Source organism: Oceanicaulis alexandrii DSM 11625 (assembly GCF_000420265.1).
GTDB lineage: Bacteria > Pseudomonadota > Alphaproteobacteria > Caulobacterales > Maricaulaceae > Oceanicaulis > Oceanicaulis alexandrii.
In genome coordinates this window covers 60172-172918 of record NZ_ATUP01000002.1, presented here as the reverse complement: position 1 = coordinate 172918, position 112747 = coordinate 60172, and the positions used below count along the sequence as shown (strand labels likewise).

Annotated in this window: 114 protein-coding genes and 1 tRNA gene (2 of these 115 running past the window's edge); 42 read left to right on the top strand and 73 right to left on the bottom strand. The window is 63.0% G+C overall.

Annotated elements, in window-relative coordinates:
* Both G405_RS0113465 and G405_RS0113460 read left to right on the top strand, forming a co-directional pair.
* Window positions 1–51, top strand: the 3' end of a protein-coding gene (locus G405_RS0113465; RefSeq protein WP_022702045.1) for a patatin-like phospholipase family protein. The gene continues 1674 nt to the left of window position 1, outside the view; only the last 51 of its 1725 coding nucleotides appear in the window; its start codon lies off the left edge, out of view; its stop codon occupies window positions 49–51.
* A gap of 99 nt (window positions 52–150) precedes the next feature.
* Complete coding sequence (locus G405_RS0113460; protein WP_028284817.1) at window positions 151–978, top strand: aldo/keto reductase; 828 nt, start codon at window positions 151–153, stop codon at window positions 976–978.
* Between the two features lie 43 nt (window positions 979–1021).
* Here G405_RS0113460 and G405_RS16160 read toward each other — a convergent pair whose 3' ends face one another.
* The 7 genes from G405_RS16160 to G405_RS0113425 all read right to left on the bottom strand — a co-directional run bounded on the left by G405_RS16160 (window position 1022) and on the right by G405_RS0113425 (window position 7933).
* Window positions 1022–1492 carry a lysozyme inhibitor LprI family protein gene (locus G405_RS16160; protein WP_022702043.1) on the bottom strand — a complete coding sequence of 157 codons (471 nt, stop codon included), beginning with the start codon at window positions 1490–1492 and terminating at the stop codon, window positions 1022–1024.
* A 221-nt stretch (window positions 1493–1713) separates the two neighbouring features.
* Window positions 1714–2886, bottom strand: a complete 1173-nt coding sequence (locus G405_RS0113450; RefSeq protein ID WP_022702042.1) for an isovaleryl-CoA dehydrogenase — start codon at window positions 2884–2886, stop codon at window positions 1714–1716.
* 70 nt (window positions 2887–2956) lie between these two features.
* Window positions 2957–4876 (bottom strand): glycoside hydrolase family protein, encoded by a 1920-nt coding sequence (locus G405_RS16710; protein ID WP_169447532.1) that lies wholly within the window; start codon window positions 4874–4876, stop codon window positions 2957–2959.
* Window positions 4877–4950: 74 nt separating this feature from the next.
* The gene (locus G405_RS0113440) at window positions 4951–5940 is read right to left on the bottom strand and encodes a Kelch repeat-containing protein (RefSeq protein WP_022702040.1); all 990 of its coding nucleotides are present in this window, start codon (window positions 5938–5940) and stop codon (window positions 4951–4953) included.
* Between the two features lie 48 nt (window positions 5941–5988).
* Window positions 5989–7377: a magnesium transporter gene (mgtE, locus tag G405_RS0113435; protein ID WP_028284816.1), complete on the bottom strand. Its 1389-nt coding sequence runs from the start codon at window positions 7375–7377 to the stop codon at window positions 5989–5991.
* Between the two features lie 161 nt (window positions 7378–7538).
* A tRNA-Leu gene (locus G405_RS0113430) sits at window positions 7539–7625 on the bottom strand.
* Window positions 7626–7687: 62 nt separating this feature from the next.
* Window positions 7688–7933 (bottom strand): FliM/FliN family flagellar motor switch protein, encoded by a 246-nt coding sequence (locus tag G405_RS0113425; RefSeq protein ID WP_028284815.1) that lies wholly within the window; start codon window positions 7931–7933, stop codon window positions 7688–7690.
* A 104-nt stretch (window positions 7934–8037) separates the two neighbouring features.
* Here G405_RS0113425 and lipB point away from each other — a divergent pair, with 104 nt between their 5' ends.
* Entirely contained in the window at window positions 8038–8718 is a 681-nt protein-coding gene (gene lipB, locus G405_RS0113420) for a lipoyl(octanoyl) transferase LipB (RefSeq protein WP_022702037.1), read from the top strand.
* On the opposite strand, the gene G405_RS0113415 is transcribed toward lipB, so the two are convergent.
* The 11 genes from G405_RS0113415 to G405_RS0113365 all read right to left on the bottom strand — a co-directional run bounded on the left by G405_RS0113415 (window position 8715) and on the right by G405_RS0113365 (window position 20004).
* Entirely contained in the window at window positions 8715–9185 is a 471-nt protein-coding gene (locus tag G405_RS0113415) for a DUF1203 domain-containing protein (RefSeq protein ID WP_022702036.1), read from the bottom strand. The two genes, lipB and G405_RS0113415, sit on opposite strands and share 4 nt — an antisense overlap.
* Window positions 9186–9266: 81 nt before the next feature.
* Entirely contained in the window at window positions 9267–9791 is a 525-nt protein-coding gene (locus tag G405_RS0113410; protein WP_022702035.1) for a hypothetical protein, read from the bottom strand.
* 90 nt (window positions 9792–9881) lie between these two features.
* A complete protein-coding gene (locus G405_RS16705) occupies window positions 9882–10472 on the bottom strand; it encodes a DUF805 domain-containing protein (protein WP_022702034.1) in 591 nt (196 codons plus the stop codon).
* Between the two features lie 67 nt (window positions 10473–10539).
* The gene (locus G405_RS16140; RefSeq protein WP_022702033.1) at window positions 10540–11058 is read right to left on the bottom strand and encodes a DUF805 domain-containing protein; all 519 of its coding nucleotides are present in this window, start codon (window positions 11056–11058) and stop codon (window positions 10540–10542) included.
* 78 nt (window positions 11059–11136) lie between these two features.
* On the bottom strand, window positions 11137–11697 hold the full coding sequence (locus tag G405_RS0113395) for a DUF805 domain-containing protein (protein ID WP_022702032.1): 561 nt from the start codon (window positions 11695–11697) through the stop codon (window positions 11137–11139).
* 151 nt (window positions 11698–11848) lie between these two features.
* Window positions 11849–13879 (bottom strand): acetyl-CoA carboxylase biotin carboxylase subunit, encoded by a 2031-nt coding sequence (locus tag G405_RS0113390; RefSeq protein WP_022702031.1) that lies wholly within the window; start codon window positions 13877–13879, stop codon window positions 11849–11851.
* Between the two features lie 78 nt (window positions 13880–13957).
* Window positions 13958–14470 (bottom strand): potassium channel family protein, encoded by a 513-nt coding sequence (locus tag G405_RS0113385; RefSeq protein ID WP_022702030.1) that lies wholly within the window; start codon window positions 14468–14470, stop codon window positions 13958–13960.
* Between the two features lie 63 nt (window positions 14471–14533).
* Window positions 14534–16057 carry a Ppx/GppA phosphatase family protein gene (locus G405_RS0113380; protein WP_022702029.1) on the bottom strand — a complete coding sequence of 508 codons (1524 nt, stop codon included), beginning with the start codon at window positions 16055–16057 and terminating at the stop codon, window positions 14534–14536.
* Window positions 16057–18249, bottom strand: coding sequence for an RNA degradosome polyphosphate kinase (locus tag G405_RS16135; protein WP_022702028.1), 2193 nt, complete (start codon window positions 18247–18249; stop codon window positions 16057–16059). Before G405_RS16135 ends, G405_RS0113380 begins: the two co-directional genes overlap by 1 nt.
* Before the next feature lie 34 nt (window positions 18250–18283).
* On the bottom strand, window positions 18284–18952 hold the full coding sequence (locus G405_RS0113370; protein ID WP_022702027.1) for a P-loop NTPase family protein: 669 nt from the start codon (window positions 18950–18952) through the stop codon (window positions 18284–18286).
* Window positions 18952–20004, bottom strand: coding sequence for a DUF2066 domain-containing protein (locus G405_RS0113365; protein ID WP_022702026.1), 1053 nt, complete (start codon window positions 20002–20004; stop codon window positions 18952–18954). The genes G405_RS0113370 and G405_RS0113365 overlap by 1 nt, the downstream gene beginning before the upstream one ends.
* A 147-nt stretch (window positions 20005–20151) precedes the next feature.
* On the opposite strand from G405_RS0113365, the gene purM reads away from it, so the two are divergent.
* The 4 genes from purM to arfB are packed head-to-tail and all read left to right on the top strand — an operon-like array spanning window position 20152 to window position 23616.
* Window positions 20152–21189 (top strand): phosphoribosylformylglycinamidine cyclo-ligase, encoded by a 1038-nt coding sequence (gene purM / locus G405_RS0113360; protein ID WP_022702025.1) that lies wholly within the window; start codon window positions 20152–20154, stop codon window positions 21187–21189.
* Between the two features lie 3 nt (window positions 21190–21192).
* Complete coding sequence (gene purN, locus G405_RS0113355) at window positions 21193–21849, top strand: phosphoribosylglycinamide formyltransferase (protein ID WP_022702024.1); 657 nt, start codon at window positions 21193–21195, stop codon at window positions 21847–21849.
* Window positions 21850–21884: 35 nt separating this feature from the next.
* The gene (locus G405_RS0113350; protein ID WP_022702023.1) at window positions 21885–23201 is read left to right on the top strand and encodes an MFS transporter; all 1317 of its coding nucleotides are present in this window, start codon (window positions 21885–21887) and stop codon (window positions 23199–23201) included.
* 1 nt (window position 23202) lies between these two features.
* Complete coding sequence (gene arfB, locus G405_RS0113345) at window positions 23203–23616, top strand: alternative ribosome rescue aminoacyl-tRNA hydrolase ArfB (RefSeq protein ID WP_022702022.1); 414 nt, start codon at window positions 23203–23205, stop codon at window positions 23614–23616.
* Window positions 23617–23650: 34 nt separating this feature from the next.
* Here arfB and G405_RS17040 read toward each other — a convergent pair whose 3' ends face one another.
* Together G405_RS17040 and G405_RS16700 are read right to left on the bottom strand one after the other, a co-directional pair.
* Window positions 23651–24445 (bottom strand): DUF7946 domain-containing protein, encoded by a 795-nt coding sequence (locus G405_RS17040; protein WP_156861547.1) that lies wholly within the window; start codon window positions 24443–24445, stop codon window positions 23651–23653.
* A 128-nt stretch (window positions 24446–24573) separates the two neighbouring features.
* Complete coding sequence (locus G405_RS16700; protein ID WP_084683514.1) at window positions 24574–25809, bottom strand: winged helix-turn-helix domain-containing protein; 1236 nt, start codon at window positions 25807–25809, stop codon at window positions 24574–24576.
* A 131-nt stretch (window positions 25810–25940) separates the two neighbouring features.
* On the opposite strand from G405_RS16700, the gene G405_RS0113335 reads away from it, so the two are divergent.
* Window positions 25941–27392: a S41 family peptidase gene (locus G405_RS0113335; protein ID WP_022702020.1), complete on the top strand. Its 1452-nt coding sequence runs from the start codon at window positions 25941–25943 to the stop codon at window positions 27390–27392.
* Window positions 27393–27452: 60 nt separating this feature from the next.
* On the opposite strand, the gene ndk is transcribed toward G405_RS0113335, so the two are convergent.
* Complete coding sequence (gene ndk / locus G405_RS0113330; protein ID WP_022702019.1) at window positions 27453–27875, bottom strand: nucleoside-diphosphate kinase; 423 nt, start codon at window positions 27873–27875, stop codon at window positions 27453–27455.
* A gap of 119 nt (window positions 27876–27994) precedes the next feature.
* A complete protein-coding gene (locus G405_RS0113325) occupies window positions 27995–28699 on the bottom strand; it encodes a DUF2268 domain-containing putative Zn-dependent protease (RefSeq protein WP_169447531.1) in 705 nt (234 codons plus the stop codon).
* 208 nt (window positions 28700–28907) lie between these two features.
* Between G405_RS0113325 and G405_RS0113320 the strand changes: the two genes are divergently transcribed.
* Window positions 28908–30797, top strand: coding sequence for an ABC-F family ATP-binding cassette domain-containing protein (locus G405_RS0113320; RefSeq protein WP_022702017.1), 1890 nt, complete (start codon window positions 28908–28910; stop codon window positions 30795–30797).
* 117 nt (window positions 30798–30914) lie between these two features.
* Window positions 30915–32540, top strand: coding sequence for an acyl-CoA synthetase (locus G405_RS0113315; RefSeq protein WP_022702016.1), 1626 nt, complete (start codon window positions 30915–30917; stop codon window positions 32538–32540).
* Here the strand turns inward: G405_RS0113315 and G405_RS16125 are convergent.
* From G405_RS16125 to G405_RS0113295, 4 genes are all read right to left on the bottom strand, one after another.
* On the bottom strand, window positions 32537–32734 hold the full coding sequence (locus tag G405_RS16125) for a hypothetical protein (protein ID WP_040705777.1): 198 nt from the start codon (window positions 32732–32734) through the stop codon (window positions 32537–32539). The two genes, G405_RS0113315 and G405_RS16125, sit on opposite strands and share 4 nt — an antisense overlap.
* Window positions 32735–32798: 64 nt before the next feature.
* Entirely contained in the window at window positions 32799–33101 is a 303-nt protein-coding gene (locus G405_RS16120; RefSeq protein ID WP_022702014.1) for an I78 family peptidase inhibitor, read from the bottom strand.
* On the bottom strand, window positions 33098–33547 hold the full coding sequence (locus G405_RS0113300; RefSeq protein ID WP_022702013.1) for a DNA polymerase III subunit chi: 450 nt from the start codon (window positions 33545–33547) through the stop codon (window positions 33098–33100). The genes G405_RS16120 and G405_RS0113300 overlap by 4 nt, the downstream gene beginning before the upstream one ends.
* 58 nt (window positions 33548–33605) lie before the next feature.
* Window positions 33606–35075, bottom strand: coding sequence for a leucyl aminopeptidase (locus G405_RS0113295; RefSeq protein ID WP_022702012.1), 1470 nt, complete (start codon window positions 35073–35075; stop codon window positions 33606–33608).
* A gap of 156 nt (window positions 35076–35231) precedes the next feature.
* Here G405_RS0113295 and G405_RS16115 point away from each other — a divergent pair, with 156 nt between their 5' ends.
* From G405_RS16115 to rsmA, 6 genes are all read left to right on the top strand, one after another.
* Complete coding sequence (locus G405_RS16115; RefSeq protein WP_022702011.1) at window positions 35232–36356, top strand: LptF/LptG family permease; 1125 nt, start codon at window positions 35232–35234, stop codon at window positions 36354–36356.
* A gap of 2 nt (window positions 36357–36358) precedes the next feature.
* Window positions 36359–37462, top strand: a complete 1104-nt coding sequence (locus G405_RS0113285; protein WP_022702010.1) for an LptF/LptG family permease — start codon at window positions 36359–36361, stop codon at window positions 37460–37462.
* Window positions 37463–37532: 70 nt separating this feature from the next.
* Window positions 37533–39707, top strand: a complete 2175-nt coding sequence (locus tag G405_RS0113280; protein WP_022702009.1) for an LPS-assembly protein LptD — start codon at window positions 37533–37535, stop codon at window positions 39705–39707.
* An 81-nt stretch (window positions 39708–39788) separates the two neighbouring features.
* Window positions 39789–41024, top strand: coding sequence for a peptidylprolyl isomerase (locus G405_RS0113275; protein ID WP_022702008.1), 1236 nt, complete (start codon window positions 39789–39791; stop codon window positions 41022–41024).
* Entirely contained in the window at window positions 41021–42010 is a 990-nt protein-coding gene (gene pdxA, locus G405_RS0113270; protein WP_022702007.1) for a 4-hydroxythreonine-4-phosphate dehydrogenase PdxA, read from the top strand. The genes G405_RS0113275 and pdxA overlap by 4 nt, the downstream gene beginning before the upstream one ends.
* Entirely contained in the window at window positions 42007–42861 is an 855-nt protein-coding gene (gene rsmA, locus G405_RS0113265) for a 16S rRNA (adenine(1518)-N(6)/adenine(1519)-N(6))-dimethyltransferase RsmA (protein ID WP_022702006.1), read from the top strand. Before pdxA ends, rsmA begins: the two co-directional genes overlap by 4 nt.
* A 24-nt stretch (window positions 42862–42885) precedes the next feature.
* On the opposite strand, the gene G405_RS0113260 is transcribed toward rsmA, so the two are convergent.
* The 9 genes from G405_RS0113260 to fabD all read right to left on the bottom strand — a co-directional run bounded on the left by G405_RS0113260 (window position 42886) and on the right by fabD (window position 52328).
* A complete protein-coding gene (locus tag G405_RS0113260; protein ID WP_022702005.1) occupies window positions 42886–44874 on the bottom strand; it encodes a S9 family peptidase in 1989 nt (662 codons plus the stop codon).
* Window positions 44875–44944: 70 nt separating this feature from the next.
* Entirely contained in the window at window positions 44945–46225 is a 1281-nt protein-coding gene (locus tag G405_RS0113255; protein ID WP_022702004.1) for a DUF2254 domain-containing protein, read from the bottom strand.
* A 63-nt stretch (window positions 46226–46288) separates the two neighbouring features.
* Window positions 46289–46945, bottom strand: a complete 657-nt coding sequence (gene gmk, locus G405_RS0113250) for a guanylate kinase (RefSeq protein ID WP_022702003.1) — start codon at window positions 46943–46945, stop codon at window positions 46289–46291.
* 5 nt (window positions 46946–46950) lie between these two features.
* Entirely contained in the window at window positions 46951–47832 is an 882-nt protein-coding gene (locus tag G405_RS0113245) for a YicC/YloC family endoribonuclease (RefSeq protein WP_022702002.1), read from the bottom strand.
* Window positions 47833–47847: 15 nt separating this feature from the next.
* The gene (gene mltG, locus G405_RS0113240; RefSeq protein WP_022702001.1) at window positions 47848–48900 is read right to left on the bottom strand and encodes an endolytic transglycosylase MltG; all 1053 of its coding nucleotides are present in this window, start codon (window positions 48898–48900) and stop codon (window positions 47848–47850) included.
* Window positions 48901–48914: 14 nt separating this feature from the next.
* Window positions 48915–50204 (bottom strand): beta-ketoacyl-ACP synthase II, encoded by a 1290-nt coding sequence (fabF, locus tag G405_RS0113235; protein ID WP_022702000.1) that lies wholly within the window; start codon window positions 50202–50204, stop codon window positions 48915–48917.
* Between the two features lie 15 nt (window positions 50205–50219).
* Window positions 50220–50456 carry an acyl carrier protein gene (locus tag G405_RS0113230; protein ID WP_009800441.1) on the bottom strand — a complete coding sequence of 79 codons (237 nt, stop codon included), beginning with the start codon at window positions 50454–50456 and terminating at the stop codon, window positions 50220–50222.
* Between the two features lie 186 nt (window positions 50457–50642).
* Window positions 50643–51380 carry a 3-oxoacyl-[acyl-carrier-protein] reductase gene (gene fabG / locus G405_RS0113225; protein ID WP_022701999.1) on the bottom strand — a complete coding sequence of 246 codons (738 nt, stop codon included), beginning with the start codon at window positions 51378–51380 and terminating at the stop codon, window positions 50643–50645.
* 6 nt (window positions 51381–51386) lie between these two features.
* Complete coding sequence (gene fabD / locus G405_RS0113220; RefSeq protein WP_022701998.1) at window positions 51387–52328, bottom strand: ACP S-malonyltransferase; 942 nt, start codon at window positions 52326–52328, stop codon at window positions 51387–51389.
* A 248-nt stretch (window positions 52329–52576) separates the two neighbouring features.
* Between fabD and rpsF the strand changes: the two genes are divergently transcribed.
* From rpsF to rplI, 3 genes are read left to right on the top strand one after another with little or no spacing between them, the layout of a single operon-like run.
* Window positions 52577–52927 (top strand): 30S ribosomal protein S6, encoded by a 351-nt coding sequence (rpsF, locus tag G405_RS0113215; protein WP_022701997.1) that lies wholly within the window; start codon window positions 52577–52579, stop codon window positions 52925–52927.
* 13 nt (window positions 52928–52940) lie between these two features.
* Entirely contained in the window at window positions 52941–53195 is a 255-nt protein-coding gene (gene rpsR / locus G405_RS0113210; protein ID WP_022701996.1) for a 30S ribosomal protein S18, read from the top strand.
* A gap of 14 nt (window positions 53196–53209) precedes the next feature.
* Complete coding sequence (rplI, locus tag G405_RS0113205) at window positions 53210–53830, top strand: 50S ribosomal protein L9 (RefSeq protein WP_022701995.1); 621 nt, start codon at window positions 53210–53212, stop codon at window positions 53828–53830.
* A 65-nt stretch (window positions 53831–53895) separates the two neighbouring features.
* Here rplI and G405_RS0113200 read toward each other — a convergent pair whose 3' ends face one another.
* Genes G405_RS0113200 through G405_RS0113190 form a run of 3 tightly spaced genes read right to left on the bottom strand, consistent with a single transcriptional unit; the run spans window position 53896 to window position 55114 of the window.
* Complete coding sequence (locus G405_RS0113200; RefSeq protein ID WP_022701994.1) at window positions 53896–54192, bottom strand: hypothetical protein; 297 nt, start codon at window positions 54190–54192, stop codon at window positions 53896–53898.
* A gap of 3 nt (window positions 54193–54195) precedes the next feature.
* Entirely contained in the window at window positions 54196–54570 is a 375-nt protein-coding gene (locus G405_RS0113195) for a DUF6768 family protein (RefSeq protein ID WP_022701993.1), read from the bottom strand.
* The gene (locus G405_RS0113190) at window positions 54563–55114 is read right to left on the bottom strand and encodes an RNA polymerase sigma factor (RefSeq protein ID WP_022701992.1); all 552 of its coding nucleotides are present in this window, start codon (window positions 55112–55114) and stop codon (window positions 54563–54565) included. Before G405_RS0113190 ends, G405_RS0113195 begins: the two co-directional genes overlap by 8 nt.
* A 229-nt stretch (window positions 55115–55343) precedes the next feature.
* Here G405_RS0113190 and G405_RS0113185 point away from each other — a divergent pair, with 229 nt between their 5' ends.
* From G405_RS0113185 to G405_RS0113150, 8 genes are all read left to right on the top strand, one after another.
* On the top strand, window positions 55344–56822 hold the full coding sequence (locus G405_RS0113185; protein WP_028284811.1) for a replicative DNA helicase: 1479 nt from the start codon (window positions 55344–55346) through the stop codon (window positions 56820–56822).
* Between the two features lie 62 nt (window positions 56823–56884).
* The gene (gene alr / locus G405_RS0113180; protein WP_028284810.1) at window positions 56885–57976 is read left to right on the top strand and encodes an alanine racemase; all 1092 of its coding nucleotides are present in this window, start codon (window positions 56885–56887) and stop codon (window positions 57974–57976) included.
* The gene (locus tag G405_RS0113175; protein ID WP_022701990.1) at window positions 57973–58740 is read left to right on the top strand and encodes an MlaE family ABC transporter permease; all 768 of its coding nucleotides are present in this window, start codon (window positions 57973–57975) and stop codon (window positions 58738–58740) included. The genes alr and G405_RS0113175 overlap by 4 nt, the downstream gene beginning before the upstream one ends.
* 5 nt (window positions 58741–58745) lie before the next feature.
* The gene (locus tag G405_RS0113170) at window positions 58746–59495 is read left to right on the top strand and encodes an ABC transporter ATP-binding protein (RefSeq protein WP_022701989.1); all 750 of its coding nucleotides are present in this window, start codon (window positions 58746–58748) and stop codon (window positions 59493–59495) included.
* A 79-nt stretch (window positions 59496–59574) separates the two neighbouring features.
* On the top strand, window positions 59575–60945 hold the full coding sequence (gene radA / locus G405_RS0113165; RefSeq protein ID WP_022701988.1) for a DNA repair protein RadA: 1371 nt from the start codon (window positions 59575–59577) through the stop codon (window positions 60943–60945).
* A 30-nt stretch (window positions 60946–60975) separates the two neighbouring features.
* Window positions 60976–61563: a CvpA family protein gene (locus tag G405_RS0113160; RefSeq protein WP_022701987.1), complete on the top strand. Its 588-nt coding sequence runs from the start codon at window positions 60976–60978 to the stop codon at window positions 61561–61563.
* Window positions 61560–63032 carry an amidophosphoribosyltransferase gene (purF, locus tag G405_RS0113155; RefSeq protein ID WP_022701986.1) on the top strand — a complete coding sequence of 491 codons (1473 nt, stop codon included), beginning with the start codon at window positions 61560–61562 and terminating at the stop codon, window positions 63030–63032. The genes G405_RS0113160 and purF overlap by 4 nt, the downstream gene beginning before the upstream one ends.
* Complete coding sequence (locus G405_RS0113150; RefSeq protein WP_022701985.1) at window positions 63029–63748, top strand: SDR family NAD(P)-dependent oxidoreductase; 720 nt, start codon at window positions 63029–63031, stop codon at window positions 63746–63748. Before purF ends, G405_RS0113150 begins: the two co-directional genes overlap by 4 nt.
* A 53-nt stretch (window positions 63749–63801) precedes the next feature.
* Here the strand turns inward: G405_RS0113150 and der are convergent, their stop codons facing one another.
* The 8 genes from der to G405_RS16105 form a co-directional block, all read right to left on the bottom strand.
* Window positions 63802–65181 (bottom strand): ribosome biogenesis GTPase Der, encoded by a 1380-nt coding sequence (der, locus tag G405_RS0113145; RefSeq protein WP_022701984.1) that lies wholly within the window; start codon window positions 65179–65181, stop codon window positions 63802–63804.
* Between the two features lie 25 nt (window positions 65182–65206).
* On the bottom strand, window positions 65207–66610 hold the full coding sequence (locus G405_RS0113140; protein ID WP_022701983.1) for an outer membrane protein assembly factor BamB family protein: 1404 nt from the start codon (window positions 66608–66610) through the stop codon (window positions 65207–65209).
* Entirely contained in the window at window positions 66607–67380 is a 774-nt protein-coding gene (locus G405_RS16110) for a tetratricopeptide repeat protein (protein WP_022701982.1), read from the bottom strand. Before G405_RS16110 ends, G405_RS0113140 begins: the two co-directional genes overlap by 4 nt.
* Before the next feature lie 81 nt (window positions 67381–67461).
* The gene (panB, locus tag G405_RS0113130; protein ID WP_022701981.1) at window positions 67462–68289 is read right to left on the bottom strand and encodes a 3-methyl-2-oxobutanoate hydroxymethyltransferase; all 828 of its coding nucleotides are present in this window, start codon (window positions 68287–68289) and stop codon (window positions 67462–67464) included.
* Between the two features lie 89 nt (window positions 68290–68378).
* Window positions 68379–68735: a hypothetical protein gene (locus tag G405_RS0113125; RefSeq protein ID WP_022701980.1), complete on the bottom strand. Its 357-nt coding sequence runs from the start codon at window positions 68733–68735 to the stop codon at window positions 68379–68381.
* Window positions 68732–69274, bottom strand: a complete 543-nt coding sequence (locus G405_RS0113120) for an RNA polymerase sigma factor (protein ID WP_022701979.1) — start codon at window positions 69272–69274, stop codon at window positions 68732–68734. The genes G405_RS0113125 and G405_RS0113120 overlap by 4 nt, the downstream gene beginning before the upstream one ends.
* A 27-nt stretch (window positions 69275–69301) precedes the next feature.
* Entirely contained in the window at window positions 69302–69679 is a 378-nt protein-coding gene (locus tag G405_RS0113115) for a DUF6249 domain-containing protein (RefSeq protein ID WP_022701978.1), read from the bottom strand.
* A 45-nt stretch (window positions 69680–69724) separates the two neighbouring features.
* Window positions 69725–70309, bottom strand: a complete 585-nt coding sequence (locus G405_RS16105; RefSeq protein WP_022701977.1) for an NnrU family protein — start codon at window positions 70307–70309, stop codon at window positions 69725–69727.
* A 139-nt stretch (window positions 70310–70448) separates the two neighbouring features.
* On the opposite strand from G405_RS16105, the gene G405_RS16100 reads away from it, so the two are divergent.
* Window positions 70449–70715: a hypothetical protein gene (locus tag G405_RS16100; protein WP_022701976.1), complete on the top strand. Its 267-nt coding sequence runs from the start codon at window positions 70449–70451 to the stop codon at window positions 70713–70715.
* A gap of 120 nt (window positions 70716–70835) precedes the next feature.
* Entirely contained in the window at window positions 70836–73055 is a 2220-nt protein-coding gene (locus G405_RS0113100; protein ID WP_022701975.1) for a M3 family metallopeptidase, read from the top strand.
* 67 nt (window positions 73056–73122) lie between these two features.
* Here G405_RS0113100 and G405_RS0113095 read toward each other — a convergent pair whose 3' ends face one another.
* On the bottom strand, window positions 73123–74559 hold the full coding sequence (locus G405_RS0113095) for an alpha/beta fold hydrolase (RefSeq protein WP_051143393.1): 1437 nt from the start codon (window positions 74557–74559) through the stop codon (window positions 73123–73125).
* Between the two features lie 49 nt (window positions 74560–74608).
* Here G405_RS0113095 and G405_RS16695 point away from each other — a divergent pair, with 49 nt between their 5' ends.
* The gene (locus G405_RS16695) at window positions 74609–76261 is read left to right on the top strand and encodes a LytTR family DNA-binding domain-containing protein (protein WP_022701973.1); all 1653 of its coding nucleotides are present in this window, start codon (window positions 74609–74611) and stop codon (window positions 76259–76261) included.
* A 119-nt stretch (window positions 76262–76380) separates the two neighbouring features.
* Complete coding sequence (locus tag G405_RS0113085) at window positions 76381–77064, top strand: type 1 glutamine amidotransferase domain-containing protein (RefSeq protein ID WP_022701972.1); 684 nt, start codon at window positions 76381–76383, stop codon at window positions 77062–77064.
* Window positions 77065–77124: 60 nt separating this feature from the next.
* Here the strand turns inward: G405_RS0113085 and G405_RS0113080 are convergent, their stop codons facing one another.
* The 4 genes from G405_RS0113080 to guaA all read right to left on the bottom strand — a co-directional run bounded on the left by G405_RS0113080 (window position 77125) and on the right by guaA (window position 79825).
* Window positions 77125–77535, bottom strand: coding sequence for a hypothetical protein (locus G405_RS0113080; RefSeq protein ID WP_022701971.1), 411 nt, complete (start codon window positions 77533–77535; stop codon window positions 77125–77127).
* 180 nt (window positions 77536–77715) lie between these two features.
* Window positions 77716–77916: a SlyX family protein gene (locus G405_RS0113075; protein WP_022701970.1), complete on the bottom strand. Its 201-nt coding sequence runs from the start codon at window positions 77914–77916 to the stop codon at window positions 77716–77718.
* Window positions 77916–78230, bottom strand: coding sequence for a cupin domain-containing protein (locus G405_RS0113070; protein WP_022701969.1), 315 nt, complete (start codon window positions 78228–78230; stop codon window positions 77916–77918). The genes G405_RS0113075 and G405_RS0113070 overlap by 1 nt, the downstream gene beginning before the upstream one ends.
* 26 nt (window positions 78231–78256) lie before the next feature.
* Entirely contained in the window at window positions 78257–79825 is a 1569-nt protein-coding gene (guaA, locus tag G405_RS0113065) for a glutamine-hydrolyzing GMP synthase (protein WP_022701968.1), read from the bottom strand.
* Window positions 79826–79935: 110 nt separating this feature from the next.
* Between guaA and G405_RS16090 the strand changes: the two genes are divergently transcribed.
* The 3 genes from G405_RS16090 (at window position 79936) to G405_RS16085 (ending at window position 83188) form a co-directional block, all read left to right on the top strand.
* Window positions 79936–80349 carry a hypothetical protein gene (locus G405_RS16090; protein WP_156861545.1) on the top strand — a complete coding sequence of 138 codons (414 nt, stop codon included), beginning with the start codon at window positions 79936–79938 and terminating at the stop codon, window positions 80347–80349.
* Between the two features lie 74 nt (window positions 80350–80423).
* A complete protein-coding gene (locus G405_RS0113055) occupies window positions 80424–82394 on the top strand; it encodes a copper resistance system multicopper oxidase (protein WP_022701966.1) in 1971 nt (656 codons plus the stop codon).
* On the top strand, window positions 82391–83188 hold the full coding sequence (locus G405_RS16085; protein ID WP_028284807.1) for a copper resistance protein B: 798 nt from the start codon (window positions 82391–82393) through the stop codon (window positions 83186–83188). The genes G405_RS0113055 and G405_RS16085 overlap by 4 nt, the downstream gene beginning before the upstream one ends.
* 49 nt (window positions 83189–83237) lie before the next feature.
* Here the strand turns inward: G405_RS16085 and G405_RS0113045 are convergent, their stop codons facing one another.
* Window positions 83238–84554 carry an RsmB/NOP family class I SAM-dependent RNA methyltransferase gene (locus G405_RS0113045; RefSeq protein ID WP_022701965.1) on the bottom strand — a complete coding sequence of 439 codons (1317 nt, stop codon included), beginning with the start codon at window positions 84552–84554 and terminating at the stop codon, window positions 83238–83240.
* Window positions 84555–84814: 260 nt separating this feature from the next.
* Between G405_RS0113045 and G405_RS0113040 the strand changes: the two genes are divergently transcribed.
* Window positions 84815–85867, top strand: coding sequence for a bifunctional transcriptional activator/DNA repair enzyme AdaA (locus G405_RS0113040; protein WP_022701964.1), 1053 nt, complete (start codon window positions 84815–84817; stop codon window positions 85865–85867).
* Window positions 85800–86630, top strand: coding sequence for an isocitrate lyase/PEP mutase family protein (locus G405_RS0113035; RefSeq protein WP_084683511.1), 831 nt, complete (start codon window positions 85800–85802; stop codon window positions 86628–86630). The genes G405_RS0113040 and G405_RS0113035 overlap by 68 nt, the downstream gene beginning before the upstream one ends.
* Before the next feature lie 59 nt (window positions 86631–86689).
* Here G405_RS0113035 and guaB read toward each other — a convergent pair whose 3' ends face one another.
* Window positions 86690–88162: an IMP dehydrogenase gene (gene guaB, locus G405_RS0113030; protein WP_022701962.1), complete on the bottom strand. Its 1473-nt coding sequence runs from the start codon at window positions 88160–88162 to the stop codon at window positions 86690–86692.
* A 170-nt stretch (window positions 88163–88332) separates the two neighbouring features.
* On the opposite strand from guaB, the gene G405_RS0113025 reads away from it, so the two are divergent.
* A complete protein-coding gene (locus tag G405_RS0113025; RefSeq protein WP_022701961.1) occupies window positions 88333–88710 on the top strand; it encodes a response regulator in 378 nt (125 codons plus the stop codon).
* Here G405_RS0113025 and G405_RS16690 read toward each other — a convergent pair.
* The 3 genes from G405_RS16690 to G405_RS0113010 all read right to left on the bottom strand — a co-directional run bounded on the left by G405_RS16690 (window position 88707) and on the right by G405_RS0113010 (window position 91482).
* The gene (locus G405_RS16690; protein WP_022701960.1) at window positions 88707–89477 is read right to left on the bottom strand and encodes a Coq4 family protein; all 771 of its coding nucleotides are present in this window, start codon (window positions 89475–89477) and stop codon (window positions 88707–88709) included. The genes G405_RS0113025 and G405_RS16690 overlap by 4 nt on opposite strands.
* Window positions 89478–89585: 108 nt before the next feature.
* On the bottom strand, window positions 89586–90332 hold the full coding sequence (locus G405_RS0113015) for an RlmE family RNA methyltransferase (protein WP_022701959.1): 747 nt from the start codon (window positions 90330–90332) through the stop codon (window positions 89586–89588).
* Complete coding sequence (locus G405_RS0113010) at window positions 90319–91482, bottom strand: Ppx/GppA phosphatase family protein (RefSeq protein ID WP_022701958.1); 1164 nt, start codon at window positions 91480–91482, stop codon at window positions 90319–90321. The genes G405_RS0113015 and G405_RS0113010 overlap by 14 nt, the downstream gene beginning before the upstream one ends.
* A 169-nt stretch (window positions 91483–91651) precedes the next feature.
* Between G405_RS0113010 and hspQ the strand changes: the two genes are divergently transcribed.
* Window positions 91652–92026, top strand: coding sequence for a heat shock protein HspQ (gene hspQ, locus G405_RS0113005; RefSeq protein WP_051143392.1), 375 nt, complete (start codon window positions 91652–91654; stop codon window positions 92024–92026).
* 67 nt (window positions 92027–92093) lie between these two features.
* Here the strand turns inward: hspQ and G405_RS0113000 are convergent, their stop codons facing one another.
* The 7 genes from G405_RS0113000 to G405_RS0112970 form a co-directional block, all read right to left on the bottom strand.
* Window positions 92094–93107, bottom strand: coding sequence for a fumarylacetoacetate hydrolase family protein (locus G405_RS0113000; protein WP_022701956.1), 1014 nt, complete (start codon window positions 93105–93107; stop codon window positions 92094–92096).
* 146 nt (window positions 93108–93253) lie between these two features.
* Complete coding sequence (locus G405_RS0112995) at window positions 93254–94393, bottom strand: homogentisate 1,2-dioxygenase (RefSeq protein ID WP_022701955.1); 1140 nt, start codon at window positions 94391–94393, stop codon at window positions 93254–93256.
* A gap of 55 nt (window positions 94394–94448) precedes the next feature.
* Entirely contained in the window at window positions 94449–94853 is a 405-nt protein-coding gene (locus tag G405_RS16685) for a hypothetical protein (RefSeq protein ID WP_022701954.1), read from the bottom strand.
* Window positions 94854–94858: 5 nt separating this feature from the next.
* Entirely contained in the window at window positions 94859–95914 is a 1056-nt protein-coding gene (locus tag G405_RS0112985) for an isoaspartyl peptidase/L-asparaginase family protein (protein ID WP_022701953.1), read from the bottom strand.
* Window positions 95915–96064: 150 nt separating this feature from the next.
* Complete coding sequence (locus G405_RS0112980) at window positions 96065–96649, bottom strand: cysteine hydrolase family protein (protein WP_084683509.1); 585 nt, start codon at window positions 96647–96649, stop codon at window positions 96065–96067.
* Window positions 96646–97299, bottom strand: a complete 654-nt coding sequence (locus G405_RS0112975) for a GNAT family N-acetyltransferase (RefSeq protein WP_022701951.1) — start codon at window positions 97297–97299, stop codon at window positions 96646–96648. Before G405_RS0112975 ends, G405_RS0112980 begins: the two co-directional genes overlap by 4 nt.
* Before the next feature lie 15 nt (window positions 97300–97314).
* Window positions 97315–97899: a hypothetical protein gene (locus tag G405_RS0112970; protein WP_022701950.1), complete on the bottom strand. Its 585-nt coding sequence runs from the start codon at window positions 97897–97899 to the stop codon at window positions 97315–97317.
* Window positions 97900–98000: 101 nt separating this feature from the next.
* Here G405_RS0112970 and G405_RS0112965 point away from each other — a divergent pair, with 101 nt between their 5' ends.
* Window positions 98001–98990: a LysR family transcriptional regulator gene (locus G405_RS0112965; RefSeq protein ID WP_028284803.1), complete on the top strand. Its 990-nt coding sequence runs from the start codon at window positions 98001–98003 to the stop codon at window positions 98988–98990.
* Here the strand turns inward: G405_RS0112965 and G405_RS0112960 are convergent.
* The 3 genes from G405_RS0112960 to G405_RS0112950 all read right to left on the bottom strand — a co-directional run bounded on the left by G405_RS0112960 (window position 98987) and on the right by G405_RS0112950 (window position 102414).
* A complete protein-coding gene (locus G405_RS0112960; RefSeq protein WP_022701948.1) occupies window positions 98987–100372 on the bottom strand; it encodes a serine hydrolase domain-containing protein in 1386 nt (461 codons plus the stop codon). The two genes, G405_RS0112965 and G405_RS0112960, sit on opposite strands and share 4 nt — an antisense overlap.
* Before the next feature lie 128 nt (window positions 100373–100500).
* Window positions 100501–101475: an NADPH:quinone oxidoreductase family protein gene (locus G405_RS0112955; protein ID WP_022701947.1), complete on the bottom strand. Its 975-nt coding sequence runs from the start codon at window positions 101473–101475 to the stop codon at window positions 100501–100503.
* A 165-nt stretch (window positions 101476–101640) separates the two neighbouring features.
* Entirely contained in the window at window positions 101641–102414 is a 774-nt protein-coding gene (locus G405_RS0112950; protein ID WP_022701946.1) for an outer membrane protein, read from the bottom strand.
* A gap of 164 nt (window positions 102415–102578) precedes the next feature.
* Between G405_RS0112950 and G405_RS0112945 the strand changes: the two genes are divergently transcribed.
* Genes G405_RS0112945 through G405_RS0112935 form a run of 3 tightly spaced genes read left to right on the top strand, consistent with a single transcriptional unit; the run spans window position 102579 to window position 104826 of the window.
* Window positions 102579–103190 (top strand): TetR/AcrR family transcriptional regulator, encoded by a 612-nt coding sequence (locus G405_RS0112945; protein WP_022701945.1) that lies wholly within the window; start codon window positions 102579–102581, stop codon window positions 103188–103190.
* A complete protein-coding gene (locus tag G405_RS0112940) occupies window positions 103187–104491 on the top strand; it encodes a pyridoxal phosphate-dependent aminotransferase (protein WP_022701944.1) in 1305 nt (434 codons plus the stop codon). Before G405_RS0112945 ends, G405_RS0112940 begins: the two co-directional genes overlap by 4 nt.
* Before the next feature lie 44 nt (window positions 104492–104535).
* Entirely contained in the window at window positions 104536–104826 is a 291-nt protein-coding gene (locus G405_RS0112935) for a hypothetical protein (protein WP_156861543.1), read from the top strand.
* Between the two features lie 55 nt (window positions 104827–104881).
* Here G405_RS0112935 and msrA read toward each other — a convergent pair whose 3' ends face one another.
* From msrA to G405_RS0112900, 7 genes are all read right to left on the bottom strand, one after another.
* A complete protein-coding gene (msrA, locus tag G405_RS0112930) occupies window positions 104882–105412 on the bottom strand; it encodes a peptide-methionine (S)-S-oxide reductase MsrA (RefSeq protein WP_022701942.1) in 531 nt (176 codons plus the stop codon).
* Window positions 105412–105882, bottom strand: a complete 471-nt coding sequence (msrB, locus tag G405_RS0112925) for a peptide-methionine (R)-S-oxide reductase MsrB (protein ID WP_022701941.1) — start codon at window positions 105880–105882, stop codon at window positions 105412–105414. The genes msrA and msrB overlap by 1 nt, the downstream gene beginning before the upstream one ends.
* 112 nt (window positions 105883–105994) lie before the next feature.
* Complete coding sequence (locus G405_RS0112920; RefSeq protein WP_022701940.1) at window positions 105995–106435, bottom strand: phosphoribosyltransferase; 441 nt, start codon at window positions 106433–106435, stop codon at window positions 105995–105997.
* Between the two features lie 13 nt (window positions 106436–106448).
* Window positions 106449–107978, bottom strand: a complete 1530-nt coding sequence (locus tag G405_RS16680) for a serine hydrolase domain-containing protein (RefSeq protein ID WP_169447528.1) — start codon at window positions 107976–107978, stop codon at window positions 106449–106451.
* 47 nt (window positions 107979–108025) lie between these two features.
* Window positions 108026–108751, bottom strand: a complete 726-nt coding sequence (locus G405_RS16675) for a helix-turn-helix domain-containing protein (RefSeq protein ID WP_022701938.1) — start codon at window positions 108749–108751, stop codon at window positions 108026–108028.
* 198 nt (window positions 108752–108949) lie between these two features.
* Window positions 108950–112603, bottom strand: a complete 3654-nt coding sequence (locus G405_RS16670) for a S8 family peptidase (RefSeq protein ID WP_022701937.1) — start codon at window positions 112601–112603, stop codon at window positions 108950–108952.
* A 12-nt stretch (window positions 112604–112615) separates the two neighbouring features.
* A protein-coding gene (locus G405_RS0112900) for a hypothetical protein (RefSeq protein WP_156861541.1) crosses the window boundary here: on the bottom strand, window positions 112616–112747 show its end. 309 nt of this gene lie beyond the right edge of the window; 132 of the gene's 441 nt are visible here — the last part of the coding sequence; its start codon lies beyond the right edge, outside the window; the stop codon is at window positions 112616–112618.

The following is a 112747-nucleotide window of genomic DNA, read 5'->3' as shown; positions in this document are numbered from 1 at the left end:
AAGCAGATGCTCGAGCAAATGCCATCAGCCCTGGCCAGCCGCTTCATCTAGACCTCAGCTGACGAACAACGGCGCCGGAATGAAACTTCCGCCCTTCCTTGCGCGTTCCTGATGCTGACGTCCCCCGGACACGCAAACAAGGAGCGCACGATGATCGAGCGGACCCAAGCCCATGGCGCAGACATTCCCAAGCTGGGTTTCGGCACCTGGCAGCTGAAAGACGAGGACGCCACACGCGCTGTCGCCCATGCGCTCAAGACCGGTTACCGGCATATCGACACCGCCCAGATTTATGACAATGAGACGGAAGTCGGCGCCGGGCTTCATCAATCCGGCGTGGCGCGCGAGGATATCTTCCTGACCACCAAGGTCTGGCGCGACCATTTCAAGGACGGCGACCTTCAGGCTTCGGTTCGGGACAGCCTCAACAGGCTCAAGACCGATTATGTGGACCTGCTGCTCCTGCACTGGCCCGTGCCGGAAGTCCCGCTGATCGAGACCATGCAGGCGATGAACGCGGTTGTGGACTCAGGTCAGGTCAAGCACATCGGCGTGTCGAACTTCACCGTGGACCTGATGGATGAAGCGCGCGCGCATTCCAAGGCGCCGCTTGCGGTCAATCAGGTGGAATATCATCCCTTCCTCGACCAGAGCGCCGTGCTCAACGCCTGCCGCAGCGCAGGCATAGCGATGACCGCCTATTCCCCGATCGGGCAAGGCAAGGTGTTTGAGGATGACGTGATCAAGCAGATCGCCAGCAAACACGGCGTCTCGCCCGCCCAGATCGCCTTGCGCTGGCTGGTTGACCAGGACAGCGTCGTCGCCATCCCGCGCAGCTCCAGCGACGCGCACATCGAGTCCAATTTCAAGATCTCGGAGATCACGCTGAGCGAAGAGGAAACTGGGCGCATCGACGCCCTGCGCAGCCCGAAAGGCCGTCTGATCGATCCCGACTGGGCCCCGGACTGGGACAAGTAAGATCAAGAAAAACCCCGCGCCCATCGCGCGGGGTTTTTTGTGTCTAGAGCGACAGCTCTTGAAGCTGGCTTTCCAGCTCCAAAGCGCGGCGCGCCGTGAAGCCGCTGAAGCACGAATTATGAACCACGCCCCTCATGGTGCCGCCTTCATAGGCCAGCCCACGCTGTTCACACTCGGCGTCCCGGTATTGCAACCAAAGCCGTTGCGCCGCCAGCAAGGCGTCTCGCCGGGCCTGCATCTCGCGCTCCAGCATCACCTCGCGCATCCGGGAGTACGCCGCATTCAGGCGCTGATCCCACAGCTCGTTCTCACGACGCTCGCATTCCATCATGCCATAGGTCGTATACCCGCCCGGATCTTCCTGACAGGCGTTGGACACCGCGCCGATGCAGCTCTCGGCGAACTCCGCCTGCGCCAGACAGGCGTTCAGGCGCGCTTCGTCAGGCGAGGCTTCCACAGGCGGAGACTTCTGCGCGCTTAAAGCCAGCGTCAGGGCGAGAATTTCAATCAGCATGGCGGATCCTTTAATGTCCCCTGGGCGACCGGCTGCGCATTTCCGCCAGCCCTAACCTCATGACACTCTAGGACGATTTGCCTATGCGAGGCGACTGAAAAGGCGATCCAGCGTCGAGCCGGTGCGCGCCTGCAGGTTCAACAGAAAAAGCCCGCGCCGAAGCGCGGGCTTTATAGACTGCAGAGCATCGTATCCCTGGGCAGGACAAGACAGCTCAGCCCTTAGCGGGTTGCGTTGAACAGCTCGCGGCCGATCAGCATGCGGCGCACTTCGCTGGTGCCGGCGCCGATCTCGTAGAGCTTGGCGTCGCGCAGCAGGCGGCCCGTCGGATATTCGTTGATATAGCCATTGCCGCCCAGGATCTGGATGGCGTCGAGCGCGCACTGGGTCGCCGCTTCCGCGGCGAACAGGATGGCGCCCGCTGCGTCCTGACGGGTGGTCTTCTTGGCGTCGCACGCCTGGGCCACCGCATAGACATAGGCGCGGCTGGCGTTCATGCGCGTGTACATGTCCGCGATTTTGCCCTGGATCAGCTGAAACTCGCCGATGGGCTGGCCGAACTGTTTGCGCTCGTGAACATAGGGCATGACCACGTCGAGACAGGCCTGCATGATGCCCACAGGGCCCGCCGCCAGCACCGAGCGCTCATAATCGAGCCCGCTCATCAGAACGCGCACGCCGCCGCCGATCTGGCCCAGCACGTTCTCTTCAGGGACTTCGCAGTCTTCAAACACCAGCTCGCCGGTTTCAGAGCCGCGCATGCCCAGCTTGTCGAGCTTCTGGGCGACAGAGAAGCCCTTCATGTCCTTCTCGATCAGGAAGGCGGTGATGCCCTTGGAGCCCGCTTCGGGATCGGTCTTGGCGTACACCACGAGGGTATCCGCGCTCGGGCCGTTGGTGATCCACATCTTGTTGCCGTTCAGGACGTAGTGATCGCCCTTTTTCACGGCTTTCAGACGCATGGAGACCACGTCAGAGCCCGCGCCGGGTTCAGACATGGCCAGCGCGCCCACATGCTCGCCGGAGATCAGCTTGGGCAGGTATTTCTGCTTTTGCGCTTCAGACCCGTTCAGCCGGATCTGGTTGACGCACAGATTGGAGTGCGCGCCATAGCTGAGGCCCACAGACGCGCTGGCCCGTGAGATCTCCTCCATGACGATACAGTGCTCGGTATAGCCCAAGCCCGAGCCGCCATACTCTTCCTCGACGGTCAGGCCCAGCAGGCCCAGTTCACCCATCTTGGTCCAGAGGTCGGCGGGAAACTCGTCCTTGGCGTCAATTTCAGCGGCGCGCGGAGCGATATGATCGGACGCGAACGACTGCACGGTATCGCGCAGCATGTCCGCGGTGTCGCCCAGAGGGAACTCGAGCGAAGGATACTGGTTCGAAATCATAGACCGCGAGATACCACGCGCGGGCGGCGCGTCAAGTTCGCACAAATCTCGCCAGTTCAGGCGCGTTGCGCTACTTCTCGTTGCGGCGACCGATAATGAACCAGGCCGAAGCCGCGCTCAGCAGCACGCCGGCGCCGAACACGATCGGCCCCAACGGCGAGTAGGACAGCCCCAATTCCATGTACGCGTCCATGTTCGCGGCTATATCCCAGCCGCCCAGCCCCACCATGGCGCCGCCCACAGCCAGCGAGGAGATGAACATCACATCCCCGCCCTTGGACTGCGCCGGCTCGGCTTCGAGCGCCGCAGGCGCTTCCGTACCCGCCACAACCGTCGGATCGAGCTCTTCGCTGTCTTCATGAAGGTCGTGATGGGGGTCTTCATCACCCTTGTCAGGGTGATCTGGGCCTTCGACATCGCCGGACAGACCCGCTGCAGACGCAGGCGCAAGCGCAGGATGCGGCGGTGCAGAGAAGACCTGGGCGTCGTTCGTCGCCTCATGTGAGCTTGTCAGCGCTTCGGGCGAAGACTCTTCATCAGTGGGCGCTTCAACCGAAATCACATCATCTGAATCCGACAATTGCGCAGCGGCCTGAACACTTTGCGCGTCCTCGCCGGCTTCAGCGTCTTCCGCGTCAGAGCCCTGCGGGAGCGCTTCAGGCGCAATCGCGGTCACTTTGATGGAAGAGACCTGCAAGGCGCCATGATACGGCCCCATCGGCACGGCGGGGCTGCTGAACAGGCTGCGCGGTTTTGACGGCGCGCCTTGTTGTGGCGTCTCGGGTTGAGCAGGCTGAGGCGCGATACGGGGCGCGGACTGCGCGGCGAGCTCCACATGCGCTGTCGACAGGAAACTGTAGCCCAACTTGACGGAGGCGTCGGACTCCGTTGCCTCAGCCGCCGGTGGCGCAATGCTGGCGGAAACCTGCTGGGCCATGCGCGCCATGACAGCGGCGATGGAGGCGTCCTGCGCCTGTTTCACCGCATCCAGATCAGGCTGAGCGTCATCAGCCTCAGGCGCGTCCATTGTCTCAGGCGCGTCTGGCGCAGCATCAATCTGCTCGGATTCTTCAGCAGGTTCGCTGAGCGCCTGAGTTTCAACAGGTTCGGCGTCTGACGCCTCCGCCTCAACCGTCTCAGGCTCAACCGTCTCAGGCCCAACCGCCTCGGATTCAGCGTCCAGCTCGTCTGCTTGCGCGTCGTTGTCCGGCGCATCAGAGTCAGGCTCTACAAGGCTCTCAACCGCCACTTCCTCGTCCGGCGTTTCAAAAGCAATATCGAGCTCAACCCATCCAGACGAGGCCTCCTGCTCTTCAGGCTCAGGCCCGGATTCGGCTTCCGCTTCGGCAAGAGGCTCGGCCTCAGGCTCGGGCTCGGGCTCGGGCTGTTCATCCGCCAGCTGAGACGGCGCAGGTTCAGCAACCGGCGCTTCAGCAGGCGTATCGGTCGAGTGTTCTGAGTCCGCACCGGATGCAGGCTCAGGCTCAGGCTCAGGCTGAGGCTCAGGTTCGGAAGCCACAGACGGCGCATCCACATGCGCCGCGCTGTCTTCCAGCCCGGACAGATAGAGCGCCTTTTCAGCGGCGCGGCGGGTGACCAGACGATCGGATACGACCAGCCGGCCATCCTGATCCGCACGCACCCAGGTCTCGATGGCGGCTGCGGCGTCACGATGACGACCGGCTCGCGCCAGACGCGCGACGTCTGACACCTTGAACGCCCGCAAGCCCACCGAGAGGGCGAAGGACACCAGCGCATCGCGCATCGGCGCCGCCATCTCTGCGCCAACGCTGGCGTCGATGGCCTGTTCGGCGCGCATCACGTCATAGATCAGCAGAAGGTCGGCGTCTTCAGGCTTCAGCGTGACGCCTTCCTTCGCGGAAGCCGTATGGCCATACCCGACCGTCCAGCGTTTACCACGCCGTTCAGCCTCCGCCAGGAAGGGCTCGTGAGCCTTGATCAGGTCGCGCGCGGCGCGGGTCGATTTCAAACGCGGTGTCATCGCTGTCCCGTTTCGAAACGGTTGGATCTTCAGTCAAGAAGCGCGATGCAAACTCAGGACCGTCAGCGCTCTGAGGCTGAGAAAATGTCCACCGCGTCCAGAGCGGTAAAGGGCGCAAAGAAGCCTGCGCCTGATCCGCCGCCAATTAACCAGATCGCGCCGTTAACGCTGACCACCCCTGCCTCCGTACGGGCGGCGGGCATGTCAGACAGGCTGTTCCAGCTCTCGGAACCGGCGCTGAGCGTGATGTGGCTGGCCAGAGTTCGGCGCATGTCAGCGCTGCGTCCGCCAAAAACATGAAGATCGCCGTCCAGCGCGGCCGCGGCATGGCCGGCCCGCGGTTCAGGCAAATCCGGACCACGGCGCCAGGTTTGAGACAGTGTATGGTAAACATCCACGCGCGATGTCGCCTGCCCGTTGCGGGCGCCGCCGATCAGCCAGATTTCATCATCGAGCACGACCGCCGCCGCGCCCCGACGATTGATCTCGTCAGGCGCTTCCGCAGCGTTCCAGCTCTGCGCCTCGGGATCATAAACAAACAGGCCCGGCGCGCCGTCCTCGCCGCCCAGAGCGTACAGTTGATCATTCACAGCAACCAGCGACAGGCTGGCCTTGGCGCCGGGCAGCGCCGTCTCTGCGCTCCATGCATCGGTCTCGGGGTCATAGGACCAGACCTGATCAATCGGCTCCGCGCCGGCTTCGGACGAATAGCCGCCCGCCACGTAGATCTTGCCGTGCAGAACCGCCATGCCGAAACGCTCCAGGCCCACAGGCAGGGGCTTGAGCACGCGCCAGGCGCCGCTTTCAGGGTCATAGACTTCCAGGGCGTCACGCGGGTTTGCGAGGCCGGCGCCGCCAGCGGCGTAAATCCGACCGTCCAGCACCGTGGCGGACAATCCAGCCCGAGCCTGATCCAGACGCGGTCCGATCGCCCACGGGCCTGACAGGCGCAACCCGCTGTCAAAGGACGGCGCTTGCCCCCCCGCATCCTGAGCGGCCAAGGGCGATGCGCCCGCAAGTGCGATCACAAGCGCCAGAGCGGCATGTTTCATGGCGAAGGCCTCCCTCAGGATCGTCATCTGACTCAACGTCGGATCAGATTAAAGCAGAACAAGGGCGCCCAGGCCCAAAAACACGACAAATCCCACAACATCGGTCACGGTCGTCACAAAAACCGAGGACGCGACAGCCGGGTCGGCGCCGAAATGCTTGAGCCCCAGAGGCACCAGCACCCCGGCCAGGCCTGCGATGGCGAGGTTGATCACCATGGCGACCGCGATCACCCAGCCCAGATCCGGTTCCTGGAACCACACAGCGGCGATGATCCCCATGATCACAGCGAAAATGACGCCGTTCACAACGCCTGCCGCCGCTTCACGCCAGACGAACCGGAGCGAGTTCGCCCCGGTCAGATCGCGCGTCGCGAGCGCACGCACGGCGACCGCCAGAGATTGCGTGCCGGCGTTTCCGCCCATGGAGGCGACGATCGGCATCAGCACCGCCAGAGCTACGAGCTGGGCGATGGCCTGATCAAACAGCGCGATCACCAGCGAGGCGAGCACCGCCGTACCCAGATTGACCAGCAGCCAGGGCGCGCGAGACTTCACCGATTCCCAGACCGTATCGGCCAGACCGGCTTCATTCACCCCGGCCAGCGCCAGAAGGTCTTCCTTGTTCTCTTCCTGGATGACGTCGACCATGTCGTCGACCGTCAGCATGCCTTTCAAGCGCCCCGAATCATCAACCACGGGCGCCGAGATCAAATGGTATTTCTCAAACAGATAGGCCGCGTCTTCCTGATCATCCTCGGGGCGGATCGTGATCTTGGCCGTTTCCATCAGTTCAGACAGCGGCGTCTGGCGTTGCGAGCGCATCAGACGGCTGACAGGCACCGCGCCGATGGGACGGAAGCCTTCATCCACAATGAAGACCTCGAAGAAGAGGTCCGGCAGTTCCTCGCCTGCAAGCCGCATATGGTCGATGGTGTGCCCCACCGTCCAGAATGACGGCGCCGCGACGAACTCGCGCTGCATGAGGCGACCGGCGGTCTCCTCTTCAAAGGCCAGCGAGGCTTCAAGATGTTCGCGGTCTTCGGCGGATACGGCGGCCAGAACCGCTTGGCGCACCTCCGGCTCGAGCTCCTCGACGACCATGGTCTTGTCATCGGAATCAAGACCATCCAGCGCGTCGACGATCTGCTGGGTCTCCAGCAGGTCAAACAGACCCGCGCGCGTATCGTAGCCGATCTCCGCCAGCACTTCGCCGGTCAGCAGCGACGCGTCGAGTTCAGCCAGCAGACGCTGCTGATCCCAGCTGAGCTGCTCGATCAGGTCCGCAATGTCCGCCGGGTGAAGGGGCGCGAGCAATTGCCGGATCAGGGTCGGGTCGCGATCCGCGATCGCGCCGATCAATTCGACAAGCACCCCTTCAGGCAAATCCATACCGGTCGTCACATCGTCACGGTGCAGCTCTTCAACCGGTTGCGTCATGGCGTCTCGCGTTTTTCTGGAATGGGGGGCAGTGCGTAAGACACGATAGTCGCGGGCGCCGATGAAATCGAGATGGCGCGTGCTGTTGTCGCGAAAAAACAAAAAAGCCTGACGCGTCAGCGTCAGGCTTGTCTGTCAGCGCTTGCAGAAAGCGCGAAAGATGGTGCGGCCGAGAAGACTCGAACTTCCACGGGTTTTACCCCACAGCGACCTCAACGCTGCGCGTCTACCAATTCCGCCACGGCCGCGAATTCGGGAAGCGGGCGTGTACCAAGCCCGGCCCCTCTTGTGAAGCCCTTATGTGAGGTGCTTATGCAGCGAAATAGTCGTGAACGTCTGCTGCGTCAGTGATTGAAACCGCCACCCGGTCGCCCTGAATGATGATTTCACCGCGTGCGATCGGATGGTTATTGGCCAGAATCCACACTTCGTCATGCTCGGCGGCGTCCAGGGGAATCACCGCGCCCCGGCCCATGCGCAGGAATTGGTGAATCGGCAGCTTGGACCGGCCCAACAGCACGGAGATTTCGACCTGAACGGCGCCTAATTGGCTCATGAAACGTGCATCACTGTTGCTCTGTGGCGCATAACCCTTGTCATGCGCGTTCAGCCTCACGATGTTCCGCTACGGTTTCTCGACAGTTAAAGGCCTGCAAGATCATGACAGACGCGACCATCGGCTGGGCGGTCTCTCAGACCCGCATCCCCTACCCCGACGCCGAGGCCGCCATGGAGGCTCGCGCCGAAGCAATCGCCAGGGGCGAAGCGGGCGAACTGATCTGGCTGCTCGAACACGACCCGCTTTACACCGCCGGCACCAGCGCCAAGCCTGAAGACCTGCAAGACGCTGAGCGTTTTCCTGTTCACAAGACCGGGCGCGGCGGCGAATACACCTATCACGGTCCCGGCCAGCGCGTGGCCTATGTCATGCTGGATCTCAGGACGCGCGGCCGGGACGCGCGCAAATTCGTCCGCGATCTGGAACAATGGATCATCTCAACGCTCGACAGCTTCAACGTCACCGGCGAGCGGCGCTGCGGGCGCGTGGGCGTGTGGGTGGACCGCACCCAGCCCGGCGGTCCGGAACGCGAGGACAAGATCGCCGCCATCGGCATACGTTTGCGCCGCTGGGTGTCGTTTCACGGCATCGCGCTGAATGTGGAGCCGGATCTGTCGCACTTTGGCGGCATCACGCCCTGCGGCATCTCTGATCCGCGCTACGGGGTCACGAGCCTTGTGGATCTGGGACTGCCCGTGACGATGGATGACGCCGACCTGGCGCTCAAGCGCGCTTTTGAAGACGTGTTCGGCGCCGTCCATCGCGAAGACCCGCCGGTCTAGAGCGGACGAATCTCAGCTGAGAAACAGCCATGCTTGGCGTTATGGGCGTGGATATAGGCGACGTCCGGACGGTCGAGCGCAGTCTTGATCGTCTCAACGCCGGCCGCTTCATCAAGAAACATGTCGGCGCCGACCAGCTGGCCGTCCGCATCAAAGAACCGCAGGGCGATGGGACGCCCGCTCATCACAGGCGGCAAGGCGTTGTCAAACTGCGCCGCGGCGTGCGCGTGCTCTCGCACATAGATCGCAAAAGCGTGACGATACGGCGTTGAAACTGCGTGGCTTTCATAGTTCAGCAGCAAGACGGTTTCCCCCACAGGCGCGTCTTCCAACGTGATGCGGCAGGGATATCCGGGCTTGGCGTCAACTGTTTTGCGTTGCACCCCACGTTCAGCCAGAGCGGTGGCGGAGAGGTCAATTAGCGGCTTGAAGAGATCAGGGTTCAACCCGGTGATCTGAAATGCCATGTCTTTGCTCCTGTGATCAGAAGCCTAGCGATAGCGTCAGACAGTCATCCGCGCATTCCGATCCTTGCTCAGCCTGACATCTCAGCGCGGCTTGCTGCGCGCGGTCCAGTACCCCACCGCCGCCAGCACCAGCCAGAAGCCCCACATGGACGGCCAGGCGCCCGCATGCAGGATCGCCATGGCGAATTCCGGGTCCGAGGTCAGCCGTTCCTGGTAGGCTTGCTGGATCGCGGGGTCATAGGCCGCCGCCTGCACCGCAGCCGGATCGTCCATGTTCACGCCCTGGCTTTCAAGAAAGGCGACGAATTCCGGATAGGCGCGCATCGCCATGCCGAACAGGCCGGTGATGATCTTGATCACGGTGGCGCCAGCCAGCGCCGCCAGGGCCAGCGCCGTAGGTTTGCCAAGCGCGCGATAGCGGTTGATGAACACCGTGCCGGCGAAAAAGGCGATGACCAGCCAGGACAGAACGCCCGCAGCCGGAGAAAAGCTGATGCGCAAGGCGTCCAGCGCCGCAATCACCCCCAGTCCGATCCAGAATTCGTCCTCGGTGGAGCGAAAGACCGGCATAAAGGCCGTCTTCAGATCAAAACTGGGTTGGGTCACGCCGGCTCCTCACAAAATAAACGCGCGCCCCGGTATGAAACGGAGCGCGCGTCCATGGCAAGCCCGCCCTGCGTCGCAGGGCGATCAAGTTCAGGTCTTCTGATCCGGATCTTCGGTCGGCGCTTCAGCAGGAGTCTCGGCTGGCGCTTGAGCGGGCGCTTGCGTTGCCGGATCCATCGAAGCCGCAGCGCCTTCAACGCCAGGAGGCGGGCCATAGCGGTTTTCTTCCGGATCGGACTTGAGAATAGCGTTGGCGCCAAACACCACGATCAGTCCAACGACCAGGGATGAAATCGCATTGGGCAAGGCCAGCGCTTCTGCGAGCTGCGCCTGAGCCTGCATCATCTGCGAGAAACCGGTGACATCCTCCATGGCCTGCATCATGTCGCCGGCGAACATCATGGTGATGATCTGGCTGGCAATCATGCTGATGATGAACCAGACCAACACGATCAGCAGCAGGAACCAGCCGCTTTTGCCACTGTCATGCAAGCGTTTGCGCCACAGCACGACCCACGGATAAATCATCGCCAACCCAACCAGCGTCTGCACGCCGATCAGCGCGCCATTGCCGGTCAGCGGCACCAGGGCCAGCACGAAACCGATCCCCAACAGCACCAGAGCGCCAGTCTGGAACTGGCTGGGATTGATGCGCCCGTTCGGCGCAAAAAGAACACTCATCAAACTCACGGGTCGCCCTCCGTCACTTCCCCTGTCGTCCAGCCGCAATGGCTAGCCGACCTTCATATCAGTCTTTGGTTTCGTCCGGATTCGCCTCGGTCGGCGCAGCCGCCGGCTCAACCGGAGCCGCAGTCGCATCGATCACCGGGGCCGGACCATAGGCGTTGGCGCCTGCATCGCTTTTGAGCACCCCTACCCAGATCGTGTAGGCGATCCAGACCAAGGTGCTGAGCAGGAAGAAGACGCTGGCCAAGCCGCCGCCAGCGATCAGCGCGCCGACATTGACGTCGCCCTCGCCGGCCAATGCTGCGATGAAAACACCGCCCAACATGACGGAGCCAATCACCCCAAGGACAATCGAGACCGCCCATGGCACGGCATGCAACCAGGCGCTGTTGCCGGCATCATGCAGACGTTTGCCATAGACCGCGACGCCAACCCAGAGCAGCGCCAACCAGATCAGCGTGCCCAGAAACGGGATCCAGGTGAGCAGCAAATTGCCGCCGAAAATGATCGCCACGCCAATCCAGAAATCTTTCTGGCCGATTCGACCGTTCGGATTGAACAGCAGATTTCCAATATCCATGATGTCCCCAGGCTTTGAAGTAGAAATGCACGTGAACCAGCGTTCGTGTTTCGGCGACGCGCGTCAAGAGAAACCGGCTCAGCCTTCAGCCGGCGGCGCTCCGGCGGACCGGGTTGCGGCCTGGGCGTACACAGCCTGACGCGGCGCGGGCCCATACACATTATCGTCCTGATCAGGGCTCAGAACGCCCACCCAGATGGTGTACACCACCCAGGTCAACGCAGAGAGCGACCAGAAGAGCAGCAGGCCGCCCGCCGCCAGCAATCCGCCGCTGACCAGCTGGGCCGTGGCTTGCGGGGTGAGATCGCCGGATTCCAGCATCTCCCAGCCCCCCGGTTTTCCGACCATGTCCAGAACAGGCGCAAGCGCGGCGCCGCCTGCAGCCACAACGCCAAATCCCATCAGAGACAGCGAAATGACCCAAGGAATAAGATGAATCCAGCCGGTCTTGCCTGCGTCATGCAACCGTTTGGCGGAGACGACGGCGCCCACATAGATCAAGCCGATCCAGAAGATCGCTCCGACGACCGGCAAAGGGGCGAGAAACAGATTGCCAAGAACGACGATCAACATGCCCAACCAGTACTCATTCTGGGTGCTGCGACCGTTGGGGCTGAACAGGGTGTGTCCGAGATTCATCCAAGACTCCGTTTCTTTACGCCCTGAGTGTGCCTGCGCCACACGGCTCGCGTCAAATGAAGTCTGGGTAAGTTATCGGGCAAGCACACTGAAAAACAAAAGGCTGCAGTCTTCAAAACTGCAGCCTTCTGAAACAGCCTGTATGCACACTTTAGTCGAATTCGATCAACAATTCATCGGCGGCGACTGAAGCACCCGCGTCGCAATTGACCGACTTGATCACGCCGTCGAGTTCCGCGCGGAGCACGTTCTCCATCTTCATGGCCTCGACCACCATCAGGGCTTCGCCGGCCTTGACCTCCTGACCCGCCTCAACAGCAACGGAAACCACAAGGCCCGGCATCGGGCTGGTGACCAGCTTGGCGGTGTCCACGGGCTCTTTTTCCGGCAGGCGCGCGTGCAGCTCGGCGATGCGCGGCGTGCACACAAGCGCATCGGCCTGATAGCCGCGATGACGCAGCTTGTAGCCTTCGGTGCGGTCGGCGACGAAGACCGCGAAATCCTGGCCGTCCAGCGTGCCTTCAAACATGTGATCGCCCGGCTTCCAGCTGGTGGTCAGAACCACCGGCTCCGCGATCAGGCCCGGCGCCCACAGCTCGGCGCCCGCCTCGTCCAGATCCATCGCGCCTTCAGGGATGCGCAGCTCCACCGGGAAACGCTGATCATTGAGGATCACCACCCACTCATGGGCGAGGCCCTCTTCAGGCAGCGGCGTGATCCGGCCGGACACACGCGCCGCGCGCTCCACAAAAACAGTGTGGATGAAGGCTGCGGTCGCACACAATGATTTGAGCTGGAACTCGGTCGGCGCGGTGCCGTTGAAGCCTTCGGGGAAGTGCTCGTCGATATAGCCGGTATGGATCCGGCCGGACTTGAAATCCGCCTCGTCCAGCACCGCGGACAGGAAGGGCGCATTGGACTGCAGCCCGTCCACATAAAGCCGGTCGAGGGTTTCTGACAAAGCGTCGATGGCCGCGTCACGATTGTCGCCATAGCCGATGACCTTGGCGATCATCGGATCATAGAACATCGAGATTTCATCGCCCTCGCGAACGCCGGAATCAATGCGCAGCGCGCCGCGTCCGATCGGGCCTTCCAGCGGCTCGACATAATGCTTGAGACGGCCGATCGACGGCAGGAAGCCGCGATAGGGATCTTCGGCGTACAGGCGCGCTTCCACCGCCCAGCCCTTGATCTGCATGTCGGACTGCTTGAAGCCGAGCTTTTCGCCCGCCGCGACGCGGATCATCTGCTCAACAAGGTCGATCTCGTGGGTCAGTTCAGTGACCGGATGCTCCACCTGCAAGCGGGTGTTCATTTCCAGGAAGTAGAAATTGCGATCCGGATCGACGATGAATTCGACCGTGCCGGCGCTGTCATAATCCACCGCTTTGGACAGGGCGACTGCCTGGTCGCCCATCTTCTTGCGGGTCTCGGGGTCAAGGAACGGCGACGGCGCCTCTTCCAGCACTTTCTGGTTCCGACGCTGCACCGAGCATTCGCGCTCGTTGAGATGGACCACATTGCCATGCTTGTCGCCCAGCACCTGGATCTCGATATGGCGCGGCTTTTCGACGAATTTCTCGATCAGGATGCGGTCATCGCCGAACGAGGATTTCGCTTCGTTACGAGCGGCCTTGAAGCCTTCACGGACTTCTGATTCTGAGCGCGCGATGCGCATGCCCTTGCCGCCGCCGCCGGCTGACGCCTTGATCATCACCGGATAGCCGATATCGCCCGCCACCTCGACGGCCTGCTGATCGTCCTCGATCTCGCCCTTGAAACCGGGAACGGTGCTGACGCCGGCTTCGGCGGCCAGTTTCTTGGATTCCAGCTTGTCGCCCATGGCCGAAATGGCGTGCGGGTTCGGACCGATCCAGGCGATGTTCTTCTCGGCCAGCGCCTTGGGGAATTTCGCATTTTCAGACAGGAAACCGAAACCGGGATGGACGGCGTCCGCGCCGGTGTCCAGGCATGCCTGGATGATCTTGTTCATGTCGAGATAGGATTCGCCCGGCGCCGGCGGCCCGATGAACACGGACTCATCGGCCATCTCCACAGCCAGCGTATCCGCGTCCGCTTCGGAATAGACCGCCACGGTGGGAATGCCCAACCGCTTGCAGGTCTTGATGACGCGCACAGCAATTTCGCCGCGGTTGGCGATGAGGATCTTGTTGAACATGCCCGGTCCTGTCGAACTTTCTGAAATGTGCGGATGGTTTAGCGCGCTGCGGAGCACGGGGGCAAGTCGGACGGGATGCTAGGGCTTCCGATCCGTGTCGTCCGAGTGGCTGGCCTTGCGGGTTTCAAACAGTTCCGCCTCGTCCTCCCGACGGTCCAGCCAGCGAAACTCCACCGAGCGCAGCCGGCTCACAACCTGCAGCAGGAAGGCGGTCGACCAGCCCAGCAGCAGGAAGCCGTTCGCGCTCTCAATGCCCGCCAGCACCCGCCAGCCCGGCTCAAGCACAATGTCGCCATAGCCCACCGTGGTGAAGGTCGAGGTTGAGAAATACAAAGCTTCCTCAAAGGTTTCGATCACACCACCAAACCGGTACAGCGCCGCGTACACCCAGATCTGGACAGCGTGCAGCAAGAACAAGCCCTGCACCACGCCGAGGATGAGCGCCATCTGCCACCAGGCGGACGTCACATGGTTGGAATGCCCTTCCCGCCAGCGCATCAATGCGATCAACGCCGCCAGGCCGCCCAGGTGAATGGATGTGGTCAGCACCACCATACCCGTCGCCAGGGCGAGAAAAGAAAACAATTCCAAGATTCTTCCCCTGAGTGATCAATCGCCAACCCTATCCAGCCGCCGCCTCGACCGCTAGCGGGTCTATCGTGACAGGACCGGCTTGAGGTCCATCACGTTGCAGAACTGCTCGAAGCGCCGCCAGGCCCGTTCCACCACCAGGTCTTCAGTGTCCGGACGCGCTGTAATGCGCATCTCTCCCGCTTCACGCGACAGGCTGAACGCTTTCAAGAGCTTTGCGGTGCGGCCTGACAAGGCCGCGCCAAAGCGCAGACCGAGCCCCACCCGAACCGCCGCTGCGCGCTGTTCTTCGGTGAGCAGATGGCTGGAGACACAGTCTTCAGAGCGGGCGGATTTGCCTTCATAGCGATGGTGCAGGCAGAGCGCGAGAAACGCACGCTCATCATGGCTCAGCCCACCGATTGGCGCATACAGCACCTGCGTGAACGCCAGGTCGCCGCGGTGGTCGGGGTGAAGGCGCGCGCCAATATCGCACAGACGGGCCGCCGCAGCGCGCAAGCGTTTGTCCCGCGCCTCTGAGAACACAGCCCCCTCACCGTCAAAGGCGGGCTCCAGCCAGTCCGCAAGCGCGAGGCCGAATTCGGGCTCGGGCGAGGCGGAATGGGACATCGCCTCCGCGCCGCTCAGGAGCGGATCGCCCTCCTCCACAAGGCTCAGATCGCTGACGCACACCACGCCTTCGCGCAGGCCGTTGGCGGAAAAGACGACGCGGGAAAATCCGCCCGCCTTCATCACCCGGTCGAGCAGCATGGCGGCGTAGGGCAATGTGGCCGCCCGTTTGGAGGCCACGCCCGGCACGGAGGCCAGCGAGCTTTCGCTCTGGCTCATGGCGAAATCGACGGCCTTGCGCACCTGTTCTGGCGTCATTTCGTATTCATGCAGCAGGCGCAGCGGATAATTGCGCAAGGTCATCGAGAGGTTGGCGAAGGACCGCCAGGCGCCCCCCACGGCGTAGAAGGTGTCGCCGGCATCCTTGAGGACCTCGCCAGCGTTGGCCAGTTGTTCATCCACATGAGCGCGCAGCGCCTGCGGCTTGGCTCCCGCTGCATTCACCGCAAGCGGCCCCAAAGGCAGCGTGACCGCGGACAGCGTGGTGCGATTGTCCAGACCGGTCAGCTCCAGGCTCGACCCGCCCAGATCGCCCGCGACGCCCCAGGCTTCACCCACGCCCGCCAGCACGCCCAGTGCGGAATAGCGTCCTTCTTCCTCACCACTGAGCACGTCAATGATCAGTCCGGTTTCGTTACGAACCCTCTGGACGAACTCCGGCCCGTCCTCGCATTCACGCACAGCAGCGGTCGCCACGGCGCCGCGCGTGCTGACGCCCTTGGCGTCCAGAAGCTGGGTGAAGCGCTTGAGCGTGCGCAGGGCGGCCTCAACGCCTTCGGGGTTCAGCCGTCCCGTCTCCGCCGCGCCGCTGCCAAGCCCCGCCATGGTCTTTTCATTGAACACGGGCCAGAGCATCCGGCCCTCGACCCGGTATTGCACCAGACGGACCGAGTTCGAACCCACATCAATCACCGCAACATCGCGGCCTTTGAGCTGAGGCTCGGCGCTGCCGAAGCCGAAAATGTCACGGACGCCCATCAGTCGCGCGGACCCACATGGGGAAAGGCGGGCGGCTGATCCTGTTTCAGCGCTTCGCCCCGGCCCGACAGGGAGGGGTTGGTCATGAAATAGGCGTGCGCCGAGAACGGCTCGTCCACGCCCTCTGTATCAAAGCGCGTATAGGAGCCGTCGGCGTTCATGTACCAGCTCTGGGTTTCGTCGTTGAGATTGGCGACCATGATCTGATCGAGCACCTGCCGGTGCACAGTCGGGTTCTCGATGGGGCACAGGGTCTCGATCCGCCGGTCCAGATTGCGCGGCATCCAGTCGGCCGACGAGATATAGATCTCCGCCTGCGGGCTGGGCATGGGCGCGCCATTGGCGAAACAGGCGATTCGCGAATGCTCCAGGAAGCGTCCGACAATGGATTTGACGCGGATATTCTCTGACAACCCCGGAACCCCGGGTTTCAGGCAGCAGATGCCGCGCATGATCAGCTCGCACCTGACCCCGGCCTGGCTGGCTTCATACAGCTTGTCGATGACGCGCGGATGGACCAGCGAATTCATCTTCGCCCAGACGCCGGCGGGCTTGCCCGCCTTGGCGTTCTCGATCTCGCGATCAATCTTCTCACAGATGAATTCGAGCATGCCGATCGGGCTGATCACCAGCTTTTCCAGCTGCTGCGGCCGGGCATAGCCGGTGACGTAGTTGAAGATCCGGCCCGCATCCCGGCCAAAGGCGGGGTCGGCGGTAAAGAGCGACAGATCGGTGTAAATGCGCGCCGTGATCGGGTGGTAATTGCCGGTGCCGAAATGGGCGTAGCTGCGCAGGTCCGCGCCTTCACGGCGCACCACCAGCGATATCTTGGCGTGGGTCTTGTACTCGATGAAGCCATAGACGACCTGCACGCCGGCGCGTTCCAGATCGCGCGCCCAGCGCAGATTGGCTTCTTCGTCAAAACGCGCCTTGAGCTCGACCAGCGCGGTCACGTTCTTGCCCGCTTCCGCCGCCTCGATCAGAGCCGCAATGATCGGCGAATCCTTGGAGGTGCGATACAGCGTCTGTTTGATGGTGATGACATCGGGATCACGCGCCGCCTGACGCAGGAACTCCACCACCACGTCAAAACTTTCATAGGGGTGATGGACGATCAGGTCTTTCGCCCGAATGGCCGCGAACACGTCCCCGCCATGATCCTTGATGCGCTCGGGGAAGCGCGGCTCATAGGGATCAAATTTCAACTCGGGCCGCTCGTCTGGGATCATCTGGCTCAGCTGCGCCATGCCCAGAAGCCCGTCCACCAGCTGCACATCCTGTTTTTCGGCATGCAATTGCTGGGTGATGAAACGGCGCAACTCTTCGGGCATGCCCGCTTCGATCTTCAGGCGCACCAGCACGCCGCGGCGGCGTTGTTTGAGCAGCGCTTCAAACTCGCGCACCAGATCTTCGGCTTCTTCCTCGATCTCGATATCGCTGTCGCGAATGATCCGGAACGCGCCCTTGCCCACCAGATCAAAACCGGGAAACAGCGCATCCATGAACAGGATGAGGATGGTCTCAAGCGCGATGAAGCGTTTGACCGGACGGCCCTGCTCATCCACCCGCTCTGTGGGGATCTCGATGAAGCGCTTCACCCCGGCCGGCATGGGCAGAAGCGCATTCATGATCCGGCCGTCGCGCTGGCGCCGGAGCTTGAGCATCAGGGCGAACCCCAGATTGGGGATGAACGGGAACGGGTGCGCGGGGTCGATCGCCAGCGGCGTGATCACCGGCAGCGTATGCGCCAGGAAATCATCGCGCAGCCATTCGCGCTCTTTCGTTGTCAGGTTTTGCTCATCCACCAGCTCCACGCCCTGCTCGGCCAGAAGGTCCTGAAGCTCACGCCAGGTCTCCTGCTGAGCGGACATCAGCGCCGTGGCGGCCTCATTGATCTGGTCAAGCTGCTGGCCGGGCGTGCAGCCATCCATGCCGGGCCGGTCCATGCCGTTGCGAAGCTGGGCGCGCAGGCCGGCCACCCGCACCATATAGAACTCATCAAGATTGCTGGCCGAGATCGACAGGAAGCGCAAGCGCTCCAGCACAGGATGATGGGGGTTGCGCGCTTCCTCGATGACCCGCCAGTTGAACTGCAGCCAGGAGAGCTCTCGATTGAGGAACCGATCCGGAGACGCCATCAGCGCCTCTACATCGGTCGGGGATCCGGAGGATGAAGGCGCGGCGTCGGTCATCACGGGGCTCCAAACAGGCGAAGGGCGCGTCGGGTCAACTGGATAGGACTGACAGCCCCTCGCGCGCAAGAGTGCGAGTGACAGGGCCTTTACGCGCCAGTGCTTCGCGGTCGAGCCAGGCCGTCAAACGCCGCGCGTAATCCACAGATCGTTCCATGCGGTCAAGGAGATACTCAAGAACGCCTGGGGAGAGCGGCGTGCGTTTGTCACGGAAAAGTTTTTCCATCACCTGACGCAGCAAGGCGTCATCAGGCTCATGCAGCACCGCGGTCTCCGTCGCGATCAGGCGCGACGCCAGATCGGGCAACGAGACCGGCCATTCCGCCGGCGCTTTGCCCGCCGTCATCAACACGGTCACGCCGGCATCGCCAGCCGCCCGGTTCAACAGGTGAAACAGGGCGTTCTCATCCACGCCCTTGTCGCAATCCTCGACCAGGACCGCCGCCCCGCGCCCGACACTCTTCAGACCTTTGGTCAGATCAGAGGCGTCAAGTTGCATGGCGCGCGTCCGTGCGGTCCACATGTGAGACAGATGGGTCTTGCCGCTGCCCGCCGGTCCGACCAGCAAGAGATGGCCCTGCCGCCAGCGTGGCCAGCGATTGACGAGCGCCAGGGCGGCGGCGTTGGCTTCACTGACCGCAAAGGCTTCGGCCCGGTAATCGGGCTCAAGCACCAGATCGAGCGCAAGTTGTCCTGGCTTCATTAGCGGCTGCGTACCGTCCACCCCAGAGCTTCATCCTCGGCCAGAACCGCGCCGCGGGCGCTGAGTTCGGCCATGACCTGTTCGCGCGCGCCCCGATGGGTGATCGTCATCGCGGCGCCCGTGCGCGAAACGGCGTCCAGGCGCGCATTCTGGATCAAGGACGCGCCGGTCACCGCCTGTTGCAGCTCTCGCCATTCGGCGAGATTGTCAAAAAGAATGCTCAGATCGAGCTCGGCCACGGTCGTGTCGCGCACCACGCTGGCGCGTTTCCAGTCCTGCTCGCGACGCTCCACAATGGCGCGCGCCGCATCCTCGAATCCGCCCGAAAGGCTGATCGGAGCCACGGTTTCACGTTGCAGGCCGCCCTCGCCGTCAAAGCTGATGATCACGCCGCCCGCGCGCACTGAACCTGGCTCCTGGCGCGCGACCAGCACCATGGCCCGCTCAAGACCCATCTCATCAAGCAGGGAGCGAAGCGCGGACACATTCAAAGACACGACAGCGCTCGCCGAGATCGCATCGTCTTCGACCGCGAGAACCGGAGTCAGCGCATGCTCGAAACCGTTGTTTCGCCAGACCTCCAGCCAGTCTCCACCCAAGACCCGCTCACCCGAGCCAAGCTCTGTCACCGGAATGACGGCCATGGGCGCCGCTTGGGATTCGACGAAGGGAACGCCCAGACCTGACAGATAGCGGCGCACGGCGCGGGGATCAAAATCAAGGCTTAGCACGCCGCGATAACGGGTGGCCGAGCGCTGTTCATCAGAAATCTGCAGGCCCGCGATTAGAGACGCCGCGTCCTCCGCCGAGATCAGCAACAGGTCTGATTGCATCCGGTCTTCAGGCAGCGTCAGGCGCTCGATCAGCCTCAAGGCGCCCTGGGTCTGGCCCTCTTCCATGGCCGTGCGCTGGGCGTCGTAGGCTGTGTCCGCACGGGCATCAATGGCGACGCCGTCGATGGTGAAGGGCCCGTCCGCCAGGGCCGAGGCGGTCATAACGCCAGCCGCCAGCCCCGCAAAAGCCCATTGCACTGCCTGCCTGATCGCTTGCATGGTGATCCCCTGATGCGTCATTTCTGTTCGCGACTATACGCGGATGCGCGCTGCGGTGAAGCCTGTTGCGGCGCCCCGCCCTCTCGCACTTTTGATAATTGCACGCTATGCACGCCTGAACTGACGATATGGCCAAGGGAGCCGCACGTGTCACACTCCGACCCGAGCCCGAAATCCGGACTGACCTACGCTGACGCCGGCGTCAGCATTGATGCAGGCGACGCCTTGGTGCAGGCCATCAAACCGCTGGCCAAATCTACCGCCCGCCCCGGCGCAGACACCGGACTGGGCGGCTTTGGCGGCGCGTTCGATCTCAAGGCCGCAGGCTTTCAAGACCCGGTTCTGGTGTCCGGCACGGACGGCGTGGGCACCAAGCTCAAGCTCGCCATCAACTCCGGCATCGTCAACACGGTCGGGATTGATCTGGTGGCCATGTGCGTCAACGACATCCTGGCCCAGGGCGCCGAGCCCTTGTACTTCCTCGATTATTTCGCCACCGGCAAACTCGACCCGACGCGCGGCGCCGCCGTCGTCGAGGGCATCGCCGAAGGCTGCCGCCAATCGGGCTGCGCGCTGATCGGCGGCGAAACCGCTGAAATGCCGGGCATGTACACAGGCGATGATTTTGACCTGGCCGGCTTTGTGGTCGGCGCCGCCGAGCGTGGGGCGCTCTTGCCGCGCCATGACCTGATGAAGGAAGGCGATGCGTTGATCGGCCTCGCCTCTTCCGGCCCGCATTCAAACGGCTATTCCCTGATCCGCCGGATCATCGACCATGCAGGGCTCGATTTTGATAGCGACGCGCCCTTTGCGCCGGGTCGCAAGCTGGCGGAAGCCCTGCTGGAGCCGACACGCATTTATGTCAAAGCGCTGATGCCCCTGATCCGCGCCGGCCGCATCAAGGGCCTGGCCCACATCACCGGCGGCGGGATCACGGAAAACACGCCGCGCATGCTGCCCGATCATCTGACGTTCGAAGTGGATTATGACAGCTTTGAGCGCCCCGCCGTGTTCAAATGGCTGGCGGAAGCGGGCGATGTGGCCGAGAGCGAAATGCGCCGCACTTTCAATTGCGGCGTCGGCATGATCCTGGCGGTCGACGCCAGCGAGGCGCACTCGGTTTGCGAGGTATTAAACGCAGCAGGCGAGAACGCCAGTGTTATCGGCGCGTTGAAGGCGAACTAGAGAATGGCGAAAACCAAAGTCGGCGTTTTGGTCTCTGGCCGGGGATCAAACCTTCAGGCCTTGCTCGACGCGGCCCAGGATCCGGACTTCCCTGCCGAGGTCGTGCTTGTTCTGTCCAACAAGGCTGGCGCGCAAGGGCTTGAGCGCGCCCGCAAGGTGGATGTACCCACAGGCTTTATCGACCACACCCTCTATGACGACCGCGAGGACTTTGAAAAAGACCTCGACGCGAAACTCCGTGAGGCCGGCGTCCAGATCGTGTGCCTGGCTGGATTCATGCGCATTCTCACACCCTGGTTCGTCGAGAAATGGCGCGACCGTCTCTTGAATATTCATCCCTCGTTGCTGCCCGCTTTCAAGGGCGTGCACACCCATGAGCGCGCGCTTGAAAAAGGCGTGCGCGTGCATGGCTGCACGGTGCATTTCGTGCGCGCTGAGATGGATGACGGCCCGATCATCGGTCAGGCCGTGGTGCCGGTGATAGCAGGCGACACGCCTGACGCCCTGTCGGCGAGAGTGCTGGAAGCGGAACACAAGCTCTACCCCGCCTGCCTGAAACTGGTGGCGGAGGGCAAGGCGCGCGTCTCGGCGGAAAGCGTCCGCATTTCCGAAGGCAGCGAGCCCGACAGCGAAACTGTTTTGATCAATCCGGCGGTCTAGCTCACGTTCACGCATGGCCGTGACAGGAGACACCGATGAACGAGACGCCGGCAGACACCCTTTCAGAGACTGTCTACTCCGCGCTGTACGATGATGACGAAGCGCGGGTCTGCAAGGACGTGCCGGAAAGCGCCTGTCAGCATCAGCCGCGCAACTGGGTCTTCTCCACCCTTTCACTGAGCCTGACCAAGACCGGCGATGCGCTGGTCGATCCCAAACTCACCCTGACCTGGCTGCTGGGCGCCTTGGGCGCCCCCGCCTTTCTGGTCGGGCTTCTCGCCCCAGCGCGCGAGGCGGGCGCCCTCCTGCCTCAGCTTTTTATCGCCTCCGCGATACGCCAGCGCGAAAAACGCAAATATATATGGGCGGCGGGCTCGCTGGGTCAGGCGCTGGCGCTGGTGATCATGGGCGTGATCGCGCTGACGCTCGACGGCGCGCTGGCCGGTTGGCTGCTGATCGCCATGGTCGCTCTGTTCGCAGTGGCGCGCAGCCTGTGCTCGGTCAGTCACAAGGACGTGCTGGGCAAGACCGTCTCCAAAACCCGCCGCGGCGCGGTCAGCGGCTACGCCACCACGGTTTCCGGCCTGGTCGCGCTGGTCTTCGGGGCGCTTCTCGTGGTCTCGCCCGACACAGGCGCGCCGGTGATTGCGGGCCTCCTGTTTCTCGGCGCCGCATTGTGGGTGACTGCGGCCTTCATCTACCTGCAGCTCGCTGAAGCGCCCGGTTCGACCGAGGGCGGCGCGAACGCCTTTCCTGAGGCGATCAAGCAGATCCGTCTGCTCTGGACGGATCGCGATTTTGGTCAGTTCGTCGCCGCACGAACCTTGATGATCGCCACCTCCATCGCCCCGCCCTTCCTGGTGTCCGCCGCACAGAACCGGACCGGGGCGGAGCTTGCGGGCCTTGGCGGGTTTCTGGTGGCGTCCGCCAGCGCCGGCTTTGTCAGCGGCTGGGCGTGGGGGCGACTGGCGGACAAATCCAGCCGCTGGGTGCTCGCCGCCGGCGGGCTGGCGGGCGCTGCAGCGTGCCTGGCAAGCGGGGCGAGCCTTCTGCTGGCTGCGCCCTGGTCCGAGCTGATGCTCTTTCACGCGGGCGTTCTGTTCGTGCTCGCCTTCGGGCATCAGGGCGTGCGGCTGGGCCGGTCCACCTATCTGGTCGACCTGGCCGATGAAGACACGCGCGCCAGCTACACCGCCGTCTCCAACACCCTGATCGGCGTCTTGTTGCTGGTCTATGGGCTGATCATGGGCGGGCTCTATCAACTGAGCGGTCCCTGGGTCATGATCGGACTGGCCGTCAGCGCCCTGGCCGGCGCAGGGCTCGCCGTTTCGCTCAAACCCGTTTCTGGCTGATATGCGCATCACCGACGATCTCAGCATTGATGAAAGCCTGATCACCGAGCGCTTCGTGCGATCCTCCGGGCCGGGCGGACAGCATGTGAACAAGACCGAGAGCGCGGTGCAGCTGCGCTTTGACGTCAGCGCCAGCGACCTGCCCGCCGCGATCAAGCAGCGCCTGGTGCGCCTCGCCGGCACGCGGATGACCCAGGACGGCGTGTTGATCTTGCATGTAGAAGACCACCGCTCTCAGGAGCGCAATCGCGCCGAGGCGCGCACCCGTCTCAAACGCCTGATCGAACAGGCGAGCCGCAAGCCCAAGCCGCGCATCAAATCCCGCCCCTCGCTCAGCTCGATCAAGCGCCAGAAAGACAAGAAGGCGAAGAAGAGCCAGACCAAGGCGATGCGTCAGAAACCAAGAATGGATTAGAGGGGCTTACACGCAACAGCAATAAAAGGAAAAACTAATCCTCAATCATTGCAGCCGCATCCACAATAACCCTCTTCACCTTCCCATCCGGTCGACGAAATGCCCGATAAGAAATAGCAATATTCGCATCCCTTCTGCGATAGTATTGCGAATGACTCCAAAGCAATGCATCAATAGTCTGATCGCTTACCTCCTCTCCTAAAATATACGAAACACCTCTTTCCTCCTCTGAAAGATAAACCCTTCCAGACCTATTGTTTCCATTCATCGAATTCACCACAGCAATATCTTCGAATGAAACAGGATCAAAAACCTCTTCCTCTAAAAAGGATTTTGTATCGCCATTAAATTGAACCGAAGCTGGACCATTAAATATATAAATATTATTCGCAGAATAACCAATGGGTGCATGAGCTCTCTTTAGCGGATCAACAACTGAGTCAGCGACAGCGTCAAATGTCCCTTTTGTCGCCACCCTTTCCCAAGACTTCACTTCATCAGGCGAATCTTGCCCAGTAGCCCTTCTAAAAACAGATTTTATGAAATCATAAACAAAACTAGATGTAAGGTTATACCCTAAACCCGCAGCCGGCCCACTTAGCAAGACAGCTAGATCATACTCAACACTACCCTTATGAGGTGCCGATATCAGAACTTTATTCTGCTCTGAGTAAGGCCCCTTATATCTAACCTTTTGATGCTCTAAATAATAAATAACTCTATTAAAACTGATTCCAAAACCTGATAGAGACTCACCCGCTAGAGAAAGGTCCATGAGCCCCTTACTCGAGAGATCACCATCATATTTCAGCTTCCATCCATCTTGCATTTTTGTCTCCGAGGCAGCTGGCATCCGAACTCATCCGGGAAGCCCTCAACGTCTAGACAAACTTTCACAGGATTCCCCTTTTAGGCAAGCGCCTTGCTCCCAGGGAGTGAATTACTGGCGCACTCTTATTAATAAACTGAACAGCGCCCTCCGCCCGCCGCTTCCAGCTCGCGGCACAGCGAGTCGGCGCCCGCCACATCCCCGCCCGCCCGCAATACTGCAGCAAGACCAGTCACAGCGTCAGCGTTCAGCGGATCCAGCGCCAGAACGCGGCGATACCACAGCTCGGCCTGTTGCGGCGCGCCTGCCTCGGCCCGCAAGCGCGCCACCGACAGGCCCACGGCGCTTTGCCAGGGCCGGATGGCGACGGGATTGGCGGCGTAATCACGTGACATGGCTTCAAAACTGCGCGCCAGAAGCTCCGCCTGCCGCTCGGGATGGCCTGTCAGCTCTTCAAGCTCTGACAAATTGATCATCGCGCCCCAGTTCTCAGGGTCGATCACCAGCGCCCGGTCATAGGCGCGTCGTGCGGCGTCAAAGTCTGATTGCGCCGCCTTGATGAGCCCCAGCGCTCGCCAGGCGCGAGCGTGTCCGGGGTCAAGCTCGGTCGCCTCTTGCGCCAGCGCTTCAGCGCGCAAGAGCGCCGCTTGCGCGCGCGGCGTCTGCATTTCGCCGGACTGAAGCGCCTCGGTCAGCGTGGTTCGGTTCGCTTCGCCCTCAAGCCCCCAGCGGATCACCCGCTGGGTCAGGGCGTTCGCCTGCCCCGCAAGCGCCGCCGCATTGCCCGGATCTTGCGCCAGCACCCGCTCATAAAGCCGCAAGGCCGCTTCATTGTCCGAGCGCGTATACTGGGCGTAAAAGCCGTCCGCGCGATCAAGCAGCGCCGAGGTCTCATCGTTTGTCTGGATAGAAGGCTCCGGACGCGGCGCCTCCCCGCTTCGAGACAAAAGGCTCGCCCCGACCAGAATGATCATCAACACCGCCGCCGACGCCGCCAGAACCGGCGCGCCCACCTTGCCCAGGGGCGTCTGGGGCGAGTCTTTGACCGGCTCGACCGGTTCAAGCAGGCGATAGCCGCGCCGGGACACTGTCTGCACATAGCGCGGGGATTTCGCGTCATCTCCCAGCGCCTGACGCAGCTTCCAGACCGTACGCGACAAAGCGTCGTCATTGACGCTGGCGCCTGGCCAGAGCGCAGCGGCGATCTCGTCTTTCGAGCGCACCGCGCCGTTCGCTTCAGCCAGATAGACCAGCAGATCCATCACCTGCGGCTCCAGCTCCACGACGCCTTCAGGTCCCGTGAGCTGGTTCTGCACCGGATCGACTCGCCAGGCTCCCATCCGGAACGCGGTTTCAGCTCTCATTTCAGTCCTGACGCGGTAAAAGGAGGAAAGGTCAGACAATCAGGAAGCGATGGTCATGGCAATCTCGCACCCGTCGATCTTGTGTGAATGAGCGTCCAGTTCGGGGCGCCACACAGTTCAGGAAGACACACATGCTTCGGTCCCTTTTGCTCGGCGCGCTCGCCGCCGCCTTGCTGCCCACCTGTCAGGCGCAGGAGATGATCTCCACCAGCGACGCGCAAGCAGATGCGCAGGCGCTTTATGAAGGGCTGCAAGCGGCGCATTTCGATCTTTACGTCAACACGCCCAAGCCGGTCTTTGACCAGTATTACCAGGAGCTGCAAGACAGGCTCGAGGACGGTCCGATCAGCCCGGTCGCCTTTCACAGCGCCCTGCAGCGCTTCGCCGCCCATGCCCAAATCGCCCATACGCGCATTGAGGGATTCAATCCGGGCTTTCTCGACTATATGTCTGATGAAGCTCTGGTCTTTCCCTTGGGCTTTGAGGTGCGCGAGGGCGAGGTGATCGTCACCCAGGCGCCGACTGGTTCCAGCGTGCGCCCCGGCGACCGGATCATGATGCTGGAAGGCGCGTCCAATGCGGACTGGCTGGCGCGCCTGACCCGCAACATCTCCGCGGATACGCCCGCCCTCGCCTACAGCCAGATGCAGGGCATGGAGCTGTATTATATCTGGCTGGAATACGGCCCGCGCCCGCGCTTCACGCTCGAGCTTGAAGACGCGGCGGGCGTCAGACGTCAGGTCGAGCTCGACGCCGTTCCCATGGCGGCGCTGTCTGACCGCGAGGGCGTTGAGCGCATTGATCTGTCCGGCCGCGACGCCCGCATGCTGACAGGCGACATCGCGTATCTGCGTCCCGGTCCGTTTTACAATACGGCCGCCCAGACCCCGCAAGAGGCCTATGACCCCGAGGCGCTGGCCGCCTACACAGCTTTCATCGACGACGCCTTTGAGCGCTTCATCGATCACGGCGCGCAGGCGCTGATCCTCGATGTTCGGGACAATCCGGGCGGGGACAATTCCTGGTCAGATCCGGTTATCTCCTGGTTCGCCGACCGCCCGTTCCGCTTCGCCTCAGAGTTCCGCATTCGCGTCAGTGAACAAACGACAGCTTCCAATCAGGCGCGGATCGACACCACGTCTGAAGGCGTTTCCAGCATCTCCCAGACGCTCGCTGACCTTTATGACAGCGCGCCCAATGGCGAAACGGTGAGCTTTGAGCTGCCCTACGCCCATCCCCGCGACGGACGGCGGTTTGAGGGCGCGGTTTATGCGCTCGTTGACCGGCGCAGTTTTTCCAACGCCGTCTCGGTGGGCGCGATTGTGCAAGATTATGGCTTTGGCGCTGTGATCGGCGAAGCCAGCACCGACATGACCACCACGCTGGGCGCCATGGAGCAGTTCACCCTGCCCCATTCTGGCCTTGTTGCGGGCTATCCCAAGGCGCTGATCATCCGCCCCAATGGCGACACACACACCCACCCGCTGGAGCCGGATGTTCGCTTGCCCGGCCCGAGGCTGGGCGATCAGGGCGATGTGATGCTGGACGCTGCGATCGCTCATATCGAGCGTCAGGGGCGCTGACACAAAAAACCCCGGCGGATCGCTCCGCCGGGGTTTTGCGTTCAGCTCTGCTGGCGCAGATTAGCCGACGATTTCGTCGTCGGAGAAGAAGAACGGGATTTCCTGAGCGGCGGTTTCCGGCGCGTCAGACCCGTGCACGGAGTTGGCTTCGATGGATTCTGCGAACTCCTTGCGGATGGTGCCGGGCGCAGCGTCTTCCGGGTTGGTGGCGCCCATGACTTCGCGGTATTTCGCGATGGCGTCTTCACCTTCCAGAACCTGCACGACCACCGGGCCGGAGATCATGAAGCTCACGAGATCGCCGAAGAACGGACGCTCTTTGTGCACGGCGTAAAAGCCTTCAGCCTGATCCTTGCTCAGACGGATGCGCTTCTGAGCGATGATGCGCAGGCCGGCTTCCTCGATCTTGGCGTTGATGGCGCCGGTGAGGTTACGCGCGGTGGCGTCGGGTTTGATGATGGAGAAGGTGCGCTGGATCGCCATGTGACGGAGTCCCTGTCTGGCCTCTCAAGGATTGAGAGGGGAATGGATTTGCCGCGGCTTATAGCCATGCCGGACGGGTATGAAAACCCGTGTCCGCCATTGGCGCTGATCTCATGGCCCTAAAGCCCCTCAAAACCCGCCATGCGCCAGATTTCATCGGGGCTGTGTGCGCTGATCTCCACAATGCCCAGTCCCGAGTTCGCCATGGCCTGCCGCACGAGCTCGGCGCCGGTGCGATAGCCGACCGCTTCGCGGCCGTCAGGATGGGCGAACATCCAGTGCCCGTAATTGGCGCGGCGCGGCAGCGCCCGGATTTCCTCGGCCCAGGCGCGGAAGGTGTCGTCGTCGAGCGGCTCATACGCCGTCTCTCGTCCTTCATAAGCTTCCGCATAGATCTCGGCGAGGCCCTCATTGGCGGCCGCAATGGCGATTCCCGGTCCGAAGGCGTTGTTTTCGATGGTCCAGCCGCGCGCCAGATGGTGCATCTCATGCAGCCCGGTGCGCATCAGGCCTGCCTGCGCCGCCGCTTCGACGCCGCCCGGATAGGTGACCGAGAGCTCGATCACCAGCTCGCCAGGGCGCTGCGCCCGGCCTGTCACCCCGCCCAGCGCGTCCACGCCGGGACGGTGAATCGGCACGACCGTCACGGAGACGCTGTCAGGCAGCGCGGGAAAATCCGCCTGCGTCGCTTGATGCGCCGCAGTGAGAATCCGTGAAATCACCGCGCGTTCTGATGCCGTGAAGTCATGCTCCGAGCCTGTTTCAAACGATACGGAAACCGCACTTTGCACGCTGTCGGCGGGCTGATGGGCAAGCGCGACCATCGTGCCCCCCGAAGCGCCCAGCATGAGGGCGAGCGTAAGTGTTCTGACCATAACCAACCTGTGTTCTGTAATGTTATGCCGTCATGACTAACGCTCCCGTCATGGGCCTGGGATTACCAATCCATGACAAGTTGGACAGCCTGAGGGTCACTCGCCTCCGCGCAATCGGCTTGCCCGCCGCGTCAGGGCGATGTAACCGGCACGCCTTATGTTGCACATCAATGACCTCTCCCACCGTATCGACGGGCGCCTCTTGTTTGACCAGGCGACGCTGTTCCTGCCCGCCAAGACCCGCATGGGGCTGGTGGGGCGCAACGGCACGGGCAAATCCACGCTGTTCCGGCTGATCCTGGGCGACGCCACCCCCGATGACGGCTCAGTAAGCCTGCAGCCCGGCGCCCGTATCGGCACGGTGGCCCAGGAAGCCCCGGCGGGGCAGACCCCGGTGATGGATTTCGTTCTGGCCGCTGATCTTGAGCGCACAGCCCTGCTGGCGGAAGCGGAAACCGCGACGGACCCGCATCGCATCGCGGACATCCAGACCCGGCTCGCCGATATTGACGCGCACTCGGCTGAGGCGCGCGCGGGCGCGATCCTCAATGGTCTGGGCTTCACCTCGACCGATCAGGGGCGCGCCTGCGCCGAGTTTTCCGGCGGCTGGCGCATGCGCGTGGCGATGGCGGCGACCCTGTTCGCCCAGCCCGACCTGTTGCTGCTGGATGAACCGACAAACTATCTCGATCTGGAAGGCGCGGTCTGGCTGGAGACCCACCTTCAGAAATTTCCCGGCGCCGCGCTGATCATCTCGCACGACCGCGACCTTCTGAACTCATCCGTGCATTCCATCGTCCACCTCAAGGATCTCAAGCTGTCGGTCTGGGATGGCGGCTATGACCAGTTCCAGCGCCAGCTCGCCGAGCGTCAGCGCCTGCAGATGAAGATGGTGGAGAAGCAGGAAGACGAACGCCGTCACCTGCAAGCCTTCGTCGACCGGTTCAAGGCCAAGGCGAGCAAGGCCAAACAGGCCCAGTCGCGCGTCAAACGGCTGGAGAAGATGCAACCTGTCGCCACCATGGTGGAAGACCCGGTCGCGCCGTTTGAGTTTCCGCACGCCGAGCGCCGCATGGGCAATCCGCTGGTGCGCTTTGACGCCTGCGCGACGGGGTATTCAGACGACAAGCCGATCCTTCGCAACATGGACATGCGCATCGACACCGATGACCGCATTGGTCTGCTGGGCCGCAATGGCGCGGGCAAATCCACCTTCGCCAAGCTCCTGACCGGCGCGCTGAAAGTCACCGACGGCGCCATGCGCATGCATAAGAAGGCCGTGGTCGCCCATTTCGCCCAGCATCAGATCGACGCCCTGTCGGCCAATCATTCCGCCTACACCCATGTGCTCGAGCGCATGGAGGACGCCACTGAAGCCGAGCGCCGCGCCCGCCTCGCCCGCTTCGGCCTGCCCGCCAACCGTCAGGAAACGCCGGCGAAGAATTTGTCAGGGGGCGAGAAGGCGCGCCTTCTGATGAACCTCATCACCTTTGACGGCGCGCATCTTCTGATCCTCGACGAGCCGACCAACCACCTCGACATCGACAGTCGTGAAGCGTTGAAAAACGCCATCAACGCCTTCGAGGGCGCGGTGATCATCATCTCCCACGACCGGGATCTGATCGAAAGCTGCGTAGACCGGCTCTGGCTCGCCGCGGACGGCACGATAAAGCCCTATGACGGGGATATGGATGATTACCGCCGAGAGCTGTTGGCGGGCGAAGTCAAACCCCGCGACAAATCCAAACCCTTAGGCGGACAGAAGACCCAGGACCGGCGCGACGCCGCAGCCGCGCGCGAAAAGCTCAAACCCTTGAGGGCGCAAGCGGCCAAATGCGAGAAAGAGATCGAACGCCTCAAAGGCGTGCTTGAGAAGATCGACGCCGGGCTCGCGGTCGATGGCCTGTGGGAGAAGGACCCCAACCTCGCAACCGAGCTGACCAAGAAACGTTCCAGATGCGTGGATCTGATCGACGAGGCGGAGATGGCGTGGCTGGAAGCCGAAGAAGCGCTCGAGGCGGCGACGCGGGCGGCGCAGGCCGGATAAACCCCGACGGTCTAAGCCTAAAGTCGTGTGACCGGCGGTCACCTTGTCCAGAGACACTCCCCGTGTCCAAATGCGGATCAAACGTCTTGAGAACGTGATCCCGGGGAGTGTTTTGACATGGGCTCTATCTACGACACCGATCTTGATCGCAACGCGGCGAACCATGTGCCGCTGAGCCCGATCAGCTTTCTGACGCGCACCGCCCGCGCCTATCCTGAAAAACTCGCCGTGATCCATGGCGATATCCGCCGCAATTGGGGCGAGGTATATGAACGCTCGGTCCGCCTGGCCTCGGCGCTGTCAAAGCGTGGCGTAAAGAGAGGCGATACGGTCGCGGTCATGGCGCCGAACATTCCCGCCTTCGTGGACGCGCATTTCGGCGTGCCCATGTCCGGCGCCGTGCTCAACGCCCTCAATATCCGGCTCGACGCAGAGGCGATCGCCTTCATCCTCAAGCATGGCGAAGCCAAGGTGATCCTGGTGGATCGCGAATTCTCCTCCGTCATCGCTCAGGCCGTCGAGGCGCTAGAGACAAAGCCCCTGATCATCGATATCGACGATCCCCTCGCCGAGCATGGCGATCTGATCGGGGAGATCGAGTACGAGGCCTTCCTGAAAGAGGGCGATCCGGACTTTGAGTTTCATCGTCCGACCGATGAATGGGACGCCATTGCGCTCAATTACACCTCGGGCACCACGGGCGATCCCAAGGGTGTCGTCACCCATCATCGCGGCGCCTATCTCAATGCTCTCGGCAACGCCATGGAATGGGATCTGCCCCATTTCCCTGTCTATCTGTGGACGCTGCCCATGTTTCACTGCAATGGCTGGTGCTTCCCCTGGACCATAGCGGCCAAGGCGGGCGTGAATGTCTGCCTGCGCAAGGTCGAACCCTTCGCCATCCTGTCCGCCATCGCCGAGCACAAGGTCACACACCTCTGTGGCGCGCCCATCGTGATGAGCATGATGATCCAGCTGCCTGAAAAGGAACGGCCCACATTTGATCACCCCGTCGCGATGATGACCGCCGGCGCCTCCCCGCCCGCCAGCGTGATTTCGGGGATGGAGGCGATGGGCGTGACGGTGACGCACACCTACGGCCTCACGGAAGTCTACGGTCCCTCCATCGCCTGCGCCTGGAAGCCGGAATGGGATGAGCTGCCGCTGAAAGAGCGCGCGCGGCTGAAGGCGCGTCAGGGCCTGCCCTACATCACCCAGGAAGACCTGATGGTGGCGAACCCGGAAACCCTGGAGCCGCTGCCCTGGGACGGGGAAAGCCTTGGGGAGATCATGATCCGCGGCAATGCAGTGATGAAAGGGTATCTCAAGAACCCCGCCACCACGCAAAAGAGCTTTGCGGGCGGCTGGTTTCACACCGGCGATCTCGCTGTCACCCATCCCGACGGCCATGTGGAGATCAAGGACCGGTCGAAAGACATCATCATCTCGGGCGGCGAGAACATCTCCTCGGTCGAGGTGGAGGATGTGCTCTACAGCCATCCCGATGTGGCGGCGGCCGCCGTGGTCGCCAAACCTGACGCCAAATGGGGCGAAACCCCGTGCGCCTTCATTGAGTTAAAGGGCGGAAGCGATGTGACGCCTGAGGCGATCATCGCCTATGCCCGCGAGCATCTGGCGCACTTCAAGGCGCCGCGTCTGGTGGTGTTCGGCGAATTGCCCAAAACCGCCACCGGCAAGATCCAGAAATTCATGCTGCGCGAACGGGCGCGGGAGATGGGCTAGCGATCAGAGGACAAGCTCGGGGGCGTGGAAGGACCACTCGTCGCGTGCATCAAATTGCCTGTCTCATCGAGGCCGACGCCCAAGCCTTGCTGACGGCGGTCTTCAAAGAACGACCTTTCGTCTGCACTCGGCTCGGCAAGAACCGCTGAAAAGGCGTCGAGCCATATATCGTTCTCGTCATCCGTATGAAGCATGAACGCCTCCGACTCAGATGAGCTGAGTGTATGCTTCAATGGATCAAATGTGGGGAAACGAAACCTAACCGCACTTCACTTCGGCCACCGTGCCGTCATCGCCGACGACGATGTTCAGGCGGTCGGGGCGGTAGTCCATGGTCACGGGATCGCCCTGCCCATACACCCGGTGCGGACGCGGCAGGCTGTCAGTGTGCACCCCGCCAACGGGCTGGCCCACCAGCACCTGATAGGCCTCTGCGGCGCAGAGTTGCATCTGGTCCCCGGTCTCCGGCGCGAACTCCGATTGTGGCCCGGTTTCCAGCGGCATGGAGGCGCAGGCGGTCAGCGTCAGACCAGCGGCGATGAGGGTGAGTGTACGGATCATGCTTTGCGCTCCCAGCGGCCCATTTCGTTCTGCCGCCAATAGCTAATGGCAATATCAGACTTTTTCTGGGCGGCCCAGAGCGCGCGGGCTCGCGCCAGGCTGGTTTCGTCGGACGCTTCAAACATCACCACCACCCGCTCCCAGGCGGACACATCGCCGGGATCGGCGCCGTCCAGGCAGAACAGCATGTCAGCTTTGTTGAGATTATCCGTCCCATCAGACAGCAGGATCGGCTGGTCTTCGGGTTGAGGCGCGCTGTCGCGGCCATGAGGCAGGAAGCTGTCTTCGCGGAAGGTCCACAAATGCGCATCGAGATGATCAAGGCGCGCCTCTTCCTGGCTGCACACCAGAGCGCGGCCGCCGCGTTCGGTCAGCTTGGTCAGAAGCTCCGGCAACGCCTGGTCAATGCTGGCGTTTTCCAGATGATAGAACCACAGCTCAGCCATGTTGCGTCCTGAATGGCGACGCCCCCGGCACGAGGCCGGGGGCGCTGCGGAAAGGGCGTTAGCCCTCGAAGTTGTCACGCACCAGACGGTCCAGCAGGCGCACGCCATAGCCGGTGCCGAAGGTGGGCTGACGCGGATCCTTGGAGCCCGCATGCATGCCGGTGCCGGCGATGTCGATATGGATCCAGGGCTTCTCGTTCACGTGACGCTTGAGGAATTGCGCCGCGGTGATCGAGCCGGCCAGACGGCCCTCGCCCACGTTTTTCATATCTGCGTTCGGGGTGTCGATCTGGCGGTCGTATTCCGGACCAATCGGCAGACGCCACACGGTTTCGTCGGACGCCTTGCCCGCTTTCTCCAGCTTGGCGACCAGGTCGTCGTCATTGGAGAACACGCCCGCATGCTCATGGCCCAGCGCAATCAGGATGGCGCCGGTCAGGGTTGCGAGGTTGATCATGAATTTCGGATCAAAACGGTCTTGGGTGTACCACAGCACATCGCCCAGAACGAGGCGGCCCTCGGCGTCGGTGTTGTGGATCTCGATGGTCTGGCCGGACATGGATTTGACGATGTCGCCCGGACGCTGGGCGTTGCCGTCCGGCATGTTCTCGACCAGGCCGATCACGCCGATGACGTTCGCCTTGGCTTTACGACCGGCGAGCGCGGCCATCAGGCCGACCACAGCGGCGGAGCCGCCCATATCGCCCTTCATTTCGTCCATGCCCTGGCCCGGCTTCAGCGAGATGCCGCCGGAGTCAAAGGTGACGCCCTTGCCGATGAAGGCGAGCGGCTTGTCGCCGGACTTGCCGCCATTCCACTTCATCACGACCATTTTGGATTCGCGCACCGAACCCTGGCCCACACCCAGCAGGGCGTGCATGCCGTATTTCTCCATCTCCTCTTCACCGAAGACTTCAATTTCAAGGCCCAGCTTGCTGAGTTCCTTGACCTTCTCGGCATAGCTTTCGGGATAGAGCGCGTTCGGGGTTTCGTTGACGAGGTCACGCGCCAGGGTCACGCCGTCGGCGACCGGACCCCATTGAGCCCAGAGCTTTTCAGCTGCGGAGGCGTGGCTGGACACCATCTCGACGCTGGTGACGGAGGGCTTTTTGTCCTCTGACAGCTTGGTGCGATAGGTGTCGAACCGGTAGCTCGCCAGGGTCGCGCCCAGCGCGCCGCGGCACAGCTGATCAGCGTCGCCGTCCAGATGCACGGACACCGCCTTGGCGCCAGACGTCAGGACCGACTTGATCACGCCCGCCACGGCTTTCTCGGCGCCATTGCCGTCGAGCTTGGATTTCTCGCCCAGACCGAACAGCACGATGCGAGTCGCATCCACGCCCGCCGGCGCTGCAATTTCCAGAAGATCGCCGGCGCCGCCCTTGAAACGAGACGCTTCAATCGCGCGGGTCACTGCGCCGGAGGTCGCCGAATCAAGCGCCTTCGCGGCGTCCGACAATTTGCGGTCGGCGTAAACCGGCGCTGCAACTGCATCGCCAGACGCTGAGGCGGCAAACAGGATTTTCATGGCAAGCCTTTCTAGTATCTGCAAGATTACGGCGCGCGAGGACCGCGCGGCCCGTTGGAGAACTCCATGCGGGCAGTGGTATCGCATCCCAACCCGCGTTAGAAGATGCGGTCTTCATGGATACTGACTGCTCGTCCGTTCACACATTGGCGCCGAATGACCCTGTTTCAACGCTATACTTTCAGACAGGCGCTCTGGCCCTTCCTGGGCGCCATGGCGGCGCTGACCGGTCTGGCGGTCCTGACCCAGTCGCTTTCCAATCTCGATCTGATGGCGGAACGCGGTGAAACGGCGCTGGTTCTGATCTACATCACCGTGCTGGCCATGCCGCAGGTGATCGCGCTCCTGCTGCCGATCGCGGTGTTTCTGGCCGTGGCGATTTCTCTCAACCGGCTAACGAGCGATTCTGAACTGACGGTCGCGGCGGCGGCGGGCATGAGCCGGTTCCAGCGCGTCAGCCCCTTCCTGCGCCTCGCCATCTATGTGGTCCTGGTCAATCTGGTGATCAATCTGTTCGTCCAGCCGGCGAGCTTTCGCGAGATGCGCCAGCAATTGTTCGAGATTCGCACCGACCTCGCCGCCAGCTTTATGCGCGAGGGCGAGTTTGTGCCGCTGGGCGATCAGGTGACCTTTTATGTGCGCGAGATCAGTGATGACAGCGTGCTCAATGACGTCTTCATCGTCGACCGGCGCACCGGCCAGTCCGCCGCCTACGCCGCCCGGCGCGGCCGGATCGCCGCGACAGAACGCGGCCCGGTCATGCTGCTCGAAGACGGGGTGCGCACCCAGATCGACCAGTCGGGCGTTCTGACCAATCTCAGTTTTGACAGCACCAAGGTCGAGCTCACCGTGTTCGTGGACAACACGGCCTCGCTGTTCTTCAAGGAGAGCGACAAATTCCTCTCCGAGCTGTTGCGCCCCACCCCTGCGGACATCGCCCGCGCCGGCGGCAAGGACCGGCTGCTGGCCGAAGGGCATTACCGGCTCTCCGCTCCGCTTTACAGCCTGGCCTTCGCGCTGATCGCGCTAGCGGCCTACATGTCCGGCGAACATCGCCGGATCGGCTATGGGCGCAATCTGATCATCGCCGGCGCGAGCGCCGTGATCTTGCGCCTTGTGGGCTTTGGCGTACAGGCGGCGGCGGAATCCGATGACGGCATGAACGCCGTGCAATACCTCGTGCCGCTCCTGGGCATTGCGGTTGCGATCGCAATCATCGGGCGCCCGCGTCGCCGGGCGCCCCGGCCCGCGCCTTCGCCGGCCACACTGGCGGAGGCCTGAGCATGTTCGGACGTCTCTGGCGCTATATCTTCATCCAGACCCTGATCGGGCTGATCGGCGCAGCGTTGATCATCACCGCCGTGATCATGCTGATCGACTTTGTCGAAACCTCCCGCGATATCGGCACGCGGGTCGGCATTTCCGCCTTTCAGGCGCTGCACCTGTCGATGCTGAAAGTGCCGCTGCTGGTGCAGGACACCCTGCCCTTCATCGTGCTGTTCGGGGTGTTGTTCACCTTCTTCCGGCTCAACCGCCGGTCTGAACTGATCGTCATGCGCGCCTCAGGGTATTCCGCCTGGCGCATTCTGGCGCCGGTGGCGATCCTGGCGGCGCTGACAGGGGCCGTCAGCACGCTGGCGCTCAATCCGCTGGGCGCCGCGTCCAACGCCCGGTTCGAAGCCACGCGTGAAGCCCTGTTTGAAGGCGAAGGCCAGTCCAGCGGCGCGGACCAGTCCGGCCCGGTCTGGCTGCGTGAGACGACGGCGACCGGCTACACCATGATCACCGCCCAGCAGCAAGGCGCGGACGACGCCTCGCTGACCCAGCCGGTGTTTCGCCAATATGTTCTGTCAGAGACTGGCGCGCCGACACTGGATCGACGCATCACCGCCGATGAAGCCGAGCTCAATGGCGGCTTCTGGAGCCTTCTGAACGCGGTGGAGTACGCGCCGGGCGGCCAGGCCGTGGCTCTGGGCGATGTGGCGCTTCCCACCAATGTGGGGCGACAGGCTCTGTTTGAACGCGCCCGCTCGCCCGGCGCCGTGTCGTTCTGGCAATTGCCCGCCGTCATCAATTCCGCGCGTGACGCCGGTTTGTCATCGCTGGCGTATGAGCTGCGCTGGCACGGGCTTCTGGCTCAGCCGCTCATGCTGGTCGCGGCGGCGCTGATGGGCATCGCCGCCACCTTGCGCCTGCATCGCCTGGGCGGTGCAGCCGCCTTCGCGGTGGCTGGCGCGACAGCGGGGTTCATTCTCTATTTCAGCCAGGAACTGATGCTGGGCCTTGGGGCGTCCGGGGCGATCACCCCGCCCACCGCCGCCTGGACGACACCCGCCCTGTTCTCACTGGCCGGTTTATTCTTTATCGCAGCCACCGAAGACGGCTGATGCGTGGACGCTGGCGCCCCAATCCGATACAGGGTTAGCTGGGCATAGGCCAAGGGACTGAACACTGATCATGAACGCGTTGTACCGATCTGCGGCACTGGCCGCCCTGTTGGCGGCGGCAAGCCCTGCAGCGATGGCGCAGACTGTCAGCAATGATCGAGTGTATCTGGACGCGGACGAGCTGATCCAGGATCAGCAGCAGGGCCTGTATATTGCGCGGGGCGATGTCCGGCTGCAATCGGGCGAGCGAGTGCTGTTCGCGCAAGAACTGATCTACAACCCCGCCCTCAATCGCGTGGTCGCCAGCGGCGGCGTGCAGATCTTTGACGGCAGCGAACCCGCGCAATTCGCCGAGGAAGTCGAGCTGAGCGATGATCTGCGCGAAGGCGTGGCGCGCGGCTTTGCAACCTTGCTTGAAAACAATGGCCGCGCCGCTGCGGGCGCAGCCCTGCGCCGCCCGGACGGCTCGGTGGAGCTGTCGAACGCCTATTATACCGCTTGCGAGCTGTGCGAGAGCGGCGAGGACGAACCCACCTGGCGCCTGCGGGCGAGCCGGGTGGTGCGAGACACCCAGAACAAGGTGATCTATTACCGCAATGTGCGGCTGGAAGTGCTGGGCCGACCGATCCTTTACTCTCCGGTTTTCGCCCATGCCGACCCGTCCGCCGCGCGCCAGTCAGGCTTTCTGTTCCCGGTTCTGAACAGCTCCAATCGTCTGGGCTTCAGCTATCAGCAGCCGTATTTGTGGGCCATTGGACCGTCCCAGGAATTGATCGTTTCACCGCGCTATATGGGCAAGGTGAACCCGCTTCTGCAGCTGGACTGGAGCCGCCGTTTCTATTCCGGCGAGATGAACGTCCAGACCAGCTTCACCTATGAGCAGGAGTTCGATCAGGACGGCAAATTCGGCGACGAAGAGCTGCGCGGCCATGTGTTCGCGGACGGGCTGTTCCGCTTCAACCAGAATTTCCGATGGGGCTTTGGCGTCGAGGCGGTGAGCGGCGATCTGTATCTGCGCCGCTACGGATTCGAGGAATCCCCGGACCGCGCTGACGGCCTGTTCGAGATTCGCGATCAGCGCATGCTGCTCAACCAGGTGTTCTTCATCGGTGATGGCGAACATTTCCATGGCGACGCCACGGTGATCCATTTCAACAAGCTGCAGGAAAACGTCGATGACGACACCCTGCCGCTGATTTCGCCCCTGATCCGGTTCGGCGCTGAATTGCCGATGCCGAGATGGGCGGGCGATCTGGATTTCAGCTTCAACACCGCCAATCTGCAGCGAAACGCCGGTGATGATTATACGCGCGCCAGCCTGGCGCTGGACTGGACCCGACCGACCATCCTGCCCGGCGGATTGCGGGCTGAGGCGTTCGCTCTGGCGCGCGCTGACGCATATGCCTTCAATGAGACCGACGCGTCGGGCAACGAGATAGACAGCACCAATCTGACCCGCTCACTCGGCGCGGCGGGCCTCGATCTCAGCCTGCCCTTCGTTCGGCCGGGCGAGAGCGTGAACTGGCTGATTGCGCCGCGCATGGCCGCGATCATCGCCAGCAGCGACAACGCCGACAGCACGCCGGTCAATGTCGACAGCCTGTCGATCGAGTTTCAGCAAAGCCAGTTGTTCGACGCCGCCCGCGCCAATGGCTATGATTTGTGGGAAGACGGCGCCCGCCTGGATGTGGGCCTGACCGTCGCCGCAGACTGGCGCGGCGCCCTGCCTGGCGAGCTGGAAGTGTTCGCAGGCCGCAGCTTCCGTCTAGACGGCGATCAGCGCTTCCCGGCTTCCAGCGGTCTGGCCGACGATGATTCGGACTGGATCGGGCAGATCGAGCTTGATCTGGGCCAGTTTGACCTCGACGCCCGCGCCCGGATCGATTCTGAAAGCCAGGAAATCAATCGTCTGGACCTGACCGCCGGTTTTGACGCCTGGCGGGTTTCGATGAACACGCGATACACCCGCCGCACCGACGCCGCCTCCACCCGACAGCTGGAGGAGGTGACGGCCAGCGCCGGTTTCGCAATCACCGAGGACTGGTCTGTGGTCTATGACGGCGTGATTGACCTTGAAGAGAACGAAATCCGCCGCCAGCGCGCGGGACTGCAATATCGCGATGAATGCACCAGCCTGCGTATTCTTTGGGAGCGCGATAATATCGATGTGGCCAATCTGGGCCCCAGCGACTCCGTCAAACTTGAGATCGTGCTGTTCACACTGGGCGGCCTGAGTGATGATTAACGTCTGACACGCAGTCGGGCGATTGCGTCAGTCTGTGGTATCGGTATCTTGCCCGAACACCTCTAACCTTATGGTTCTTACATGGCGTTCCGACTCGCGCTGACTATCCTCGCCGGCATCGCAATGATGACCGCTGCGCCCACAGCCTCCGCCCAGCAGGTGGAAGGCATTGCAGCTGTCGTCAACGACCAGCCGATCACCACGCTGGATGTGCGCGATCGCATGCGGCTGATCATTTCCTCGGCGGGCGTCCAGCCCACTGAAGAGATGCTGGCGCGCATCCAGGATCAGGCCATCCGCGGTCTGGTGGATGAAACGCTTCAGCTTCAACAGGCGCGCGAGTTCGAACTCGAAGTGGACGAAGCGGAAGTGGATGACGCCATCGGCGACATCGCGGCGCGCTCCGGCGCAACCGTTGAAGAGGTGGAAGCCGACCTCACCGCCAGCGGCATCGACATCAATACGCTGCGCCAGCAGGTGAAAGCGGAAATCGCCTGGCAAATTCTGGTCAGCGGCCGCTATCGCTCGCGCATTCGAATCTCCGATCAGCAGATCGAGACAGCGCTGGACCGGTTCATTCAGTCCGCCTCCCAACCGCAATATCGTCTGGGCGAGATTTTCGTGCAGATCACCCCCGATGGCGGCGAAGAGCGGGCGGTCGGCGTCGTTCAGACCATTTATGACCAGCTGCGTCAGGGCGCGCCTTTCCAGGCGGTCGCCCAGCAATTCTCTGACGCGGCCAGCGCCAGCGCAGGCGGCGATACGGGCTATCTGCCCCTGTCGGGTCTGCGTCCCCAAGTGGCTGAAGTCGTGGAACAGATGCAGCCAGGTCAAATTTCCAATCCGATCCGCGTGCCTGGCGGCTTCCAGATGGTCGCCCTGATCGACAGCCGCGATGGCCAGGTGGTCGAACAGCTGACCCTGACCCAGATCACCCTGCCCCGCTCTCAGCTGACCGATGAGAAGCGCGCAGCGCTGTCTGAGGCGGCGAGCGCAATCAATAGCTGCGACGCGCTCGAAGAGGCTGTCAGCGGCATCGACGGCGTTTTTGTCACCAATCTGGGCGATGTGGGCGCAAACGCGCTTGTGCCGACCATTCGTGACGCTTTGAGCGGGCTTGAGCCGGTTTCCGCCACGCCAGTGCTGGACACGGCGGCGGGCGCTCAGGTGTTCGTGCTGTGCGACAAGGCGCTGACCGGTCCGGGCGTGCCGAGCCCGGAGCAGATCGAAAACCAGCTGGTCAATCAGCAATTGTCCCTGCTGTCGCGCCGCTGGCTGCGCGATCTGCGCCGTGACGCCACCATCGAAATCCGGTGATCCGCGCGCCTCTGGCTCTGACCCTTGGGGATCCTGCAGGGGTCGGCCCTGAACTTTGCCTGAAAGCCTGGCGCGCCCTGCGCGATGAAGATGCGTGCTTTGTGGTCTATGGCGACCCGGCGCCCCTGCTGGCGGCTGCGGAGCTGCTTGACCTGCCCCGTCCTGAGCGTGTCTCGGACGCGGACGAAGCGCGCAAGGTGTTCTCGAACTTCCTGCCGGTGATCGCACTTGAAGCGTCTGAGACCGAGGCTGAAGCCGCCGTGCGCTCCATAGAGGCGGCGGTAGACGCTGTCCGCTCAGGCGAAGCGAGCGCTATCGTCACCAATCCTGTCTCCAAGGCGCGGCTGTATGAGATCGGGTTCAAGTTTCCCGGCCATACCGAGTTTATCGCACACCTCACTGAAGACCTGCCGATGCACGGCGCGCGCGGCCCGGTGATGATGCTGTCAGGCGGCGGCCTGCGCACGGCGCTCGTCTCAATCCACACGCCGCTTCTGACAGCGATCCAGACATTGACGGCTGAGGCTGTGGTGAAGACCGCACATGTGGTGCGCGATGCGCTGAAGCGCGATTTCGCGCTCGCCGAACCTCGTCTGGCGCTCGCTGGATTGAACCCCCATGCAGGCGAAAACGGCGCCCTGGGGCGTGAGGAGATCGACATCCTCGCCCCCGCTCTGGATCAACTGCACGGTGACGGCGTGGATATCGTCGGCCCCTTGCCGCCAGACACCATGTTTCATGAAGAGGCGCGCGCAGGCTATGACGCCGCGATCTGCCTGTATCATGATCAGGGGCTGATCCCGGTGAAAACCCTCGATTTTCATGGCGGCGTGAATATCACGCTGGGGCTTCCGGTCATCCGCACCAGCCCCGATCACGGCACCGCCTTTGACATCGCCGGACAGGGCGTGGCGCGGCCTGACAGCCTGATCGCCGCCCTGCGTCAGGCGGATCTGATGACGCGCAACCGAGAGGCTGCGTCATGAGCATGGATCAGTTGCCGCCGCTGCGCGCGGTGATCGCCGAACACGGGCTCAACGCGGACAAGCGCTTCGGCCAGCATTACCTGCTCGATCTCAATCTGACCGCCAAGATCGCCCGGCTGTGCGGGGATATGAGCGGCGCCACCGTCATGGAAGTCGGCCCCGGTCCCGGCGGGCTGACGCGCGCGCTGTTCAGCGAAGGCGCCGCGCGCGTGACGGTGATCGAAAAGGACCGCCGCTTCGTGCCGGCGCTGGAACAAATCGGCGAAGCTGCGCCGGGCTGCTTCTCCATCATTGAAGCGGATGCGCTGAAAGTGGATGAAGCCGCCCTGCCCTTTGAAGGCGAGCGGATTCTGGCGTCCAACCTGCCCTATAATGTGGGGACAGCTCTGTTGATCAAATGGCTGCAGGCCGATCCGATCTGGTGGACGCGGCTTGTCTTGATGTTTCAAAAGGAAGTGGCCGAACGCGTGGTCGCCACAGCCAGCGACAAGCAATACGGGCGGCTCGCCATTCTGACCGCCGCCGTGGCCAAATCTCGCCATGCCTTCACCGTTCCGGCCCGCGCCTTCACCCCGCCGCCCAAGGTGGACAGCGCGGTCGTAGTGCTTGAGCCCCTGCCCGAGGATCAGCGTTTTTCAGACCTCAAGGCGCTCTCAACCGTAACGGAAAGCGCTTTCGGCCAACGCCGCAAGACCTTGCGCAAATCACTCGGCCCGGCGGCGAGCCAGACGGGCAAAAGCGCAGAGGCGCTGCTCGAGGACGCCGGGATAGACCCCGGCGCGCGCGCGGAAACCATTCCGCCCGAAGGCTTTTTCAAGCTTGCCAAAGCCTGGCGCGCGGCCCGGGGCTAGGCCCAGGCCGCACGACTGGGCGTTTTACTCGCTGTCGCCTTCCGGCGTTTCACCCGCCAGATACTCACCCAGGAAGTTCAGATAGGCGTCTGACGCCGTGATGCGGTTTTCGCGGCGGCGGAACCCATGCCCTTCATCGGGGAAGAGCACATACTCCACAATGGCGCCGTTCTCGCGGGCCGCGGCGACCAGCTCATCGCTTTCCACCTGCAGCACCCGCGGATCATTGGCGCCCTGGATCACCAGCATGGGTTTGACGATCTGGTCGGCGTGGAAAAGCGGAGAGATCGCCCGGTGACGCTCGGCGTCCGTCGCCGGATCGCCCATCTCGTCGTACAGCGCTTCGCGGAAGCTTTCCCACCAGGGCGGGATGGATTCCAGCGTCCGCACCCAGTTGGTGACGCCGAAAATATTGATGCCCACGTCAAAAGCTTCCGGGTGGAAGGTCAAAGCGGCGGCAGTGATATAGCCGCCATAAGAACCGCCGATCACGCCCACGGCGTCATCGCGCACCCAGTCGAGCGAGCGCAGATAATCGCCCGCCGCCACGATGTCCTGCAGGTCTTCCTCGCCATGACGACGGTCATCCATATGGAAGAAGGTTTTGCCATAGCCCGAAGAGCCGCGATTATTGGCGGCGTAGACGGCGTAGCCATTGTTCACGAGGTGCTGGATCGCGGCGCTATAGCCGGCCCGGCTTTGCCCGCCCGGCCCGCCATGCACCCAGACCAGCGCCGGCACAGGCCTATCCGCGCTGGCATTGTGCGGGCGGTACATGATGCCGGGCACGGTCACGCCGTCAAAACTGTCAAAGCGGACGACCTCGGCTTCCACCAGGTCTTCGGGCTTCAGCTCGGGGTTGAGCGCTTCGGTGAGCTGGCGATGCGTTCCGGTCTGAAGATCAACCCAGTGGATATTGTTGGGCGCCACCGATGAGGTCACGCCAAACGCCATCTGGGTTTCATCTTCATTGAAGCGGACGCCGGCCAGATCACCGGCAGGCACGCTGTCAGGCAGGCTGACCGTCTCGCCGGTCGCCGTGTCGAGCACGGTCACATCGGTGAAGCCGTCATTATTGACGGCGCTGACCCGGTACTGGCCGCTGGGCGAATAGCCCACATACATCACGTCCCAGTCCGCTTCGATAAGCGGGGCGCGATCGCCGGTGGCCAGATCATAGGTCCAGGCCTGGTTCCACTCGCCATACTCGTTGGTCGCGTAGACCAAAGCGGTGGAATCCGCGGTGAAGTCATAGGCGCCATAGGCGATATTGCCTTCGTGCTCGGTGATCAGAACAGGCGCTTCATCCGAGGTCAGATCCGCCAGCAAGATATCGCTGTCCGCCGAGGTGCGTGGCCGGTCCAGCGCCAGCCAGCGCCCGTCCGGACTGATCGCCGACATGGACAAGGCATCGGCATTCTCAAAGACAAGGCTGCGTTCGTAGGTCTCCGCGTCATAGGCATAAAGGTCGAACGCGGCCGGATCGCGCTCATTGGTGCTGATCCAGATCTGCGAGCCGTCCGCGGACCAGCCCATAAAGCTCGCCTTGACGTTCTCACCCGGCGTCAGGTCGCGCAGGGCGCCATCGGCTTCACGCACATAAATATGATTGAGCTCGTCCCCGCCGCCATCAGCGGTCACCAGGATGCGGTCATCTTCGGGAAACCAGGACAGCGCATAGGTGGCGTTGGTGTCTGACGCCGTCAGCGCACGTTTATCGCCGCTCTCAGGGTCAAGCGCATAGGCGTTGATCACCCCGGTTTCATCAGACGAAATCAGGATTTCGCCCGTCTCGCTGGAGAAGGCGTATCCTGAGCTCGCGCCCATGCCGTAAGAGGTGGTGTTGAAGAACACTTCGGCCGAATGGCCCAGCTCCGGCTCTGACTGAACAGAGACCGCCGTGGCGGTGGTCGCTTCAGAGGCGCTGACGGTGACGGGGCCGGTGGAGGCCGGACCGCAGGCGGCTAGCACACACAGGCTCGAGACAATCAGCAGGCTGGTTTTAAAGGTCATGGATTCCCTCCCCTGGGTTTCATCGGGAGAGAGGTTAACACGCGTCAACACTTAGGCGAAGCGCCCCAACCTAAAGGCTCTCGCCGGCGTCCTCAGGTCCGAACCCCAGCCGCTCGGCGGCCGCAACCAGCGCCTGCTTGTCGGCGTCATGGGGGATCGCAGACCGGGCCCTCGCGAGCATGGCCTGCGCCAACTCATCCGCCTGAGCGCTGAACAGCGCCTCATCCTGCGCTTTCAGGCCGGACAGGGCGCTGAGCAAGGTGCGGGTGATGACGGGCCGGTTGGCGCCGTCAAACGAGATTGGGTCAAAGCCGCATTCCAGCGCGTGCCGCACTGAGATGCCGGGCAAGAAAACGCGCTGCGTCTGATCCTTTGGGTCTGTGTCCTCATCGGCCTTTTCAGCCAAGGTGACTGACCATTTGTGCAGCACGCGCTGGATCGCGCGAATGGTGTGAATGGCGGTGCCGGGGTCATTCACGCCCGGCGAGAGCGCCTTGGACGCAATCTCCGACAGGACAATCAGCCCAAAGCACGGATCAGAACGGAAATCGCGATCGGAACCCAGATTGAAGCAGGCGCACAGCGCGTCCTCGTCAGCGGCCTCGACCGGTTTCGACAAACGGGCCAAGGGCGCGCCAGCGTCTGTAAACGCGCCGGGCGGCGCTTTGACGACCAGTTGCAAGTCCAGACGGTCACATAGCGCCCTGAGATTTTCGAGCGCCACATTCTGCACAAAGCCCGGCGCCTTGGGATGTAAATCCACGCCGCTTTCAAAGGTTGGCGCTTCATCCACATCGCGCGCCACGGGCGCATGATCAAAGGCCGTCTGGGCCACAGCCTCCACCCGGCGGATGGCTTCGGTGACGTCGCCCAGCTTTGACAATCGGTCGAGCCAGCGGATCAAAGTCGCCACAACGATCAGCACCAGCAGCACGGTCAGGGCGAACAGGATCACGCGCCCGGATCCGGAATACAGCCCCAGCAAGCTGCCGATCACCCCAAGCAGGCTGAACAGGAACGCGCCGATAAAAGTGGAGATGGCGTTCTGCGCCGCGGCGTCTTCGACCAACAAGGCGCGGGCGCGCGGCGTTGCCGAGCTGGAGGCGGAGCGCAACGCCGCCACCATGGTGGAGAGCGAGAAAATCGCCACCGCCAGAAGGCTGGAGGCGAGAATGGTGAGCACCGCTTCGTTGGTCTCAGTCGAGACCAGCTCTTTCCACTCAAATGGCAGGAAGGGGTCGATCAGCGGCGTGATCAGCACGACCAGCGCCGCGCCAGCCGCATAAGCGGCGGGACGCAACCAGATGGACCGAAGCACGCGATTGACGAGAAACTCGGCCCTGGAGAGCATGAAGGGTCTTTCTGCGCAGAAACTTTCAATAAGCAGAAACGCCTGAACTGCGCGTCCGGTTCCCTATTCCTCCATCAGCGCGTCGACAAAGCCTTCAAGCCAGAGGTGGCGGGAGCGTTTCAGGCGTTCGGCGTGCAGGATCTGGCTGAGCTTTTCGAGCGCGCGCGAGAAGTCGTCATTGATCACGACATAATCATACTCGGCCCAGTGCTCGATTTCCGCCTTGGCGCGGTTCATCCGCCCCTCGATCACCTCGTCGCTGTCCTGGGCGCGCTTGTGCAAGCGGTCGCGAAGCAGCTTCAGCGAGGGCGGCAGGATGAAGACGCGCACGACGTCTTCAGGCGCGCTTTCAGCCAACGCCTGGGCGCCTTGCCAGTCAATGTCGAAGATGACGTCACGGCCTTCGTCCAGCGCCTCTTCCACAGGGCCTTTCGGGGTGCCGTAATAATGGTCAAACACCTTCGCCCATTCATAGAATTCGTTGGACTTGGTCTTGGCGATAAACTCGCCCTGCTCCATGAAATAATAGTCTTCGCCGTGCTTTTCGCCCGGCCGAGGCTCACGCGTCGTCGCAGATACAGACAGCACCAGATCGGGGTTCTGGGTCAGAAGCCGCTTGGACAGGGTCGTCTTGCCTGCGCCCGACGGGCTGGACAGCACCAGCATGAAGCCGCGCCGCTGGCCGCGAAACACCGGGCCGGACAGATGATCACCGTGCATGGCGCCTACTCCACATTCTGAACCTGCTCACGCAGGCGATCGACCGTCGCCTTGAGCGCCAGTCCGATATTGGTCAGCTGAGTGTCGCTCGATTTCGAGCACAGCGTATTGGCTTCGCGATTGAATTCCTGAGACAGGAAATCAAGTTTCCGGCCGCAAGGCGAGCCCCCGTCGATGAGCCCGTGCGCGCTGTCGATATGGGCTTTAAGCCGATCGAGCTCTTCGCGCACATCCGCTTTCACAGCCATCATGGCCGCTTCCTGCGCCAGACGGTCCGGATCGACCGTCCCGTCAAGCAGGTCTTCAAGCTTGGCCTGAAGCCGCGCCTTGATGGCTTGCGGCATGGCGCTGTCGCACGCGGCGGCCTGGGTGCGCAACTCGGCGATCTCGCCCAGATGGGCGTCGAGCATGCCTTTCAGCGCTGCGCCCTCTTCCAGCCGCGCCGCTTTCAGACCGTCAAACGCGGCCTCGACCGCCTCCAGAATGGCGGCGTTGCGCGCGTCAATCTGGTCTTCGCTGAGCACAGCGTCTTCAGAGGTGATCACACCCTTCAGCGCCAACAGCTCACCCACGGAGGGAGCCCGGGCGCCGCCGCGATCCACCAGATGAGCGGTGGCGTCCACATAGGCCTGAAGCCGGGCCTGGTCGATGCTGGTTTCGCCCGCAGCGTCCGGCGCCGTCAGCGTCACATTGAGTGAAATAGATCCTCGAGTGAAACGCGCCTTGGCCAGCTCGCGGATCGGATTTTCGAGCGCATCGAGCCCTTGGGGAAGGCGCAGGCGCACATCCAGCCCCTTGCCGTTGACCGACCGCGCCTCGACGGAAACGGCGCCGTAAGCGCCCGAGCGTTCAGTCCGGGCGAAGCCTGTCATGCCAGACAGCGTCATTGCGATAGCCTCCCGCTAGCCCCCTTGGGCGCGTTCGCGTTCAATCCGGCGCCAGCGCGCCACATTGCGATTATGCTCGGCCAGGCTGGATGCAAACGCATGCCCGCCAGTGCCGTCCGCCACGAAGTAATAATACTCGCCCTCAGGCGGGTTCAGGACCGCGGCGATCGCGTCCCGGCCCGGATTGGCGATCGGCGTCGGCGGCAGACCGTCAATCTGATAGGTGTTGTAGGGATTGGACGTGCTGTCGAGCTCGGACCGGCGAATGCCGCGGCCCAGGGGCTCGCCCTGTGTAATGCCGTAAATGATCGTCGGGTCGCTCTGAAGGCGCATGCCGCGTCGTAGCCGGTTCACGAAGACCGAGGCCACCATGGGTCGCTCATGGGCGATGCCGGTCTCTTTTTCCACCACCGAGGCGAGGATGATCGCTTCTTCCGGGGTGTCGAAAGGAAGATCGTCAGCCCGGTTCGGCCACAGTTCTTCGATGAGCGCGTCCTGAGCCGCCTGCATGCGGTCGATCACGCCCTGGCGCGTGTCGCCGCGGCTCACCAGATAGGTTTCAGGCAGCAGCGCGCCTTCGGCCGGCAAGCGCTCGATCTCACCGGTCAGAACGTCTGCAGCCTCAACCACGCGCGCGATCATCGCCGTGGTCAGGCCTTCCGCCGCCGTCACCGGATACTGGATGGTCTGGCCCGAGCGCAGAATGTCGTAGATCTCGACCATGGAGGCGGCTTCCGGGATGGCGAACTCGCCGGCCCGCAAATCACGGTCGCCGCCGTCAATCATCACCATGACGCGAAACAACCGGGCGTCCTCGACCAGGTCTTCGCGCTCCAGCTGGTTAGCGATGGCGATCAGACCGGCGCCGCGCGGCAACAGCACGGTTTCATTGGCCGCAGCCGGCCCCGGCGCGACGAACTGCTGGTTGATCCAGACCCAGCCGCCATAGGCCGCGCCCGCCGCGATGAGCGCCAGCACAACCAGAATTCCGGCGAGCCAGAGCAACAGGCGCGCAAGTCCCCCGCGCGTCTTTTCAGGTTTCGTGGCGGGGGTCTGCGTCTCGCCCATCACCAATCCTGACGCTAGTCAGCTTTGGCGAAGACGACCGAGGCGTTGGTGCCGCCAAAGCCGAAGGAGTTCGACAGAACCGCCGAAAGCTCTTTCTTCACCGCACCCTTGGCCGCCAGATTGATCGGCGTCTCAACAGACGGATTGTCCAGGTTGAGCGTCGGCGGGCAAATGCCGTCGCGCATGGCGAGGATGGAGAACACGGCCTCAACAGCGCCGGCGGCGCCCAGAAGGTGGCCGATGGCCGATTTCGTCGAGCTCATCACCAGATCAGAGGCGGCGTCACCGAACAGACGCTCCACCGCGCCCAGCTCGATCTCGTCGCCCTTGGGCGTCGAGGTGCCGTGCGCATTCACATAACCGATGTCCGCAGGCGTCAGCCCGGCGCTCTTGAGCGCAGCTTTCATGGCGCGGAAACCGCCATCGCCATCATCGGCCGGGGCCGTGATGTGGTGGGCGTCACCGGACAGGCCATAGCCGCGCACTTCAGCGTAAATCGTCGCGCCGCGGGCTTTCGCCGCTTCGTATTCTTCAAGAATGACAACGCCTGCGCCCTCGCCCATGACGAAGCCGTCGCGGTCCTTGTCCCAGGGACGCGAAGCCGCCTTGGGATTGTCATTGAAGCCGGTGGACAGGGCGCGCGCTGCGCCGAAGCCGCCATAGCCCAGACGGGTGATGGCGCTTTCCGCACCGCCCGCCACCATCATGTCCGCATCGCCATAGGCGATCAGACGGGCGGCGTCGCCAATGGCGTGGGCGCCGGTGGAGCACGCCGTCACCACGGCGTGGTTCGGGCCTTTGAGGCCATGACGGATCGAAACCTGGCCGGAGGCGAGGTTGATCAGCATGGCCGGAATCACAAACGGGCTGAGTTTGCGCGGACCGCGCTCGTGCAGCGTGACCGAGGCGTCATAGATGGTCTGAAGACCGCCAATGCCAGACCCGATCAGAACGCCTGCGCGTTCCTTGGCCTCTTCACTCTCCGCTTTCCAGCCGGAATGAGCGAGCGCCTCGTCGGCGGCGGCGATGCCGTAAAGGATAAATTCGTCGATGCGCTTGCGATCTCGCGCGGGCATCACCGCATCAGGGTCAAACGACCCGGGGACGCCTTCGCCCCCGCCGTTGCGCCCGTCGACGCGCGGGATGATACCCGCCACGTGACTGGACAGATCGGACACATCAAAGTGTTCGATCTTCGCCAAGCCTGACTCCCCGGCGATAATCCGGGACCAGACATGTTCAGTTCCGCAGCCGAGCGGGGACACAAGCCCCAACCCGGTCACGACGACGCGACGCTTCGACATGAGATATGCTCCGGCTTAGCCGAGCTTTTCGGAGATGAATTTCACCGCATCACCGACCGTCTGGATGTGCTCAGCGGCATCGTCGGGGATTTCGATATCAAATTCTTCTTCGAACGCCATGACCAGCTCGACATTGTCGAGAGAGTCAGCGCCCAGATCATCGATGAAGGAAGCCTTCTCGGTCACTTTTTCGGCTTCAACGTCGAGATGCTCGACAACGATCTTTTTAACGCGCTCAAGAACGTCGGACATGTCGGTCCCTTTTCAAATTCTGTTTTGCGGACATCCCGGCGGGCGTCGCGCTTCCTAGGTGTTGTTTACGCAAGGAAGGTTCAAGTCCTTCCCCCGTGAAGCGTGCGGGCTGATAACACGCCGAAAACTCGTACGCCAGCCGCACACTGTCTGGCAAGTCGGTCCGGGCGCCCGGACCAATCAAGCCTAGATCATCGCCATACCGCCGTTCACGTGCAAGGTCTGACCGGTGACATAACCGGCTTCCGCACTGGCGAGATACACGCACGCAGCTGCAATATCTGATCCCTGACCCAGCTTGCCAGCCGGAATCGTGGAGAGAATCGCCGCCTTCTGGTCATCGGTCAGCGCGTCGGTCATCGGCGATTCGATGAATCCCGGCGCCACGCAATTGGCCGTCACGCCGCGCGACGCGACTTCCTGGGCCAACGCTTTCGTGAAACCGATCATGCCGGCCTTGGACGCTGCGTAATTGGTCTGACCCGCATTACCGGTGACGCCGACGATGGAGGTGATGCCGATGATGCGGCCGAAACGCTGCTTCATCATGCCCCGCATTGCGGCCTTGGACAGGCGGTAATGGGCTTCCAGATTGACCTTGATGACCGTGTCCCAGTCCTCGTCCTTCATCCGCATCAGCAGCTGATCGCGGGTAACGCCGGCGTTGGAGATCAGGATGTCCAGGCCATCGAGCGCTTCAGACGCCTGCTTGGGCAGGGCGTCGACGCTGTCAGCGTCCGACAGGTTCGCCGGACAGACCGCCGTGCGCTCGCCCAGCTCATCCGCCAGCTCTTTCAGCACTGCCTCACGCGTGCCCGACAGCGCCACCGAGGCGCCTGCCGCATGCAGTGAGCGCGCAATCGCAGAGCCCAGGCCGCCGGTCGCGCCCGTGACGAGCGCTTTTTTCCCAGTCAGATCAAACATGTAAATCTATCCCTTCAGAGAAGCTGCGAAGGCTTCCAGATCTTCGGCGGTCACAAGCGCTGTGCCCTGCGCCTCTTTGATATGCCGCTTGAGCATGGTGGTGAGCACCTTGGCGCCCGCCTCCACGAATTGCTCCACGCCGGCAGCATGCATCGCATCGACGCTCTCGCGCCAGCGCACTTTGCCGGTGACCTGTTCAACCAGCTGGGCGCGCAGGGTTTCTGCATCCGACACCGGCCCGGCGCTGACATTGGTGACGACCGGTACCGACGGATTGGACATCTGCGCGTCTTTCAGCGCCTCCGCCATGGCGTCGGCGGCAGGCTGCATCAGCGGGCAGTGGAACGGCGCGGAGACCGGCAGCAGCATCGCCTTGCGCACGCCCATCTCCTTGATCGCGGCAATCGCGGCGTCCACGGCCGCCTTGTCGCCCGAGATCACGATCTGACCGGGGGCGTTGTCATTGGCGATGGTCACGATGCCGCTCGTTGCGGCCTGAGTGATCGCCTGCTCAGCCTGGTCCATCTCGGCGCCCAGCAGCGCCGCCATGGCGCCCTGCCCGACCGGCACGGCTTTCTGCATGGACTGGCCGCGCAGCTTCAGCAGCTTCGCCGCGTCCGAAACCGACAGCGCGCCCGCGGCGCACAGGGCGGAATATTCGCCCAGCGAGTGACCGGCCACGAATTTCGCCGCCGTCACATCCACGTCGAAATCGGATTTCAGCGCCGCCATCGCCGCCAGCGACACCGCCATGATGGCGGGCTGGGCGTTCTCGGTCAGGGTGATCTCTTCAATCGGCCCGTCCCACATCAGCTCGGACAGGTTCTGGCCCAGGGCCTCGTCCACCTCGTCAAAGACGGCGCGCGCCGACGCGAAGCTGTCCGCCAGCGCCTTGCCCATGCCGACGGCCTGGCTGCCCTGTCCGGGAAAAGTGAATGCAAGCGCCATGCGGCGTCCTCCCTCGCAACTCTGATTGCACGCGGGATAGCCGGGCGCAGCTTGAGTGGCAAGGTCTCGACCCGCTTGCGCCCGCGTCCGCCTTCGCTTATACACCGCGGCTTCACCGGCTGCGGTCCTCTGGTCGTGGTCCGTCTCGGCATTGTGTGTCGGGCGGGACCAGGGGAGCCGACGTGAGACCATCCGGCCCTTCGGATGTTGCTTGCGCCGCGGCCCTTCAGAAGGGACGACAACGTCTTATGAACAAATACGAACACGTGTTCATCGCGCGCCCGGATGTTTCTCCGACGCAGATGGAATCTTCGATCGAAGAGCTCAAGGCTCTGATCGAGGAAAAAGGCGGCAAGGTGCACAAGACCGAATACTGGGGTCTGCGCACGCTGGCTTATCGCATGAACAAAAACCGGAAAGGCCATTACGGCTATCTGGACATGGAAGCTGGCAACGAGGTGCTTGAAGCTCTCGATTACCGCCAGCGCTTCGCCGACGACGTCATGCGCTACATGACCTGCCGCGTCGACGAACTGAACGAAGAACCGAGCGCTGTGCTTCGCAAAGGCGAAGACCGCAAGCGCCGCGAACGCCGCTAGGGAGTCCCGGAACATGGCTGAGATCTCCATCTCCAACGTCCCTGCTCGCCGCGCGTTCCAGCGCCGCCGCAAGGTTTGCCCGTTCTCCGGCGAAAATGCGCCGAAGATCGACTACAAGGACATCAAGCTGCTTCAGCGTTACATGTCCGAACGCGGCAAGATCGTGCCGTCTCGCATCACCGCCGTGTCGGCCAAGAAGCAGCGTGAACTCGCCCGCGCCATCAAGCGCGCTCGTGTTCTGGCCCTTCTGCCGTACGCCGTCGATTAAGGGAGCTTAAGACCATGCAAGTTGTTCTGCTTGAACGTGTCGAAAAGCTCGGCGCCATCGGCGACGTGGTGACGGTGAAGCCGGGTTACGCCCGCAACTTCCTGCTGCCGCAAGCCAAAGCGCTGCGCGCCACCAACGCCAACATGGAACGCTTCGAGCGCGAGCGCGAAGCAATCGAGAAGCTGAACGCCGAGCGCGCCGCCAAGGCCCGCGAGGAAGGCTCTCACCTGGACGGCGCGACCTTCGTGCTGATCCGCCAGGCGTCTGAATCCGGCCAGCTGTACGGTTCGGTGTCCACCCGTGACATCGCCGACGCAGCCTCCACGCCGGAATTCGCGGTCACCCGCGGCATGGTGGACCTGAACACCGCGATCAAGACGCTGGGTCTGCACGAAGTGCGCCTGGTTCTGCACGCGGATGTGGACACCACGATCACCATCAACATCGCCCGCACCGAGGACGAAGCCGAGCGTCAGGCCAAAGGCGAGGACGTGATCGCGTCCGCCGCTGATGAAGACCGCGCTCTGGCCGAAGCCCAGGCCGTCGAACTCGCAGAGTCCGGCGTCGAAGGCGACGACGATGATTACGGCTCCAACGATGCGGACGCCGAAGAGACTGAAGAAACCGAAAGCTAGGGCTTTCAACTCTTCTGATCTGACGACGGGCGGCTCTCACACAGAGCCGCCCGTTTTCGTTTGGGCTAGACCGACCGAAGTTTAAGGCTGGCGAAGATCAGGGTCGCCAAGAGTGTGAATGCAGTGGCGCGAAGCCCGAAAAACCATCCTGCAGGCAAAGCGAAGACTGGCGAGACGACTGCCTCTGAAAAGGCCATGCCGAGCACCTCGCGAACCCAGCGTACAAACTCCGGGCCCTGGCTCAGATAAGTCCCGACGCTCAGCCTCAAACTGTCGCGGTTGATCAGATCTATCACGATCAACAGATCGAACGCCGCGCCGAGGGTGATGAGAACTGCACACATTCCGACCAAAAGGCGCATGGTCTAGCCCTCCCGCTCGGACCGCATCCGCTCGATGCGCAATTCCACGCGGCGGATCTCCATCAGGAGCCGATTGGTCTCCATCTTGGGCGCCAGCGTGCTCTTGAAGATGGCGGAAAACACCAGAAGCACCACAGAGGGCAGCCCCCAGCGCAGCGCCTCCATCACGGCGCCCGCCTGGTAGAATTTCACCGCGCAGAATGCCCCGCCGATGAACATCAGCGCCTGAGCGATCATGATCGTCCAGTGCACCCAAGCGGTGCGGCCGGTGAACAGGCTGAGCGCCTGGGCGAAATAGCCCGGCTCGAGATCGAGCTGGGGCGAGCGGCCGTCAGCCTCTCGCAGGCTGTCTTCAATCATGCGGTCGAGATCACTCATCGGATCCTCCTTGGAGTTGCGCGGCGATTTTCCGGCGCGCATGCATGAGACGGGTCTTGATCGTGCCCGTCGGGACGTCGAGCGCGGCGGCGATCTCCGCCACGTTCAAACCCTGGATGTGATACAGCCAGAGCGCCGCGTGCTGCTCAGGCGGCAAATCACGCATGGCCTCACGGATGCGCAAGGCGTCCACCGCCCGGTCCGGATCATGGGATTCAGGCGGCGGTTCAGCTTGGGCGTCCGCTTTCAGGCGGCGGCCGGACTGGCGCTGACGGATCAGGCGCGCGCAACGGCGCTGGACAATGCGAAACGCGAACGCCGGAAAGGCGTCCACATCCCTTAAGCGCGGCAGATCTTTGAGGATCTCAACCCAGGAATCCTGCACCGCCTCCTCCACGCCATCCGCATCGCCCATCAGGCGCCAGGCGAAGGCGGACAGGCGCGGCGTCCAGCGGCTCGCCAGCGCGCCGAGCGCCCGGCGGTCGCCGGTGCGGGCGGAGGCGGCGAGATAGCCGTCCAGTGCGCGTTCAAGATCCTGGCTCATGCCCTGTCCTTTCGTTCAGGAGACAAGGTGCGACGGGGAGCCAATCGGGTTCATTGACACAAACACTTTTTCCCAGCACATCCCCCTTCCCGCGCGGATCAATGGCTTTACGACTGTTCCGGCGAGGCTTTCGGACTTGTCCACAGCCGCCTGTGGATGACCGGGAATCACTCCCGGAAAACTTCAAGACGTGTATTGCACGATCAATCCGGGTTAAGGATTGCAGACCATGACAGCAGAATCCTACGACCACACCCCCGCCCCGCTGGAAAGCCACGCCCCGCCTCATAATATCGAGGCGGAACAGGCCCTTCTGGGCGCCTTGCTGTTTGATAACGAGGTGTATCACCGCGTCGGCGACTGGCTGAAACCTGATCATTTCTATGATCCGCTGCATGGCCGCATCTATGAAGCGGCGAGCCAGCTGATCATTTCTGGCGCGCTGGCGGATGCCGTAGTGCTGAAAACCCGGTTCGAACGCGATCCGGGCATGAAGGAAGTGGGCGGCGCGGTCTATCTCGCCGATCTGATGCGCGAAGCGCCCGAACCCGCCTCCGCCGGCGAGTATGGCCGTCTGATCTATGATCTGGCCATGCGGCGCGAGCTGATCCGGTTCGGCGATGAAGTCTCCCACGCCGCCAATGCGCCTGAGCCCGATGACAGCGCGGAAGACATTCTGCAAGGCGCCGAGCGTCGCCTGTTCGCGCTGGCCGAACAGGGCGGCACGTCCAAGGCGCTCGAACCGTTTCATCTGGCGGTCCATAAATCACTGGAGATCGCCTCGGCGGCCTATAAGCGCGGCGGCGGCCTGTCGGGCATCTCCTCGGGGCTGAAATCGCTGGACGCCAAGATGGGCGGCCTGCACCCGTCTGACCTGGTGATCCTCGCCGGGCGCCCCTCCATGGGCAAAACCGCGCTGGCCACCAATATCGCCTTCTCGGTGGCGCGCAATTATCAGGCGGAAGAACAGCCCGACGGCACCCGCAAGACCACCAATGGCGGCATCGTCGCCTTCTTCTCGCTGGAGATGTCGTCTGATCAGCTCGCCACCCGTCTGGTGGCGGACTACACCGGCATTTCCGGCTATCTGATCCGTCAGGGCAAGATCGACGCCGCCCAGTTTGAAGACATTCGCGACGGCGTGCACGAGATCGCCGGCATCCCGCTCTACATCGACGACACGGGCGGCCTGCCCATCGGCTCGCTGATGGCGCGGTGCCGGCGCCTGAAGCGCACCATCGGGCTTGATATGGTGGTGGTGGACTACCTGCAGCTGGTCACGGGTTCGAAAAGCTCGGGCGAGAACCGGGTGCAGGAAATCTCCGAAGTCACCCAGGCTTTGAAAGCGCTGGCGAAGGAACTGTCCGTGCCCGTGATCGCCCTGTCCCAGCTGAGCCGTCAGGTGGAGCAGCGCGAAGACAAGAAGCCCCAGCTGTCCGACCTTCGTGAATCGGGCTCGATCGAGCAGGACGCCGACGTGGTGCTGTTTGTGTATCGCGAGAGCTATTATCTCGAACGCCTGGAGCCCAAGGAAGGCACAGAGCAGCATCTGGCATGGGAAGACGAGATGCGCGAGATCCGCAACCAGGCGGACGTCATCATCGGCAAACAGCGTCACGGCCCGATCGGTTCGGTGAAAGTGGCGTTCGATCCAGATCGTACGAAATTCTCCGATCTCGATTACTCTGGCCGTCAGGATCACGAGTAAGGGCGCGGCGCTGCGCCCTAACGCTTGCTCCCAGGCGCGAGCGCAGCCACATAGAGCGTCAGATGTCTGTTCTCGCTACGCCTTCTGCTGACAATACCCGCGCGCGCCTGATCGTTGATCTGGACGCGGTGTCGCGCAATTTCAAAGTCTTGCAAAAGCTCAGCCCGAACGCTGAGACCAGCGCCGTGGTCAAGGCGAACGCCTATGGGCTGGGCGCCGGGCCTGTGGCGCGGCGGCTGATGAAAGAGGGCGCGCGGACCTTCTTCGTCGCCACTGTGGAAGAAGGCGTCGAAGTGCGTGAAGCCCTGGGCGACGCTACGCCGGACATCTGGGTGTTTTCTGGCTATCGCGCCAAAGACCGTCCGCTCTACGCCAAACACCGACTGGGCGCTGTGCTGAACCAGCCGGGCGAGACCGCGCAATTTCGCGCCGACCCAGTGGGGCCGTGTGCGGTCCATATCGACACCGGGATGGCGCGGCTTGGCTATGGCGCAGGCGATATCAGCGGCTTGCTGACGGCGTTGCAGGCGCTCGACGTCTCCATGGTGATGAGCCATCTCGCCTGTTCTGAAGAGACGGCGTCAGCCCAGAACATTCGCCAGCTGGAGCGCTTTACGGCGCTGACCAACGCCCTGCCTGAAACCCGGTTGAGCCTGGCCAATACCGGCGGCGTCCTGCTGGACGAACGCTATCATTTCGATCTGACCCGGCCCGGCATCGGGCTTTATGGCGCGACGGCTGACCTGAACGCTGACAATCCATTTGAGCCTGCCATGACCCTTCAAGCGCCGATCCTGCAATTGCGCGAAATCGACGCCGGCGACACGGTCGGTTATGGCGCAACCTATGTGGCGCATTCGCCACGCCTGATCGCGACTGTGGCCGCAGGCTACGCCGATGGCTTGCCCCGCGCGCTGTGGGGGTCAGGATGCGCCCGCATCAATGGATTGCGCGCGCCTATCGTTGGAAAACTCAGCATGGATCTGACCATGATCGACGTCACCGGTCTGGAACACGACATCGCCCAGGGCGCCGTGCCTGAATTTTTCGGACCGGACCTGTATCAGGCGGCGGCGCTGGACGGCACCTTGCCCTATGAAATCCTGACCGGGCTCGGCGCCCGGGCCGAGCGCATTTACAAGGGAGCGCCATGAACCCGTTACGCGCCATCGGAGCCGGCCTGCTCGCGCTATTGCGCTCGGCGGGCGCTGTCGCCCTGTTCGCCGGTCATGCGCTGGCGGCCATGGTCCGTCCCCCCTATTTCGGCGGTCAGCTGGTCCAGCAGATCATCAAGATCGGCTTTCTCTCCCTGCCGGTGGTCGGACTGACGGCGCTGTTCACAGGCGCGGCGCTGGCGCTCAACATCTATACCGGCGGCACGCGCTTTAACGCGGAAAGCTTCGTGCCGAACATCGTCGCCATGGGCATTGTGCGCGAGCTGGGCCCGGTCATCGCCTCCTTGATGCTGGCGGGCCGGGTGTCATCGGGCATCGCGGCTGAAATCGGCGCCATGCGCGCCACCGAACAGATCGACGCGCTGCATACCCTGGCCACAGACCCCATGCGCTATCTGATCGCGCCGCGGGTGCTGGCGGGCGTTCTGGTGCTGCCCATCTTGGTCGCAACGGCCGACATCATCGGCATTTACGGCGGCTATCTGGTCAGCGTGCACTCGCTTGATTTCAACCCGACCATCTATGTGCGCAACACCTGGGACTTCCTGGAGAACTGGGACATCATCTCCGGCCTGATCAAGGCCGCGGTGTTCGGCTTCATCCTCACCTTGATGGGGTGCTATCACGGCTATTACGCCCAGGGCGGCGCCCAAGGGGTGGGCCGGGCCGCCACCAACGCCGTCGTCGCCGCGGCGGTGCTGATCTTCGCCGCCAATTATCTGCTCACCTCCCTGTTTGTGTGATCGTCATGACCGAGCGCGTTAAAATCGCCTGGAAGAACATCACGGTGGGCTTTGACGGCCGCAAGCCGGTGCTCAAGGACCTCAACCTCCAAGCCCATGAAGGCCGCTCGCTGGTGATCATCGGCGGCTCTGGCACAGGCAAGTCCGTCACCATCAAGACGGCCCTGGGGCTGATCCGGCCGCAGTCCGGCACGGTCGAGATCGACGGCGTCGCCGTGCGCGCCGGCCATGAAGATGATCCCGGCGTCGCCCAGATCGGCATGTTGTTTCAGTCCGGCGCCCTGTTTGATTCCCTGCCGATCTGGAAGAACGTCGCCTTCCGTCTGCTGCACGCCGAGCATGTGAACGCCGATGAAGCGCGCACCCGCGCCATCGAGGCGCTGGAACAGGTGGATCTGGACGCCCATGTGGCTGACCAGCGCCCCGGCTCGCTGTCCGGCGGCATGCTGAAACGCGCCGCGCTGGCCCGCGCCATCGTCGCCCGGCCGAAAATCCTGTTCTTTGACGAACCCACCACAGGCCTTGATCCCGTGACCGCGGACGTCATCAACAAGCTGATCGTGCGTCAGGTGAAAAATCTCGGCGCCACGGCGGTCTCGATCACCCACGACATGACCTCGATGCGCCATATCGCCGATGATGTGGCCATGGTCAAAGACGGCCAGATCCTGTGGCGCGGCGCGCTTGAGGGCGTGGAAAGCTGCGCCAATGACGAGGTGTGCCGCTTCGTGCGCGGCGAAAGCTCGGAAGAGTGATCGTCTGCGCCTGTTCCGGCGCCAGCCGAATCGCCGCGTTTAGGCTATAGTTCGCCCTCGCCTTCTGTAAGGAGCCCGCATGGCCCGTTCCGACACCGTCTATGTCTGCCAGTCCTGTGGCGGCGTGCACGCCAAATGGGCGGGACGGTGTGATGCCTGCGGGTCCTGGAACACGCTGGTGGAGGAAAGCGGCGCCAGCGCGCCTCTGGGCTCCGGCGCCAAGGCGCCCAGCCGCTCCACCCGCCGCTCGCGGCTGGAGCTGGTGGATCTGGGCAGCGCCACCGAAGACCCCAAGCGCTTTGAAACCGGATTGCGCGAGCTTGACCGCGTCGCCGGCGGCGGGCTGGTGCCCGGCTCGGCCGTGCTGGTGGGCGGCGATCCGGGGATCGGCAAATCCACGCTGCTGCTGCAGGCGGTCGCGCTTCTGGCCAAGGCGGGCGCGAAAGCGGTTTACATCTCTGGAGAGGAAGCCGCCGATCAGGTGCGCCGTCGCGCCCGGCGGCTCGGCCTCGCCGACACGCCAGTGGCGCTGGCTGCGGAGACCAGTCTTGAGGTCATTCTCGACGGGCTGAAAAAAGAAACGCCCGACATCGCCGTCATCGATTCGGTGCAGACCCTGTGGTCGGATCAATTGGCGGCGGCGCCAGGCACGGTCGCCCAGGTGCGCGCCTGCGCGCAGGAGCTGGTCCGGTTCGCCAAGAAGAAGAACACCATCATCATTCTGGTCGGTCACGTCACCAAGGACGGCCAGATCGCTGGCCCGCGCGTGGTCGAGCATATGGTGGACGCGGTGTTGTATTTTGAAGGCGAGCGCAGCCACCAGTTCCGCATCCTGCGCGCGGTGAAGAACCGCTTCGGCCCGACCGATGAAATCGGCGTGTTCGAAATGGTCGACGCCGGTTTGCAGGAAGTGGCGAACCCGTCCGCACTTTTTCTGGATGGACGCGGTGAAGCCGCTTCCGGCGCGGCCGTTTTCGCCGGCATGGAAGGCACGCGCCCGGTTCTGACGGAAATTCAGGCGCTTGTAGCGCCCGCCGCGTTCGGCACGCCGCGACGTGCGGTTGTGGGCTGGGATTCAGGTCGCCTGGCTATGGTGCTGGCGGTGCTTGAGGCGAGATGCGGCCTTGGATTCGGCGGGCGTGACGTTTATTTGAACGTCGCAGGCGGGTTGAAGATCAACGAACCCGCCGCAGATTTGGCGGTGGCTGCAGCCTTGATCTCTTCGTTCCTGGATACTCCCCTGCCCGCCGAGGGCGTGGCGTTTGGCGAGATTTCCCTGTCTGGCGATGTGCGCCCGGTCGGCCGCGCGGATGCGCGCCTGAAAGAAGCCGCAAAACTGGGGTTCAACCGCGCCCTCGCCCCAGAAGGCGTTGAAGGCGCAGGCGTGCAGGTGGACAGCGTCTCCACTGTTCAGGCGCTCGTGCGCCGATTGGGCCAAGACGCCGTTTAAGGCGCGCAACAGAGGCAGGAAAGGGACAAGATGAACGCAGCACTCGCCGGATTTGATCTCTTCGCCCTCGTCATCCTGTTTGCATCCGGGATCATGGCGCTGATGCGCGGCTTTGTGCGTGAAGCCTTGACCGTGACCGCCCTTGTGGCCGCCGCCCTCGCCGCGCTCTGGACCCGGCCTGTCTTCGCGCCGTTGACCCAATCTGTGATCGGATCGGCGCTCTTCGCCAACCTGATTTCAATGGGCATCGTGTTCTTGCTGGTCTATCTGGCGGTCAGTTTTGTCACCGGACCGTTGACCCATAACGTCAAACAGGGCGAGGACGTCCCTGTTCTGGACCGGGCTTTGGGGTTTGTTTTCGGTCTGGCGCGCGGCCTGGTGCTGCTGGGCCTTCTGGTTCTGGTGTTCAAGAACACCCTGCCCGGCGCCACGCCCAACTGGCTGACGGGCTCTCGCGTCTATCCGCTGGCCGAGGCCAGCGCCAATCTTTTGCAGTCGCTTGCCCCTGAATCCAGCTGGGTCAACGCCAAGAAGGCTGCAGATCAACCGCAACAGAGCGTTGACGAAGACCCGATCGGTCGGCTTATCGAGCGCACAAACGAGGACGAGGACGGATGAGCTTTCCCAGCCTGACCTATGATCCCGCCACCGACCGGCCGCAGGAAGAATGCGGCGTGTTCGGCGTGCGTCGCGTGGCCGATGCGTCGGTCCTGGCCGCCTTCGGCCTTCACGCCCTGCAGCATCGCGGGCAAGAGGCCTGCGGCATCACCAGCTATGACCGTGAAAAAGGCCGCTTCACCACCGAGCGCCATCTGGGGCTGGTAGGCGAGCACTTCACCGAACCCAAGCGGCTCGAGCGCCTGACGGGCGACATGGCGATCGGCCATGTGCGCTATTCCACCTCCGGCGGGTCGGGCATGCGCAATGTGCAGCCGCTCTATGCCGATGTGCGCGGCGGCGGCATCGCGCTGGCGCACAACGGCAATCTGACCAACGCCCGCAAGCTGCGTGAAGAGCTGGTCGCCGGCGGCGCCATCTTCCAGTCCACCTCGGATTCCGAAGTGATCCTGCAGCTCGCCGCGCGGTCCAAACAGCCTGACTCCGTTGAGCGTCTGATTTCCGCCTTCACCCAGATCGAAGGCGCCTTCGCCCTGGTGGCGATGACCAATGATCTGCTGATCGGCGCGCGTGACCCGCTGGGCATTCGCCCGCTGGTGATGGGCGTGCTGGACGGCGCGACGATCTTCGCGTCCGAGACCTGCGCGCTGGACATGATCGGCGCGCGCTATATTCGCGACATTGAACCGGGCGAAGTGGTGATTGTCTCTGACGACGGACTCGAGACCCGACGCTACGCCCCGGCCCGCCCCGCGAAAACCTGTGCGTTCGAATACATCTATTTTGCGCGCCCGGACTCAGTGATCGACGGCATTTCCGTTTACGAGGCGCGCAAGCGCATGGGCATTCGCCTCGCCCAGGAATGCCCGGCTGACATTGATGTGGTGGTGCCGGTGCCCGATTCCGGCATGGCTGCGGCTTTGGGCTTCTCAGAAGAGATCGGCCGACCGTTTGACCTGGGGATCATCCGCGCGCACTTCGCCGGCCGGACCTTCATTCAGCCCACCCAGGCCAAGCGCGATCTGGGCGTGCGGCGCAAGCACTCGGCCAATGTCTCGGTGCTGCGCGGCAAGCGCGTCCTGCTGGTCGACGACTCCATCGTGCGCGGCACCACGTCGAAAAAGATCGTACGCATGGTGCGCGAGGCCGGCGCGACGGAAGTGCATTTCCGCTCCGCCTGCCCGCCGATCACCCATCCCGATTTTTACGGCATCGACATGCCGATGCGCGAAGAGCTGATGGCCGCCAGCCATGAGCCCGACAAGATGATCGAGATGCTGGAATGCGACTCGCTGGGCTTCCTCTCCGTGGAAGGGCTCTACTGGGCCATTCACGGCGAAGCCCGCAATCCCGAAAGCCCCCAGCTCGCCGACCATTATTTCACCGGGGATTACCCCACTCGCCTTGTGGACCACGATCGCGCTGCGTCTTCCAAGGATGAACAACTCTCGCTTCTGGTTGACGCATGACCGATACAAAACCGCTTGCAGGCCGCGTGGCGCTGGTGACCGGCGCTTCGCGCGGGCTGGGCTACGCCATTGCCCTGAAACTGGCTGAGGCTGGCGCCGAAATCATCGCCACCGCCCGCACCCAGGCTGGCCTGGAAGAGCTTGACGACGCGATCAAGGCGATGGGCGGCAAGGCCACCCTGGTCCCGCTTGATCTGAACTCGGCTGACGGCATCGAAAAGCTGGCCGAAGCTGTGGCGGGCCGCTGGAAAAAACTCGACATCATGGTGGCGAACGCCGGCGTTCTGGGCACGTTGACGCCCGCCGCGCAAATTCCCTCCAAGGTGTGGAACGAGGTTCTGGCGACCAATCTGATCGCCCCGGCGCGCATGATCCGCGCCTTTGAGGGGCTTCTGAAAGCCTCTGACGCAGGCCGGGCCGTCTTCATGACCTCCGGCGTCGGCAGCAGCCGCGCCAAGGCCTATTGGGCCGCCTATGGCGCGTCCAAGGCCGGGCTCGACAATCTGGTTCAGTCCTGGGCGGAAGAGCTGATTGATACGCCGCTGCGCGCAAACCTGCTCAATCCCGGCGCGACGCGGACCCGCATGCGCGCCAAGGCGGCGCCCGGCGAAGACCCCGAAACCCTGCCGACACCTGAAGAGATCGCGCCGAAAGTCGTCGAGCTGTGCCTGCCGAGCGAAACCCGCAATGGCGAGATTGTCAGCGCGCAAGGCTAGGCCTCGCACGCTTTGTCACAAACACGAAAAAGGCGGCCCGCGGGCCGCCTTTTTTATTTGTCCTTGGCGTAGGGGTTTTTCTGCCCCTTCACGATCAGGCGGATCGGCACGCCCGGCAGGTCAAACGCCTCTCGCAGACCATTCATCAGATAGCGTTTATAGCTGTCAGGCAATTGCGACGCCCGGCTGGCCATCAGAACGAAGGTCGGCGGTCGCGCCTTGGTCTGGCTCAGATAACGCGGTTTGACCCGGCGGCCGTCCACGGCGGGCGGCGGGTGACGCTGGACCATTTCGGCGAGCCAGTCATTGAGATCGCGGGTTTTCACCTTCACGTCCCAGTTCTTGTGCAGCTCGGAAACGGCCGGCATGATCTTGTCGAGCCCGCGGCCTGAAATCGAGGAGATCGGGATCAGCGGCGCGCCCTTGATCTGCGGCAAAAGACGTTCGAACTCTTCACGCAACTCAACCAGCTTGGCCTGTTTGTCCTCAATCAGATCCCATTTGGTGATCAAGACGATCAGGCCCCGGCCCTCGGTCACCACCTTGTCGGCGATGGTCAGGTCCTGTTTCTCGAACGGGCGTTCGGCGTCCACCAGCAGCAAGACGATCTCGGCGAATTTGATGGCGCGCAGCGTATCCGCCGCGCTCATCCGCTCCAGCCGGTCATCCACCTTGCCGCGTTTTCGCAAGCCCGCCGTATCATGCAGACGCACGCGGCGGCCATCCCATTCCCACTGGACGGCGATGGCGTCCCGGGTCAGTCCGGCTTCGGGCCCGGTGATCAGACGGTCTTCGCCGATCAGCGCGTTGATGAGCGTGGATTTGCCCACATTCGGTCGGCCGGCGACGGCTAGGCGCAAGGGCGCGCCCTCTTCATCTTCCTCTCCGGTCAGGCCCTGCGCTTCCAGTTCCGACCGGATGCGCGCGCGAACTTGCTTGAGCGCGCCGGTCAGCCGCGAATACAGATCCCCCATGCCCTCGCCATGCGCAGCGGAAATGGGGACAGGCTCGTCCATACCCAGCTTCCACGCTTCCATGGCGCCGTATTCGCCCTTGGAGCCTTCGCACTTGTTGACGGCGAGAATGACGGGGATGTGATGGCGGCGCAGAATATCGGCGAAGCGCTCATCCATCGCCGTGACGCCTTCACGCCCGTCGATCAGGAAGATGCAGACATCGGCTTCATCAAGGGCGGCTTCGGTCTGGGCGCGCATGCGCGCCTCGATTCCGGCCTTGTTGTCTTCATAGCCGGCGGTGTCCACCAGACGCAGTTCAAGGTCGCCGATACGGCCACGGGCTTCGCGCCGGTCGCGCGTCACGCCCGGACGGTCGTCCACGATCGCTAGCGGCTTGCCGGCGAGACGATTAAACAGCGTGGACTTGCCCACATTGGGCCGTCCCACAATGGCGAGAGCAGGCAGGGTCGATTTCAAAGAATGGCTCCAGAGCCCCCTGAAATCAGCGTAAAGCGATCAGGCGGCCTTCATCGGTCAGCACGAGCACCGTTTCATCTGCGATCACAGGCGCAATGTAAACCGAATCTCCCAGATCGCGATCACCCATCTGCGCGCCCGTCGCCGGGTCATAGATCCGTAAATGGCCCTCCGAGGACGCCACCACAAGGCGGTTCCCTGCCAAAATCGGCCCCGCCCAGGAGACGCGGTGCTTGCGTTTGCGCTCATTGCGGAACTGCTGCAGCTGGGTCAGCCAGCGCACAGCGCCGGTATTGCGCTCAATCGCGACCAGCTCGGCATTCACCGTGGTCAGGAACAGGAAGTCGCCTGCGATGGTCGGCGCATTCAGGCCGCCCGCCGGCTGCTCCCAGATGCGCTCACCGCTGCGAATGTCAAACGCCGCCATCGATCCTGAATGGCTCATGGCGTAGACCGCATCGCCCAGAATGACGGGGCTGGCGGCGATGTCGTTGATGGTGGAGAGCGGGGTCAGACCACCTGCGCGGGTCAGGGAATCTGACCACAGCACGGTGCCGTTCTGCGCGCGAAGGGCCACAAGCTCGCCAGAGGAATACGGCGCGATGACCACTTCACCCAGCACAGCCGGGCTCGGCGAGGTCAGGATGCGAGCCGTCTCGGCGATGGAGCGGTGGGTCCACAACACGTCGCCCGTATTCGCATCCAGCGCCAGCAATTCGTTATCATCGGTGGACACGAACACCCGGCCGTCGGCCACGGTGGGCGAGGAATGGAACGGGGTCAGCGAATGGGCGCGCCAGATTTCGTCGCCCGTTGCGGCGTCCAGCGCCACAAAGAAGCCGCCGCCCGAATGGGCGTAGATGCGGCCGCTGTCAAAAGACAGACCACCGCCAAAGGTCAGAACCTGATCGCCGCCCCGGAAGAAAGGCAGGAAGCCGTCGCCTTCCGCTTCATGCAGGCTGGGATCGTCCAGGCGCGTGCGCCAGATCTCTTCCCCGTCAGACAGGTTCAGCGCCGAGATGCGACCGCCAGCGTCGATGACATAGGTCACGCCGTCAGACACCACAGGGCGGGCGTTGATGCGCGCATTGCGGCTGGAGCCGTCGCCGATGCGAGAGCGCCAGACGATGTTGAGATCGCCGCTGGCCTGGGTGTGCTGCATGGCGTGGGTCGGATAGCCGTCCGCTTGCGGCCAGGCCGTATTCACATAAGCCCGCGGCAAGGAGACGACGCCCGCCTCATCCACGCGCAACGTATCGCCCAGCTCCAGCACAGACCGGCGTTCGGCGGCGGGCGGCGCGTTGGGATCATCGGTCTCTTCGTCCTGAAACGGGTTCAGATTGCTCAGACGTTCGCCGGCGCCGCAGCCCGTCAGCACAAGGCTGGCGGCCATCAGGGCGTAAAGCGGCAGGGTGCGAGACAGGGTCACTGCCCGTCCTCCTCTTGCTCGGCGGTCTGACCCGCAGTCTCAGCTGGCGCTTGCGCCGGCTCCTGAGTGTCCGCAGCAGGCTCGACTGCGGGCTGCGCGGTCATCTCAACCGGCGCCGCTACGGGGGCGCGTTGATTGAGATAGGACTGCGCCTCCACCACGCGCTGGCTCATCCCCTCAGGCATATCGAGCGCGATCGACAGCAATTGATAACGCTGACGCGCTTCGTCCCAGCGTTCGTCGCGCAAGGCCGCAGCGGCCATCAGCTCACGCGCCAGCAGCCCGACAGGTGCTGCGCCTTCGGTCAGCGGTTCGAGCCGGTTGGCGAGATCGTCATAGGACAGCGCGTCAAACTGGGCGAGCGCCGCCTGATACCGGGCCAGATCCCGGATCATCGGCTCGGGGCTGAGTTCAGCAGCCCGAGCGAACAGGCGCGCCGCATCATCGCGATTGCCCTGGGACAGGGCAATGTCGCCGCGACGCATCAGCGCCAGGGTTTCATATCCGCGCGGCGCAGACTCGGTAAGCGCCTGGAACTGGCTGTCGGCCTGCATGACGTTGCCGGCTTCATACAGCTCGGCCGCCGCCTGGAAGGCGTCTGAGGCGCTGTCGGCGCGCTGCTTGGTGGACCATTCAATGAATTGATACGCCCCCACGCCCAGCACGATCGCAGCGACACCGCCGCCAACCCACGGGCCCCATTGCTTGAGAAGGGCTTTGTACCGTTCCTGGCGCAGCTCTTCTTCAACTTCGTCGAAAACGTCGACCACCGGGGCGCTCCACTTGTTTCAAATCTCTGTGCGGCGGACCCTAGCCGCGTGCATCGCGACGGGCAATACGCGCTTGCGGTATCAGCGCTTCTTGGCGCTGTAGACATGATCGGGGCCCGGAAAGGCGCGCGAACGAACTTCGCTGGCGTAGGCCTTGAACGCCGCCTCGGATAATTCACGTAAGTTGCCGTATTTTTTGACAAATTTCGGCGTCCAATCGAACAGGCCCAGCATGTCCTGCATCACCAGCACCTGACCATCGCACGCCGATGACGCGCCAATGCCAATTGTGGGCACTGACACCATCTGCGTCACTTCACGCGCCAGGTCTTCGGCCACGCCTTCCACCACAATGGTGAAAGCGCCCGCCTCGTCCATGGCGCGCGCTTCGGCCAGCACTTTGGCGCGGCTGTCGTCATCGCGGCCCTTGGCCTTGAAGCCGCCATCCGCCAGCGCCGCCTGGGGCCGCAACCCCACATGAGCCACCACCGGAACGGCGCGATCCACCAGATAGCGCACCGTGTCCGCCATCTGCACGCTGGTCTCGAGCTTCACCGCGCCAGCGCCGGTCTCCTGCAACACGCGCACGCAATTAGCGAAGGCCTGCTCTTTGGATTGCTCATAGCTGCCAAACGGCATGTCCACGACCACCAACGCCTGCTTGGAGCCGCGCATCACCGCCTGACCGTGCAGGATCATCATCTCCAGCGTCACGGAGATGGTGTTGGGCAGGCCATGCACCACCATGCCCACCGAATCGCCCACCAGAATCAGATCTGTGTGCGGATCCATTACAGCGGCCATCGGCGCGTCATAAGCCGTCAGAGAGACTATGGGCTCACCGCCCTTGCGAGCGCGGATGTCGGGCGGGGTGAGCCGCTTGATCGGCGCCTGGGTTTGAGCGGACATGGAGGGGACTCCCTAACAATCAGAGCCCGGCAGACTATCGCGCTTTCGCAGGCGCACAAGTCAGCTGGCGTCACTGTATCGTGTAGGGATCAGATATAGCTGCGCACGCCGGGCAGCACCCAGGCGAAGCCCAGCGCTACAAGAGCCAGGATGGCCGTCACCAGGGCTTCCGGACCGAAAAAGGACAAGGCCTGCCCCATCACCCCATTGACCTGATCCACAGGCGCCAGCGAGACAAGGTTTTCCAGCTGGCTGCCCGCCACCGCAGAGCCAGTCGCCCCGGCGCCGCCCAGCGCCAGAAAGCGCACCCGGTCGGGATTGGCGAGACGCTTGGCGACATGCTCCACAAAAACCGGGTCGTCCTGCGGCGGCGCCACCTCGGCGAACATCGCCGTCAGGTCCGCATCAAAGGCGTCGTCGTTCAGATGATCATGTTCGTCCGTCATGCCGCCGCCTCCTTGCGTTCGAACCAGGCTTTCAACTTGCCCTTGCCGCGATTGACATGGCTCTTCACCGTGCCGAGCGGAAGGCCTGTAACCTCCGCTGCGTCAGAATGCGACAATCCTGACGCATAACATAGTACGACACAGACCCGCTCTTCCTCACCCAATGTGGCGAGCGCCCGGTCGAGATCCACCCGCGCGCCGCCATCGCTAGGCGCCTGGTGGGTCTCCATGGGTTGGGCCTTGAGCTTTTCCATCGTCTTGTCGATCGCCTTGCGCTTTCGCGCGCTCATCAGGAATTCGTTGTAGGCGATCCGGCACAGCCAGGCCTTGAATGATCCTGCGCCTGAATAGGCGGAGATCTTGTTATAGGCCTTGATGAACGTCTCCTGCGCCAGATCATCGGCCAGGGCGGCGTTGCGGCATAATCGCATCAGCACGGCGCGCACAGCGGACTGGTAGCGGGTGACCAGAGAGGAGAACGCCCTCTGGTCCTTGCCCGCGATCACCATCGCTATCAGTTCGCCATCACTGGGCGTCATGCCACAGCTCCCCCTGACAAGACCGGATCAGTCCTGATCTTTCTTGCGCGAGAACAGCCCGAACAGCATCAGAACCACGCCGATAAAGCCAGGAAAGGCGGAAACGGCGACCATAATCGTCACAACTTGATTGTCGCCCTCAACCGTGCCGATCGCGACTCCCAACACGATCAATGCGGCTGCAATAGCGATGAGGATCGCGCCGGCTTTCAGATCGCCGCCTTTCGGCTTTTCCTGAACACCCAGCGCCTTGATGGTCTCGGGGCTCAATTGCTGACCGCTGCGCACCGCTTCGCGGACCGTCTCAAGCACGGCTTTCCGCCGTGATGCCGACCCGATCACATTCAGCGCCACGATCGCCACGACCATCGTGAACAAGCCCAGCGGAATCAGAACTTCTTCCATAATCAACCTCCAGATTTGGGACGCGCTCAAGGCGTCCTGTACTGCTTAGATGCCGGGTGCGGTGCGATTGGATGCAAACTCGACGACGGCGACGCCAAAAAGCTGCATGTGGAAATAAGCGATCAAGGCGGACGCCAGCAAGCCAATAAGCACAGCGGTGAGATCCGCCCACAATTGACCGGGCCGCGCAAAGTGCCCGCCGCTCCAATAACCCTCCACCAGCAAGATCGCAGACCAGCCCGCGAACGCGCCGAACAAAACGATGGACGCCAGCTCGCCATTGGCCAGGAGGTGAGATCCCGACCACAGAAAGACGCCCAGCGTCATCGGGTGGCGCGTGATCGAACGGATATGGCTGGGCAGATAGGTGGCGATGATCAGGATCAGCGACAGCGGCACCGCCACCAGCGCCAATGTGCGCGTCCAAGCGGGCGGCCACCAGATATTGACCGACGGGTGGGCCAGAATCTGGCCATAGATGATCAAGGTCAGACCGATCGTGCTGAGCACGGAATAGAAGATCGCAAACAGCGCTTCGCCGGTCACTTTGACCACCAGCGCCTTGATCCCCAGAACTCGCGTCAGGTGAACCCCGATAAAAAAGATCAGGCCTGTGATCAGCACGCCCATAAACAGCCCTCCCCTTGAGCCATGCAAACCTAGACCGACTCTCGCCCTGCTGGCGAGTGGAAGTGTCGGTCTGCGGCGCCACGTCTAATTGCCCCCGCTCCGAAAGAGACCAGACTGAAAAAGGATTTGCGGAGGCTCCATGACTGATCTGCTGCGGTTCTTACTGCGTCACGCCATTCTGGGCATGGCGATCGGCATCGCCTTCACAGCGGTGCTCCTGGTTCTGGATGTCGGTCATCTCAGACGCCTGACCGAAGGCAGTCTGACTGGCCTCGGCGTCCGGCTGCTTCTGGCTTTCTTTATCGGTTCCACATTCGCCAGCCTGCAGATGGGCATCGCGGTGATGTACAACCCGCCCGGCGATGGAGCGTCTGATGATGCTGACGATGGGGCTGGCGAAGACTGATCGCCTTTCCCATCTGACTCTTTCGTAATGCGCGGCCGCTGCGTGGACTGTTTCATCGCAAGGGGGCGATGCCCTATGGTGCGCGCAATCGAGCCAACATCCTTTGGGAGGGGATATCTCATGCGTTCACTTCTTCTCGCCGCCGCCAGCGGGCTGGCGCTCGCCGCCTGCAGCCAACCGGCTGACACCTCATCTGACGCCGGCGCCGCATCGAGCACCGACACCCAGGCCGCACAGCAAATGCAGGATGCGTCCATGACCGATCAGGCTGAGGCGACAAACCCGCTGATCGCGGAATGGGACGGCCCGTTCGGCGGCGTGCCCGCCTTTGACCAGATGGAGCTGTCTGATCTGCGTGACGCGCTGGAGATCGGCATGGACCGCTCCCGCGCCGAGATCGAAGCCATCGCCAACAATCCCGACGCGCCGACCTTTGAGAACACCATTGTCGCCATGGAGCGCACCGGCGACGCCCTGGACCGCGTGTTCGTCTATTACGGCATCTGGTCGTCCAATATGAGCTCGCCCGAGTTCCGCGAGATCCAGCGCGAGATGGCGCCGGTCCTGTCGGCCTTCTCGTCGGAAATCACCCAGAACGAGGCGCTGTTTGCGCGCATCCGCGCCGTCTATGAAGGCGAGGAAATGGCGACGCTGCGCCCCGACCAGCAGCGCCTTGTCCAGCTCACCTATGACAGCTTCGCCCGCAATGGCGCGACTCTGGAAGGCGCCGAAGCCGAGCGCTACGCCGCCATTCAGTCGCGTCTGGCCGAACTGCACACCCGTTTCGCCAACAATGTGCTGGCGGATGAAGAAAACTACGTCACCTATCTCAATGACGATCAGCTGTCCGGCCTGCCGGAAAGCTTCGTCACCGCCGCCGCCAATCTGGCCGCCCAGCGCGATCATGAAGGCGAGTACGCCGTCCTGAACACGCGCTCCTCGATGGATCCGTTCCTGACCTATTCCGACGAGCGCGATCTGCGCGAGGAAGTCTGGCGCACCTATTACAATCGTGGCGACAATGGCGATGAGTACGACAACAACGCCATCATCGCCGAAATCCTGCAGCTGCGCGACGAGCGCGTCGGGCTTCTGGGCTATGACAATTACGCCCAATGGCGTCTGGAAAACCGCATGGCGGGCAATCCGGAGAACGCGCTGGAGCTGATGGAGACCGTCTGGCCGGCCGCCATCGCCCGCGTCGAGGAAGAAGTCGCCCAGATGCAGGCGCTGGCCGATGAGCGCGGCGACGACATCACCATCGAGCCGTGGGATTACCGCTACTACATGGAAAAGGTGCGTCAGGCCGAATACGACCTGAACTCCGAGGAAGTGAAGCAGTACTTCAACATTGAGAACCTGCGCGAAGCCATGTTCTACGTGTCGGGCGAGCTGTTCGGCTTCGCCTTTGAAGAGATCACTGACGGCTCCGTGCCGGTCTTCCACCCCGATGTGCGCGTCTGGGAAGTGACCGACAATGAAAGCGGCGATCATATCGGCCTGTGGTATCTCGATCCGTACGCCCGCCAAGGCAAGCGCTCGGGCGCCTGGGCGACCAGCTATCGCGGTCACACCACGTTTGACGGTGAAGAAACCGTGCTGTCGTCGAACAACTCAAACTTCATCCAGGGCGCGCCCGGCGAGCCTGTGCTGATCAGCTTTGACGATGCGACGACCTTCTTCCACGAAATGGGTCACGCGCTGCACGCCCTGTCCTCGAATGTCGCCTATCCGTCGCTGAATGGCGGCGTGCGCGACTATACCGAGTTCCAGTCCCAGCTTCTGGAGCGCTGGGTGCTGACCGAGCCGGTGATCGAGAACTATCTGCGTCACGCCGAAACCGGCGAGCCGATGCCTGATGATCTGGTGGCTCGCATCCGCGCCGCCTCGACCTTCAACCAGGGCTTTGCGACCACCGAGTATCTCGCCTCGGCGCTTGTGGACATGTACTTCCACACCGCCGACCCTGAAGGCATCGACCCTGACGCGTTCGAGCGGGAAACGCTGGAGCGTCTGGGCATGCCCGACGAGCTGCCCATGCGTCACCGCACCCCGCACTTCGGCCACATCTTCTCCGGCGAAGGCTATTCGGCGGGTTATTACGGCTATATGTGGGCGGACGTTCTGACCTCTGACGCGGCGGAAGCCTTCGCCGAAGCGCCGGGCGGATTCTACGACGCCGAAGTCGCCGAACGCATGGTTCAGTACCTGTTCGCACCGCGCAACTCGATTGATCCGGCCGAGGCCTATCGCCAGTTCCGCGGCCGCGACGCCACCGTCGAGCCGCTGATGCGTGACCGGGGCTTCCCGGTTCCGGGCGAAGAGGGAGAGGGCGAATAAGCCTCTTACCCTTACGACAAGACAAGGCGGGCGGCTCAACGAGCCGCCCGTTTTTGTTTCCGCTCCCCTAGAACGGCAGTTCGGTCAGGTCCGGCAACGGCGCCGTGATCCGTGCGCCATCCACATCCTCGCCCGCCATGAAGGCGTGCATGACCGCATGAACCTCAGGCGTCGTCATGTAGAGGTTGTGGCCTGCGTTCTCGACGATCACCCAGTCCAAATCGCTCATGCCCGCCAGAGCGGCGCGTTGACTGTCCGGATAGGTGCGGCCATCCAGCGTGCCGGACAGCAGCAGGATCGGCGTATCGCCCTGCGGCGCGGCGCGAAACCCGTCGCCCAGATCCAGCCCGTCCCAGAGGCGGTTCAGCTGCGGCATGGGAAAATTCAGATACGCGCCCAGAAGCGCGGTTTGCGCTTCTGCCTCCACCTGCGCCAGCCGCGCATCGGTGATGCCGGACGCCAGGTCCATCGCAGTCGACATCGGGCTGAGGCTGATCGGTTCGCCCAGATCATAATACCGGCCGATCAGAGCCGCGGCGAGGTTTGCACTACCCGCCTGATCGAGCTCTGCATACATCGCCAGCGCGATGGCCGCCGAACCGGGGTCCGCGATCAGGCCCGAGGTCATCTGTTGCAAGTCCCGACGTTGCAGCAAGAACGGATGCACGCCGTCACGGGTCTGCACCTGGATCATCATGGGCTCGGCCTCGAGCTTGGCGTGCACCCGCGCCATCAGGCCCGCAATATCCGGATAGGCCGCGGCCGCCGCTGGCTGCGTGTTCACGGCTGATTGTAGCCTTTCAATGTAAGCCTCTGTCTGTGATGGCATTTTCACGGTCTGGTCGAGACCTTCCGCACTGGCCAGGATGGCGCGATCAATTTCGTCGGGTATCGTTTTGAGCGCCGCCATGGCCAGATGCGTGCCATAGGAAATACCCCACAGCGTCACCTGCTCTGCGCCCAGATGGGCGCGCAGATCGGAAATATCCGCGACGCTTTGCGCCGTGGTGTAGCCGTCGATCTCCACACCTTGCTCATGCCAGAACATCCGGCATTCCAGCGCGGCCTGACGATAGGCCTCCGCAAACTCGGCGTCGGTTGTGGGTTCGGTGTCCGGCACGGCCACGTGGGACACGCAACGGGGCAGGTCATTGCTCGACAGGCCCGTGCCGCGCTGATCAAAGGCGATCACATCGCCATGCTGACGCATCTGCATGAACAGCTCGAAACGCTGCGCGCGCGCCGTCCCGGTTCCCGAGCCGCCCGGCCCGCCGGCGAGGTAGACGATGGGCGGACCATTCGCGCCCTCCAGCGCCGGGAAGCGCACATAACCGATCTCGATCATCCGGCTGTCCGGATCATTGCGGTTTTCGGGCGCCTGGAACGCGCCTTGATACGCCTCGACGCTGTCGCCGGCATTACTGGTGAAGGTTATGGGATCTTCCGCCTGAGCGGCGCCTGTCAGCGCCAGAGCGGAAACGATTGCAAACAAGCCTGACCGCATGTGTTTCTCCATTATGCCATCATCCCGCTCTTGCGGCGGGGCAAGGAGCATGGTTGGTCTGATCAGCGCCCTGTGTCAGGCGCGCTTCGGTCAGCGGCGCGGCCTGATCGGTGAACGGCGCCCGGAGAGAGCCCAGTTGAAGATCCAAGCGCACACCCTGCTCCCCCTTGCATTGGCGCTGCTGATTGGGCTCGCCCTGCCGTCTGGCGCGCACGCACGCCAGGCCATCAATCTCAGCGGCCTTCCCATGGTGGTCTGCCCTGTCGAAGCTCAACAAGCCTCGCCGCCGACTTTCGATGCGTCCACGTGCGAACCCGGCCGGTTTTACGCCCTTGATCCGCAAGGCCGGGACCTCTGGGCGCGACTGACTTTCACCGTCGATCAGGACTGGATCGACACCTCCGGGCCCAAAGGCGTCTTCATTTCAGGCCTCGCCGCCAGCGAATTGCATCTGAACGGGGTGAAGATCGGCGCCAACGGCCAGCCCGGACCAGACCGGGCGTCAGAACGTCCCGGACGCATCGATTACGCCGCCCACGCCCCGCGCGACCTATTTGTGGCGGGCGAGAACACGCTGGATCTGCACCTGTCCAGCCATCACGGCTTTCTGACCCTGAGAGCGCCGATGCAAGGCCTGTTTCTGGACGAGTACGGCTCTCCCACAGCTGATATTCTGAGCTATTACTGGCCCGGACTGATCATGCTCGGCGTGTTCATTCTGGGCGTTCTCGTGTTTCTGGCCATGGCCGCCAGGGCGGAAGATCGGGAAACGCCGATTATTCTCGCCGTGATGAGCGCCAGCCTGGGCGCGCAGCTCCTGATCGAGACGTCCCGCGGGCTCGTCGCCTATCCCTACCCGCTGCATGATGCGCGGTTGATCGGCATTGTTCTGGGCGCCTATCTCTTCTCGCTCAGCCTGATCGCCTATGGCTTGAAGGAATTCTCCCCTCTCAGCCTCAAGCGCCGCCTGTCGGGCCTGGCAGGCGCCGCTGTGTTGCTGCTGGCGCCGGTCGCTCTGGCCCGCGGGTTTGACGGCAAGACCTGGACCACGCTTGCTCTGGCGTTCGGTCTCGTTGCACTCATCGCAGGATATGCGGCATGGAAGGGGCGGCGAGATGTCTGGCCCAACGTTGTCGGGTTCAGCTTCGCAATGGTCCTGGCGGTCTTCACCCAAAGCCATTTCATCGACTTGCACCTGTACTGGCTGGGGGCGCTGTTTCTGATCGCGTTGTTCGTCCGGCAGGCGCTGACCCTGATCCGGGAACAGGCGCGCCGCCGCGCCGAAACCCGCCGCGCCGAAGCCCTGGACGCTGCTCTCGCTCTTGCGCAACAAGCGTCTGAACCCGCCGTGCTGACGCTCGAGAGCGCAGGGCGCACCGATTATGTCCGCACTGAAGAGATCATCCGCATTCAAGGCGCGGGCGATTATGTGGACCTGGTCTATGCCGATGGCCGCACCGTTCTCTACACGCTGACGCTGACGGCGCTCGAACAGCTTCTGCCGCCCACATTCCTGCGAGTGCACCGCTCACACATCGTCAACACCGCCCATGTGGAGCGGCTGGAGCGTGAGCCGGGCGGCGGGGGACGGCTGGTGATGACCGGAGAGATCGAAGTCCCCGTCAGTCGCAGGATCATGCCCCGTGTGAAAACCGCATTGTCGCAGGCAGGCGCAGCCTCCGCTGCAACGATCGCCGTTTGAGCGGAACGTGTCCAAGCCCCGGACGTTAGCAAAGAGACCCCGATGGCTGAGGACGCGTGCTTGTAAGCCGCCCACAGCCCCTTACCTCTAGCGGCACACCCCCGATAGGAGCTCCCCCCATGAATATCCTGATGGTCCTGACCTCACACGATCAACTTGGCGACACCGGCGAGAAGACCGGTTTCTGGCTCGAAGAATTCGCCGCGCCCTATTACGCGTTCAAGGATGGCGGCGCGAAGCTCACCCTCGCCTCGCCCAAGGGCGGCCAGCCGCCGCTGGATCCCAAAAGCGACAGCGAAGACGCCCAGACCGAAGACACAAAACGCTTCAAAAGCGACGAAGACTCGCAAAAAGCGCTCGCCAATACGGTGAAGCTCTCAACGGTGAGCGCGGAGGATTTTGACGCCGTGTTCTATCCCGGCGGCCACGGCCCGCTCTGGGATCTGACCAATGATGATGACAGCGTGGCGTTGATCGAGGCGTTCTGGAACGCTGACAAGCCGGTCGCTGCGGTCTGCCACGCCCCGAGCGTTCTTCTGAACGCGAAGGATGAGCATGGCCATCCGCTGGTAAAGGGCCGCAAGGTCTCCGGCTTCACCAATTCAGAAGAAGAGGCTGTGGGCCTGACGAATGTGGTGCCCCACCTTCTGGAAGACGCCTTGAAGGAAAAAGGCGGTGATTATCACAAGGGGGAGGACTGGGCGCCGTTCGCGGTTTCCGATCATCGCCTGATCACCGGCCAGAACCCGGCCTCGTCCAAGCCGGTCGCCGAAGCGCTGATGGCACAGCTCAAGATCGGCTAAGCGACCGCCCTTCCAGAAAGCCCCCGGCGGACCTGTCCGCACGGGGGCTTTTTAGTGCGCTCAGGCGCGAGGGGCGCGGCCGCCCGTGGCAACGCCGGAGACCAGAAAGGCCAGCGCCAACACGCCCAGAATGGCCGCGACCACATAGAACTCGGCGTCATAACTGCCCAGCGCGCCGGTATATCCCAGGATCGCGAACACGCCCGCCAGACCGGCGAACAGCGTCACCAGAAACCCCGTCGCGCCATTCGCCCGCGGTTGCGTGGTTTCATATGTCGCCAAGGGCGCATCAATATCGGTGAGCAAGGCCTCAGGCGGCTCCTGACCGGAGGCGGCATAGGTTTTGAGAAGCTCGAGCCGGGCCTGTGTGTTCTTGAACCGCATCAGGCTGCTCCACCCGGCGGCGATAAAGAAGCCGAGCGGAAACAGAAGCCACCAATACGCGCTGAAAAGTGAAACAAAGCCGTCCATGGATCAGGTCTCCTGTGCCTGACGCGCCTTTCAGCGGCGCGCCGTGTCCGTCACCCTCAAGGAGTGATCTGAGGCACACTATGACCCAGGACCGAGGGCACCATCAGGGAAGCCTGTCATGTCAGGACGGTGACATGTGTCATGAGAGCTGCGCTGCAAACACCGCCCCATTTGCGCGCTTCAGTAATGCGGCGGCTTTTCATTGACGGGCGCGGGCAGGCCCGCCTCCAGCTCGGCGATCCGCCCGTCAGACTGGCTCAACCGCGCCTTCAGCGCCTCGATCTCTTTAGTCTGACGGGTCAGAACCTCGGACAGATCATCGAGCATTTGCTGCTGCTCGGCGACGTGGATTTCAAGCTGGTCGAGGCGGTCAGAACTCATCACACGCTTCCTGGCGTTTCAATCACAAGCACGCGGGCAGCGCCCTGCGGGTGGGCCACATGCGCATCCCCGGACTGAGCGTGAAACACATCGCCCTCTTCCATCGGCAGAATAGAGACCTCACCGGCGGCGTCCTTGACGTGCATGTCGAGCTTGCCCTTGAGCAAGACAAACACTTCCGGCCCGTCATTGACGTGCCACTTATAGGGCTGGTCGGTCCAGTGCATCCGAACCGTCGCCGCATCAAAGCGCTCAATGTCCAAGGCGTCCCAGGCGCGTTCACCTGTATAGCTCTCTGGCTTGATCAGTCTCATCTGCAGCTCCGGTCAGATTGACCGCCCTACTCCCACTCAATGGTGCCGGGCGGTTTGGAGGTGACGTCGTAGACGACCCGGTTCACGCCGCGCACTTCATTGATGATGCGGGTGGCGGTGCGGCCCAGGAAGTCATGATCGAAGGGGAAATAATCCGCCGTCATGCCATCCGTCGAGGTCACCGCGCGCAGGGCCAGCACATTGTCATAGGTGCGCGCATCGCCCATCACGCCAACCGTTTGCACGGGCAGCAGCACGGCGAACGCTTGCCAGATGCTGTCATAGAGCCCCGCCTTGCGGATCTCCTCGATATAGATCGCATCGGCCTTGCGCAGGATGTCAGCCTTGTCCTTGGTCACTTCGCCCGGAATACGGATGGCGAGGCCCGGCCCCGGGAAGGGGTGGCGACCGATAAAGCTTTCGGGCAGGCCCAGCTCACGACCCAGCGCGCGGACCTCGTCCTTGAACAATTCGCGCAGCGGTTCGACGAGCTTCATGTTCATGCGCTCAGGCAGACCGCCCACATTGTGGTGCGATTTGATGGTCACGGAAGGACCGCCGTCAAAGCTGACGCTCTCAATCACATCCGGATAGAGCGTGCCCTGAGCGAGGAAGTCCGCGCCGCCCACGCCCTTGGCCTTGTCTTCAAACACGTCGATGAAGAGCTTGCCGATGGTCTTGCGCTTCTTTTCCGGATCGCTTTCGCCCGCGAGCGCAGACAGGAAACGCTCTTCCTCGTCGGCGGCGACCAGCGGGATGTTGTAGTGCTCGCGGAACAGCGAGACGACCTGATCGGCCTCGCCGGTGCGCATCAGGCCCGTATCCACGAACACGCAGGTCAGCTGATCGCCGATGGCTTCGTGGATGAGCACGGCGGCGACCGAGCTGTCCACGCCGCCGGACAAACCACAGATCACCCGGCCCGAGCCGACCTGTTCGCGGATCTTGGCGATGGCCTCTTCCTTGAAGGCGGCCATGGTCCAGTCGCCCTTCAGCCCCGCAATATTGTGGGTGAAGTTGCGCAGGATCAGCGCGCCGCGCGGGGTATTGACCACTTCAGGGTGGAATTGCACGCCGTAAAAGCGACGGCCCTCGTCCGCAATGGCGGCGAAGGGGGCGTTTTCGCTGGCGGCGATGGGGTGAAAGCCTTGCGGGATCGCGTTGACGCGGTCGCCATGGCTCATCCAGACGCGTTCGAGATGGCCCACTGCGCCCAGCCCCTCAAACAGCGGGCTGTCGGCGACGATCTCGATATCGGCGCGACCGAACTCACGTTCTTCCGCCGCTTCCACACTGCCGCCCAGCTGGGCGCACATGGTCTGCTCGCCATAGCAGATGCCCAGCACCGGCAAGCCGCGTTCGAAAACGCTTTGCGTGGCGCGCGGCGTGCCTTCACCGTGGACGGAATTGGGTCCGCCCGACAGGATGATCGCCTGGGGCGCATAGACGTCCAGGAAGGCGTCATCGACACGGTTGAAGGGGTGAACCTCGCAATACACGCCGCTTTCGCGGAGCCGGCGAGCGATCAGCTGGGTGACCTGACTGCCAAAGTCGATCACCAGCACTTTTTCATGATGGGCCTGAATCTCGGTCATGGCTGCGCATAGCGCAGACGGACGCGTTTCGCCAGAGGGTAAGCGCACGCCAGCGCCACATCCGGATGCAAATGGTTTTCCTCCGGCTGCGGGAGCGCTATGTTGCATCCATGATTCAACGGTTCGCCGCCTCCCTGCCCAAAATCCTGACCGCGATGATCTTCATCGCGTGCTGGACCGTGCAGGTGTGCGCCCAGCCGATTGAACCCGCCGGTCATGAACACGCTAACGGCGTCGCGCACGCGCCAGCCGTCACTGATCACCAGATGGCGGGGCACGCCCATCACGCCGCCGCAAAAGACCAGGCCGATCCCCATTGCGACGACAATGCGCTGTGCGGCGCGGCGCTGGTGCTCAGCGATGCGCCCCAAATCGACGCCCCGGCGGTCTTGCCGACCGCGCCGCGACCGGACCTTGCTCAGTTGCGCCGCACCGCGGTCCAGGCCCCCGTTTATGATCCGCTGCGGCCCAGACCGCCGCCGCGCCCAACTCCCGTCCAGCTTCATTCGGTCCAGCTCAACTAGGACGCCAGACATGCTGATCCGCGCCTTGCGCGGGCTTCGCCCTGTCTGACGAACTCTGTTGAAAGACCGAAATCATGCTTACGAGACGATCCTGGCTGACCGGCGCCAGCGCGCTGGCCGCCGCCAGCCTGACCCCGAACTGGGCCTATGGCGCCCGCGCCCTCACCCAGCGCGCGCCCGACGCCCTGACCGGCACGCAGTTCAATCTGGATATCGCCCGCACGCCCTTCCGCGTGGATGGCCGCCGCGACAGCGCGCTCACGGTGAACGGAACCGTGCCTGCGCCGCTCTTGCGCTGGCGCGAGGGCGATGAAGTGACGCTCAACGTCACCAACCATCTGGACGTGGACAGCTCCATCCACTGGCACGGCATTCTGCTGCCCTTCCAGATGGATGGCGTTCCGGGCGTGAGCTTCCCCGGCATTCGCCCCGGCGAGACCTTCACCTACCGTTTCCGGCTGCGCCAGTCGGGCACCTACTGGTATCACAGCCATTCCGGGCTGCAGGAGCAGGAAGGCCTTTATGGCCCGATCATCGTCGATCCGGCCCATCACGATCCGGTCGTCTATGACCGCGAGCACGTGCTGGTGTTGAGCGACTGGACCTTCATGTCGCCTGAAGCGCTGTTCAACCAGCTGAAAACAAACCCGGAAAGCCTCAACTACAATCACCGCACTTTGGGTGATCTGGTCCGCGACATGGGCGAGGACGGCGCGCGCGCCGCGCTGTCAGACCGCGCCATGTGGGGCCAGATGCGCATGAAGCCCACCGACATCTCAGATGTGGGCGGTGAAACCTATACCTATCTGATCAATGGCCAGGGACCGGGCAGCAACTGGACGGGCCTGTTTGAGCCCGGCGAGCGGGTGCGCCTGCGCATCATCAACGCCTCGGCCATGACGATCTTCAATCTGCGCATCCCCGGACTGCCGCTGCAGGTCGTGCAGGCGGACGGGCAGAACGTGGCCCCCGTCGAGACGGACGAGCTGCAAATCGGTGTGGCGGAAACCTATGACGTGGTGGTCACCCCGCGCGAGGATCGCGCCTTCACCATCATGGCGGAAAGCATTGAGCGCCTGGGCTACGCCCGCGCCACATTGGCGCCGCGCGAGGGCATGACGGCGCCGGTTCCCGAGCTGCGCCCCACCCCGCTTCTGACCATGCGCGACATGGGCATGGATCACGGCGCCATGGGGCACGGCGGAATGGATCATGGGTCAATGGCTCAGGGCCAGATGGATCACGGTTCGATGGACCATGGCTCCATGGATCATTCCGGGCATTCCGGGCATTCCGGGGCGATGCAGGACGACGCGCCCGTCACCCACAACCATTCCGAAGGCCCCGGCGTCGCCAATCTCAATATGGCGCCGATCAGTCGTCTGGATGAACCGGGGATCGGGCTGGAGGATGTGAACCATCGCGTGCTCACCTATTCCCAGTTGCGCAGCCTGGATCGCAATCCTGATGTGCGCGCGCCGGGACGTGAGATGCAAATCCATCTCACCTCCAACATGGAGCGCTATATGTGGTCGTTTGACGGCGTGCGCTTCACCGAGATCGACGCGCCCATCGTCTTTCATGAAGGCGAGCGGCTGCGGGTCACATTGGTGAACGACACCATGATGCCCCACCCCATTCACCTTCACGGCATGTTCTTTGAACTGGTGAACGGCGGCGGCGATCACAAGCCGCGGAAACACACCGTGATCGTCAAACCGGGCGAGCGTCTGGCCTTTGACGTCACGGCGGACGAGCCGGGCGACTGGGCCTTCCACTGCCACCTGCTCTATCACATGCATGCGGGGATGATGCAGGTCGTCTCGGTGCGCCCCGGCCCCATGGACCACTCCGCTCATTCCGGTCATCAAGGCCATGAGGGTCATCATCAGCCTGAACCCGCGCCGATGGACCATTCGAGCCATTCAAACCATTCCGGCCATGGCGGCGGTCATCACGGTCATCACGCCCCTGCGCCAGAGCCTGAACCGGCGCCCGCGCACCATAACCACCACTCCGGTCACCACGGAGGCGGCGCATCATGATCCGCTCATTGCTCCTGGGCGCGACCTGCGCCCTGATCGCCGCACCGGCTTTCGCGCAAAGCCATGAAGGCGACCACGCCGAACCGCTTTGGAACGCCGCGGACCGGTATTTCGACGCCGATGTGATGGACCGGGCGCGTCATGACGTGCTGCACCATTCGGGCGCCACGCAGCATTCCATGGTGATGATCGACCGCTTTGAATGGCAGGATGCGGATGGCGAAACCGCCCTCAAATGGGAGGGCGGCGTCTGGACCGGCGGCGACATCAACCGCCTCGTCATGAACTTCAAGGGCGCCTATCTGCCCGACGAGGACAGCTTTGAGGGCGGCGAAGTCGAGCTTTTATACAGCCGCGCCGCGACCCGCTATTTCAACGTCCAGACCGGCCTGCGCCATGAGTTCGGCCCCGACGAAACGCAAGGTGTGATCGGGGTTGAGGGCTTGGCGCCCTACTGGTTCGAGGTGAACGCCCACACCTATCTGGGCGGGGATTCCGGCGCCGCCATCGAGGCGGAGGTGGAGTACGAAATCCTCTTCACCCAGCGCCTGATCCTGCAGCCGGTCGTCGAGACCCGGTTTGCGTTCGGTGACGCCCCCTCGCTCGATCAGGGCACGGGCTTTACCGATGTCGAGGCCGGTTTGCGCCTGCGCTATGAAATCCGCCGCCAGTTCGCCCCCTATGTGGGCGTCAGCTGGGAGCGCAAGCTGGGCGAGACCGCCACGATCGCCCGCTCTTTGGGCGACGAGGTGGAGGAAACCGCCCTCCTCGCGGGGGTGCGCCTCTGGTTCTAACGCAAAAGGCCCCGGCAGCGCCGGGGCCTTTTTCTTGAGCGATCAGATCCTATGCCGTGCGCTCCATCACACAGACATAAAACCCGTCCGTGCCGGTGCGGTGCGGGCTGAGCTGGATTGCGCCGAAACGGCCCTCAATGGCTTTCAGACGCTCCTGCGCGCCCTCGGCGAGGCGGCCTGACTGGGCCATGGCTTCGCTGGCCGGCATGGGCGTGAAATCAGGGTGCGTTTCAAGAAAGTGCGCGACCCGGTCTTCGTTCTCTTCCGGCAGGATCGAGCAGGTCACATAAACGAGCCGCCCGCCCGGTTTGACGAAGCGCCAGGCCTTGGACAGCACTTCATCCTGTTCAGACTGACGGCGCTTGAACGCCTCTTCCTTCAGACGCCATTTGCTGTCGGGACGGCGCCGCCAGGTGCCCGCGCCCGAGCACGGCGCATCCATGAAGACGCAATCAAGCTTGCCCTCGAGATCACCCAGCGTTTCCGCTTCCTTGCCGTCGCGCACCTGCACATTGCGCGCGCCCGAGCGTTGCAGGCGTGGCCAGATCGCGCGCAAGCGGCGGCCGTCATAATCCCAGGCGTACAGCTGGCCGGTGTTCTCCATCAGCGCCGACAGCGCCAAAGTCTTGCCGCCCGCCCCGGCGCAATAATCCAGCACCTGGCCGCCCTTGATGTCGCCCGCCGCCAATGCGGCCAGTTGCGAGCCGATATCCTGCACCTCGACCCAGCCCTTGCCGAAGGCGGGAATGCTGTCAGCCCCCGGCGCCTTGGCGCGCGGATCGGTTTCGGGAATGCGCAGGCCATCCAGGATCAGGTCAGAGACCTCGATATTCTTGATCTTGGGGGCGACCGCGCCGAACGCCTTTTCCGGCTCGGCTTTCAGACGGTTCACGCGCAGATCCACCGGCGCCCGGCCCGCCATGGCCTGACCTTCCGCTTCGGCGGTTTCGCCATAAGCGCGCTCAAAGCTCGGCGCCAGCCATTCGGGCACGTCCGCCCGCACATGAAGCGGCGCCGACGCATCGAGACCTTTGGATAACGCCTCAATCTCGGCCTCTGTCAGGGGCTCAGGCGCATGCTCATCGCCTTCGAATGTCGCGCTGATGGCGGTCGCATCCATGTCCCACGCATAGGACAACGCCCCCAGCACCAGCGCGCGCGGCGTGTCCTCGCCCATCACATGACGCAGCGCGCCGCGGCGACGCAGCGAGTCCAGCACCAGACCCGATATCCAGGCGCGATCCCCCGATCCGGCGAACCGATGCGCCTTGCCCCAGTCGCGCAAGGCGTCCTTCACCGGTTGATGCCGGTTCATCACCGCGTCGAGCACTTCAATGGCGCCGGCGATCCGTCCTGCGTCGCGCATGGGAAAGGTCTTTCTTTTTCGTTCGCCCTTACGGGCTGATGTTCCGCCATTCGGCGGGCGCGCTTTGCGCTTTGGGAGCAAAGCTCCGATGGTTGTTCACCCTTGCGGGCTGAGGGTCCGCCGTTTAGCGGGCGCGCTATGCGCATGCGGAGCAAAGCTCCGGGGTGGCTGATCACAGAGGGTGTTCGGCTCTGCAGTCAAAATCAATTAACGCCCGAAAATCGGCGTCACCGTCTCGCGCCCTCTGATACACAGTCTGCATGTTGTTTTCACGCCCTTCCGACACCGCGCTCTATAGCGCCCTTCTGAACCGGGACTCCGCTTGGGACGGCCGAATGTTTGTGGGCGTCACCTCCACCGGCATTTTCTGTCGCCTCAGCTGCCCTGCGAGAAAGCCCAAAGCAGACAATTGCCGCTTTCACGAGACGGCGGCGGAGTGCCTTGATGCGGGCTTCCGCCCCTGCAAACGCTGCAAACCGCTGGAACACGGCATGGAGCCGCTGGTCGCGGACCTGTCTGCGAAGCTTAACGCCGATCCGGGGCGGCGCTGGCGCGAAGACGATCTGACGGCGCTCGGCCTGGACCCCTCCACCGTGCGGCGCGCGTTCAAGCGCCAGCTGGGCGTGACCTTTCTGGAACTGGCGCGCTTGCGGCGCCTGCAGGAAGGCTTTGCGGCCCTGGGCGGCGGCGAGCGCGTGATCGAGGCCCAGCTGACCGCCAATTACGACTCCGCCAGCGGCTTCCGGTCCGCCGTCAGCAAATTGTTGGGCCTCGCGCCCGGCGCCTTTCGCGATGACGCCCTGCTGCGCTGCGCGCCGGTCTCCACACCCTTGGGGCCGATGATCGCCGTCGCGGATGACCACGCCCTGCATCTCTTGGAGTTCATGGATCGCAAAGCCTTGCCCACAGAGCTTAAACGCTTGTCAGAGCGGACGCCGGGCGGGCTCGGCTTCGGACGCACAAAGACACACGCCATGGTTGCAAATGATCTGGAGGACTATTTTAACGGCAGGCTGCGAGAATTTCAGGTTCCCGTGAAATTTCACGGCAGCCCGTTCACGCAAGCTGTCTGGCGTGAACTGCAGGCGATCCCCATGGGGCAGACCCGCAGTTACAGCCAACTCGCCGCACAAATGGGCCGACCTTCCGCCGTTCGCGCGGTCGCCCGCGCCAATGGCGATAATCAGCTCGCTTTGATCATCCCGTGTCATCGGGTGATCGGCGCCGACGGATCATTGACCGGGTATGGCGGCGGGCTTCATCGCAAGCGCGCCTTGCTTGATCTTGAACGGCAAGCCGCGCCTCTACCCTAGAGGAATGACGCTGATGTACGATCATTTTGCTTCACTGCACGCCCCTGGGACTCCCTTGGTGCTGTTTAACGCCTGGGATGCCGGCAGCGCGCTCGCCATTGAACGCTCAGGCGCCAAGGCCATCGCCACCTCCAGCTGGGCGGTCGCCGCCGCCTTGGGATTTGAGGACGGAGAATCCCTGCCTCTGGACTGGCTGGAGCGGATCACCCGCCGGATCGCCAAATCCATTTCCGTGCCGCTGACGGTGGATATCGAGACCGGCTATTCTGAGGACCCTGCCGAAGTCGCTGATCACGCCTTGCGCATCCGCAATACGGGCGCCGTAGGCATCAATATCGAGGATCGCGACCGCAAGACCGCAAGCCCTGTTCCACTGGCGAAGCACGTCCTCAAACTGCGCGCCATCTCGAGCGCCCAGAAGTCTGAAGGCGAGCCGCTGTTCATCAATGCGCGCAGCGACGTGTTCTTTGACCCCGAGGATCCCAGTCACCCTACCGAGCGCATGGGCCATGCGGTGGAGCGCGCCCACGCCTATGTGGACGCCGGCGCAGACGGGATTTTCTTCCCCGGCCTCAAGGACCCTGATCTGGTGGCGAGACTGGTGGAGGAGATCGGAGCGCCCATCAATGTGATGGTTCCCGATGTCGAACAGCTCAAGATCATGAAACAGGCCGGCGCGCGCCGCATCAGCTTCGGCCCGGCGCCCTATCTGTCCGCCATGGAGATGCTGACCAATTGCTCGCGTGAGGCGTTGACGCTCTGAAACGAAAAACGCCCGGCGACATTCATCGCCGGGCGTTCTCATTCAAGGCTCACCCCTGTCTACGACGGGGTCGGATAGTTCGGCGCTTCGCGGGTGATCGTCACGTCATGGACGTGGCTTTCTTTCAGGCCCGCGCTGGTGATGCGCACGAATTCGGCCTTTTCCTGGAATTCCTTGATCGTCTTGGCGCCGGTATAGCCCATGGCGGCGCGTAATCCGCCCACCATCTGGTGCAGGATCGGCGCGACCGGTCCTTTGTAAGGCACCTGGCCCTCGATCCCTTCAGGCACCAGCTTCATCCGGTCGGTGACTTCCTTCTGGAAATACCGGTCGGCGGAGCCGCGCGCCATGGCGCCGACAGAGCCCATGCCGCGATAGGACTTATAGGCCCGGCCTTTGTAGAGGAACGTCTCGCCCGGCGCTTCTTCAGTGCCCGACAGCATCGAGCCCATCATCACGCAATCCGCTCCGGCCGCGATGGCCTTGGCGAGATCGCCGGAATACTTGATCCCGCCGTCCGCAATGATGGAGCCGTTAAAGCCGTCCGCGGCGCGTCGGCAATCCATAATGGCGGTCAGCTGGGGAACACCCACGCCCGCCACAATGCGCGTGGTGCAGATCGAGCCCGGCCCGATGCCGACTTTCACGGTGTCTGCGCCGACATCAAACAAGGCGCGCGCGCCATCATAGGTCGCCACATTGCCGGCGATCACCTGGGTCGAATTGGAGGCGGCCTTGATGCGTTTGACCTGCTCGAGCACTGAAGCGGACATGCCGTGCGCGGTGTCGATGACGACCGTATCCACGCCTGCATCAATCAGCGCTTGCGCGCGTTCAAACCCGGCGTCGCCCACAGTGGAGGCGGCGGCGACGCGCAGGCGACCGTGTTCGTCCTTGGCGGCGTTAGGATAGGCTTCGGCCTTGACCATGTCCTTGACCGTCATCAGGCCGACGCAATGGCCCTCATCGTCGACAACCAGCAGCCGCTCAATGCGGTGCTTGTGCAACAGACGCCGCGCTTCGGCCTGATCCACACCAGGTTTGACCGTCACCAGGTTCTCACGGGTCATCAGCGACGCCACAGACTGGTTCAAGTCGTCGGCGAAGCGGACATCGCGATTGGTGATGATCCCGACCAGCTTGCCGTTCACGCCCTCTCCACCTTCCACGACCGGAATGCCAGAGATCTTGTGATGGTTCATCAGAGCCAGGAGCTCGGCCAGCGTCGAGTTGGGCGAGATGGTGATCGGGTTGACCACCATGCCGCTCTCATAACGTTTGACGCGGCGGACTTCTTCAGCCTGCTCTTCAATCGTCAGATTTCGGTGGATGACGCCCAGACCGCCATCCTGGGCCATGGCGATCGCCAGACCGGCTTCGGTCACCGTATCCATGGCGGCCGACAGAATGGGAATGTTCAGGGTGATCGACGGCGTGAGCCGTGTCCGCACCAAAGCGTCAGCGGGCAAAACCTCAGACGAACCGGGCTGCAAGAGCACGTCGTCAAAGGTAAGCCCCTCGCGAATCTGCATGGGGAGGCCTCCTTGTCTCTTGCGGGGCCGCTTTAGCAGGTTTCAGCGTGAGCGCAAGGCCGTTTAGCCGCGCGGGTCGACGGATTGCCCCGTTTAGCCTACATCGTTATGGTAAACCAACCTGTGCGCGTAATACGCGTATTCCCCTGACAGGTATAAGGAAATTATGCATGAGACTCGTTGCGGTGATTGATGACGACCCGGTCGAGATGACAATTCTGTCAGGCCTTGCCGAGCATGTTCCCGGCTCGTTTCAATTTGACCATTACAATTCAGTGAATGCTTTCTGCGAAGACCCGAAAGCGTCCGAGTATGATCTCGTCTTTCTCGATCGCCGCGTGCCGCCCCATAGCGATTATGGAGAAAGCCTGCCGGTGCTGGACGAATGCGGATTTGACGGCACCGTCGTGATGCTGACCGCTCGCCGCCTGGGACCAGGCAAGCCCAAAAGCCGACTGCGGCTTCTCGGACCTTACGAGAAGCTCGACATCCAGGACCCTGAGGTCATGGAATACCTGCTCAATGGTCGGCCGGCGCCGGGGCTTTAGGCTTTGGCGCTGACCGGCTCTGGCCCGGTCCAGCTATCGCGGACTTCACGATAGAGCGGATCCGGCTGGATATTCAGACGCTGACGCGCCTCTTCCAGCGGCAGGGGCAGCAGTTCGGTCAGATCCGTGACAACCATGTCCGTGCTCTCGCGCGCCATCTTGCGCGCATTCGCCATCATGCGGCCCACAGGCCATTGCCAGATCTCCGAGCGGATGCGCAGGCCCGCGAACATGCCCAGCAAGCGCGAACCCCGCGTACCGCTCTGATTACCATTATACGTCAGCAGCAAGGCCTCTCCCAGCGGATCGCGACCATACCCGGTGAGCACGTGGTGCAGGTCATGGGCCAGATGGAAGGTATAGGTCATGGCCGCAAACTCGGGATACTCGCGTTCGAGCTGCGCATACAGCTCGGGCGCGTTCTCCACAGCGGCCACATGCACGCCCAGAGGGTCGAGATTTTCGGTATCCAGATAGTGCAGATACGCCGCAGCGAAGGTGCCGCGACCGTAAGATTTCAAGGTCTCGCGATCGAGCAGCTTGTTCGCAAAGCGCGTGCGGTCCTCGATCTGGTTGCGCCCGAACTCGGAATTGACGAACCGGCCTAGAATGCCGCCCATGCTCTGCCCGTTCACAGCGCGGAAGAACTCGAACACATAGCGCGTGTCGTCGCGATCGCCGACCAGCCCCCAGAACGCATTCCAGGCGCGAATCGGGTTGAACGGTTCCCACGGATAGGGTGGGCAGGCTGCGTGCTGCTCGGTCATGACTGTCCTCCCGGCGGTCTTGCTCATGCCGCTCTGTATGGGAGTATCCACAATTGAATGGAAACGCCAAGTTAAAAGTGAACAGCGTTTACCGCCAGAGTGCGCCACTCACCCCTCAGGTCGAAACCCGGTCGCGATCAGGAAAGTCTCCGCACTCTCCGACCGGCTGGCGGGCGGTTTGTAATGGCGTACTTTTTCAAATCGAGCCTTCAAAAGGTCCAGCAATTCGCCTGTGGCGCCGCCCTGAAAGACCTTTGCGACGAATCCGCCACCCGGCTTGAGCACGTCCAGCGCGAAATACGCCGCCGCCTCCACCAGCGCCACAATACGCAAGTGGTCGGTGGATTTATGCCCGGTCGTCCATGGCGCCAGGTCCGAGATCACCAGATCGGCTGGCCCGCCCAAGGCTTCCTTGAGGGTGTCTTCGGCGCCTTCTTCGGTGAAATCGAGCTCCAGCTGGATCGCGCCGGCGATGGGCTCGACCTCCAGAAGGTCGATGCCGGCCACATGCGCGGCCCCGCGCTTGAGCGCAACCTGGGTCCAGCCGCCGGGCGCCGAGCCAAGATCGGCCACCCGCATGCCCGGCTTGATCAGGCCGAACTTGTCATCGAGCTCGATCAGCTTGTAGGCCGCGCGCGAGCGATAGCCATCCTGTTTGGCGCGCGCCACATAGGGATCGTTCAGCTGGCGTTCGAGCCAGAGCTTGGACGAGTATTTGCGGCCTCGTGCGGTTTTCACTCGCGTGCGGAATTGCTTGGCCGAACGGGCGTCCCCGCCCGCCGTGACGGGGCCGGACCGGCGGCGACGGCGTTCGGGTTCACCCGTCCCTTCGCCGTTATCGTCATCCTTGCTCATGGCCGTCTCTCTTTTCTGCCTCGGACGCCTGGCCCTGGGCTTCATGGGTGTCAGCGCGCTTGCCGGCTCCGCGCCGTCCGCGCCGACGTTTGGGGCGCATCAGGTTGAGCAACATGCCCTCACGCAAGCCGCGATCGCCGACCCGGACCTTCTCGGTGGGCCAGGCTTCCATCACAGCTTCGTATATGGCGCAGCCCGCCAGCACCAGATCTGCGCGATCATGGCCGATACAGCCTTCACGCGCCCGCCCGTTGCGATCCTGGCTGGCCAGACGCTGGCAGGCGGCGTGCGCGTCTACAGACGTCATCCACATGCCGTCCACCTTGTCACGCATATAGCGGGTCAGGTTGAGATGCACCCCGGCGACCGAAGTCACCGTCCCCGATGTGCCGACCATATGGGCGCGGCCCGCCTCAAAGATCGGCCGCAAACGGCGCGCGCCCTTGGGCGCCTTGAGATGTTTGACGGCATGCGCCTTCATCTCGGCATACCAGGCCGCTCTCGCCTCATCGCCGCTCTTCTTGGGCTCCGGAAAGCGCTCGGACAGGGTGACGACGCCCAGCGGCATGGAGGACCATCCGCGCAAGGGCGGCCGTCCGCCGCTGTCATAGCCGCCGCGATTGCGCCATTCCTCGAGATCCACCCAGCACAGCTCGGTCGAGCCGCCGCCGATGTCGACCACGACAGCGGCGTCCATGGCTTCATCCAGCAGGTCCAGACTGCCCTGCACCGCCAGGCGCGCCTCTTCTTCCGGGCCGATGATCTCCATCTCCAGGCCGGTCTGCGCCTTGACCCGTTCGACGAAACTTTTCCCATTATGGGCGCGGCGGCAGGCTTCTGTGGCGATGGCGCGCAGCTTGGTGACATTGCGGCGCTTGATCCGGTCCGCGCAGACCGCCAACGCCTCCACCGCGCGCTCCATGGCGGCCTCAGAGAGTTCGCCGGACGCAGTAATGCCCTCGCCCAGACGGACGATGCGCGAATAGGCGTCGACCACGCGGAAACCCTCCCGCGTGCGCCGCGCCAGAAGCATGCGGCAATTGTTCGTGCCCAGATCGATAGCCCCGTAGATCGGGTCCTGGCGGGCGGATTTCCGGCCTCGATTCGGGCGCTGGCGCGCAGGCTCGGGGCCGGCGGCGTCCTTCGCCATGGTGTTCGTCCTCATCGCGCCCGCAAAGACTGGCGGCGCGCCGTTTCTTCGGCGCAAGCCGGCAACCGGCCGCGGGCGATACTTCAGTTTGACGTTAAGGATAGCTCGCCTTTCACGCTTGTGAAAGCACCGAACCCGGCTGTTGCAGCGTCAGGCACTGGAATTGCATATGATGACAGCTACATATGTCGGTCCGAATCCAGGAGTGTCCGCCTTGCGTGAGGCCAAGTTCACAATCGGCGACGTCGTGCGCCATCGCCTCTTCCCGTTCCGGGGGGTGATTTTTGACGTGGATCCGGTGTTCGCGAACACCGAGGACTGGTGGCTGTCCATTCCCGAATCCATGCGGCCGGACAAGGACCAGCCCTTCTATCATCTGCTCGCCGAGAACGAGGACGGCCATTACGAGGCCTATGTCTCTGAAGGCAATCTGCTGCCTGACGCCGAGAACGGCGCCGTGGGCCATCCTGATACGGTGGACATCTTCGAAGGTTTTGACGGCCAGCGCTATGCGCTGAAGTCCGGCGGCTTCGTCCAGAACTAGCGCGCACAAAAACACCCGGATCATTGATCCGGGCGTTTTGAAATCGTCAGCGAAACTGACGCGTGCTTTAGCCTTCGTAGCGCACGACGTTTTGCTCGATGGCGCCGAAGATGGACTTGCCGTCCTTGTCCAGCATTTCGATGCGCACCGTGTCGCCCGGCGTCATGAACGGGGTTTTGGGCGCGCCGTCATAGATCGTCTCGATCATGCGGATTTCGGCGATGCAGGAATAGCCCTTGCCGCCTTCCGCCACCGGCTTGCCAGGGCCGTCATCAAGCTTGTTGGAGATGGTGCCCGAGCCGATGATCGAGCCCGCGGACAAAGGACGAGTCTTGGCGGCGTGCGCGACCAGCTGAGCAAAGTCGAACGTCATGTCGACGGCGCATTCAGGCTCGCCGAATTTCGATCCGTTCAGCCAGGACTGCAGCGGCAGATGCAGCTTGCGGCCATCCCACGCATCGCCCAGCTCGTCCGGCGTCACGGCCACAGGCGAGAACGCGCTCGGTGGTTTGGACTGGAAAAAGCCAAAGCCCTTGGCCAGCTCGCCGGGGATCAGGCCGCGGAACGACACGTCATTGACCAGCATGACCAGACGGATTTCCTTGGCCGCGTCATCCACGCTGAGACCTGACGGGCCGTCGCCGGTGATCACGGCGACTTCCGCTTCGAAATCGCAGCCCCAGCTGTCATCGCCCAGCGGAATGTCCTGACGGGGGGCGAGGAACTTGTCGGACCCGCCCTGATACATCAGCGGATCGGTCCAGAAGCTGTCCGGCAGCTCCGCGCCGCGCGCCTTGCGCACCAGCTCCACGTGATTGACATAGGCCGAACCGTCTGCCCACTGGAACGCCCGCGGCAGGGGCGACAGGGCCTCACGCTCATGGAAGCGCTCGCGCGGAATGGATTCGCGCTCCAGCTCGTCAGACAGGCTGCGCAGCGCCGGCTCAGTCGTCTCCCAGTCATCGAGCGCCGCCTGCAAGGTGGGCGCGATATGGCTGGCGTCTGCGCACCAGGCGAGATCGCGGGAGACCACCACCAGGCGACCGTCGCGTTTTCCATTGTTCAGCGTGGCGAGTTTCATGGGGGAAAGCCTTCTTGTTATTTGATCTGTCTCTTCCCCGGCGCAGGCCGGGGCCCAGGGCCATCAGGCCCCGGGCGCTTGCATCACTGGGTCCCGGCCGGAGTTTATCCTCAACTTGATTGGGGGCCGGCAAAAGAAAGCGAAACCTATTTCGCTTTCGGCTTCCAGCTGTTCACATAATCGAGGTTCTCGACGCGTGATGCGCCCTCGCCCACATCGAGCGGGTCGCGGGTGTCGATCATCACGGCGTATTCGTCAGTCGCGGGCTTTTTTTGTTCCAGCATGTTGGCCAGCGCCTTGGGGTGCGGGCCATGGGTGAAGCCCGCCGGGTGGAAGGTCATCATGCCCGCATCGATATTGTCGCGGCTGAAGAAGTCACCGGCATGGTAGAACAGCACTTCATCATAATCGTCATTATTATGGAAGAACGGCACTTTCAGCGCGCCCGGATCGGTCTCGAACGGACGCGGGGCGAAGGTGCAGATCACGAAACGATCCGACAGGAAGGTGGTGTGGGCGCTCGGCGGCAGATGGTAGCGATGGCTCATCAGCGGCCGGATATGGCGCACATTCAGGCGCACCGGGTGCAACTCGCCATGCCAGCCCACCGCGTCGAGCGGATTATAGGGATAGGTGATGGTGGAGACCTGGCCGCGCTTCTTGATCAGCACCTTCCACTCATGATCCTCGTCCGCCTGCTGCGCCTTGAAGGCGTCATCCATGGCGGGCACGTCGAACATGGCCGGATCGAACACGGCGTGCGGGCCCACAAGCCCCTTGTCCGGCAAGGTGTAGTGGGTGTTGGTGGCCTCAACCATCAGCACCAGGGTCGGCTCTGACGGGGACAGGCGCCACAGCGTGCCGCGCGGCAGGACGATGTAATCGCCCGCCTCGTATTCCAGATGGCCAAAGTCGCAGAACAGCGAGCCCGCGCCACGGTGGATGAACAAGAGCTGGTCGCCATCGGCGTTGCGCGCCAGCGTGGTCATCGGCTCGGACAGCGACCAGAAGCGGATGTCCGTGGCGTTGTTATAGAGGACAGAAGCTGAGTCCCACGGCGTATTCTGCGGCTTGCCCAGCTTGTTCAGATCAAAGGCGCGCGGCTGCAGCGGACCTTCAAAATCCACCCAGCCCGTGGGCGGACGCTTGTGATGCAGGAAGGCGGCGGGGCCGAAAAACCCCTCCTTGCTCATCTCCCGCTCATAGGTGCCCTCGGGCATGTCGGCATGGGCCTGGCGCGAGGCGTTGCCCTCAACGCGCGATGCGTAAATCCACTTGCGAGCCATGAGGCGCTCCCTGACTGGCGAAACCGTATCCTTGACAAGTTAGTTACATTTGCAACTAATTGAAAGCCGGGCGGCGGACCTGAATCCATGCAAACAGTGCAAAAGCGATCTGACCAATCAGTCCAAGCGCGCCTGCAGGCGTCAGCCAATGCAGCAGTTGATCTGAAACCGTACGGTCAAAGGCCAAAGCCCCAAAGCTCAGCTCTGCCAGCATCAGGCAGGTGAAGGCGACGCCGCTCATAAGCAGCGCCGCCGCCTGACTATCAGGAACGTGCAGCCGACGGGTAAGCCACCCAGCGATCAACCAACACGCCATCAACATGACGGGCAGCTCGACCAGCACTGCGCGGAGCTCGCCCAATAGTGGCGCGACCAGAAGAACCCGCACGCTTCCCAAGCCAAAGCCGAAAGCGAAAACGACCGCGAAATAAGCAAGACCGGCAAGAACGGCCCGGCCCATATCGCTTACTCCTCATCCCCATAAATCGACACCACAGGTTCATCGCCCGGCGTCCAGCTGGCGCGATACATCCCCGCCGTATTGAAACTCCAGATCGGCTCGCCATGGCTCAGCATGACGATGCCGCCATCGCCGCCCATATTGGTGAGCGCATCCTGGATCACGGCGTCAGCGGCCTGCTGGCCGCCCTCCTCGCCGAGCATCTCCAGCTGCGTGCAGATGCGCGCGGCGACATTGAGCCGGATGAAATATTCGCCGGTTCCGGTTGCTGAAATCCCGCAATCGGGCGTGGCGTAGGTGCCGGCGCCGATGATCGGGCTGTCGCCCACCCGTCCCCAGCGCTTGGCGGTGGTGCCGCCCGTTGACGTTCCGGCCACGACCTCACCAGACACATCACGAGCGACCACGCCCACAGTGCCGAAGGCATGTTCGCGCTCCATCAGGTCCAAAGCGCCCTCGCGGATGGGCTCAGCCTCTGGCGCGCCTTCAGGGCGCGGCGGCACGGGCAGGCCCATACGGCGCACCGCACGGACCATCGAGGCCCAGCGCCGCTCGGTGAAGAAATAGGAATTATCAACCAACTCAAGGCCCTGATCGGCGGCGAACGCTTCCGCGCCCGGGCTCTGAAGCATCACATGGGGGCTGTTTTCCAGCACGGCCCGGGCCAGGCTGATCGGGTGGCGCACAGTGGTCACGCCCGACACAGCACCCGCCTGCATGTCCGATCCGCGCATGATCGACGCGTCAAGCTCGTTGCGTCCGTCGGATGTGAACACCGCGCCGACGCCGGAATTGAATTTGGGATCATCCTCGAGCGTATGAATGACGGCCTCGACCACATCCATCGCCGAGGCGCCGTCCGCCAGCATCTCGCCGCCGAGCCGGATCGCAGCGTCCAGGGCGTCGCGGTAGGCGGCTTCTGTTTCCGCGTCCATGTCGCCGCGCTCAATCACCCCCGCGCCGCCATGCAGGACGATCGACCAGTCTTGCTCTTGCGATTGAGCGATCGCCGCTCCATTCGCCAGAACCATCGCACACACGCTGAACACCAAACGCCGCATTTCACTCTCCCCGAACACGTCTTTCAGTGAGAGGACCAGCTTGCGCGCGCCTTGGCAAGGACACAGTCACGCCTGGCGCCCCGGGGCCAGAAAAACGAAAGGCGAGGTCCCCCGACCTCGCCTTTCTGCGCACGTCTGAACTGCTGCAGTCTAGCTCAGTCGCGGCTGGCTCAACATGCCCACGCGCCCAAGCGCGTACTGGGCTTTTTCGCCAAACATGCCCGTCCGGGACACCAGACGATTGAGCCTGTCAGCGGTATCCTTGCACAAAGCGCGGGCGTGATCAGCTGACCATTCACCGACCTCGGCGGACCCCACAGCCTCTTCAACCAGGTTGAGCGGGTGCATGCGCTCTTCAGCGTCATAGAGCGTCGCCGTCAGTGATGTCGGCGCGGAAAAGCCCATCAGATAGGCCGGAGCGCCCATGGCGCCCTCGAGAATGCCGGACAGGTCGGGGTGCGCATAGGCGGATACGCCAGCGCGACGCAGCAGAATCTCGCCCGGACGCGGCTCGCAACCCGGCGCAGGCTGGTGCAGACCGTTATCGGCCATGATCGGTCCGCCCGGATGAAGCTGAACATGGACAATAGACCAGTTCGCCGCACGGGCTTCAGACAGGATAGAGGCGCTGACCTGGGCAATGCGTTCACCCTCGGGATCCGTCCAGGGACGGCCCTTGGCGACGAATTCCATTTGCAGGTCCAGGCATACCAGTACAGGAACTCCCAGGCTCATTTTGCTGTCTCCGTCTGCTTTTTGGCCGGCGCGGATTTGGCTCCGCGTCCAGGCTCCCTCCCCTGTAACGGTGAAGCGCCACGCGTCACCGACTTGTCCAAGGGGCCGGGTTTGTCCCAATCCCCTTCGGGCCGATCCAGGATCAGTGGATCGGTATCAATGTGAAGCGCTTTGGGGTGGGGGTCCGGACGCCCCTCCATTTCCGCATACGCCCTATCTGAAAATACGAAGACCCCACGGTGCTCGCGGTGGATAAAGCCATAGCGCTTCCAGTACGGGATCAGATGCTCTTGCACGTGACCGACGAATTTGCGGTAGCCTTTCCGACGGATCAGATCGATTGCGTCCTGCATCATCTGACGTGCGACACGACCCGACCGATGCCCGTTGCGTACGCAGACCCGCTCGATCTTGGCGAAGTCGGCGAACCAGCGCACCCGCAGGCAAGCCAGGGGTTCTCCCCCCGCTTCGGCCAGCAGATGCGTCGCGCCAGCAAGGTCATTGCCGTCAAACTCTTCATCATACGGGCAGTCCTGCTCGGACATGTAGACGAGCGCACGAACGACGGCGATCCGCTGCATATCGTCCATGGTCCGCGCCACGCGCACGATCACAGGCGGTTCAAATTCCTCAACGCGTGTTCCGTCCATAGCCCCCTCCAAACCCTAGGTTTTGCTGGCGTCCGCAGCCTGGGGCACCCACCCCAGCCAGGCTGCGCCCGCCGATGGCGCATCAAGCGCGGCGGTCATCATGCGGCCCTCCCGGCTCATCGGCCGGGCGAACAGGGCGACATGCGGAAACGCCTTGCGGCGTGCTTCAGTGACGGCCCGCACCACGGCGCGCTTGTCCGCTTCGCTGACCCCCGCCAGGCACCACACGTAAATCGCCGACGCGCGCTCATCGGGCGCGGTCAGCTGATCAAGCTCGGGTTGATCGGGCGACAGACGCCCGTACATCAGCGCTTCAAAGCCGCGCGCGTTGAGAAACAAAAGGGCGATGAAGCCGCTGGCCTCGCCCGTTTCATTGCGCCGGATGAAAAAGCAACGTTGCGTGCGCGTCTGGCAGGCCAGCACAATGTCCTCGGACGCCAGGGCGCCGCCCAGCGCTGTCACTGCAACTGTGGAGGCGTCTGCAACGTCGAGAGGCTCTTCAGAAGATGTAAAGCCATGACGCGCAAAGATACGGATCAGTTCAGCGGTCGCTGGCGCATCTGGCCCTGCAAGCCGGTGTTGCTTATCCTGATCGCGCATGTAGCCCCTCATCCAATGAGACGGATGGTACCGGTTCCGATCCCCCATCCGCTTCAGCGAAGTCGACATGCCCCCTATTCATCCGCAAAGCGGACCCGTTCATGAGCACTAAGCCGCAATTGTTTGACTGGGACGATCTGCGTATTTTTCATGCGCTGGTGTCCTCTGGATCCATGAGCAGCGCCGCGCGCAAGCTCGGCATCGGACAGCCAACCGTGAGTCGGCGTCTGGAGCAGCTTGAAACCCGCATCGGCGCGCGTCTGGTCACGCGCGGCGCGGACGGGGTTGAGCTGACCGATATCGGCGAGCGGATCTGGGCGCAGGTCCAGATCATGCAGAATACCGCCGGCGACATTGAACGCATCGCCCACCAGGCCGACCGCGCTGACGCCGGCACCGTGCATCTGGCGGCGCCCGAAGGCGTGGCCGGTTACTGGATCGCGCGCCAACTGCCGAGTTTTGTGGAAGCCAACCCGCTGATCAATCTGGAGATCAACACCCGCGTGGATGGCGAGCTGGCGCTCGATCAGAGCGATATCAGCCTGCAGATGACGGAATCCAAACGGATGAGCCATGTGGCGACCGAGCTGGCGACGCTGCATTACGTGCCCTTCGCGGCGCGCGCCTATCTCGACACCTATGGCGCGCCGAAAAGCGTCGCGGACGTGCTCAATCACCGCATTGCGGATCTGGTGAGCTATCGCGAGCAGCAAACCCATTGGCCCAAGGAAGCCAGCGCCATCAAGCAGATGATGAACCCGTCCCTGACGACGGATAACTCACTGGCGCTGGTTGAAGCGGTGCGCGCAGGCACGGCCATTTCAATGATCCCCACCTACGCCGCCAAGGTTCAGCCCGACCTCGTGCATGTGGATCTCGGGCTGGAAGTGCCGATCACGCTCTGGATGGTCTACCATCCCGACCAACGCCGGGTGACCCGCGTGCGCAAGGTTCTGGACTGGCTGCGTGAGATTTTTGACGGCTCGCTTTATCCCTGGTTCCGCAAGGATTACCTGCCGCCGAGCACTTTCTCGGATGTGGATGTGGTGCATGTGCGCGGCGAACGCCCAAGGCCCCGCGCGCTGGATTAGGCGCGTGGTCCGGTATGAGCGATGACGAGGCGGAGCACCGCCCAGATCGCACTCGTGATGACGCAGGCATACAGCAGCAGCACAAAATCAGGCTGGTAGAGCGCCAGGCCGCCCAACGTCGTCCCGAACAGTCGCGGCAAAAGACCCAGCAGAACGACAGCCAGCACGCCGGACATCACCAGCGGGAACCATAAGCTGAATATCCCCGCGATCCCGGACTTGGCCCGCAGACCGTCCCGCAAGACCCAGGCCGAGACGCTGGCCGCGAGATAGACCAGCGGCATCAGCAGCACGAGCAGGTAGAGCGATCTGGGACCCCAGCCGGCGCCGGCCTCATAGTGTTCGCCCAACGCCAGATTGGTGACGCCGTATAAAAGCGGCTGCACCTCGCCATAGCCCATCCCGCCCGAGGCGTTGATCAGCACGACAACGCCACGCTGCTGCGCCGGCTCAAGCAAGGCAATCGCCTCAAACCCAGGCGTCAGCCCGGTGTGAAGCGCGTAGCCGCCCTCGGGATCGAGCGCCCAGCCCAGACCATAATAGGGCGAGCCTTCACCCGCCGGACGCACCATTTCAGCCTTGCTGGCCGCTGAGACCAGATCGTCCTTACCGTTAAGCATCAGGCTCAGATAGCGCGCCATGTCAGCAGCGCTTGAAACGATGCCGCCGGACGGCGCATGGCCCCAGTCCCCCCAATGGGCGTCGTGAGGACGGCGTCCGAACATCCAGGGCTGATGACCGGTCGCCAGGCCTTCAACCGGCTCTCCGTTGAGCACATGACTGTCATGCATGCCCGCAGGCCTCAGAATGTTGCTTTCAACATAATCGGGATAAGTCTGGCCGCTCACCGCTTCGATGACGGCGCCAAGGATTTGATAGTTCGCGTTGGAATAGGCCCAGCCCGTTCCGGGCGTCCGAGCAGGGCCGTCCTGCGCCAGCTGGACGCCGCGCTCAGACAGCGTCAGCCCCGAGGCCGCAGCATTGCCCTGAACCGTCGAATATCCGCTGGTGTGACAGAGCAGCTGGCGCAGCGTGATCGGCGTCTGCGTTTCAAACGCTGGCAGATGGCTCGCCACCTCATCGTCAAGGGTCAGCTGGCCAGCCTCAGCCAATTGCACGATGGCGAGCGCGGTGAAGCTCTTTGTAACAGATCCGATGCGGAACAGGGTGTGCGGCGTGACCGGCGCGTTCTCGCCCGAACGCATAACGCCCGAAGCGTCAGAGACGAGGCTTTCCCCGTCCACAAAGGCGTAAGCCAGGCCCGGTGCGCCCGAGCTGGCCATGTGACGCGCAATGAAGGCGTCCAGATCGTCTGAAGTCTGCGCAAAGGCGCTCGTCGCCAGCGCCAGCAACACAAGAACCGCTATCAGAATATGCCGCATGAAGCCCCCTGTCCGCAGCCATCGTGCACCGGGCGTCTGAAATGACCAAGCCGCTTTGTCCGCTCATGAAAAAGCTCCCGGGCGAAGTCTCGCCCGGGAGCTCTGGATAGCTTCAACGCTTGATCAGGTTACGGCGTCAGGACGACCTTGCCCTTCACGCGGCGCTCCAGAAGATCCTCGAACGCCTTGGCGTAATCTTCGAGTTTGTAGCTCGCGGAGACTTGCGGCTTGATCTTGCCGGCCTCATAGAAATCAAAGATTTCCTTGAGGTTTTGCGCATTGGCGCGCGGGTTCTGACCCGCCCAGGCGCCCCAGAACACGCCCTGGATGTTGCGGCTGTTGAGAAGGGCGAGATTGAGCGGGATTTTCGGGATCGGGCCGGACGCGAAGCCGATCACCAGATAGCGCCCGTTCCAGCCGGTCGCCCGCAGCGCCGGCTCGGCGAAATCGCCGCCGACCGGGTCATAGACCACGTCCACGCCCTTGCCGCCGCTCAATTCCTTGGCGCGCGCCTTGAGGTCTTCAGTGGTGTAATTGATCGTCTCGTCGGCGCCGTTGTCGCGGCAGAACTGCAGCTTCTCTTCAGAACTCGCAGCCGCGATCACCTTGGCGCCCATGGCCTTGGCGAGCTGAACCGTGGCGATGCCGACGCCGCCGGCAGCGCCCAGCACCAGCACGGTTTCGCCCTCTTTCAGCTGCGCCCGGTCTTTCAACGCATGATAGCTGGTGCCGTAGATCGTGGTCAGGGCCGCGCCTTCTTCAAAGCTCATGCTGTCAGGCATTGGCACGACCTGGCTGAAATGCACCGGCACCTTTTCCGCGAACGCGCCCAGCATGGTCGCCGCAATCACCCGGTCGCCGTCCTTGACGCCCTGAACCTTGCCGCCCAGCGCGGAGATGACGCCCGCCGCCTCCATGCCCGGCACGAAAGGGGTCGGCGGCTTCATCTGGTAATTGCCCTCGACCAGCAAGATGTCGGGGAAGTTCACGCCCGCCGCCTTGACGTCGAGCATCACCATGCCCTCGCCCAGGGGCGGCTCGGGGGCCTCCTCCACGGTGAGGTTCTTGTAAGGTGCGAAATCCTTGCAGATCAATGCGCGCATGAACGGCTCCTCCCTGACTCGTCTGTCTGTTTGAGGGCACGATAGAGCAGCAAACGCGTGGCGCAAGCAACTCCTTAACCGCTAAAGCGCCTGCGTTTCAGTCCCCAGATGCACAGCAGCCTCCCTGAAACTTCAGAGAGGCTGCGCTTGCGCAAGGTGGCGACTTTAGAAGCTGTAGCGCACGCCCAGCTCGAGGATATGGCTGGTGTTTTCCACGTCGAGAGACGCCGGGATAAGAGCAGAATCCGTTTCTGCGTCCTCAAATGCGCGGTAACGGTACCCCGCATAAAAGGCCGTGCTCTCACTGATGGCGTAGGAGCCGCCGGCCATCGCCTGAACAAAGCCCGACATTTCCGTGTCGTCGACAATGCCCACGCCGGACGGCGCGTACTCCACCTTCACCTCGGCCAGGCCCAGTCCAGCGCCTGCATACAAAGCGAAGGGCGTGCCCTCGATCGGAAGATCATAATAGCCGTTCAGCGCCAGGCCCGTAGAGGTTAGCTCGCCCTGACCGTCAGCCACCAGATCCGCCACCGTCACACCCAGCGGCGCCGAACCCGTGATCAAGACAGCTGCGTCAGCTGCGCCCAGCGCGCCGCCGCCGGCCTGAACGTCAACATGCGTATCGACATCAGCGCTTTGATAGGAAAGCTCGGCCTCCACACGGAACATGTCGTTCAGGCGGTAGCCATAAGCGGCGGACACGAACAGGCCGGTATCAAACTCAGTGGTCCATCCGACATCAGTTCCAGACGGCAGGACCGTGCCCGGAGGGACGGCGACCCCGTCGCCAGTAGCGAAGTCACGACTGAACGCGCCGGAGTTGTCGCTGTCAGTCTGCATGTTCGCACCCACCGAGCCCGACACATAAGACTGAGCGACGGCAGGCGATGACAAAGCTGCCAGCGCGGCGAAAGACAGAAGCAGTGATTTGGTCATGGGTCACATCCTGTTTTGCTATAGCGGGTGCGACACCGCCAGACGGCGTTTGTATCGCATATACTATATACGATAGATCTTGGGATTGGATCACATCTCGGTCTAAGGTTTCAGCAACCTGACTCGCGTCTCCTGGGCGCCTGCTCCTTGAGTGAGATGTGCTTATGCCTGCCGCCGTGAAAGACCGCCGTCATGAATTGCTAAGCCTCCTCGCTCCCACAGCGATTGCCGAGCGTTCCGCTCCGGTCAGCCTGCGTCAGTTTGCGATCAAGGCCGGCGTGTCGGAACCGACCCTGCGCCATTTCTTTGCTGACCGCCGGGGAGTCGTCATCGCGCTTATCGGCTATTTCGCCGAAGGCGCCCGACAGTTTCTGGAAGAGAGCGCGAAACCCGCCGGCACTCTGCAGGAGGCCGTCTCAGGGTATGGCGCACTGGCGCTCGCTGGCGCACAGAGCGATCTCTTTGCGCAGGCGCACGCCTTCGCCCTTGTGGAATCCATTCATGATCCGGAGGTGGCGAAAGCCTATCTTGAAAAGATCATCGAACCTTCCCTTCAGGCGCTGGAGCTCCGCCTTGGCCCCAGCGTGGACCCCGATAACGCCAATCCGGATCGCGTACGCCACGCAGCCCTCGCATTATACGCGCCAGCCCTGATTTCAATTCTGCATCAACGTCTGCTCAAAGGAGACGAGGTCCGACCGCTCGACATGTCGGCATTTGTCTCCGATCTCACCACACTGTTTACTGATGGCATGAAACCAAAGGCAGCTCCATGAGCCCCAAAGACATCCAGGCGCCGCAAGCCTTCGCTCCGTCCGTGCAGCTCAATCTCAACATTCGGGGTCTGGGCCTGTCCGCGACGCTGGCGATCAATGAGCGCTCCGCCGCCTTGATGAAGCAGGGCCGCAAGGTCTCAAAGCTGGGTCTGGGCCAATCCCCCTTCCCCGTGCCGGACATCATGCAGAAGGCGCTGCGCGACAACGCCTTCCAGAAGGATTATCTGCCGGTTCAGGGGCTCTACAGCCTGCGCGAAAGCATTTGCCGCTATCTGGAGCGCACCCAGGGGCTCGATTTCGACCCTGAAGACATTCTGATCGGCCCGGGCTCCAAAGAGCTGATGTTCTTGCTGCAGCTCGTCTATTATGGAGATCTTCTGATCCCCACCCCGTCCTGGGTCAGCTATGCGCCCCAGGCCCAGATCATCGGACGCCCGATCCGCTGGCTGCCGACGGCGCCTGACACGGGTCTCGGCGTCACGCCGGAGGTGCTGCACCGGGCGTGCGAGGCCGATCCTGATCGACCGCGGCTTCTGATCCTGAACTCGCCGGGCAACCCCACCGGCACGGCCTATACCCCCGATCAGATGCTGGGCATCGCGGAGGCCGCGCGCGAGCATCGCCTGCTGCTCTTGTCAGACGAGATCTATGGCGGCGTGCAGTTTGACGGCAAACACCATTCGGCGGCGCGCTATTATCGCGGCGGCACGATCATTTCCGACGGCATTTCCAAATGGGCGGGCGCGGGCGGCTGGCGTTTGGGATTTTTCGCCTTTCCCAAATCCCTCAGCTGGCTCAAGGACGCCATGGCCACGGCGGCTAGCGAGACCTACACCTCGGTGTCCGCCCCCATTCAGCACGCGGCGAAGCTCGCCTTCGAAGGCGGACCGGAGATGGAGCTCTATCTCACCCGGTCACGGCAGGTGCTGGAGGCCTTGGCGAATTTCGTCACCGACCAGCTCACTGACGCCGGCGCGCAGGTCAATCCGATCCGCGGCGGCTTTTACGCCTTCCCCAATTTTGATCCGCTGCGCGGCGCCCTGAACGCGCGCGGAATCACGACCAGCTCCCAGTTGTGCGAAGCGCTGCTGGAAGACACCGGCGTCGCCACCCTGCCCGGGTCGGCGTTCGGACGCCCCGAGAGCGAGCTGTCGCTGCGGCTGGCCTTTGTGGATTTTGACGGCGAGCTGGCGTTGCGCGCCCTGTCAGAGGGCGAAACGCTCGACGAAGCCTTCCTGAACCGGCATTGTTCGCGGGTGATCGAGGGGATCAAGGCCATGGCGCACTGGGCGCGCGGCTGACCCTCACGCGCGGGACCGTCATGGACATTGACTGGAATGCGGTAATGGCCGCCGAAGGATTCTCCACCTGGATCCGCATCATGATCTGGGTGTGGGTCGCGTGCGTGATCTGGCTGTTCGTCGTGCTATTGCGAGGCGGGTTTACGGACATGACCGAAGTCATCACCTCGCGCTACGCCACGGCGGGCGAACGCTCGCGCATGATGATGCGCCTGCCGACCCGGTTTTTGCTGCTGGTGGTCGCAGCCCTGTTCGGCGGCGCCAGCTTCGCCATCCCGCTCTTTATCCAGGGCGCGGTAGTGCTGTTCTTCTGGCGGCAGGCCACAGGCGGATAGACGAACCCCGCCTCCGATTGGAGACGGGGCTCACTTTACCGAGCTTTTTCGCGACTTACGCCGCGCCGGCGTTTCGCTTGGGCAGCACCCAGTCGGGGCGCGGGAAATGGCAGGTATAGCCATTGGGATAGCGCTCGAGATAATCCTGGTGGAAGTCTTCCGCTTCCCAGAATTCACCGGCAGGAACCACTTGCGTCACCACCTGTCCGGGCCACAGGCCTGACGCGTTCACGTCCGCGATGGTGTCTTCAGCCACGTCTTTTTGCGTCTCGCTCAGATAGAAAATCGCAGACCGGTACTGGTCGCCGATATCATTGCCCTGACGGTCCACAGTCGTGGGGTCATGGATCTGGAAGAACAGCTCCAGCATCTCGCGATAGCTGGTCACGCTCGGATCAAACACGATCTCGATGGATTCTGCGTGGCCGGTCTGACCGGTCTTCACGGTGTCATAGGTGGGATTGTCGGTCTTGCCGCCGCTATACCCCACGCGCGTGGAGATCACGCCGGGACGACGCCGGATCAGATCCTGCATACCCCAGAAGCAGCCGCCCGCCAGAAGGGCGCGTTCAGTGGTCTCAACCATTACAAGGCCTCCTTGCGGCCAGCTTTTACGAAATCGGTATAGTCGCCATAGCCTTCCGCCTCCATCTCTTCGAGCGGAATAAAGCGCAGCGCCGCGGAGTTGATGCAGTACCGCAAGCCTCCCGCCTCTTCCGGGCCGTCGGGAAAGACATGGCCGAGATGGCTGTCGGCATGAGTGGAGCGCACCTCGGTGCGCACCATGCCATGACTGTCGTCGCGCAACTCATCCAGCGCTTGCGGCGTGATGGGCCGGGTGAAGCTGGGCCAGCCGCATCCCGATTCATACTTGTCCGCTGAGGCGAACAGCGGTTCTCCCGACACGATGTCGACGAAGATTCCGTCACGTTTTTCATTCAGCAATTCGCCGCTGAAGGGGCGCTCGGTGCCGCTCTCCTGAGTCACATGGCGCTGCTCAGGCGTCAGGCGCGCCAGCGCGTCCGGCGTGCGGGCCCATTTGGGGTCAGACGTCATCACGATCTCCTCAGCCACTCAGACGATATTGGGGCGCAATTGAGTGCGCGCCACCGTCCTCTCTTCAATGTGAGGCGGCGAGGCTTTCAGACAAGAGGCGATAGAAGCGGGGTTACAGGGCGCCGATGGCTTCCCAGGGGAACTCCACCCATTCATCAGCTGGCGTCTGACGCCCGATGACGACGCCTGGCGCGCCGCCGGTCTTGTCCACCAGCGCCGCGACGATGGCGTCGGGATAGCGCGCCCGGACGGCTTCCAGCGTCCGCCCGGAATCAATGATGTCATCAATCACGATGGCGGCGCTGTCCGGCGCCGCGCCATAAGCTTGCATCGTGCCCTGCGCGCCCTCCACGCCGTCTGCATAGGACATCAGCCCGAGAGAGGTCATCTTGCGCAAGCCCAGCCGGTGCGCCACCAAGGCGGCGGGGATCAGCCCGCCCCGCGCCACGCCCACCAGCACCGTGTCAGGATCAATCGGACCATGCCGCTCGATCAGCTGATCGGCGATACTGGCGGACAGGCTTTCAATATCGGTCCAGCTTAGCTTGAGCATGAAGCGTCCCTTTTCATTCTGACGAAGCGACTTGCACCAACCGGTCCAGCGCCGCCTGAGCGTTGGAACACCAATAGCAGTCCTCAGCGCTCTGACCCAAGGTCAAAGCCTGCCGGTAATGCCGGCGCGCCCGCTCAAGCCGTCCGGTCTGCTCATAGGCGTAAGCCAGGCTGTCCTGCAAATTGCCCTCATCGGAATGAAGCGCGGCGTTGAGCTCCAGAAGAGCCAGCCCCCATGCCGCATGGCCCTGCTCGATCTGATGCAAGCCCGTCCGGTTCAGCACCCAGGCAGCTGGAACAGGATCGCCCGATCGCGCCGCCAGATAGGCGGGCAAGAGGTCAATATGTTCAGGCGTGTGGTCGGCCATGAAAGTCTGAACCAGCCGCACTGGCCCGCCATGCACGGGATCAGGCTCATAACGCGGATCATCCATCATGCGCGCGACCTCATACCCCATGCGGCCGACAGTACCGCGCGCTGCGTTGGTCATGTGAAGGATCAAAGTGTCCGTGCGCGGCCCGTACTGCACACTGACGAAGAAGACGCCATTACTGCCTGAATGGCTGATCCAGGGCTCGCCTGACGGCCGCCGCCCCACGCCCCAGCCATAGCTGTAATGCGTGAAGGTCGGCGGATAGGGATCATCAAGCGCCACCAAAGGCGCCTGCAACAAGGCGAGCGAGTCCGCGTTCAGCACGTCGCCCGCGTGAAGCGCCGTCATCCAGCGCAGCATATCGGCGGGGGTTGAGTGAAGCCCGCCATTGCCCAGCAGCCGATAGGAAACGGGCTCGGTCCGCCAGCGTTCGAGATAAAACAAACCTCGATCTGCACGGTCAGGATCGGCATGAAAATCGTCATATCCGCGCGCTGCGGTTTGGACAGACCAGTCCATCAAGCGATAGCCCGTCTGCGTCAGCCCCGCTGGCTCCAGAACCAACCGGCGCAGGGCGGTTTCATAGCCCTCCCCTGTGGCGCGCTCAATCACGATCGCGAGCAGGGAATAGCCGGCGTTCGAATACTCATAGCCGCTGCCCGGCGACCGGTTGAGCGGGCTGGCCCAAAGGGACGCCAGGAACTCTGCTTCAGATTTGTAAGGGTCTGAATCGCGCCCGTCGAAAGCCCCGTTTTCGTCTGACAGCCCCGAACTATGGGTCAGCAGCTGATGGATCGTAATGCCTGTCTTGTCCTCAGGCGCCTCTGGAAAGAAACGCTCCAGCGGATCATCAAGCGCCAACACGCCCTCCTCGGCCAGACGCAGTACGGCCGCCGACGTGAATTGCTTGGTCATGGACCCAATGTCGAACAGCGCGTCTTCGTGAAACGAAGCGCCGGAGCGCCGGTCCGAGGCGCCATGAGAGCCCTGATAGACCGGCACGCCGCCCTGATAGACCCACACAATGCCGGGCGTTGCGCCCTCGGCCATGGACGCTTGCACATACGCCTCGATCCGCGCCGACAAGGGCGCAGGAGCATAGGGCGCAGACCAACACGGCGCAGCGCCAAACAAGGCACACGCCACTCCCAGCCATTTCCAAAAGGACATGGCGACCTCCATACTTTTCATGATGTCAGAGACGAAACAGAGCTTGGCTATTTCCAGCGGAAGCTGACGAAGAAACAGCCCAGCGCGCCCAGCAAGAACATGATCGCCGGCGCCAGGAACCAGCGCAAAGGCGACGGGGTGATCACCAGCTCAGAGTCCACAGGCCGGAAAAACCGCTGTCCGCCCTCCACACGCTCCAGATAGCCGTTTGCGTGCATGTCGCGTGTGACGCGCACTTGCGGGTCGGCCCGTTCCATCATCGCGACCTGAAGGGCGCGAGCGGCGGCCTCGTCTGGCCGGTCTTCGCCCAGGTCCGACCGCAAGGTTCGATCCAGAATGGCGTAGACATTCATGTCTTCACCCGGCGCGATCACGCCCGGCGACGTGTAATGATAGACGGTGTATTCGTCGTCCTCAGCCAGGCTGAACAGCCCCAAAGAGGCCCCGCCCAGAAACACGCTGGCCACACCCGCCGCCAGCCAGCTGCGCGCCAGTCGTACGCTACGCGACTGAAGACTGATGACGGCTGCACGAACCTGCCCGATCTCACGCAACGCCTTCAGGCTGTCCGCATCAACTGATTGCGCCAGCGTCTCAGCATCAAACCCGTAGGCCGCCGCCAACCGTTCAAACACATCCTGCGAAGGGAAGGATTTCCCCGTCTCCAGCTTGGACAGATAAGACTGCTCGATATCGGCCTTGGCCGCCGCCTCCGGCTGGGTCCAGCCCTTGTCTTCCCGTCGGGCTCTCAGATAGTCGCCGAATTTCATCATCCGTCTCCGCTCAATGCGTACGCCAACCGTACGGTCATGTGCGCAGTCTTGGAAAGTCGGGGCGCGACTGACAGATGAATATCAGCGCCTATCGCATGAATATTTGAGCGTTTCAGGGGATATAGCGTCAACTGGCGCAAAAACGCGGCCTCCATGACTGGAGGCCGCGTCCTTGTATCAATCAGATGTGCGCCTCGGCTATTCGTTGTCGAAGCCGAAATCGGTCAGGCCGCCCGCCGTTGTAACGGCGAACCGGCGCATGCGGACCGTGTTGGCCAGCACCGCCGCATCGGCGCGGATGCGGAAGCTGAGATCGCCGCGGCTGAAGCTGCCGCAATCGGCGAAGTCGACCGCGCCGATGACATACTCGTTCCGTCCAGCCCGATTGGACCGCAAATTGATCGAGCAATCGGAATAGGCGCCGGTGAACTGGCCATTGCCGCCCGCGGCGTTGGCGATCGCCACCTCAATGGAGTCCGGCAATCCGCCATCAATGCCCGTGATCCGGAACACGCCCTGCGTGCCTGCCTGGGCGTCGCCCACCCACTCAAATGGTCCAAACACCACTTCTTCGCGGCCACCGGAGATCGCAGTCGGGCTCTTGCCTAGACCGTTCTCGGCGTCAAACCCGAAATCGGTGATGTCGCCCTGTGCGCCGAACGCAATGCGCCGCATCTTGACCGCGCTCTCCATACCCGAAAGCGAAGCCTGGATACGGAAGGTCAGATCGCCCCGACCGAACGCACCGCAATCGGCAAGGTCTTCACGCAGGATCAGATAATCGTTCGCGCCAGCACGCTGGGACCGGATCGCCAAGGAACAATCGGCCATCGTTCCCGAATAACCGTTGGCCGTCGCGTTGGCGATGGAAACATCAATGCGGGTGATCGAGCCACTGGCGATTCCGGCGATGCGGAATTGGTTGGAGGTGGGCGCCGTGCTGTCCCCCGTCCATTCAAACGGCCCTATGGTGACCTGTCCGACGCCGCCTCCAATGCTGACCGGAGCCTGTCCGGCGCTGGTCTGAGCGTCGATGTGGAAATCGGTCAGGGAGCCGCTGGCCTGACGGATCAGGCGTTGCATGCGCATATTGTCGATATCGCCGGGCGAATAATTGACCCGGCTGTCATCCGCTGTCACCCGGAAGCTGAGATCCGCGCGCCCGAACGATCCGCAATCGGCCAGGTCTTCAGGCAGGATCAGGAAGTCGTTCTCGCTGCGGCGAGCCGAGCGAATGGTCAGGCGGCAATCGGAATACGTCCCCGAATACCCCGGCTGGGAGGCGTTCGCGATCGCCACGTCAAGGGTCAGGGAATCACCCTGCAGGATCGGCGTCAGGCGAAACTCGCTACGCAAGGCGCCGTTGGCGTCATACGTCCACTCGAAGGGGCCATACTCGGCCTGAACGGTCGCTTGTGGCGCCGAGGCGTCACCCTGGGATGCGTCAGCATCTGAAGCCTGTCTGTCAAAGCTCGGCGAAGACGGCCCCGCCACAGACTGGATCCGGACGCCTGAGACGCCGCTGGTCGCCTGTCCCTGACCGCCTGAGGGATCGAAGGCGGCGTCAGTAATGCCGCCGCTGGAATTGAACAGGAACCGGCGCATGCGCACGCTGCCTGCATCAGCGGGGTCCACAGCCACATCGATATAAAGATCGCCACGATCGAACCGGGCGCAATCGGCGAAGTCAGCGCCGCCAATGATGTACTCATTGCCGGAATAGCGATTGGAGCGAATGGTGAAGTCACAGCGGATCGAAGCGTTGCTGACGGTCTGCCCCGCGGTGTCGCCCCAGCGCTCGATATCCGCGCTGATCGCGCTGGGCATGCCGGCGTTCAGTCCTACGACGCGGAAAATACTGGAAGTGCTCTGGTCGACGTCGCTGACCCATTCAAACGGTCCAAAGCGGACAGTTTCCTGACCCGCGGTCAGCGCGGTGGCCACGAACGCCGTCGCCTTCATGCGGATACGGGTGCTGGAACCATCCACGCCCAGAACCAGTTCGCCGGTGTTGAAAGCGTCACTCAAACCGTTGTCATTAATGCTCAACCGCAACTGCCCGGCGCCGTTCGCTGACAAGGTCAGAGCCGTTGCTGAAACCGGCGAACCGGACGGCGCTCCGGATCCGGAAAAGAATTCGGTGGTCAGCCAGCTGGGCTTGGAAATGACACGGACGGTGCGCGCCTGGAAACTGGCGTTGCTCAGAGCCCGCACGGCCGTGTTGAACGAAGAGACGTCACTATTGGTGTTGCGCGCGTCATAGCGTGTGAGCTCGTCCAGGCTGACGGAATTCACCACGCCCGCGCCATCACGCAAAAAGGTGTACGCGGCGTCGACCTGGATACGCGCATGAACGCGCTGGGTGGCGACATCCATCACCGGCTCGCCAGTGACCTGAAGCGCTTCCAGAAAATCAGCCACGCTGGCGCTGGGAAACGCCTCACGAAGCAGTGCGATGGCGCCGGCGACATGGGGCGTCGCCATCGAGGTCCCGTTTGAAGACGAGAACCAGTGACAGAACCCGTCAGAGTTCGGCGATGCGTCATTGATGACGCAATTCTGTCCCGGTGTAGGCTGTTCGGTGCCGAAGGCGGCCAGAATTTGCACGCCCGGCGCCAGCAGATCCAGATAATCCGCATCGTTGGAGAAGCTCGGCACATCATCGTTGTCATCAACGGCGCCGACCGAGATGGCGGCGGGAACGCAGGCTGGCGAGCTCAAGCCATTTCCGAAACCGTCATTGCCCGCGGCGACGACGACAGCCACGCCTGCGTCGGTCAGCGCATTCATGCTGGGCTCAATGCTTCGGCCAAGGCAGGGCGAGCTATTGGCTTCGGAACCACCCAGGCTCATATTGACAGAAGCCAGATTCAGCCTGTCGCGATTAATGTAGAGCCAGTCAAGAGCCTGAATCTGATCAGAGGTGTAAGAGCGCACGCAGGGCCCCTCAGGCGTTTCGCCTTCCTCGACGCAGCCTTCGGGCTCGACGCGGCTGAACACATTGACTGCGATGATGCTGGCGTTTCGCGCCACGCCGGACGCCGTACGGCCAGACGACAAACTCACCTGACGTCCTGCAGCCGTCGCAGCCACGTGGGTGCCGTGAAAACAACCATCTACGCCATTCTCAGAATCGAAATCATCTTCAACGCACGCATCCCCAGCATCCGCCGAATCAAGATCAATCTCGTTATCCAGCCCACTGGGGCATAGCGACGTGGACTCACCTGTATAAGTCGTATTGAAACATGCGCTGGCTGTAATGGCGGGCCCCACCATGGGGTGGTCTTTCTCCACCCCCGTATCGAGCACGGCGACTGCGACTCCGCCGCCCGAATACCCTTGCGCCCAGACCGCAGGCGCGCCGACTTGCTGCACCGACGTGTCCGTCAGCGGACGCGCGGGAGCATTGTCATAGATGCCCGCCACATCAGGATGAGCGCGCAACTCGGCAAGCTCTTCCGCATTCGCCAGGATCGCGAAGCCGGGCGTCAGCTCGAACGGCTCATATCCGTAAGTCCCGCCTTGCTCGCTGATTTCGTCAACTGCGCGGGCAAATACACGTCCGGTGACGGACCGGCGCATGTCGTCAATCCGCTGACGCATCATCTGACCGGCAAACCCCGGATCGCCCGCCAAGACGGTTTCGTCCTGTGACACATTCAGCATCACGATGACCGATGTCCGGTCGCCGGATTGAAGCCGGCTCGCCGCGCGGGAGGTGACAGGCCCGTCCAGGGCTTGAACAGCAGCGCCAACCGCTTCGGTTTGAGCCATGACAGGCGTAGTGCTGGACAGACAGGCGCCAAGGCCGAGAGCAGCGGTGATCAAAAGGGTCTTTTGCAGGGTCATTCCAGTGTGCCTCTAGCCGTCTGACCGGGCGCCCATCGGGCGTGCGGGAACATCTTCTTCAAGGGTGCGAACAGCGTCATGTCCAGCCAGACGCCGAGCTTCGTCAGCTGTCAGCCTTATCTCGAAAGCATAGGCCGAAATGAA

Bases quoted from the DNA above. Each gene is read 5' to 3' on its own strand.
- G405_RS0113460 (WP_028284817.1), top strand. From the start codon at position 151: ATGATCGAGCGGACCCAAGCCCATGGCGCAGACATTCCCAAGCTGGGT.
- G405_RS16160 (WP_022702043.1), bottom strand. From the start codon at position 1,492: ATGCTGATTGAAATTCTCGCCCTGACGCTGGCTTTAAGCGCGCAGAAG.
- G405_RS0113450 (WP_022702042.1), bottom strand. From the start codon at position 2,886: ATGATTTCGAACCAGTATCCTTCGCTCGAGTTCCCTCTGGGCGACACC.
- G405_RS0113440 (WP_022702040.1), bottom strand. From the start codon at position 5,940: ATGAAACATGCCGCTCTGGCGCTTGTGATCGCACTTGCGGGCGCATCG.
- mgtE (WP_028284816.1), bottom strand. From the start codon at position 7,377: ATGACGCAACCGGTTGAAGAGCTGCACCGTGACGATGTGACGACCGGT.
- G405_RS0113425 (WP_028284815.1), bottom strand. From the start codon at position 7,933: ATGAGCCAATTAGGCGCCGTTCAGGTCGAAATCTCCGTGCTGTTGGGC.
- lipB (WP_022702037.1), top strand. From the start codon at position 8,038: ATGACAGACGCGACCATCGGCTGGGCGGTCTCTCAGACCCGCATCCCC.
- G405_RS0113415 (WP_022702036.1), bottom strand. From the start codon at position 9,185: ATGGCATTTCAGATCACCGGGTTGAACCCTGATCTCTTCAAGCCGCTA.
- G405_RS16705 (WP_022702034.1), bottom strand. From the start codon at position 10,472: ATGAGTGTTCTTTTTGCGCCGAACGGGCGCATCAATCCCAGCCAGTTC.
- G405_RS16140 (WP_022702033.1), bottom strand. From the start codon at position 11,058: ATGGATATTGGAAATCTGCTGTTCAATCCGAACGGTCGAATCGGCCAG.
- G405_RS0113395 (WP_022702032.1), bottom strand. From the start codon at position 11,697: ATGAATCTCGGACACACCCTGTTCAGCCCCAACGGTCGCAGCACCCAG.
- G405_RS0113390 (WP_022702031.1), bottom strand. From the start codon at position 13,879: ATGTTCAACAAGATCCTCATCGCCAACCGCGGCGAAATTGCTGTGCGC.
- G405_RS0113380 (WP_022702029.1), bottom strand. From the start codon at position 16,057: ATGGGCGTCCGTGACATTTTCGGCTTCGGCAGCGCCGAGCCTCAGCTC.
- G405_RS16135 (WP_022702028.1), bottom strand. From the start codon at position 18,249: ATGACCGACGCCGCGCCTTCATCCTCCGGATCCCCGACCGATGTAGAG.
- G405_RS0113370 (WP_022702027.1), bottom strand. From the start codon at position 18,952: ATGAAGCCAGGACAACTTGCGCTCGATCTGGTGCTTGAGCCCGATTAC.
- G405_RS0113365 (WP_022702026.1), bottom strand. From the start codon at position 20,004: ATGCAAGCGATCAGGCAGGCAGTGCAATGGGCTTTTGCGGGGCTGGCG.
- purN (WP_022702024.1), top strand. From the start codon at position 21,193: ATGGCGAAAACCAAAGTCGGCGTTTTGGTCTCTGGCCGGGGATCAAAC.
- G405_RS0113350 (WP_022702023.1), top strand. From the start codon at position 21,885: ATGAACGAGACGCCGGCAGACACCCTTTCAGAGACTGTCTACTCCGCG.
- arfB (WP_022702022.1), top strand. From the start codon at position 23,203: ATGCGCATCACCGACGATCTCAGCATTGATGAAAGCCTGATCACCGAG.
- G405_RS17040 (WP_156861547.1), bottom strand. From the start codon at position 24,445: ATGCAAGATGGATGGAAGCTGAAATATGATGGTGATCTCTCGAGTAAG.
- G405_RS16700 (WP_084683514.1), bottom strand. From the start codon at position 25,809: ATGAGAGCTGAAACCGCGTTCCGGATGGGAGCCTGGCGAGTCGATCCG.
- G405_RS0113335 (WP_022702020.1), top strand. From the start codon at position 25,941: ATGCTTCGGTCCCTTTTGCTCGGCGCGCTCGCCGCCGCCTTGCTGCCC.
- ndk (WP_022702019.1), bottom strand. From the start codon at position 27,875: ATGGCGATCCAGCGCACCTTCTCCATCATCAAACCCGACGCCACCGCG.
- G405_RS0113325 (WP_169447531.1), bottom strand. From the start codon at position 28,699: ATGGTCGCGCTTGCCCATCAGCCCGCCGACAGCGTGCAAAGTGCGGTT.
- G405_RS0113320 (WP_022702017.1), top strand. From the start codon at position 28,908: ATGTTGCACATCAATGACCTCTCCCACCGTATCGACGGGCGCCTCTTG.
- G405_RS0113315 (WP_022702016.1), top strand. From the start codon at position 30,915: ATGGGCTCTATCTACGACACCGATCTTGATCGCAACGCGGCGAACCAT.
- G405_RS16125 (WP_040705777.1), bottom strand. From the start codon at position 32,734: ATGCTTCATACGGATGACGAGAACGATATATGGCTCGACGCCTTTTCA.
- G405_RS16120 (WP_022702014.1), bottom strand. From the start codon at position 33,101: ATGATCCGTACACTCACCCTCATCGCCGCTGGTCTGACGCTGACCGCC.
- G405_RS0113300 (WP_022702013.1), bottom strand. From the start codon at position 33,547: ATGGCTGAGCTGTGGTTCTATCATCTGGAAAACGCCAGCATTGACCAG.
- G405_RS0113295 (WP_022702012.1), bottom strand. From the start codon at position 35,075: ATGAAAATCCTGTTTGCCGCCTCAGCGTCTGGCGATGCAGTTGCAGCG.
- G405_RS16115 (WP_022702011.1), top strand. From the start codon at position 35,232: ATGACCCTGTTTCAACGCTATACTTTCAGACAGGCGCTCTGGCCCTTC.
- G405_RS0113285 (WP_022702010.1), top strand. From the start codon at position 36,359: ATGTTCGGACGTCTCTGGCGCTATATCTTCATCCAGACCCTGATCGGG.
- G405_RS0113280 (WP_022702009.1), top strand. From the start codon at position 37,533: ATGAACGCGTTGTACCGATCTGCGGCACTGGCCGCCCTGTTGGCGGCG.
- G405_RS0113275 (WP_022702008.1), top strand. From the start codon at position 39,789: ATGGCGTTCCGACTCGCGCTGACTATCCTCGCCGGCATCGCAATGATG.
- rsmA (WP_022702006.1), top strand. From the start codon at position 42,007: ATGAGCATGGATCAGTTGCCGCCGCTGCGCGCGGTGATCGCCGAACAC.
- G405_RS0113260 (WP_022702005.1), bottom strand. From the start codon at position 44,874: ATGACCTTTAAAACCAGCCTGCTGATTGTCTCGAGCCTGTGTGTGCTA.
- G405_RS0113255 (WP_022702004.1), bottom strand. From the start codon at position 46,225: ATGCTCTCCAGGGCCGAGTTTCTCGTCAATCGCGTGCTTCGGTCCATC.
- gmk (WP_022702003.1), bottom strand. From the start codon at position 46,945: ATGCACGGTGATCATCTGTCCGGCCCGGTGTTTCGCGGCCAGCGGCGC.
- G405_RS0113245 (WP_022702002.1), bottom strand. From the start codon at position 47,832: ATGACGCTGTCTGGCATGACAGGCTTCGCCCGGACTGAACGCTCGGGC.
- mltG (WP_022702001.1), bottom strand. From the start codon at position 48,900: ATGGGCGAGACGCAGACCCCCGCCACGAAACCTGAAAAGACGCGCGGG.
- fabF (WP_022702000.1), bottom strand. From the start codon at position 50,204: ATGTCGAAGCGTCGCGTCGTCGTGACCGGGTTGGGGCTTGTGTCCCCG.
- G405_RS0113230 (WP_009800441.1), bottom strand. From the start codon at position 50,456: ATGTCCGACGTTCTTGAGCGCGTTAAAAAGATCGTTGTCGAGCATCTC.
- fabG (WP_022701999.1), bottom strand. From the start codon at position 51,380: ATGTTTGATCTGACTGGGAAAAAAGCGCTCGTCACGGGCGCGACCGGC.
- fabD (WP_022701998.1), bottom strand. From the start codon at position 52,328: ATGGCGCTTGCATTCACTTTTCCCGGACAGGGCAGCCAGGCCGTCGGC.
- rpsF (WP_022701997.1), top strand. From the start codon at position 52,577: ATGAACAAATACGAACACGTGTTCATCGCGCGCCCGGATGTTTCTCCG.
- rpsR (WP_022701996.1), top strand. From the start codon at position 52,941: ATGGCTGAGATCTCCATCTCCAACGTCCCTGCTCGCCGCGCGTTCCAG.
- rplI (WP_022701995.1), top strand. From the start codon at position 53,210: ATGCAAGTTGTTCTGCTTGAACGTGTCGAAAAGCTCGGCGCCATCGGC.
- G405_RS0113200 (WP_022701994.1), bottom strand. From the start codon at position 54,192: ATGCGCCTTTTGGTCGGAATGTGTGCAGTTCTCATCACCCTCGGCGCG.
- G405_RS0113195 (WP_022701993.1), bottom strand. From the start codon at position 54,570: ATGAGTGATCTCGACCGCATGATTGAAGACAGCCTGCGAGAGGCTGAC.
- G405_RS0113190 (WP_022701992.1), bottom strand. From the start codon at position 55,114: ATGAGCCAGGATCTTGAACGCGCACTGGACGGCTATCTCGCCGCCTCC.
- G405_RS0113185 (WP_028284811.1), top strand. From the start codon at position 55,344: ATGACAGCAGAATCCTACGACCACACCCCCGCCCCGCTGGAAAGCCAC.
- alr (WP_028284810.1), top strand. From the start codon at position 56,885: ATGTCTGTTCTCGCTACGCCTTCTGCTGACAATACCCGCGCGCGCCTG.
- G405_RS0113175 (WP_022701990.1), top strand. From the start codon at position 57,973: ATGAACCCGTTACGCGCCATCGGAGCCGGCCTGCTCGCGCTATTGCGC.
- G405_RS0113170 (WP_022701989.1), top strand. From the start codon at position 58,746: ATGACCGAGCGCGTTAAAATCGCCTGGAAGAACATCACGGTGGGCTTT.
- radA (WP_022701988.1), top strand. From the start codon at position 59,575: ATGGCCCGTTCCGACACCGTCTATGTCTGCCAGTCCTGTGGCGGCGTG.
- G405_RS0113160 (WP_022701987.1), top strand. From the start codon at position 60,976: ATGAACGCAGCACTCGCCGGATTTGATCTCTTCGCCCTCGTCATCCTG.
- purF (WP_022701986.1), top strand. From the start codon at position 61,560: ATGAGCTTTCCCAGCCTGACCTATGATCCCGCCACCGACCGGCCGCAG.
- G405_RS0113150 (WP_022701985.1), top strand. From the start codon at position 63,029: ATGACCGATACAAAACCGCTTGCAGGCCGCGTGGCGCTGGTGACCGGC.
- panB (WP_022701981.1), bottom strand. From the start codon at position 68,289: ATGTCCGCTCAAACCCAGGCGCCGATCAAGCGGCTCACCCCGCCCGAC.
- G405_RS0113125 (WP_022701980.1), bottom strand. From the start codon at position 68,735: ATGACGGACGAACATGATCATCTGAACGACGACGCCTTTGATGCGGAC.
- G405_RS0113120 (WP_022701979.1), bottom strand. From the start codon at position 69,274: ATGACGCCCAGTGATGGCGAACTGATAGCGATGGTGATCGCGGGCAAG.
- G405_RS0113115 (WP_022701978.1), bottom strand. From the start codon at position 69,679: ATGGAAGAAGTTCTGATTCCGCTGGGCTTGTTCACGATGGTCGTGGCG.
- G405_RS16105 (WP_022701977.1), bottom strand. From the start codon at position 70,309: ATGGGCGTGCTGATCACAGGCCTGATCTTTTTTATCGGGGTTCACCTG.
- G405_RS16100 (WP_022701976.1), top strand. From the start codon at position 70,449: ATGACTGATCTGCTGCGGTTCTTACTGCGTCACGCCATTCTGGGCATG.
- G405_RS0113100 (WP_022701975.1), top strand. From the start codon at position 70,836: ATGCGTTCACTTCTTCTCGCCGCCGCCAGCGGGCTGGCGCTCGCCGCC.
- G405_RS0113095 (WP_051143393.1), bottom strand. From the start codon at position 74,559: ATGCGGTCAGGCTTGTTTGCAATCGTTTCCGCTCTGGCGCTGACAGGC.
- G405_RS16695 (WP_022701973.1), top strand. From the start codon at position 74,609: ATGGTTGGTCTGATCAGCGCCCTGTGTCAGGCGCGCTTCGGTCAGCGG.
- G405_RS0113085 (WP_022701972.1), top strand. From the start codon at position 76,381: ATGAATATCCTGATGGTCCTGACCTCACACGATCAACTTGGCGACACC.
- G405_RS0113080 (WP_022701971.1), bottom strand. From the start codon at position 77,535: ATGGACGGCTTTGTTTCACTTTTCAGCGCGTATTGGTGGCTTCTGTTT.
- G405_RS0113075 (WP_022701970.1), bottom strand. From the start codon at position 77,916: ATGAGTTCTGACCGCCTCGACCAGCTTGAAATCCACGTCGCCGAGCAG.
- G405_RS0113070 (WP_022701969.1), bottom strand. From the start codon at position 78,230: ATGAGACTGATCAAGCCAGAGAGCTATACAGGTGAACGCGCCTGGGAC.
- guaA (WP_022701968.1), bottom strand. From the start codon at position 79,825: ATGACCGAGATTCAGGCCCATCATGAAAAAGTGCTGGTGATCGACTTT.
- G405_RS16090 (WP_156861545.1), top strand. From the start codon at position 79,936: ATGATTCAACGGTTCGCCGCCTCCCTGCCCAAAATCCTGACCGCGATG.
- G405_RS0113055 (WP_022701966.1), top strand. From the start codon at position 80,424: ATGCTTACGAGACGATCCTGGCTGACCGGCGCCAGCGCGCTGGCCGCC.
- G405_RS16085 (WP_028284807.1), top strand. From the start codon at position 82,391: ATGATCCGCTCATTGCTCCTGGGCGCGACCTGCGCCCTGATCGCCGCA.
- G405_RS0113045 (WP_022701965.1), bottom strand. From the start codon at position 84,554: ATGCGCGACGCAGGACGGATCGCCGGCGCCATTGAAGTGCTCGACGCG.
- G405_RS0113040 (WP_022701964.1), top strand. From the start codon at position 84,815: ATGTTGTTTTCACGCCCTTCCGACACCGCGCTCTATAGCGCCCTTCTG.
- G405_RS0113035 (WP_084683511.1), top strand. From the start codon at position 85,800: ATGGCGGCGGGCTTCATCGCAAGCGCGCCTTGCTTGATCTTGAACGGC.
- guaB (WP_022701962.1), bottom strand. From the start codon at position 88,162: ATGCAGATTCGCGAGGGGCTTACCTTTGACGACGTGCTCTTGCAGCCC.
- G405_RS0113025 (WP_022701961.1), top strand. From the start codon at position 88,333: ATGAGACTCGTTGCGGTGATTGATGACGACCCGGTCGAGATGACAATT.
- G405_RS16690 (WP_022701960.1), bottom strand. From the start codon at position 89,477: ATGACCGAGCAGCACGCAGCCTGCCCACCCTATCCGTGGGAACCGTTC.
- G405_RS0113015 (WP_022701959.1), bottom strand. From the start codon at position 90,332: ATGAGCAAGGATGACGATAACGGCGAAGGGACGGGTGAACCCGAACGC.
- G405_RS0113010 (WP_022701958.1), bottom strand. From the start codon at position 91,482: ATGGCGAAGGACGCCGCCGGCCCCGAGCCTGCGCGCCAGCGCCCGAAT.
- hspQ (WP_051143392.1), top strand. From the start codon at position 91,652: ATGATGACAGCTACATATGTCGGTCCGAATCCAGGAGTGTCCGCCTTG.
- G405_RS0113000 (WP_022701956.1), bottom strand. From the start codon at position 93,107: ATGAAACTCGCCACGCTGAACAATGGAAAACGCGACGGTCGCCTGGTG.
- G405_RS0112995 (WP_022701955.1), bottom strand. From the start codon at position 94,393: ATGGCTCGCAAGTGGATTTACGCATCGCGCGTTGAGGGCAACGCCTCG.
- G405_RS16685 (WP_022701954.1), bottom strand. From the start codon at position 94,853: ATGGGCCGGGCCGTTCTTGCCGGTCTTGCTTATTTCGCGGTCGTTTTC.
- G405_RS0112985 (WP_022701953.1), bottom strand. From the start codon at position 95,914: ATGCGGCGTTTGGTGTTCAGCGTGTGTGCGATGGTTCTGGCGAATGGA.
- G405_RS0112980 (WP_084683509.1), bottom strand. From the start codon at position 96,649: ATGAGCCTGGGAGTTCCTGTACTGGTATGCCTGGACCTGCAAATGGAA.
- G405_RS0112975 (WP_022701951.1), bottom strand. From the start codon at position 97,299: ATGGACGGAACACGCGTTGAGGAATTTGAACCGCCTGTGATCGTGCGC.
- G405_RS0112970 (WP_022701950.1), bottom strand. From the start codon at position 97,899: ATGCGCGATCAGGATAAGCAACACCGGCTTGCAGGGCCAGATGCGCCA.
- G405_RS0112965 (WP_028284803.1), top strand. From the start codon at position 98,001: ATGAGCACTAAGCCGCAATTGTTTGACTGGGACGATCTGCGTATTTTT.
- G405_RS0112960 (WP_022701948.1), bottom strand. From the start codon at position 100,372: ATGCGGCATATTCTGATAGCGGTTCTTGTGTTGCTGGCGCTGGCGACG.
- G405_RS0112955 (WP_022701947.1), bottom strand. From the start codon at position 101,475: ATGCGCGCATTGATCTGCAAGGATTTCGCACCTTACAAGAACCTCACC.
- G405_RS0112950 (WP_022701946.1), bottom strand. From the start codon at position 102,414: ATGACCAAATCACTGCTTCTGTCTTTCGCCGCGCTGGCAGCTTTGTCA.
- G405_RS0112945 (WP_022701945.1), top strand. From the start codon at position 102,579: ATGCCTGCCGCCGTGAAAGACCGCCGTCATGAATTGCTAAGCCTCCTC.
- G405_RS0112940 (WP_022701944.1), top strand. From the start codon at position 103,187: ATGAGCCCCAAAGACATCCAGGCGCCGCAAGCCTTCGCTCCGTCCGTG.
- G405_RS0112935 (WP_156861543.1), top strand. From the start codon at position 104,536: ATGGCCGCCGAAGGATTCTCCACCTGGATCCGCATCATGATCTGGGTG.
- msrA (WP_022701942.1), bottom strand. From the start codon at position 105,412: ATGGTTGAGACCACTGAACGCGCCCTTCTGGCGGGCGGCTGCTTCTGG.
- msrB (WP_022701941.1), bottom strand. From the start codon at position 105,882: ATGACGTCTGACCCCAAATGGGCCCGCACGCCGGACGCGCTGGCGCGC.
- G405_RS0112920 (WP_022701940.1), bottom strand. From the start codon at position 106,435: ATGCTCAAGCTAAGCTGGACCGATATTGAAAGCCTGTCCGCCAGTATC.
- G405_RS16680 (WP_169447528.1), bottom strand. From the start codon at position 107,978: ATGTCCTTTTGGAAATGGCTGGGAGTGGCGTGTGCCTTGTTTGGCGCT.
- G405_RS16675 (WP_022701938.1), bottom strand. From the start codon at position 108,751: ATGATGAAATTCGGCGACTATCTGAGAGCCCGACGGGAAGACAAGGGC.
- G405_RS16670 (WP_022701937.1), bottom strand. From the start codon at position 112,603: ATGACCCTGCAAAAGACCCTTTTGATCACCGCTGCTCTCGGCCTTGGC.